The organism is Acinetobacter sp. LipI_19 (genome assembly GCF_058242925.1).
Genome location: NZ_JBZAYK010000001.1, coordinates 3,797,384 through 3,912,726 on the forward strand (window position 1 = coordinate 3,797,384; position 115,343 = coordinate 3,912,726).

Annotated in this window: 90 protein-coding genes, 2 tRNA genes, 3 rRNA genes and 2 pseudogenes (1 of these 97 cut by a window edge); 48 read left to right on the forward strand and 49 right to left on the reverse strand. The window is 39.6% G+C overall.

Annotated features, from left to right (window positions below; all coding sequences use genetic code 11):
- A protein-coding gene (serB, locus tag AC4CVF_RS18285; protein WP_336952520.1) for a phosphoserine phosphatase SerB crosses the window boundary here: on the reverse strand, positions 1–763 show its 5' portion. 458 nt of this gene lie to the left of the window's left edge; the window shows 763 of its 1,221 coding nt (coding positions 1–763); it begins with the start codon at positions 761–763; its stop codon lies off the left edge, out of view.
- Between the two features lie 77 nt (positions 764–840).
- Here serB and AC4CVF_RS18290 point away from each other — a divergent pair, with 77 nt between their 5' ends.
- The 9 genes from AC4CVF_RS18290 to AC4CVF_RS18330 all read left to right on the forward strand — a co-directional run bounded on the left by AC4CVF_RS18290 (position 841) and on the right by AC4CVF_RS18330 (position 10,659).
- Positions 841–2,127 (forward strand): hypothetical protein, encoded by a 1,287-nt coding sequence (locus AC4CVF_RS18290; RefSeq protein ID WP_336952521.1) that lies wholly within the window; start codon positions 841–843, stop codon positions 2,125–2,127.
- 291 nt (positions 2,128–2,418) lie between these two features.
- On the forward strand, positions 2,419–3,540 hold the full coding sequence (gene ribBA / locus AC4CVF_RS18295) for a bifunctional 3,4-dihydroxy-2-butanone-4-phosphate synthase/GTP cyclohydrolase II (protein WP_336952522.1): 1,122 nt from the start codon (positions 2,419–2,421) through the stop codon (positions 3,538–3,540).
- A gap of 97 nt (positions 3,541–3,637) precedes the next feature.
- Positions 3,638–4,108: a 6,7-dimethyl-8-ribityllumazine synthase gene (ribH, locus tag AC4CVF_RS18300; protein ID WP_004718750.1), complete on the forward strand. Its 471-nt coding sequence runs from the start codon at positions 3,638–3,640 to the stop codon at positions 4,106–4,108.
- A 3-nt stretch (positions 4,109–4,111) separates the two neighbouring features.
- The gene (gene nusB, locus AC4CVF_RS18305) at positions 4,112–4,561 is read left to right on the forward strand and encodes a transcription antitermination factor NusB (RefSeq protein ID WP_004718751.1); all 450 of its coding nucleotides are present in this window, start codon (positions 4,112–4,114) and stop codon (positions 4,559–4,561) included.
- Between the two features lie 11 nt (positions 4,562–4,572).
- Positions 4,573–5,490 carry a thiamine-phosphate kinase gene (gene thiL / locus AC4CVF_RS18310; RefSeq protein WP_419326924.1) on the forward strand — a complete coding sequence of 306 codons (918 nt, stop codon included), beginning with the start codon at positions 4,573–4,575 and terminating at the stop codon, positions 5,488–5,490.
- A gap of 22 nt (positions 5,491–5,512) precedes the next feature.
- Positions 5,513–5,989: a phosphatidylglycerophosphatase A family protein gene (locus tag AC4CVF_RS18315; protein ID WP_314337025.1), complete on the forward strand. Its 477-nt coding sequence runs from the start codon at positions 5,513–5,515 to the stop codon at positions 5,987–5,989.
- A 21-nt stretch (positions 5,990–6,010) separates the two neighbouring features.
- Complete coding sequence (gene glmU, locus AC4CVF_RS18320; protein ID WP_419360588.1) at positions 6,011–7,375, forward strand: bifunctional UDP-N-acetylglucosamine diphosphorylase/glucosamine-1-phosphate N-acetyltransferase GlmU; 1,365 nt, start codon at positions 6,011–6,013, stop codon at positions 7,373–7,375.
- A 12-nt stretch (positions 7,376–7,387) separates the two neighbouring features.
- Positions 7,388–9,226, forward strand: coding sequence for a glutamine--fructose-6-phosphate transaminase (isomerizing) (gene glmS, locus AC4CVF_RS18325; RefSeq protein WP_419326923.1), 1,839 nt, complete (start codon positions 7,388–7,390; stop codon positions 9,224–9,226).
- Positions 9,227–9,687: 461 nt separating this feature from the next.
- Positions 9,688–10,659, forward strand: coding sequence for a cation diffusion facilitator family transporter (locus AC4CVF_RS18330; protein ID WP_483770465.1), 972 nt, complete (start codon positions 9,688–9,690; stop codon positions 10,657–10,659).
- A gap of 110 nt (positions 10,660–10,769) precedes the next feature.
- Here AC4CVF_RS18330 and AC4CVF_RS18335 read toward each other — a convergent pair whose 3' ends face one another.
- Entirely contained in the window at positions 10,770–11,090 is a 321-nt protein-coding gene (locus AC4CVF_RS18335) for an ArsR/SmtB family transcription factor (protein ID WP_004718782.1), read from the reverse strand.
- Positions 11,091–11,340: 250 nt separating this feature from the next.
- Complete coding sequence (locus AC4CVF_RS18340; RefSeq protein ID WP_004718783.1) at positions 11,341–11,610, reverse strand: DUF4031 domain-containing protein; 270 nt, start codon at positions 11,608–11,610, stop codon at positions 11,341–11,343.
- Positions 11,611–11,715: 105 nt separating this feature from the next.
- Here AC4CVF_RS18340 and AC4CVF_RS18345 point away from each other — a divergent pair, with 105 nt between their 5' ends.
- Complete coding sequence (locus AC4CVF_RS18345; RefSeq protein WP_490789804.1) at positions 11,716–12,234, forward strand: GNAT family N-acetyltransferase; 519 nt, start codon at positions 11,716–11,718, stop codon at positions 12,232–12,234.
- A complete protein-coding gene (locus tag AC4CVF_RS18350) occupies positions 12,234–12,704 on the forward strand; it encodes a 2-thiouracil desulfurase family protein (RefSeq protein ID WP_336952529.1) in 471 nt (156 codons plus the stop codon). The genes AC4CVF_RS18345 and AC4CVF_RS18350 overlap by 1 nt, the downstream gene beginning before the upstream one ends.
- A 61-nt stretch (positions 12,705–12,765) precedes the next feature.
- Here AC4CVF_RS18350 and AC4CVF_RS18355 read toward each other — a convergent pair whose 3' ends face one another.
- Both AC4CVF_RS18355 and pncA read right to left on the reverse strand, forming a co-directional pair.
- Positions 12,766–13,719: a bile acid:sodium symporter family protein gene (locus AC4CVF_RS18355; protein ID WP_336952530.1), complete on the reverse strand. Its 954-nt coding sequence runs from the start codon at positions 13,717–13,719 to the stop codon at positions 12,766–12,768.
- Positions 13,720–13,812: 93 nt separating this feature from the next.
- Entirely contained in the window at positions 13,813–14,448 is a 636-nt protein-coding gene (gene pncA / locus AC4CVF_RS18360) for a bifunctional nicotinamidase/pyrazinamidase (RefSeq protein WP_490789805.1), read from the reverse strand.
- Between the two features lie 484 nt (positions 14,449–14,932).
- Here pncA and dapA point away from each other — a divergent pair, with 484 nt between their 5' ends.
- From dapA to purC, 3 genes are read left to right on the forward strand one after another with little or no spacing between them, the layout of a single operon-like run.
- Positions 14,933–15,829: a 4-hydroxy-tetrahydrodipicolinate synthase gene (gene dapA / locus AC4CVF_RS18365; RefSeq protein ID WP_336952533.1), complete on the forward strand. Its 897-nt coding sequence runs from the start codon at positions 14,933–14,935 to the stop codon at positions 15,827–15,829.
- 15 nt (positions 15,830–15,844) lie between these two features.
- On the forward strand, positions 15,845–16,453 hold the full coding sequence (locus AC4CVF_RS18370; RefSeq protein WP_336952534.1) for a lipoprotein-34 precursor (NlpB): 609 nt from the start codon (positions 15,845–15,847) through the stop codon (positions 16,451–16,453).
- 37 nt (positions 16,454–16,490) lie between these two features.
- Entirely contained in the window at positions 16,491–17,210 is a 720-nt protein-coding gene (purC, locus tag AC4CVF_RS18375) for a phosphoribosylaminoimidazolesuccinocarboxamide synthase (RefSeq protein WP_004818291.1), read from the forward strand.
- 51 nt (positions 17,211–17,261) lie between these two features.
- On the opposite strand, the gene AC4CVF_RS18380 is transcribed toward purC, so the two are convergent.
- The gene (locus AC4CVF_RS18380) at positions 17,262–17,822 is read right to left on the reverse strand and encodes a DUF4303 domain-containing protein (RefSeq protein WP_490789806.1); all 561 of its coding nucleotides are present in this window, start codon (positions 17,820–17,822) and stop codon (positions 17,262–17,264) included.
- A 237-nt stretch (positions 17,823–18,059) separates the two neighbouring features.
- On the opposite strand from AC4CVF_RS18380, the gene AC4CVF_RS18385 reads away from it, so the two are divergent.
- Together AC4CVF_RS18385 and AC4CVF_RS18390 are read left to right on the forward strand one after the other, a co-directional pair.
- A complete protein-coding gene (locus AC4CVF_RS18385; protein WP_004818287.1) occupies positions 18,060–18,248 on the forward strand; it encodes a heavy-metal-associated domain-containing protein in 189 nt (62 codons plus the stop codon).
- A gap of 426 nt (positions 18,249–18,674) precedes the next feature.
- Positions 18,675–21,077 carry a TonB-dependent receptor plug domain-containing protein gene (locus tag AC4CVF_RS18390; protein ID WP_490789807.1) on the forward strand — a complete coding sequence of 801 codons (2,403 nt, stop codon included), beginning with the start codon at positions 18,675–18,677 and terminating at the stop codon, positions 21,075–21,077.
- Positions 21,078–21,147: 70 nt separating this feature from the next.
- Here the strand turns inward: AC4CVF_RS18390 and AC4CVF_RS18395 are convergent, their stop codons facing one another.
- Entirely contained in the window at positions 21,148–21,555 is a 408-nt protein-coding gene (locus AC4CVF_RS18395) for a tautomerase family protein (protein ID WP_419819774.1), read from the reverse strand.
- Positions 21,546–21,863, reverse strand: a complete 318-nt coding sequence (locus AC4CVF_RS18400; protein WP_336952540.1) for a carboxymuconolactone decarboxylase family protein — start codon at positions 21,861–21,863, stop codon at positions 21,546–21,548. Before AC4CVF_RS18400 ends, AC4CVF_RS18395 begins: the two co-directional genes overlap by 10 nt.
- A 97-nt stretch (positions 21,864–21,960) precedes the next feature.
- Here AC4CVF_RS18400 and AC4CVF_RS18405 point away from each other — a divergent pair, with 97 nt between their 5' ends.
- The gene (locus AC4CVF_RS18405; RefSeq protein ID WP_490789808.1) at positions 21,961–22,830 is read left to right on the forward strand and encodes a LysR substrate-binding domain-containing protein; all 870 of its coding nucleotides are present in this window, start codon (positions 21,961–21,963) and stop codon (positions 22,828–22,830) included.
- A gap of 17 nt (positions 22,831–22,847) precedes the next feature.
- Here the strand turns inward: AC4CVF_RS18405 and AC4CVF_RS18410 are convergent, their stop codons facing one another.
- From AC4CVF_RS18410 to AC4CVF_RS18425, 4 genes are all read right to left on the reverse strand, one after another.
- Entirely contained in the window at positions 22,848–25,196 is a 2,349-nt protein-coding gene (locus tag AC4CVF_RS18410) for a glycerophosphodiester phosphodiesterase family protein (RefSeq protein WP_490789809.1), read from the reverse strand.
- 143 nt (positions 25,197–25,339) lie between these two features.
- Positions 25,340–26,614: a replication-associated recombination protein A gene (locus AC4CVF_RS18415; RefSeq protein ID WP_336952543.1), complete on the reverse strand. Its 1,275-nt coding sequence runs from the start codon at positions 26,612–26,614 to the stop codon at positions 25,340–25,342.
- Between the two features lie 70 nt (positions 26,615–26,684).
- Positions 26,685–27,614 carry an alpha/beta hydrolase gene (locus AC4CVF_RS18420; protein ID WP_419819777.1) on the reverse strand — a complete coding sequence of 310 codons (930 nt, stop codon included), beginning with the start codon at positions 27,612–27,614 and terminating at the stop codon, positions 26,685–26,687.
- 73 nt (positions 27,615–27,687) lie between these two features.
- Positions 27,688–28,140, reverse strand: coding sequence for a YcgN family cysteine cluster protein (locus tag AC4CVF_RS18425; protein WP_336952545.1), 453 nt, complete (start codon positions 28,138–28,140; stop codon positions 27,688–27,690).
- A gap of 189 nt (positions 28,141–28,329) precedes the next feature.
- On the opposite strand from AC4CVF_RS18425, the gene AC4CVF_RS18430 reads away from it, so the two are divergent.
- From AC4CVF_RS18430 to ahr, 8 genes are all read left to right on the forward strand, one after another.
- Positions 28,330–28,488: a DUF1328 domain-containing protein gene (locus tag AC4CVF_RS18430; protein ID WP_004718815.1), complete on the forward strand. Its 159-nt coding sequence runs from the start codon at positions 28,330–28,332 to the stop codon at positions 28,486–28,488.
- A 185-nt stretch (positions 28,489–28,673) separates the two neighbouring features.
- A complete protein-coding gene (locus AC4CVF_RS18435) occupies positions 28,674–29,411 on the forward strand; it encodes a dienelactone hydrolase family protein (RefSeq protein WP_336952546.1) in 738 nt (245 codons plus the stop codon).
- Positions 29,412–29,474: 63 nt separating this feature from the next.
- Positions 29,475–29,843 carry an HIT family protein gene (locus AC4CVF_RS18440; protein WP_336952547.1) on the forward strand — a complete coding sequence of 123 codons (369 nt, stop codon included), beginning with the start codon at positions 29,475–29,477 and terminating at the stop codon, positions 29,841–29,843.
- 135 nt (positions 29,844–29,978) lie between these two features.
- Complete coding sequence (gene mutY, locus AC4CVF_RS18445) at positions 29,979–31,013, forward strand: A/G-specific adenine glycosylase (protein WP_336952548.1); 1,035 nt, start codon at positions 29,979–29,981, stop codon at positions 31,011–31,013.
- A gap of 76 nt (positions 31,014–31,089) precedes the next feature.
- Positions 31,090–31,638: a M23 family metallopeptidase gene (locus AC4CVF_RS18450; protein ID WP_336952549.1), complete on the forward strand. Its 549-nt coding sequence runs from the start codon at positions 31,090–31,092 to the stop codon at positions 31,636–31,638.
- Positions 31,639–31,668: 30 nt separating this feature from the next.
- On the forward strand, positions 31,669–31,914 hold the full coding sequence (locus AC4CVF_RS18455; RefSeq protein ID WP_336952550.1) for a hypothetical protein: 246 nt from the start codon (positions 31,669–31,671) through the stop codon (positions 31,912–31,914).
- Positions 31,915–31,956: 42 nt separating this feature from the next.
- Positions 31,957–32,511, forward strand: a complete 555-nt coding sequence (locus AC4CVF_RS18460; RefSeq protein WP_419360564.1) for a DNA-3-methyladenine glycosylase I — start codon at positions 31,957–31,959, stop codon at positions 32,509–32,511.
- Positions 32,512–32,542: 31 nt separating this feature from the next.
- Positions 32,543–33,565, forward strand: coding sequence for an NADPH-dependent aldehyde reductase Ahr (gene ahr / locus AC4CVF_RS18465; protein WP_336952552.1), 1,023 nt, complete (start codon positions 32,543–32,545; stop codon positions 33,563–33,565).
- Between the two features lie 83 nt (positions 33,566–33,648).
- On the opposite strand, the gene AC4CVF_RS18470 is transcribed toward ahr, so the two are convergent.
- Positions 33,649–35,085, reverse strand: coding sequence for an aminotransferase-like domain-containing protein (locus tag AC4CVF_RS18470; protein ID WP_419360562.1), 1,437 nt, complete (start codon positions 35,083–35,085; stop codon positions 33,649–33,651).
- A gap of 110 nt (positions 35,086–35,195) precedes the next feature.
- On the opposite strand from AC4CVF_RS18470, the gene AC4CVF_RS18475 reads away from it, so the two are divergent.
- Positions 35,196–35,603: a hypothetical protein gene (locus AC4CVF_RS18475; protein WP_336952554.1), complete on the forward strand. Its 408-nt coding sequence runs from the start codon at positions 35,196–35,198 to the stop codon at positions 35,601–35,603.
- Here the strand turns inward: AC4CVF_RS18475 and AC4CVF_RS18480 are convergent.
- Positions 35,563–36,453 (reverse strand): LysR family transcriptional regulator, encoded by an 891-nt coding sequence (locus tag AC4CVF_RS18480; protein WP_336952555.1) that lies wholly within the window; start codon positions 36,451–36,453, stop codon positions 35,563–35,565. The two genes, AC4CVF_RS18475 and AC4CVF_RS18480, sit on opposite strands and share 41 nt — an antisense overlap.
- 123 nt (positions 36,454–36,576) lie before the next feature.
- Here AC4CVF_RS18480 and dkgB point away from each other — a divergent pair, with 123 nt between their 5' ends.
- Positions 36,577–37,389, forward strand: coding sequence for a 2,5-didehydrogluconate reductase DkgB (gene dkgB, locus AC4CVF_RS18485; protein WP_490774729.1), 813 nt, complete (start codon positions 36,577–36,579; stop codon positions 37,387–37,389).
- A gap of 276 nt (positions 37,390–37,665) precedes the next feature.
- A complete protein-coding gene (locus AC4CVF_RS18490; RefSeq protein WP_336952557.1) occupies positions 37,666–38,841 on the forward strand; it encodes an MFS transporter in 1,176 nt (391 codons plus the stop codon).
- 172 nt (positions 38,842–39,013) lie between these two features.
- On the opposite strand, the gene AC4CVF_RS18495 is transcribed toward AC4CVF_RS18490, so the two are convergent.
- Both AC4CVF_RS18495 and dapB read right to left on the reverse strand, forming a co-directional pair.
- Entirely contained in the window at positions 39,014–39,664 is a 651-nt protein-coding gene (locus AC4CVF_RS18495; protein ID WP_336952558.1) for an START domain-containing protein, read from the reverse strand.
- A gap of 57 nt (positions 39,665–39,721) precedes the next feature.
- The gene (gene dapB / locus AC4CVF_RS18500) at positions 39,722–40,537 is read right to left on the reverse strand and encodes a 4-hydroxy-tetrahydrodipicolinate reductase (RefSeq protein WP_336952559.1); all 816 of its coding nucleotides are present in this window, start codon (positions 40,535–40,537) and stop codon (positions 39,722–39,724) included.
- Positions 40,538–40,826: 289 nt separating this feature from the next.
- Here dapB and AC4CVF_RS18505 point away from each other — a divergent pair, with 289 nt between their 5' ends.
- On the forward strand, positions 40,827–41,018 hold the full coding sequence (locus tag AC4CVF_RS18505) for a hypothetical protein (RefSeq protein WP_336952560.1): 192 nt from the start codon (positions 40,827–40,829) through the stop codon (positions 41,016–41,018).
- Between the two features lie 271 nt (positions 41,019–41,289).
- Entirely contained in the window at positions 41,290–41,505 is a 216-nt protein-coding gene (locus tag AC4CVF_RS18510) for a hypothetical protein (protein ID WP_336952561.1), read from the forward strand.
- Positions 41,506–41,585: 80 nt separating this feature from the next.
- On the opposite strand, the gene dnaJ is transcribed toward AC4CVF_RS18510, so the two are convergent.
- The 4 genes from dnaJ to AC4CVF_RS18530 form a co-directional block, all read right to left on the reverse strand.
- Positions 41,586–42,698, reverse strand: a complete 1,113-nt coding sequence (gene dnaJ, locus AC4CVF_RS18515) for a molecular chaperone DnaJ (RefSeq protein ID WP_004718844.1) — start codon at positions 42,696–42,698, stop codon at positions 41,586–41,588.
- Between the two features lie 93 nt (positions 42,699–42,791).
- Positions 42,792–43,169, reverse strand: coding sequence for a hypothetical protein (locus tag AC4CVF_RS18520; RefSeq protein ID WP_004718846.1), 378 nt, complete (start codon positions 43,167–43,169; stop codon positions 42,792–42,794).
- A gap of 136 nt (positions 43,170–43,305) precedes the next feature.
- The gene (locus tag AC4CVF_RS18525) at positions 43,306–46,452 is read right to left on the reverse strand and encodes an efflux RND transporter permease subunit (RefSeq protein ID WP_490789810.1); all 3,147 of its coding nucleotides are present in this window, start codon (positions 46,450–46,452) and stop codon (positions 43,306–43,308) included.
- A gap of 2 nt (positions 46,453–46,454) precedes the next feature.
- Positions 46,455–47,555, reverse strand: a complete 1,101-nt coding sequence (locus tag AC4CVF_RS18530) for an efflux RND transporter periplasmic adaptor subunit (RefSeq protein ID WP_419326908.1) — start codon at positions 47,553–47,555, stop codon at positions 46,455–46,457.
- A gap of 145 nt (positions 47,556–47,700) precedes the next feature.
- On the opposite strand from AC4CVF_RS18530, the gene AC4CVF_RS18535 reads away from it, so the two are divergent.
- The 3 genes from AC4CVF_RS18535 (at position 47,701) to AC4CVF_RS18545 (ending at position 52,870) form a co-directional block, all read left to right on the forward strand.
- Positions 47,701–48,321, forward strand: coding sequence for a TetR/AcrR family transcriptional regulator (locus tag AC4CVF_RS18535; RefSeq protein ID WP_336952564.1), 621 nt, complete (start codon positions 47,701–47,703; stop codon positions 48,319–48,321).
- A gap of 226 nt (positions 48,322–48,547) precedes the next feature.
- On the forward strand, positions 48,548–51,238 hold the full coding sequence (gene ppc / locus AC4CVF_RS18540) for a phosphoenolpyruvate carboxylase (protein ID WP_336952565.1): 2,691 nt from the start codon (positions 48,548–48,550) through the stop codon (positions 51,236–51,238).
- 330 nt (positions 51,239–51,568) lie between these two features.
- Entirely contained in the window at positions 51,569–52,870 is a 1,302-nt protein-coding gene (locus AC4CVF_RS18545; RefSeq protein ID WP_336952566.1) for a solute carrier family 23 protein, read from the forward strand.
- Positions 52,871–52,919: 49 nt separating this feature from the next.
- Here the strand turns inward: AC4CVF_RS18545 and AC4CVF_RS18550 are convergent, their stop codons facing one another.
- Positions 52,920–53,636, reverse strand: a complete 717-nt coding sequence (locus AC4CVF_RS18550) for a nucleotidyltransferase domain-containing protein (RefSeq protein ID WP_419326907.1) — start codon at positions 53,634–53,636, stop codon at positions 52,920–52,922.
- A 182-nt stretch (positions 53,637–53,818) separates the two neighbouring features.
- Entirely contained in the window at positions 53,819–54,949 is a 1,131-nt protein-coding gene (locus AC4CVF_RS18555) for a TDT family transporter (RefSeq protein ID WP_490789811.1), read from the reverse strand.
- 207 nt (positions 54,950–55,156) lie between these two features.
- On the opposite strand from AC4CVF_RS18555, the gene ribF reads away from it, so the two are divergent.
- The 4 genes from ribF (at position 55,157) to AC4CVF_RS18575 (ending at position 60,070) form a co-directional block, all read left to right on the forward strand.
- The gene (ribF, locus tag AC4CVF_RS18560) at positions 55,157–56,158 is read left to right on the forward strand and encodes a riboflavin biosynthesis protein RibF (protein ID WP_419326905.1); all 1,002 of its coding nucleotides are present in this window, start codon (positions 55,157–55,159) and stop codon (positions 56,156–56,158) included.
- A 61-nt stretch (positions 56,159–56,219) separates the two neighbouring features.
- Positions 56,220–59,060 carry an isoleucine--tRNA ligase gene (gene ileS / locus AC4CVF_RS18565; protein WP_105713941.1) on the forward strand — a complete coding sequence of 947 codons (2,841 nt, stop codon included), beginning with the start codon at positions 56,220–56,222 and terminating at the stop codon, positions 59,058–59,060.
- Positions 59,053–59,592, forward strand: a complete 540-nt coding sequence (lspA, locus tag AC4CVF_RS18570; RefSeq protein WP_419360552.1) for a signal peptidase II — start codon at positions 59,053–59,055, stop codon at positions 59,590–59,592. The genes ileS and lspA overlap by 8 nt, the downstream gene beginning before the upstream one ends.
- Entirely contained in the window at positions 59,585–60,070 is a 486-nt protein-coding gene (locus tag AC4CVF_RS18575) for an FKBP-type peptidyl-prolyl cis-trans isomerase (RefSeq protein WP_490774733.1), read from the forward strand. The genes lspA and AC4CVF_RS18575 overlap by 8 nt, the downstream gene beginning before the upstream one ends.
- Positions 60,071–60,142: 72 nt before the next feature.
- Here AC4CVF_RS18575 and AC4CVF_RS18580 read toward each other — a convergent pair whose 3' ends face one another.
- Entirely contained in the window at positions 60,143–60,832 is a 690-nt protein-coding gene (locus AC4CVF_RS18580; RefSeq protein ID WP_419314033.1) for an aspartate/glutamate racemase family protein, read from the reverse strand.
- Positions 60,833–61,152: 320 nt separating this feature from the next.
- On the opposite strand from AC4CVF_RS18580, the gene AC4CVF_RS18585 reads away from it, so the two are divergent.
- Positions 61,153–62,058 (forward strand): LysR family transcriptional regulator, encoded by a 906-nt coding sequence (locus AC4CVF_RS18585; RefSeq protein ID WP_336952602.1) that lies wholly within the window; start codon positions 61,153–61,155, stop codon positions 62,056–62,058.
- 460 nt (positions 62,059–62,518) lie between these two features.
- Here AC4CVF_RS18585 and AC4CVF_RS18590 read toward each other — a convergent pair whose 3' ends face one another.
- Positions 62,519–63,262, reverse strand: a complete 744-nt coding sequence (locus tag AC4CVF_RS18590; protein WP_336952571.1) for a sulfite exporter TauE/SafE family protein — start codon at positions 63,260–63,262, stop codon at positions 62,519–62,521.
- 208 nt (positions 63,263–63,470) lie between these two features.
- On the opposite strand from AC4CVF_RS18590, the gene AC4CVF_RS18595 reads away from it, so the two are divergent.
- A complete protein-coding gene (locus tag AC4CVF_RS18595) occupies positions 63,471–64,868 on the forward strand; it encodes a glutamine synthetase family protein (protein WP_490789812.1) in 1,398 nt (465 codons plus the stop codon).
- 588 nt (positions 64,869–65,456) lie between these two features.
- Here AC4CVF_RS18595 and AC4CVF_RS18600 read toward each other — a convergent pair.
- From AC4CVF_RS18600 to AC4CVF_RS18630, 7 genes and pseudogenes are all read right to left on the reverse strand, one after another.
- On the reverse strand, positions 65,457–65,834 hold the full coding sequence (locus AC4CVF_RS18600) for a surface-adhesin E family protein (RefSeq protein ID WP_336952573.1): 378 nt from the start codon (positions 65,832–65,834) through the stop codon (positions 65,457–65,459).
- A gap of 52 nt (positions 65,835–65,886) precedes the next feature.
- Positions 65,887–66,177: a chorismate mutase gene (locus AC4CVF_RS18605; protein WP_016539541.1), complete on the reverse strand. Its 291-nt coding sequence runs from the start codon at positions 66,175–66,177 to the stop codon at positions 65,887–65,889.
- Entirely contained in the window at positions 66,170–67,510 is a 1,341-nt protein-coding gene (locus tag AC4CVF_RS18610; protein ID WP_336952574.1) for a hypothetical protein, read from the reverse strand. The genes AC4CVF_RS18605 and AC4CVF_RS18610 overlap by 8 nt, the downstream gene beginning before the upstream one ends.
- A 247-nt stretch (positions 67,511–67,757) precedes the next feature.
- The gene (gene ilvD, locus AC4CVF_RS18615; protein ID WP_419326899.1) at positions 67,758–69,587 is read right to left on the reverse strand and encodes a dihydroxy-acid dehydratase; all 1,830 of its coding nucleotides are present in this window, start codon (positions 69,585–69,587) and stop codon (positions 67,758–67,760) included.
- A gap of 358 nt (positions 69,588–69,945) precedes the next feature.
- Complete coding sequence (locus AC4CVF_RS18620) at positions 69,946–70,371, reverse strand: hypothetical protein (RefSeq protein ID WP_336952576.1); 426 nt, start codon at positions 70,369–70,371, stop codon at positions 69,946–69,948.
- Positions 70,372–70,702: 331 nt separating this feature from the next.
- A complete protein-coding gene (gene tpgA, locus AC4CVF_RS18625; RefSeq protein WP_336952577.1) occupies positions 70,703–71,497 on the reverse strand; it encodes a trimeric autotransporter adhesin/peptidogylcan-associated protein TpgA in 795 nt (264 codons plus the stop codon).
- A gap of 63 nt (positions 71,498–71,560) precedes the next feature.
- Positions 71,561–82,222, reverse strand: a pseudogene (locus AC4CVF_RS18630) (ESPR-type extended signal peptide-containing protein).
- Between the two features lie 687 nt (positions 82,223–82,909).
- Between AC4CVF_RS18630 and fmt the strand changes: the two are divergent.
- Together fmt and rsmB are read left to right on the forward strand one after the other, a co-directional pair.
- The gene (gene fmt / locus AC4CVF_RS18635) at positions 82,910–83,869 is read left to right on the forward strand and encodes a methionyl-tRNA formyltransferase (protein ID WP_336954815.1); all 960 of its coding nucleotides are present in this window, start codon (positions 82,910–82,912) and stop codon (positions 83,867–83,869) included.
- Positions 83,866–85,173: a 16S rRNA (cytosine(967)-C(5))-methyltransferase RsmB gene (rsmB, locus tag AC4CVF_RS18640; protein WP_336954814.1), complete on the forward strand. Its 1,308-nt coding sequence runs from the start codon at positions 83,866–83,868 to the stop codon at positions 85,171–85,173. Before fmt ends, rsmB begins: the two co-directional genes overlap by 4 nt.
- Before the next feature lie 51 nt (positions 85,174–85,224).
- Here the strand turns inward: rsmB and AC4CVF_RS18645 are convergent, their stop codons facing one another.
- The 4 genes from AC4CVF_RS18645 to AC4CVF_RS18660 all read right to left on the reverse strand — a co-directional run bounded on the left by AC4CVF_RS18645 (position 85,225) and on the right by AC4CVF_RS18660 (position 89,273).
- The gene (locus AC4CVF_RS18645; RefSeq protein ID WP_004718897.1) at positions 85,225–85,368 is read right to left on the reverse strand and encodes a methionine/alanine import family NSS transporter small subunit; all 144 of its coding nucleotides are present in this window, start codon (positions 85,366–85,368) and stop codon (positions 85,225–85,227) included.
- Between the two features lie 10 nt (positions 85,369–85,378).
- Positions 85,379–86,857, reverse strand: a complete 1,479-nt coding sequence (locus AC4CVF_RS18650) for a sodium-dependent transporter (protein ID WP_336954813.1) — start codon at positions 86,855–86,857, stop codon at positions 85,379–85,381.
- Positions 86,858–87,178: 321 nt separating this feature from the next.
- Positions 87,179–87,766, reverse strand: a complete 588-nt coding sequence (locus AC4CVF_RS18655) for a DUF1287 domain-containing protein (RefSeq protein ID WP_419329254.1) — start codon at positions 87,764–87,766, stop codon at positions 87,179–87,181.
- Between the two features lie 58 nt (positions 87,767–87,824).
- Positions 87,825–89,273, reverse strand: a complete 1,449-nt coding sequence (locus AC4CVF_RS18660; protein ID WP_419361617.1) for an aldehyde dehydrogenase family protein — start codon at positions 89,271–89,273, stop codon at positions 87,825–87,827.
- 136 nt (positions 89,274–89,409) lie between these two features.
- Between AC4CVF_RS18660 and AC4CVF_RS18665 the strand changes: the two genes are divergently transcribed.
- Positions 89,410–90,153, forward strand: coding sequence for a TIGR04219 family outer membrane beta-barrel protein (locus tag AC4CVF_RS18665; protein ID WP_490789813.1), 744 nt, complete (start codon positions 89,410–89,412; stop codon positions 90,151–90,153).
- A 266-nt stretch (positions 90,154–90,419) separates the two neighbouring features.
- On the opposite strand, the gene AC4CVF_RS18670 is transcribed toward AC4CVF_RS18665, so the two are convergent.
- From AC4CVF_RS18670 to AC4CVF_RS18705, 8 genes are all read right to left on the reverse strand, one after another.
- Positions 90,420–90,752 carry a hypothetical protein gene (locus AC4CVF_RS18670; protein WP_336954809.1) on the reverse strand — a complete coding sequence of 111 codons (333 nt, stop codon included), beginning with the start codon at positions 90,750–90,752 and terminating at the stop codon, positions 90,420–90,422.
- 259 nt (positions 90,753–91,011) lie between these two features.
- Positions 91,012–91,126: ribosomal RNA gene (rrf, locus tag AC4CVF_RS18675) — 5S ribosomal RNA — on the reverse strand.
- A gap of 182 nt (positions 91,127–91,308) precedes the next feature.
- Positions 91,309–94,199: ribosomal RNA gene (locus AC4CVF_RS18680) — 23S ribosomal RNA — on the reverse strand.
- Positions 94,200–94,535: 336 nt separating this feature from the next.
- Positions 94,536–94,611: transfer RNA gene (locus tag AC4CVF_RS18685), tRNA-Ala, on the reverse strand.
- 44 nt (positions 94,612–94,655) lie between these two features.
- Positions 94,656–94,732: transfer RNA gene (locus AC4CVF_RS18690), tRNA-Ile, on the reverse strand.
- A 59-nt stretch (positions 94,733–94,791) separates the two neighbouring features.
- Positions 94,792–96,330, reverse strand: a 16S ribosomal RNA gene (locus tag AC4CVF_RS18695).
- The 16S, 23S and 5S rRNA genes sit together here with 2 tRNA genes alongside, the layout of an rRNA operon.
- Positions 96,331–96,754: 424 nt before the next feature.
- Positions 96,755–97,321, reverse strand: a complete 567-nt coding sequence (locus tag AC4CVF_RS18700) for a peptidylprolyl isomerase (RefSeq protein ID WP_336954643.1) — start codon at positions 97,319–97,321, stop codon at positions 96,755–96,757.
- 290 nt (positions 97,322–97,611) lie between these two features.
- Positions 97,612–98,679: an alpha/beta hydrolase gene (locus tag AC4CVF_RS18705; protein ID WP_336954641.1), complete on the reverse strand. Its 1,068-nt coding sequence runs from the start codon at positions 98,677–98,679 to the stop codon at positions 97,612–97,614.
- Positions 98,680–98,882: 203 nt separating this feature from the next.
- Here AC4CVF_RS18705 and AC4CVF_RS18710 point away from each other — a divergent pair, with 203 nt between their 5' ends.
- The 3 genes from AC4CVF_RS18710 (at position 98,883) to erpA (ending at position 101,187) form a co-directional block, all read left to right on the forward strand.
- The gene (locus AC4CVF_RS18710; RefSeq protein WP_419328814.1) at positions 98,883–99,347 is read left to right on the forward strand and encodes a hypothetical protein; all 465 of its coding nucleotides are present in this window, start codon (positions 98,883–98,885) and stop codon (positions 99,345–99,347) included.
- 370 nt (positions 99,348–99,717) lie between these two features.
- The gene (locus AC4CVF_RS18715; RefSeq protein WP_004818193.1) at positions 99,718–100,722 is read left to right on the forward strand and encodes a putative solute-binding protein; all 1,005 of its coding nucleotides are present in this window, start codon (positions 99,718–99,720) and stop codon (positions 100,720–100,722) included.
- A gap of 129 nt (positions 100,723–100,851) precedes the next feature.
- Positions 100,852–101,187: an iron-sulfur cluster insertion protein ErpA gene (gene erpA, locus AC4CVF_RS18720; RefSeq protein ID WP_004718915.1), complete on the forward strand. Its 336-nt coding sequence runs from the start codon at positions 100,852–100,854 to the stop codon at positions 101,185–101,187.
- A 71-nt stretch (positions 101,188–101,258) separates the two neighbouring features.
- Here erpA and AC4CVF_RS18725 read toward each other — a convergent pair whose 3' ends face one another.
- Complete coding sequence (locus tag AC4CVF_RS18725; RefSeq protein ID WP_336954638.1) at positions 101,259–102,101, reverse strand: alpha/beta fold hydrolase; 843 nt, start codon at positions 102,099–102,101, stop codon at positions 101,259–101,261.
- 285 nt (positions 102,102–102,386) lie between these two features.
- Positions 102,387–103,514 carry an anhydro-N-acetylmuramic acid kinase gene (locus tag AC4CVF_RS18730; RefSeq protein WP_419328816.1) on the reverse strand — a complete coding sequence of 376 codons (1,128 nt, stop codon included), beginning with the start codon at positions 103,512–103,514 and terminating at the stop codon, positions 102,387–102,389.
- 82 nt (positions 103,515–103,596) lie between these two features.
- Between AC4CVF_RS18730 and tyrS the strand changes: the two genes are divergently transcribed.
- A complete protein-coding gene (gene tyrS / locus AC4CVF_RS18735; RefSeq protein ID WP_004718921.1) occupies positions 103,597–104,811 on the forward strand; it encodes a tyrosine--tRNA ligase in 1,215 nt (404 codons plus the stop codon).
- 64 nt (positions 104,812–104,875) lie between these two features.
- Here tyrS and AC4CVF_RS18740 read toward each other — a convergent pair.
- Positions 104,876–105,878, reverse strand: a pseudogene (locus tag AC4CVF_RS18740) (putative solute-binding protein).
- A gap of 467 nt (positions 105,879–106,345) precedes the next feature.
- On the opposite strand from AC4CVF_RS18740, the gene AC4CVF_RS18745 reads away from it, so the two are divergent.
- Both AC4CVF_RS18745 and AC4CVF_RS18750 read left to right on the forward strand, forming a co-directional pair.
- On the forward strand, positions 106,346–108,280 hold the full coding sequence (locus AC4CVF_RS18745; RefSeq protein ID WP_336954633.1) for an ATP-binding cassette domain-containing protein: 1,935 nt from the start codon (positions 106,346–106,348) through the stop codon (positions 108,278–108,280).
- Between the two features lie 1,009 nt (positions 108,281–109,289).
- Positions 109,290–110,297 carry a putative solute-binding protein gene (locus AC4CVF_RS18750; RefSeq protein WP_336954631.1) on the forward strand — a complete coding sequence of 336 codons (1,008 nt, stop codon included), beginning with the start codon at positions 109,290–109,292 and terminating at the stop codon, positions 110,295–110,297.
- 170 nt (positions 110,298–110,467) lie between these two features.
- On the opposite strand, the gene gyrB is transcribed toward AC4CVF_RS18750, so the two are convergent.
- From gyrB to dnaN, 3 genes are read right to left on the reverse strand one after another with little or no spacing between them, the layout of a single operon-like run.
- Positions 110,468–112,936, reverse strand: a complete 2,469-nt coding sequence (gene gyrB, locus AC4CVF_RS18755; protein WP_336954629.1) for a DNA topoisomerase (ATP-hydrolyzing) subunit B — start codon at positions 112,934–112,936, stop codon at positions 110,468–110,470.
- Between the two features lie 52 nt (positions 112,937–112,988).
- Positions 112,989–114,071 carry a DNA replication/repair protein RecF gene (gene recF, locus AC4CVF_RS18760; RefSeq protein WP_336954627.1) on the reverse strand — a complete coding sequence of 361 codons (1,083 nt, stop codon included), beginning with the start codon at positions 114,069–114,071 and terminating at the stop codon, positions 112,989–112,991.
- Between the two features lie 24 nt (positions 114,072–114,095).
- Positions 114,096–115,244: a DNA polymerase III subunit beta gene (gene dnaN, locus AC4CVF_RS18765; RefSeq protein WP_336954626.1), complete on the reverse strand. Its 1,149-nt coding sequence runs from the start codon at positions 115,242–115,244 to the stop codon at positions 114,096–114,098.
- Positions 115,245–115,343: the final 99 nt, after the last annotated feature.

Sequence of the window (115,343 nt, forward strand, 5' to 3'; positions counted from 1 at the left end):
GCAATACTTTGGCATCAAGGCCTTTCAGTAATGCAACCCGTGCACGGAAACTTTGTTGAAAATCTAACTCCCCTTGCATTGCACGTTCAGTGATTTCAGCGACTTTATCGCCCACCCCTGCTTCTTTGGCAAGTTCGTCAATTACTTCTTGCTCAATCAAAGTCGAGTCCATATCGAAACAAACTAAGCGGCGATTACGGCGATAGGCATTGTCTTCTTGTACAGCAACATCAATATTTAATTCAGCAGAAAGCCGTAAACATGCGGCACGCATCGCCTGTGCATCAAGCATTTGCCCACTCAAGCCAAATTGAACACATGAACGCTTCAGTCCATCTTGGTCTCCGTTACGCTCGGGACGACCCGATAAACGAGTTACGGTTTCAATGTTAAAACCTTGACTTGAAACAATATTGGTCACCGCTTGCAGATGTTCGGCTGTGAGCTCTGGTGCTAAAGCGGTCACGATATAACGTGTACGCCCACCTTCACTCACCCATTGGTCATATTCTGCGCCTGAAATCGGCTTAAAACGAACTGTTAAACCAATATCATGTGCTAAAATAAGGATGTCTTTCATGGCTAAAGCTGTTGCAGTTTGATCGTTGGACGACACTACAATACCTAAAGTCAATTGATTATGGATGACCGCCTGCCCTACATCTAATATTTGCAAAGAATGTACGGACAACACTTGCATTAATCGAGTAAACTGATTGGGTTGGTCAGGTCCTAAAAATGAAATAAGAATGATTTCTCGCATGAATTGACTCGGGTCTGAGCTACAACAATTGGAAGAATCATAATCGAAATCGAAATTTTTTGCTTTGGAAGTTTACGTTGAATGCGCCAAGACAAGGGCTATTTGCTAGCCTACTTATTGTAAGTTTTGCATTTCATACCTTTTTATTGGTAGTTGCAACAACACATCAATTAAATGAAAACCGTGCCAGCCAAGGCCAACTCATGACCAGTCAATTGGTCACGGACAGCCTGTCTGAACTCGAACCCGCAAATACTGTTTCATTGGCGCTGTTGGCAAATCGCTATGCGACCAATCCAAGTGTGGCTTCGATTCGAATACTTGATGCGAAAAAACAAGTGTTGGCAACCAGTGGTATGGCAAAAACTCGTCAAGGTGAAGTGTTTGTTCGTGATGCATTACAGAACGAGAAAAAAGTTGGCACAATTGAAATTACCTTGATCAAGCCAAGTATTGGTGAAATTTTACGTACCCAATGGCTGGCTATTTTAGTGTCATTATTGATTCATGCCTTTTTATGGCTGGCCTATCGTGCCATTGCTCGCCCAACACGTAGTGAATATTTGGCTCGTATCAACAATGAAGCCCGTTTAAAACACGAAATTCAACAATTGACAGAAGCTCTTGAAGCTGAGAAAGCCAATCGCACGATTGCGATTGCGCAAGCTCAACAACAAGCACAAGCCAAAGCAAAACCTGAACCCAAAACACCTGTAACCACGACACTGGAAAATGACCAAGAGATTTTGGCGCTGAATATTCAGTACTATGATCCAAAGCAACTGATGAATACGGTCAACCAATCGGTTTCACTGCCTTATTTTAATTTATGTCAGATTTTTCTTAATAAAAGTATTGAACTTTGCGCACAGCATTTCAAATTGAATGCAAAAGATTTCACCATTCATCAAGAATTTAATCAGAATGGTGCAATCCTGAGTATTGATGCTGAAAAACCCAATGCAGCACAATCTATATTAATGGTTGGTTCGGTATTTCAATTATTGTCAGAAGTTCTGTATAAACGTTACCGTGAAGATAAGCGCTTTGTTTTACAGACGCGTTGTGCGGTCACCACCTCAGTAGAGGCGATGCAACTTGATGCGTCTCAAGCGGCTGAGCGCTTGGTGAACCATTTAATTGCCAAAGAAATGGCATTGTATTTAAGTAATGATCAGCTCAAGCATATTGGTGATTGTTATCAATTGGTTGCCTTACCAAATCCAACCAATGTGTTGACTCGTCATTCATTTATGATCAATGGTATGAATAATGACTGTGCTGAAATTGCACAAAATATTCGTACTGAGATTTTAAAAGGAAAGAAAAATACACCAAACTCTGAAGTAATCTCAGAGAATTAAGTATTTACCATCTATCAAGCCCTCCTCTTTTTTAAAGTGTGAGGGTTTTTCTTTTATTACGCTCAATTTCCGATAAGTTCATCTTATTTTTTTCGAAATGAGTGTCTGATCTTTATACTAAATCACGATAAATCATTTTTCTTCTCTTTTCATTGCCCTACAAGCTTGTGTATAACTATCTATCTCAAAGGAAGATGATAAGCATAGGCAAAATACGTAAAAACACGTTAGACTATGCTCCGAATATATTCAATGAAAATGTCATACGACAGAACAAAAAGGTGAAGGTTGATGCCGCTCAATACTGTTGAAGAGCTTGTAGCAGATATCCGTGCAGGTAAAATGGTTATCCTCATGGATGACGAGGATCGTGAAAATGAAGGCGATTTAGTCATTGCTGCAACACACGTACGCCCTGAAGACATCAACTTTATGATCACCCATGCTCGTGGTCTTGTATGCCTAACACTAAGTCGTGACCGCTGTAAGCAACTCGATCTACCATTAATGGTCGACCATAATGGCGCACAACACAGTACAAATTTCACGCTTTCTATTGAAGCTGCAAATGGTATTACCACGGGTATTTCTGCTGCAGAACGTGCCCATACCATACAAACTGCAGTTGCTGCTCATGCCAAACCTGCTGATATAGTACAACCTGGGCATATCTTCCCATTGATGGCACAACCAGGTGGTGTATTACACCGTGCTGGACATACTGAAGCTGGCTGTGACTTATCTCGTTTAGCGGGTTTAGAGCCGGCATCTGTGATTTGTGAAATTATCAATGAAGATGGCACGATGGCACGTCGTCCAGATCTTGAAGTATTTGCTGAGAAACATGGCTTAAAAATTGGTACAATTGCTGATCTGATTCATTATCGTATGACCAATGAACAAACAGTAGAACGATTGGATCAACAAAGCATAGATACTGAATACGGTACCTTTGATTTATACCGTTACCGTGAAATTGGTAATCCAGACATTCATTTGGCTTTGGTTAAAGGTGAACCGCAACAAGGTGTGACAACTGTCCGCGTACATGGTTTCAACCCTGTACGTGATTTATTGAAACTTAATAAAAAAGATGGTGAGCCTGCTTGGAACCTAGATAAAGCACTCAAAACAATTGCTGAGAGTGATCGAGGGGTTTTGGTCTGGATTGGTCAACGTCATCTATCTGACTTAGGCCCTGCTTTAGCAGAACTTGGTAAGCCAAAACCAACAAAATCAAATGCCGCACTTTCACAGCAATATCAAACGATTGGTGTTGGTGCACAAATTTTACGTGATCTCGGTGTTGAAAAGATGAAACTTCTTAGCTCACCATTACGTTTTAATGCATTATCAGGTTTTAATTTAGAAGTGGTGGAATACATCACTGCTGACCAAAAAACCGGTCAATAATTTTTAATCAGATGGCTTGTATTACTCAATTAGGTTTCTAGTTGGGAAATAAAAGCAGTCTGTACAACCACTTATCTGTTAAATTATCGAGGTTGCCATGGCGATTCGCCGAATTGAAGGTTTATTACATCTCGCGAGCGAAGACCGTTACGCGATTTTAGTTGGTCGTTTTAACAGCTTTGTTGTTGAACATTTATTAGAAGGTGCAATTGATACATTGCATCGTCATGGTGTAAGCGACGATAATATCACTGTCGTTCATGCACCGGGCGCATGGGAACTTCCAGTTGTGGCTAAAAAATTAGCAGCTTCTGGTAAATTCGATGCAGTGATCGCACTTGGCGCAGTGATTCGTGGTAGTACGCCACATTTCGACTTCGTTGCAGGTGAATGTGCCAAAGGTTTAGGTGTAGTTGGTTTAGATACTGGCCTACCTGTGATCAATGGTGTATTGACTACGGACAGTATTGAACAGGCGATTGAACGCTCTGGTACAAAAGCAGGTAATAAAGGTGGTGAAGCTGCCCTTACTGCTATTGAAATGGTTAACCTGTTAAAGGCAATTTAAAGCATGTCGCAAACACTCCAAGCTACTTATGCAGCAAAACGTAAAGCACGTCGCTTTGCTGTACAAGGGATTTATGAATGGCAAATGAGCCACAACCCAGTGCATGAAATTGAAGCACGTACACGTGTTGAAAACGCAATGCATAAAGTGGATCTCGGCTATTATCATGAGTTGCTCACAGCCGTGATCGCAAACCATGAAGCATTGGATGCTTTACTTGTTCCTGTTCTAGATCGTGAACTGAGTGCATTAGACGGTGTAGAACTTGCTACATTACGTTTGGGTGCATACGAACTCAAAGACCATCTTGAAGTCCCTTATCGAGTTGTACTCGATGAAGCCATTGAGCTGGCAAAACACTTTGGTGGTGCTGACAGTCATAAATACATCAATGGTGTATTAGATCGTTTAGCAACAAGCCTGCGTGAAGCAGAAAAGCAACAAAGCAAATAAGTTGTTTTTACATGGCTGAGTTTTCAATTATTGAGACCTATTTCAATCGTCAGCAGCAAACTGATGTTGATTTAGGCGTCGGTGACGACTCAGCGCTGCTTTCACCACCTTTAAATCATCAATTGGTGATTTGCACAGATACGCTTGTCGCTGGTCGACATTTTCCGCTAGAAGCCTCTCCACATGCCATTGGCTGGAAATCTGTTGCTGTTAATCTTTCAGATATTGCTGCAATGGGTGCAAAACCCCACAGTATTTTACTCGCATTGAGCCTATCCCAAATTGATCATGACTGGCTAAAACAATTTAGTCAGGGTTTATATGATTGTTGCGATCAATTTGGCGTACGTTTAATTGGCGGTGATACCACGCAAAGTCCACATCTTACTATTACCGTCACGGCACTGGGCTGGATTGAAACAGGCAAAGCCATTACCCGTTCTGGCGCGCAAGTCGATGATTTAATTGTAGTCAGTGGCTCGATTGGTGATGCCGCTTTTGGATTAAAGCATTTAGGACATCCCCTACAACAACGTCTAGATTACCCAACACCGCGCTGCGAATTAGGCGCTATGTTGAAAGACTTGGCATCCAGTATGATTGATGTTTCAGATGGGCTTGCTCAAGATCTGGGGCATATATTAGATGCCTCGGGTGTCGGTGCAAAAATAGATTTAAATCAACTCCCAATTCATCCAGCTTTAAAGCAGCTCAGCAACAATGAGCAATGGAAATATGCTTTAGCGGGCGGAGATGATTATGAGTTATGCTTTACAATAACTATGCAAAATTATGCTAAACTTTTGCAATTAAAACCAAATGTAACCACTACAATCATCGGCCAAGTTACACAAAAATCTGGGATTGTATTTGAGAAAGATGGCTTAGACCATCCACTTCAACTTCAAGGGTACCAACACTTTGCATAAACCTCCGATTGTCTTTAAAAGTATGACATGGGCTGAACGCTTTATTGTGTTCTGTGGTGTAGGCTTTGGTTCAGGCTTAGCGCCTAAAGCACCAGGTACATTTGGCTCAGCATTTGCGCTTTTGTTTATTCCGATTTGGCTTGCAATTGGTTTTTATGGCTCCATATTGGCCATCATAATCATGTCATTGGTCGGTATTTGGATTTGTGGGAAAACCGCAGATATTATCCATGTGCATGATGATGGGCGTATTGTTTGGGATGAGTTTGCTGGGCAATCAATCACCTTCCTGCCTTTAATTTATTTAGGACAAATGAATTGGATTTGGGCACTGGTTGGATTTGCACTATTTCGTTTATTTGATGTCTGGAAACCATGGCCTATTCGTGTCATTGACCAAAAAGTCGATGGTGGCTTTGGAATCATGCTTGACGATATTATTGCAGGCCTCTGGGCAGCAATATGTATCGTGATTTATTTATATTTTAAAATGGCTTAAGCCAGATCTGTTAGGTGTGATATGTCTACAACTGTGATCATTCTTGCTGCAGGTAAAGGAACACGTATGCGTTCTAGTTTACCCAAGGTACTCCAACCTTTAGCAGGACGCCCACTACTCGGTCATGTGATTGAAACAGCAAAACAATTACAAGCAAAAAATATCATTACAATCTTTGGTCACGGTGGTGATCTGGTTAAAAATGCATTTGCACATGAAAATATTCAATGGGTAGAGCAAACAGAACAACTCGGTACTGGTCATGCAGTTAAAGTGACTTTGCCGGTTTTGCCCCAAGACGGCATTTCTTTGATTCTTTCTGGTGATGTGCCTTGCGTACAACAAAGTACCCTACAACGTTTGGTTGATGTATCCAGTCAAACAGGTATTGGTCTAGTCACATTAACGCTTGAAGATTCTACAGGCTATGGTCGCATCGTACGTAAGGATGAAAAAATCCAAGCGATTGTTGAACATAAAGATGCTTCTGATGAACAACGTCAAATTAAAGAAATCAACACAGGTATTTACTGTGTAAGCAATGCCAAATTACATGAATGGTTACCGAAACTCAGTAATGACAATGCTCAAGGCGAGTACTACCTCACTGATATCGTGGCAATGGCTTTAGCTGATGGTATGGAAATCGCATCCATTCAACCAGAATTAGCTTTTGAGGTTGAAGGCGTGAATGATCGTATTCAACTTGCAGCATTAGAGCGAGAATTCCAAAACTATCAAGCGAAATCACTGATGCAGCAAGGCGTGCATCTGATTGACCCTTCACGCTTTGATTTACGTGGTCAACTCACGGCGGGTACGGATGTTCGTATTGATATTAATGTGATTATTGAAGGTCGATGTACTTTCGGAAATGGTGTTGAAATTGGTGCAGGATGTATTATTAAAAATACCCAAATTGCGGCAGGAACCAAAGTTCAACCTTATAGTGTTTTTGAAGATGCGATAATTGGTGCCGATGTACACATTGGTCCTTTTGCACGATTACGTCCAGGTGCAAAATTAGCAGATGAAGTTCATATCGGTAACTTTGTTGAAGTGAAAAACTCTTCTGTTGGTCTAGGTTCAAAAGCCAATCATTTCACCTATTTAGGCGATGCAGAAATTGGTGCGGGTTCAAATATCGGTGCAGGTACAATTACCTGTAATTATGATGGTGCCAATAAACACAAAACCATCATTGGTGATAATGCCTTTATTGGAACCAACAACTCACTGGTTGCACCGATTAAAATTGGTCATGGCGCAACCACAGGTGCGGGTTCAGTGATTACCCATGATGTAGCAGACAACAGTCTTGCATTTGAACGTGCAAAACAAATTTCGAAAGAAAATTATCAACGTCCCCAAAAGGTCAAGAAATAAGAGGATATTATTATGTGCGGTATTGTTGGTGGCGTTGCTGAACGAAGCATTACAAATATTTTAATTGAAGGCCTAAAACGTCTTGAATATCGTGGTTATGACTCTGCGGGTGTTGCACTGGTTGATCAAGGGCAAATCTTACGTGAACGTCGTGTCGGTAAAGTTGCAAATTTAGAAGGTGCGGTTGCAGAGTCTAATATTTTAGGTTCTGTGGGTATCGCACACACACGTTGGGCAACCCATGGTAAACCAACTGAAAACAATGCCCATCCGCATATTTCTGGGCATGTTGCAGTGGTACATAACGGTATTATTGAAAATTACCAAGAGCTTAAAGATGATCTTGAAGCTTTGGGTTATGTGTTTACATCTCAAACAGATACTGAAGTCGTTGCTCACTTAATTACTGAAGCACTGAAATCATCACCCAATCTATTAAAAGCTGTTGAAGAAATCGTACCTCAACTGAAAGGTGCTTATGCACTGGGGATTGTGCATACCGATTACCCAAACGAATTAATTGCTGTTCGTGAAGGTTCACCTTTAGTCATTGGTGTTGGTATTGGTGAGAACTTTATTAGTTCAGACCAATTGGCACTGTTACCTGTGACCAACCGTTTTATCTATCTTGAAGAAGGTGATATTGCGCGTTTAACTCGTGAAACGATTGAAGTTTTTGTCAATGACCAATTGGTTGATCGTCCGGTGAAAGAGCTGGATGCAACCGTGAGTAATGCCTCTAAAGGTGAGTATAAACACTACATGCTCAAAGAAATTTTTGAGCAACCTGAAGCAATTCAACAAACGATCTCTCAAGCTTTAAATGGCAATACACTACGAGAAGACTTTTTACAAAATGCTGAAATAGATTTTAAAAATGTTCAGCAAGTTCAAGTGCTTGCATGTGGTACCAGCTACCATGCTGGAATGATTGCAAAATATTGGTTTGAACAACTGATTGATCTGCCTTGCCAAGTCGAAATTGCCAGTGAATTCCGTTATCGCTCGCCTGTGATTGTAGATAACACCTTGTATGTTTGTATTTCCCAATCAGGTGAAACTGCGGATACCTTGGCTGCATTACGTGATACACAAAAGCGTGCTAAAGCAAAAGGCTCAAATATCTATACTATGACGATTTGTAATGTCGCGACCTCATCTATGGTTCGTGAAACAAATCATCATTTATTAACCCTAGCTGGTCCTGAAATTGGGGTGGCATCAACCAAAGCGTTTACCACACAGCTTGCGGCTTTAATGTTATTGACCCTTAAACTTGGTCAGGTTAAGCAAACCATTTCAGCTGAACATATTGATGAAATCACTTCTGCGTTGTGGCATATTCCTAAAGTCATTTTAGATACCTTACAAAATGATGCAGAAATTTTACGTTTGTCTGTTCTGTTTAAAGAAAAACAGCATTGCTTGTTCTTGGGTCGCGGTACAGAATTCCCAATTGCGCTTGAAGGTGCATTAAAACTTAAAGAAATTTCATATATTCATGCCGAAGGTTATGCTGCGGGTGAATTGAAACATGGCCCATTGGCTTTGGTCGACAATGATATGCCTGTGGTGATTCTTGCACCGAATGATGAAATGCTGGATAAACTTAAATCCAATATGGAAGAAGTTCAAGCACGTGGTGGGGAACTGTTTGTTTTTGCAGATGAAAATAGCGGTATCGTGGCTAAAGATCGTCAACATGTTGTCTATGTTCCAACGGTCAATACTTGGTTAGCACCAATTGTTTATAGTGTACCTGTGCAGTTGTTGTCTTATCATGTTGCGGTATTACGTGGTACTGACGTAGACCAACCAAGAAACCTAGCAAAATCAGTTACGGTTGAATAAGCAATTAGTTACTGATTGTAGTGTTTGTATGAGAGTAATAAAGTACTCTCATACAAGTGTATGAAATAAGTTAAGTTCCATACACATATCAATAGCTCAAACAATCCACACAAGCTATGCTCTAAACAGCATGATGTGTGGATTTTTTGATGCCTAATTTTTATAGTTCCATCAATTTAAAAATAACCAAAACAAAAACCATCCTCTTAAACTTAAACCAACAAGATCCCTTAGCGAGAAAAAGCCTCCTTTTTTTTACTTCGCATCAAAGTAAATAAGCTCAAAAGTGAATCAGTTCATTTTAAAAACTTTATTGTGTTTTATTAAACTTAAACACCTAGTGACATCAAATTTTAAAATTTTTTGATTCATATTACTGTAAAAAATTAACATGAAGCTATTTGACAAAACAAACATATGAACATATATTCATATGTAAATAATCCAATCCAGAGGTCCTTATGGGACACAATCACAATCATCCCCATAATAGCCATAGTGATCACAACCACACGCATGTACCTGAAGCAACTACAGGAAATGAAAGAAAAATTCTGATTTCCTTCTTCATTATTTTCAGTTTTATGCTTGTTGAAGCTGCAGGGGGAATCATATCTGGTTCACTGGCACTGTTAGCTGATGCAGGCCATATGATGACGGATGCATTGGCATTAGGATTAGCATATGTAGCGTTCCGCTTTGGTCGTCGTACTGCGGATAAATCACGGACTTTCGGCTATATGCGCTTTGAAGTGATTGCAGGTCTGATCAATTCTCTAACATTGTTTGGGATTGTTGGATGGATCATCTATGAAGCGATAGTACGCTTTCAATCACCACAACCCGTTCTTGCGGGACCGATGTTTATCGTCGCAATTGTTGGTATGTTGGTGAATATCTTTGTTTTATGGTATCTCACACGAGATGATACGGATCATGTAAATATCAAAGGTGCGATTCTGCATGTGATGGGTGACTTATTGGGTTCTGTTGCTGCAATTATTGCTGCAATCGTCATCTGGTATTCAGGTTGGACACCGATTGATCCGATTTTGTCTGTGCTTGTATCATTACTTGTATTGCGCAGTGCATGGTCTTTGTTTAAACAAACCATTCATATTTTATTAGAAGGTGCGCCTGCCAATGCCAATACCGCAGATATCACCACTCACTTATTAAAATCCGTTCAAGGCATTCAGAAAATTAGCCATATTCATGTATGGATGATCACTTCAGGAAGAGCAATGGCAACATTACATGTCCAACCTGAAGCAGATGTTGATATCAAGACACTCACCGAACAAATTGAGCATGAATTAAAAACCAAATTTGATATTGAACATCCAACTGTCGCGATTGATTGGCAAGGTGATAGTACCTGTAGCCTTGAAAAACCGACAAAAATTGATCCTCATGCTGGACATAATCATTAAGATTAATATGGATCAAGCACAAATCGCCACAAGGTCATTGATTGTTGCTTTGTGGCATTCACATTTTGAAATTCACTTTAGTTTTAAAATCGATTTGAAAAATAGAAAATTTAACCGCACTGCTCTTCTGCAATATGTTTTGCCATATCAGACAGAACATGACTGACATGCGTATCAGCGATTTCATATAAGACTTGTTTGGCCTGACGTTCACTTTTCACCAAGCGTGCTGAACGTAATAAACGTAAATGATGACTAACCAAAGATTGCGACAAATCGAGTGCTTCGCAGATATCGCCAACTGGACTAGGTCCACGCATACAGAATAAAAGAATTCTGAGACGTGAAGCATCTCCTAAAAGTCGAAAAGTTTCAGCCAGAATAATAATCTCGTCTTGCGATATTTCTGTTGAGCCGTCTTTAAAAGTCATATATTAATCACAATCGTTGTTCATAATTTTTCATCATAAAAGATTCTACTCTTGTGCTTCTCATAAGGACAAGACTTAATCGCGATAAAGTATTTTTCTGGAGATGCGGTTTTATCAAGCTTAAATAAAAAACCAACTCTTTATTTCTAATGTTTAAAACACGAATCAAAAACATCTAAGTACGAAACAGGCATACTAAAAACATAAAAAATTGAATTTAATAAATATATTCATTCAGCCTATCAACACTTCATAAAGATTGATTGAGTTGTAACTTCAGTTTCTTTCCACAAGCAATAATGGTTTTTCGATCGGCATCAATTGCGCCATAAGCAATCGCCATTACCCGCATTTGCAGGGTAATATCATAATGCGGATAAGAGGCCGAGCGATGAAATAAACGGGCATCGATTTCCAGCATTTGCGCAAAGTGATGTAATTCCTCCAGTGTATCTGCCATCAAATGACACCATTCTTGGCCTTTAAACGGAACTTTTGCGCGATCGACATACACACTCATAACAAGATTCATTTTCCCTATTTCGGATTGATTATCCCATGAAATTCATCCATGATTGAATACAAATTCAAGGTATAGCAAAGCGTCATTTGATGACAAAATATAATGAAAATTTATCCAGCCACACCAATCCATCTCAAGCAACTCAATCAGCTTGCCTGCACCACATATCACCAACATTTTGCTGATCTTTGGTCAGAACAAGGCCTACAAAATTTTCTCAATCAAAATTTTAGTTTAGAAAATTTGTCCGAATCTCTGCGAGATCCTGATCAAGTTTGGCTATTGCTGGAAAATGAACAAGCGCAAATTATTGGATATGCCAAGTTAAATCTCAACCAATATGAACCACATTTAGATATTACTGGTGCAGAATTACAGAAAATTTACTTGCTTAAAGAGGCGGTTGGGAAAAATTTTGCATCTTCGCTTATGCAAAATGCGATTGATATTGCACGTGAATATCAACAAGCTTCTGTATTTTTGGAAGTATTAACAACCAACACCCGTGCAAAAAAATTCTATCAAAATTTTGCTTTTACAGAGAAATTAAGCATCGACTTTAAAACAGATTTATATGATATTGGTATGGATTTAATGCACCTCGAATTAACCTCAAGATAATGAAAAAATACCTGATTAGTGCATGTCTTGTGGGTGAAAATGTTCGCTACGATGCCAAGAACTGCCTACAACACAAGCTTAAACAACTGTTAGACAAGCAACAAGCCGTAGTGATTTGTCCTGAAGTTTCAGGCGGCTTAAGTACACCTCGGCAACCTGCAGAAATCGTAGGTGGTGATGGTTATCAAGTTTTAAAGGGGCAAGCCAAAGTAAAAGATGCCAATGGTGATGATGTTTCAGCTGAATTTATTCTAGGTGCAGAAAAAACCCTAAAACTCGCCCAATACCATCAAGTGACACATATTATTTTAAAAGCCAACAGTCCTTCTTGTGGTTCACAGATGATTTATGATGGATCATTTTCAGGGCATAAAATATCAGGCAAAGGGGTTACTGCAGCTCTACTCGAACAACATGGCTTTAGCGTACTCACTGAAGATGAGTTTTTAAAGCAGTTAGCGCAAGAATAAGTCAGTATAAATAAAAAGAGAGCCAAAGCTCTCTAAATGAAACGTAAATTTTAAAATAGTATTATTGTTTATTTTCAGCCATTTTATCTGCTTTTGCTGCCCAATACGTGGCTAAAATAGGTCCAGAAATATTATGCCATAAACTAAAAATAGCACTTGGTACTGCGGTTATTGGAGATGCAGCAAAATGTATTGCCGCTAAGGTCACACCTAAGCCAGAATTTTGCATCCCCACTTCAATCGCAACAGCTTTAGAGTCAGGATAAGATAAGTTGAATAGGCGACTTGCCCAATAGCCTAATAAAAAGCCTAAACCATTATGTAAAATCACCACACCCAAAATCAGTAAACCCGATTGTAAAATTGAAGCCTTACTGGCTGCAATAATTGCCGCCACGATCACCACAATGGCGACTACAGATATTAGAGGCATCACTTGAATATATTGCTCGGTCTTTTGTTTAAATAGGCTTCTTAAAATCACGCCCAAAATAATTGGAAAAATCACCACTTTAAGAATATCGATGAACATTGAACCCGCATCAATCGGAATCCACTGGCTGGCTAAAACATAGAATATCGCAGGTGTCAAAATAGGCGCTAAAAACGTTGAAACAGATGTACATGTGACGGATAGAGCTGTATTTCCTTTGGCCATATAGGTGATGACATTGGATGCTGTCCCTCCAGGGCAACAGCCGACAAGGATTACTCCTACCGCAATTTCGGGTGGTAAATTAAAAACTTTACAGAGCAAGAATGCCACACTGGGCATCACCACAAAATGTGCAACGACACCAATCACAACCGCTTTGGGATTTGACAAGACATTCTTAAACTCATCTACGGTCATGGTCATGCCCATTCCCAGCATGATAATCCCTAAAACCCAGGGAATATATGCTTTCATCCAGACAAATGCTGCTGGAAAACATAATGCAATAAAGGCAAACACCACAACCCACAAGGCAAAAGTTTTTTGTACAAACTGACTAAAACGTAAAATTGCTGACATTGTCCCTACCCAAGCAGATTGAGGATTTCGGCTTATCTTAAAGCAAGATGTTTTAAAGCAGTAATATTTCTCAAATGATGCAAGTCTTGATGCTTATGCTGTGTTGAGAATCTCTTTTGAGATCAGGCGTTTTACACCCACAGCCAGCATTTCTTGCCATGCATGTTGTAAAGAACCATGTAAATCAATTGCTTTGGTAGCGTCCGAAATCACAAAGGCTTTAAAACCTAACTTGGCGGCATCCATGGCCGTCCATGCGACACAGAAGTCTGTCGCAATCCCCACAATATACACTGTATCTATACCGCGCTCTTTAAGATAGCCCGCCAAGCCTGTAGTGGTTTTATGATCGGCTTCCATAAAGGCTGAATAACTGTCAATTTGGGAACGAAAACCTTTACGAATGATCAGTTGAGCAGTTGGTATGTTTAGATCAGGATGGAATTCAGCATCTTGGGTCCCTTGTACGCAATGGGATGGCCACAATACTTGCGGGCCGTAATCTAAGCTGATCAGGTCATAAGCTTTACGGTTGGGATGATTCTCAACAAATGAAATATGGTTTTCAGGATGCCAATCTTGGGTCAGTACGATATTGTCAAAATGTAGTGCCAATTGATTAATGGTTGGAATGATTTGCTCAGCATAGGCAACTTCTAAATTTCCCCCTGAAGTGAAACCATTTTGTACATCAACAACGATCAAGGCGCTACGCTCAGATTGCAACATTTCCCTACCCTTATATTGGCCCAATGACTATTATTTTAATCGTAAAAATTTAAATATTCGATGACTCAACATACAATAAAAAAGCATACTTTTGCGAGCGTCTTATCAAAATCAATCGTGAAATCATCTAGAACGGTTAGCTAGATTCTAAACGGCGAGGCTCAGCCACCCAATAGAAACTTATTTTCTAGCGCGGATGGATTTCACCCTGTATTTGAATTAAAACTGCACGCTGTTCAATTTGGATAAAAAAATGAAAATTAAAAAAATTGCTTGGAAATGTGAGTGATTTGTTGCTTTTGTTAAAGAATTTCCAAGCTTTGACTAAAGCATATTGTTCTGACACGCTGAATCAGTCATAATTTGCGTAAGCATTAGGCAATCTTTAAGATGATTGTTTCTCGCTCAAATCAAAATACTGCAACCATCCCAATCCATGTTTACTCAAACGCATGTGGATGGAAAAATAGGATATTTTTTTAAAATGACTCAGCAAGCACAGACCATTCAAGGCTCAATTGTCGCAATCGTCACCCCTATGTTTGAAGATGGCAGCGTAGATTGGAAGGGTCTCGAGAAGCTCGTTGAGTGGCACATAGAACAAGGCACTAATAGTATTGTTGCTGTCGGAACAACTGGCGAAGCATCTACTCTTAGCATGGCAGAACACACAGAAGTAATTAAAGAAATTATCCGTGTTGCCAATAAACGTATTCCAATTATTGCCGGTACTGGTGCAAACTCGACACACGAAGCGATTGAACTCACCAAAGAAGCCAAACAACTCGGCGCAGATGCCGCACTTTTAGTCACCCCTTATTATAACAAACCAACGCAAGAAGGTTTATTTCAACACTATAAGGCAGTTGCTGAAGCTGTTGATTTACCTATCATTCTGTACAACGTGCCTGGCCGTACTGGTGTAGATCTGCACAACGACACCGCAATTCGTTTAGCAGATATTCCTCAAATCGTAGGAATTAAAGATGCGACTGGCGATGTTCCTCGTGGTAAAGAGCTGATTGATGGCTTAAAAGGCAAAAACATGGTGGTGTATTCAGGTGATGATGCGACTGCGAGTGAATTGATTCAGTTAGGCGCCCACGGCAATATTTCAGTAACAGCAAATATTGCACCAAAAATCATGAGTGAACTTTGTGCCGCTGCAATTGCAGGTGATACTACAACAGCGAAAAGCAAAGATGACCAAGTTGCAAAATTAAACAATATTCTATTTTGCGAATCGAACCCAATTCCAGTGAAATGGGCACTTCATGAAATGGAATTAATTGGTACTGGCATTCGCTTACCATTAACTCCCCTAGCAGAACAATACCGTGCACCACTGCGTGAAGAACTCAAAGCAGTGGGTCTCATTTAATAAGAGCTTAGTATTATGCAATTACGTTTAGGTTTAACTCTTGCCATTTCAGCTTTAAGCTTGGCGGGTTGTAGTTCCCTTGGAATCAACAATGGTTCTTTAGATTATAAAAACACGACCACCGTAGAGCCACTTAGCTACCCTGAAGGTTCGACAGTTAGACCTGCAACGCCAATGTATCCAGCTCCTATTGTTGACCCACTTGCTCTTCAGCATGCACCAAAATTTGAAAATAAACGAGGCAATCGTTACGAAGTTCCTCGTCCAGATGTTGCTCAAATCAGTGCACCTGCTGATGAAGTTTCTGCATCAGCTGAAAGTGTTGGTCGTCCTCAAATTTTAACTGATGGAAATGGCAATCCACTGATCAAAATTGATGGAAATTCTGCTACAATTTGGCAGTACGCACTTGCGACCCTCAGTAGCTTAAATCATAAGGTTATCGGCCAAAGCAAAAATGCCAATGAGGCAACTGTTAAAATCGATAATTCAACCTATGTATTGAAGCTTACCTCCGTAGGTTCAAGTAACACACTTGCTGTGTTTAACGCCGATAATAGCTTTGCAGACAAAGAAAAAGCTGCAGAACTATTAACCCAGATTTACCAAAACTGGCCAGCCTAGTCGTTCTAGGCAATTTTTTTTTGCAAAAGGTTCCCCCATGTTAAAACAAACCTTGCTCTATACTGGTAAAGCGAAATCTGTTTATGAAACAGATAGCGCGGATCATCTAATTCTAGTTTTCCGTGACGATGCTTCTGCATTTAATGGCGAAAAAATAGAGCAACTAGACCGTAAAGGTAAGGTGAACAACCGTTTTAATGCCTTTATCATGGAAAAACTGGCTGCAGCTGGTATTGAAACACACTTCGAAAAACTTCTTTCTCCAACTGAAGTTTTAGTGAAAAAATTGCAAATGATCCCTGTTGAATGTGTAATGCGTAACTATGCAGCAGGTTCACTATGTCGCCGTTTGGGTGTTGAAGAAGGTTTAGAACTTGTTCCACCAACGTTTGAATTGTTCTTCAAAGATGACGCTTTAGGCGATCCTATGGTGAACGAATCTCAAGCAATTGCATTGGGTTGGGCAAATGCTGAACAATTGGCGCAAATGAAAGAATTGACTCAAAAAGTCAATGTTGTGCTTAAAGATTTATTCGCTCAAGGCAACATGCTTCTTGTTGATTTTAAACTTGAATTTGGCGTGTTCCATGATCGTATCGTATTGGGTGACGAATTCTCTCCAGATGGTTGCCGTCTATGGGATAAAGACACCAAGAAAAAACTCGACAAAGACCGTTTCCGTCAAGGTTTAGGTGGTGTTGTTGAAGCTTATGAAGAAGTGGCTACACGCATTGGTGTAGATCTTTCAGATATCTAATTTTAGATACTGATTCTTCAAAAACCGAGCTTTTTAGCTCGGTTTCTTATTTTAAAATGCTGATTTTTCTAATAGATAATCATATAAATTTTCACCATCTTTTTTCTGAAAGCGGTTTTCAAATAAAGGTACCAAAAACTCAGGATTAATTTGTGGGAAGCTGGTGTCCTCAAAATCTTCATCGGATGAGTCTGCATATTGAATAATGACAATAATTTCTTCACCCTGTTGGTTTTTTAATTTTCCTTGTATTCTTAAATCTTGTAATGCTTGAATAATGGTCTTTTGATACTGCGCTTGTAATTCGCTATATTGCTCATTTGTATAATCCTCTCCCAAATCCTGATACAAAGCCGTGATTGCATTGTGAACACGATTATTGGCAGTACTTGAACAACTCCATTCTGAAATCCACCATGCTTCATAGACGTCTTCAAAGGTTTTTAATTGTTCTAATGTGCATCCTACATAAAAGAAACCACAGAAATCCTCAACCATTCCCAAACCAATAGCACATAAATGCTGATCTTGTGTAAGCTGCTGAATTTCAGCGAAAGCATCTTGGATATCTTGGTAAATCACTGAATATAAATGGTCTTTATTCATCATCATGTTCTTATCATTCACAATTTCAATACAGAGTTTACTATCAAAGCATAAATTCTGTATATAAACCATTCACCGAGGTTGGCATTTAGCATTCGTAAAAAATTGAGCAATCGACGACTTAAAAATACTGTAAATTATTTTTGAAAAAGCGTTGCGATGAAACTTTAAACATTAAAACTTGACCTTACAATTATGGTAAGGTTTATCTTAAGTTTAAGTCTTCTTAGAGCAGGGTGAGATATGGAATTTTATATTGAAAATATGACCTGTGGTGGTTGTGCACGTGGTGTAACCAAAGCAATTCAATCTGTAGATGAAAATGCTAAGGTGATTGCCGATCCACCAAGTCACAGTGTTAAAGTTGAAACAACAGCAACACAACAACAAGTGGTTGATGCTTTATCAGAAGCGGGCTTTCCTCCACGCTAAGCTGATTGGATAAAGTTAAAAGGGCTATCAATTTAAGGTAGCCCTTTTGCATTAAAGCAAATATAAACTGATCAAACTGGGCTCTGTCAGGGGATTTATACGTCTGTATAGCATTGATCAAACCCAGCTTTTGCTGATGTAAATTGTTGATCATCACTCTATTTCATCAACTTGATTCAATATCATCGCCTCATCACTGAGCCATTCAAAATCATACGCTTTATCAATAATTTCAAAAGATTGTGTATCAAACTTCCCATAAAACATCGCATGATAAAATCTAGATTTCTAAACTGAGAACACTTTAAATAACCATACACTTTGCAGATTTTATTCTATTTATATTTTTAAAAGTTGTTTTCTAAATAATCTCAAGCTCACTATGATCACAACAAACCGTTACAAAAAGAGCTACAAAATAGAGTTATGCGTACATTATCAAAACGATATTCATTAAGCCTGACCGCCAGCTTAGTTTTTACATTTCTGTATCCACATGCATACGCTGCGGAACAGATTCCAGCCACCCAAGAAATTAAAACACTTGATACCATTGTTGTCACAGGTACACGTTCGCTAAAACGTTCTAAAACAGATTCCTTACAACCGATTGATGTGATTAGTGCAGCGGAATTGACAGAACGTACAGGTTCAAGTGAGTTAGGTACGGCGCTGGCTAAAATTATCCCCTCGATTAACTTTCCTCGTCCAACCGTTGTCGATGGAACAGAACTCGTTCGCCCAGTGCAACTAAAAGGGCTTTCTCCTGATCAAGTTTTGGTTTTAGTGAATGGCAAACGTCGCCATACTGGGGCATTTATTAACCTTGGGGGTACCATTGGACGTGGTTCAGCACCGACCGATTTAAATGCCATTCCAATTTCTGCCATCAGCCGTATTGAAGTACTTAGAGAAGGTGCATCTGCTCGCTATGGTTCAGATGCAATTGCGGGGGTCGTCAACATTATTTTAAAGTCTGATCCTAAAACAGGTGATGCTGGTATTCGCTACGGTATTTATAACAAAGGTGATGGTGAACAAAAACAATCCTATGTCTCGGGCGGTACTCAACTGGGCAATTATGGTTATGCCATTTTTTCCGGTGAATGGCAGGACAATGAAGCAACCAATCGTGCAGGTTTAGACTTTCGTGATCCAAATGCTACTACATACAGACAAAGAACCTTCCGTTTTGGTGATCCAAAATCTGATGAGGTAAAAGCTTCTGTTAATGCTGGTTTTGACCTCAGTGAGAGTGTTGAATTATATGGCTTTTCAACCTATAGCCATCGTAATGCAGAAACTGCTGGATTCTATCGTTTGAGTAATGCCTCGAACAATGTACCTGCATTATTTCCAAATGGTTATTTACCCCTGATTCGCGGTCAATTAGATGACTTTAGTGCTGTTGCAGGCTTACGTGGGGAAGTCGCAGACTGGCGCTATGATGTTTCAGCCAATTATGGCTTAAACCAATATGATGTAAATACAAAAACCATTAATGTCGATCTATACAAAGATACAGGTTCAACACCAAATTCATTCCATAATGGACAGTTAAAGAATACCCAAGCTGTTTATAATATTGATTTGTCAAAAGAATTTGAGATCTCTGCTTTTGCAAGTCCATTAAATGTCGCGTTTGGTACTCAATATTTAAACCAACAATATCAAATCAAAGCAGGCAATCCTGCCTCTTATTATAAAAGTGGTTCTTCAGGTTTATCAGGCTTTCGCCAAGCAGATGCCGGGAAATGGACACGTGACAGTTATGCAGGATATCTCGATTTAGAAACAGATATTACCCAAAAACTTTCAGCATCTACAGCCTATCGTTATGAGAAATATGATGACTTTGGGAACACCAATAATGCATCTCTTTCATTACGTTATAAGCTTTTACCTCAAGTTGCGGTACGTGGCTCAGTTTCTACAGGCTTTCGCGCACCGAGTCTAGCACAACAATATTTCACTCAAACCTCTTCGCAATTGGTCAATGGACAGTTTGTTGAGGCTGGAACATTTCCAAGTTCTTCACAAGTTGCACAATTGCTCGGCGCAGAAGACTTAAAAGCTGAAAAATCAAAGAACTATAGTCTTGGCTTAGTATTTACCCCAACTAAAAACCTATATGTGACTTTGGATGCCTACCAAATTGATATTGATGACCGTATTAGCTTATCTTCAAATATCAATGCCAGCAGCCCCGCTGTTCGCGCTTATTTGGTGTCTAAAGGGATTACCGATACCAATTTCAGCACGGTACGTTTCTTTAATAATGCCAGTAATACTCGCACTCGTGGTGTAGATTTAGTTGCCAATTACCAATGGGAAAACCTGCCTTATGGCGAGTTAACCACATCTTTGGCTTATAATTTTAATCGTAATAAAGTCACCGATGTTGATAAAAACCCTGAAATTTTAAATGCTTTGGGTGTCAACCTTACCCGTTTAGACCGTCGTGAACAATATGGTCTATTGGCCGGAAGTACTCCTGAACATAAATTCAGTTTAGCCAATGATTATAAAATTGGAAATTTTGGTATCAATACCAATATCACGCGTTATGGAAGTTTTGAAACTTACAGTAACTCAGGTGCTGCCAGTGATCAGAAATTTTCTGCAAAATGGCTGTTGGATTTAGCACTAACATACCAATTAAACGATTGGAAATTTACTGTTGGGGGGGACAACATTACCAATGTTTACCCAGATAAAGATGTTTATGACATCAATAAGCCTACAGGCGGAAGTTTGCAATACAGCCAGTTCTCACCGTTTGGTTTTAATGGTGCATTCTATTACGGCAAAATTAATTATAAGTGGTAGAGATTAAAGTTAACTAAGGGCTTCCAACCGAGTTAAATGACTCGGTTTTTTATTCCTATAATTCGAAGAATCATTGGCCCACAAGTTTTTTCATTAAAATATCACCTCGGACACCTTCTCCAAAACTCCAATCTTCTAATTGGTTATACTGAATAACAATCATAATATCTTGCTTTGGAATCTGAAATTTTGCGTTGAGCTGATTGGTTAATTCATGTATAAACTCAGCTTTTTGCTCTGGGCTTCTTAGTTTACCCGCTGTGATATTAAATAAAATAAATTGAGAAGTCCTTTGCTTTTCCACCCCATAATTTGCATCAATAATTATATCTTCTGACTTTAATTGTTGAAAAAAATGGAAGCGATCATTTTTAGGCGTATTAAAGTAATTTTCCATACAGAATTGAGTTAAATCAGAAATCTGTGATTTCTGCTCTGCACTATAAGTATGTGCTGTTACAATACGAATCATGGGCATGTCCAAATCTCCTCAGGCATATGTTCCAATGCTGAAATAGCATTGGGTAAACCAATATAAAAAGCCAAATGTGTAACCATTTCCAAAATTTCTTCTTTGCTGATTCCCAGCTTTAAAGCATTTTGAATATGCCAATTTAATTGGCTATACCGTCCTAAAGTCATCAAAGCACTAATGGTCAGTACACAACGGGTTTTAGTATCTAATGCTTCTCTTTTCCAGATATCTTCAAAGAGTACGTCTTTACTCAATTCATAAAGTTTGGGTGAAATTTGAGCCAAATTAGAAATATCAATGGGTCTAAACATTGTGTGAACCTCTACTATGTCCTTGCTTTACTATGTAGGTATTTTATAATTTAAAAAATCAAAATATTTTTAATCAATACTTCAGGATTTATGAATTATGAAAAATCCAGTTAATCTTGATTTAGATGCTTTACGTTCTTTTGTTATAGGCATTGAACTTGGTAATTTTAATCTTGCAGCAAGTCAGCTTTATCGCTCTCCTGCCGCGGTAAGTGCGCATTTAAGAAAATTAGAAGAACAAACTCAATCTGTTTTAGTACAAAAGAAAGGACGTCATTTAGTCTTAACAAAACAAGGAGAAATGCTGTTTGAATCTGCTAAAAAAATATTAGAATGCAATGATAAAATACTTATTCAATTACAGCAAAATCAAAGTGATGGAGAAATTTATTTTGGTTTACAGGAAGATTTTGGGGATGGTTTGTTACAGTCTGTAATTGCTCAATTTATTCAACAATTTCCAAATGTTAAATTACATACTCAAGTAGATCGTAATGCGAATTTAATTCAAAAAATTGAAAAAAATAGTATTGATTTTGCCTTGATATGGCAACAAGATCATTTATCAAATCAATTTCAAACACTGCAATCAATTGCAACATTTTGGGTAAAGTATCCAGATTTTCAGTTGGGTCAATTGCTTCAAAACCAGCAATCAATACCATTAATTGTATTAAACCAACCTTGTATCCTACGTCAAATTGCAATTGATACACTCAATAAGCATAAATTGCCTTGGCATATTGCTTATGAATGTAATTCCCTCAATGCTCTCTGGGCAGCTGTGCGTGCTGGGATTGGAATTTCGATTCGTTCTGATTTTTCTATTCCACAAGAGTTAGAGAAAGTTAGAAATCACTCACTTCCTCAGTTACCCGATTTTAATTTTGGTTTATATCATTCAGACAAAATGTTGAAGCAAATTGATCACTGTTTTATACAATGTATAAATAATTGTTTAAATTAACCGAGATTCATAAACCATCATTTCACCACCACTTTTATAGGTGCTGAAAAGATTTGATAGAAGTTTTGTGCATCGATCTGATATTTATAACCAGCCAAAACATATGCAGTGCCCTTTTCAGAGAAACTCAACTGACCATTTTTAATCTCATGTTTTGCAGAACCTGATAAAATGACAAAATTGCTGAGTTGCTGATTGAGTTTCGCTCCATCTTGCTGAACCAATTGCGCATTGAGTAATACTGGCTGTTCAGTTTTTACTTTGACATTCTTGGGTGCTTGAATATCAACGATATATTTCGCATAAAGTTGCGCAGAATTGGTGGTTATCCCGTAGGTCCCTGCAATATATAATTTTTTAAATGTTTCATCAGTCAATGCCCAAGGCCAAAAACTGATTCCACGGTGCTTGGTCGTTTCTAAAAGATTGATCAAATCAGCACGATAAGCAGGGTTATACGTTGAATTATATTTCTGAACATCGGCATTGATTTGTTTGGCGGCAATTAAAGTATTGCGACTATTGGGCATGCTTCCAACCAATAACCCTCGCGGTATCTCAGACAATTGTGACTGTGCACGTGCAACTTGATCTGCATTAAATGAGGTCGTGACGACTTGATTTTCAACTTGGTACTTTTTAATTTCATCCTGCATTTTTGCAACCAATGCTGGATTGGCACTTTTCATTTCGATCATCAATACAAAGTTTGGATTGTGCTTAAATGTAGTGAAATATTCTGCAAGGGTCGGTATTGGATAAGCTTTGTTTTTAGATTTTAATTGCTGAACCTGCGCAAGGCTCATTTCTTCAATTTTACCTGTTGAACGAGTAGTGCGATCCACTGTTGCATCATGCATCACCACAAGATGCTGGTCTTTGGTTAAATAAATATCGTTTTCAACAATATCTGCACCCAAAGCAACTGCATGTTTTGCACTTTCTAAGGTATTTTCATCTTCTAAACTTGGTACACCACGATGCCCAATAATAAAGGGTTTACGTAATAAAGTGTTTTTTGGAAATTGTTTTAAGACACTGGCAAATAGCGTACTTTGCGTTGTAATAATCCCATTCACACCTGAAGTCAAAATACTGGCAACATCCTGCGGATCATGTGCTGGTGTATCAACCCACACTGTCATTAAATGACGTTGAATAAAGCTGACACTGGGTTTGTTGGCAAGGCTATGCGGAAGAACCACGATGCGTGCATAGGCCTGATTAGTACGACGCATAATTTCAGAAAGACCAACATGACTCTCCTTTAAATTTTCGCGACTTAAATCTAATGCTGTTCGAAGCGTAGGTACAATTTGATGCGCAGACTTGAGTAAATCATCACTTTTGGACAATACAGTAATATCGCTCATATCGTGAGATTTAGAGAGTAATTTTAAGGCTTCAATGCTTTTGGGATCTTTGATTTCTAAAACAGGAATGGTATTGCGCTGTGGATTGGATAAATATTGTTGTAATGTTTCAACCACCTGCCCTGTCTGATCAAGCAAGTTTAAATTGGCATCTAATTGATAATATAACTGATTGGTTGAATTTAATGGACTGCTGGTAGTTTTAACTTTTTGAATCAGCGTCGGTGCCAAACCAACATTAGTTTGAATTTCTTGCACTTGAGTGACTTTATTGGCTAAGTCTGGCAACGCACTGGTTTGTTCAGAGACTTGAATATTTTTAACTTTTAAGACTAGGCCTGTTGCTGAAAGGCCTATGCCACCTTTGGCAGATCCTTGGTCAAGTTCTACATCTTGCATCAACTGGTGGTTTAAATAGTGTTGTACCCGTTGTCCAGACACCACAATGCTGGCTTTATACCATTGATTTGCTTTGATGTTCTCCGAAAATGCTTTCGTTTCAGAGACTTCCCATTGCCCGTTACTTTTATGCCGACCAAACTCCGTACCATTTTTTGCAGTGGTGTCTGTTCTGAGGGTAAATTGATAATAACTGCTTGGAATCACCCCCTGTGTTTCTGTGACATCATAAATCACACTGCCCCAACGCGAGTTATTGACAGCTTGGTCTAAAGTAAATTCGAGATCAATGCGATAGTTTTGTTGTTTCTCAAGATTTTGCGGTAATAAAATTGAGGTCGGACTGACTGAATTTGCTCGACCATCAATATGAAGCATCCCATTTTCAACATAGACGTTGCCGGCATTGTTGCCAGGAATACGCCAGCCTTGAGGGATTGTTTTTTGCTGAACAAAACTTTGTTGATAAAGTGTTTTAAGCTGCTGCGAAGCAAGTTTAGGCTGATTTTGGGTCGAAATTTTACTTGCAGGCTCAGCATGGCTCAACATCGGCAAAGAAATTAAAACAGCAAAAGATAAAACGGATAATTTCATAAAATTTCTAGAGCCTTTAAAATGTATTTTTAGCAAGCTACATTTCAAAGGCATTAGCCTAATTTAAATTTTGCCGATATTTTAAACCTTTATATGACACAGAACATCTATTTAAAAGATGCCTAAGCAAATAAACTTCACAACTACTGTTGCTGCTGTTCTTGTTGCCAACGACGTTGCTGTAAACGCTCACCTTCAACTTCACGCTTATTACGAGCAGACTCATATAATTTTGTGCCTTTCAATTCAGGTGGTAAATATTCCTGTAGCACAAAATTTTCAGGATAGTTATGAGGATAAAGATATTCCACACCATAGCCTTGTTGTTTCATAAGCTTGGTCGGTGCATTACGTAAATGGAGTGGCACAGGTAGGTTGGAAGTTTTTTCTGCAAGTTCTAAGGCTTTATTGATCGCCAAATAAGTGCTGTTACTCTTTGCACTGGTTGCCAGATAAACTGCGCATTGGCCTAAAATAATTCGACACTCAGGCATGCCTATCGCTTGAACCGAGCGGAAACATTCTCCCGCTAAAAGCAATGCATTTGGATTTGAGTTACCAATATCTTCTGAAGCAGCAATCAACATACGACGAGCGATAAAAACCGGATCCTCACCGCCTTTAAGCATACGTGCCATCCAATACAACGTTGCATCAGGGTCACTACCCCGAATAGATTTAATAAATGCAGACACCAGATCATAATGCTGCTCACCTGATTTGTCATAGCGTGCAATGTTCTGTTGCGCAACTTTGACCACGATCGCATTGGTCACAATATTTTCTATATCGGACTCAAAGGTGCTAGCAATTAAATCGATTAAATTTAGTGCCTTACGTGCATCACCCGCAGCAAATTGAACCAACGCATCAAATTCTTCAATCTGGATATGCCGGTCTTGTAAAAATTTATCTTGTTGAATTGCGCGTAAAATGAGTTCTTGAATCGCCTCATTACTTAAGCCATTTAAGGTATAAACCTGACAACGTGACAACAAAGCACTGTTGACTTCAAATGAAGGGTTTTCGGTTGTTGCACCAATCAGGGTAATTTTGCCTTTTTCGACAGCATTTAATAAAGCATCTTGTTGAGACTTATTAAAACGATGAATTTCATCAATAAATACTACTGGTGTTAATAAATCACCACTTTCAGCAATCACCTCACGTAGCTCCTTTACCCCCGTATTTAAAGCAGATAAGCTGATAAATGGGCGATCAACCGCTTGCGCCAATAACAAAGCGATTGTCGTTTTTCCAACACCAGGAGGCCCCCAAAAAATAATTGAGGGTAAATGCCCTTGATCAATCATTTGACGGAGTGGTGCTGCGACACCGAGTAAATGATCTTGCCCAATAATTTCAGACAAATCACGTGGACGTAAACGTTCTGGAAGCGGAATTTGAGTGTCTGACATACTGCTTTTTTAATTGATGAATGCTGCCCTTAGTCTACTATGGAAAATCATCAATATTACACTTTTAGCTTTAAAATAATCGATTCTGTAAAACATCCATTAATGATGCCTGAAATACTTGGCCATGACTGAGATGTGGATAAAGCATCAATTTTGCATCTACACCTTTGCTGGCCAAATCTAAAACCAATTGACGGTTATTTTGAATCATCTCCCGATCTGCATTTGGGCTGATTGGTCTAGTTGTAGACTGAATTATGTCACCTTCCATTACCCACAATTTTTTATTTTTTAGTTGTTCAGGCTTGGCTTTTCCAACAGCTTTAAGCAGTCGCGAATCTGCCCATGTGAGAGATGGACTGGCTGAAAAATAGTGTGAAAACTTATTATCTGTGCTTTGACTATTTAAAAGGGTATCTAAAACAAACAAACCACCATAAGAATGTCCCCACAAAGCGGTACGTTGCTCATCCAGTTTTACTTGCGTATTGACCCACGGCATAATTTTTTCAAACAATACCTGTCTAAATTGCGCACTTCCCCCTGCCATACGTTCAGGATTGCGTGGATCAACAGTTACTTTTCCAGATTCATCCGCAGGTGTGTAGTCTACAGATCTTGAAGCAGACTCAAACGGTAATTGGGTTTGATAGCCGATTGCCACCAACACTGGGCTGTCTTGTTCTGAGAATTTTTTCAACAGTGACTCATCTAAACGCGCCATAGCAGAGTTGCCATCTAACATAAAAACAGCAGGTAAAATCTTATTTTTATTGATGTGTTTAGGAATACCGACCCAAACTTTATAATAACGTTGTTGATCTGCGGATTTAAAATTTTTTACTTGGAATTGATAATAACTGGAGCCTTGCTCCGCAATATTTGGCCCTAAAGCTTGCAAAGCTGGCTTTGCATAAACATTGGAGTGAATACCAAAACTCAGGCTGATAGCACATAGACAAAAGGTACTTTTTTTCAACAGCGAAGATAAAGCAAACATTTTAAAACACATCAAACTGGAGGGCTTAGTTATCATATTACTATTTGATAATGATTATCAATTCATAAATGAATTAACGCACCCATCTTACAATGTACTCATCAATTTCTTCTTCATTGACTTCGGTTTCGGAGATACAACGCCCTGCAGCAGATTTTCTCGCTTTAATCACATTGCTTCTTGAGCCTGTGATCAGATAGTGCCATGCCGGTAAATTTTTACCTTCATGCACACGGCGATAAGCACAACTTGAAGGCAACCAATGAATATTGGCTAATTTTTCAGGGCTTAATTGAATACAGTCGGGTACATAATTTAAACGGTTGGGATAGTCAGAACACTGAGCGGTCGTACAATCGAGGAGTTTACAAGACACTTTAGTATAGGCAATTTCATGTGTGTCATCATCTTCTAATTTCACCAAACAGCACAGCCCACAACCATCACACAATGCTTCCCACTCAGTCGGATTTAACTCAGACAGCGTATAATTCTTCCAAAACTGGGGACGTATCTCAAAGGTCATGGCATAACATTAAAGTCATATAAGGCGGAATAATTATACCAGTATAAAAGCAGAAATTAGAAAAATTAAAACAGAACAAACCTTTACATATTTCTTTATTAATCACACTTTCTAAACACAACTTCACAAGTAAGTCAGGTTTTTCTGCATATACTGAAAATACATAACAAAAATATGGAGATGAATATTATGTTCCGTTGGGCAATTATTTTCGCTGTGATCGCCTTAATCGCAAGTTTATTCGGTTTTGGTGGTGTTGCGGGAATGTCTAAAGACTTCGCAGTCATTCTTCTCGTTGTCGCTGTAATCCTCGCGATTGTTGGATTTATTTCGAGAGGAAAAGTTTAACTTTTCCTGATCAATTTTCAATAAAAAGAGAAGAACCCCGGTTCTTCTCTTTTTCATTTGAAAACTATCTTTTCTATTCATAAATTTTCACATTTCAATTGTAAATATTCCAAATTTAGTCATTTGAATCTTATATATTTATGCTTTAATCAATCTCATTCTCGCCAATAGACAAGGATTAACCGATGGCTCTTGCAATCAAAACTCGTGAAATTCAATACCAAGCAAAAGATGGAACAACTTTAATCGGTTATTTTGCTGCGCCTGAATCCGCACAACAAGTTGCAGGCGTGATTGTTGGTCCTGAATGGTGGGGCCGAAACGAGTATTCTGAACAACGTGCTCGAGAGTTGGCACAACATGGTTTTGCTGCGCTGGCAATTGATATGTATGGTGATAAAAAAACCACGACTGTTGCGACTCAAGCTCAAGAGTGGATGATGCAAACTTTCCAAAATGAAAATACCATTGTTGAGCGTGCGGCTTCGGCTCTCGCTGCTTTGGCAGAACAGCCAGAAGTAGATGCAAACCGACTGGCGGCAATTGGATTCTGTTATGGTGGTAAAGTGATATTAGATTTGGCACGCTCAGGTGCAGAATTAAAAGCTGCCATTACTTTCCATGCAAATTTATCCGCACAAAATGCAGCGGAATCAGGAAAATTTAAAGCGCAAGTTCTTGTCCTGCATGGTGAAAAAGACAGTATGGTGTCTTTGGCGGATGTAGAATCGTTTAAACAAGAAATGAATCATGCTCAGGTAAAATCTGAAGTGATCATCCTTAAAGATGCTAAACATGGCTTTAGTAATCCTCAAGCAGATGAAAAAGCAAAAGCAAATGGTGTAGATCTAGGTTATAACGCAAAAGCAGAGAAAGACGGATTAGCAGCAATGTATGATTTATTAGACCGTACCTTGGTTTAACCTACTCTGGCTTAATTAAAATACGTTCTACATTGATTGAGACAACAAAACGAGGAATTCGAAATGACTGAAAAAGTATGTCCTTATTGTGACTTTGACGAATTTGATATCATTGATAAAAATGAATTTGGTGCAATTTTGCCTGAACACCAGCCTTTGTCAAAAGGTCATTCAGTTATTATTCCTTTGCGCCATATTGATTCTTTTTTTGAAGTTTCAGAGAAAGAACGAAAAAGCCTTTCCTCTTTATTGGAACTCGCTCGTAACGAGCTTAAGATTCGCCATCAACCTGAAGGTTTCCATATTGCCTTTAATGATGGGCATGTATTTGGTGAAGATCAAAGTGGACACTTCCATATTCATATTATCCCACGTTATAAAAATGAACCGCTTAAACTCGATAAGCGCTGGGGTATCGTGAACGAAAGTTAAGTTGTGGATACAAACTCATTTGAAAGACGCTCTGGCGTCTTTTTTTATGCAAATTGAATGCTCAGGTTTAAGATAATTTTCCGCAATAAATTTATCTTGGTTATACTGACTATCTAATTTTTACGCTAGATTGTTATGTCGCAATTTTCATTTTCAGATGCGCTATTGACTTGGTTTGATCAACACGGGCGCCATGATTTACCTTGGCAAGTGGCTGATGATCCCTACAAAGTTTGGGTATCTGAAATTATGTTGCAACAAACTCAAGTCAAAACTGTACTGCAATATTTTGATAAATTTATCCAACGTTTTCCAACCGTCGATGACTTGGGTAAAGCCTCTTGGGACGATGTAGCCCCCTATTGGGCAGGATTAGGCTACTACGCCCGTGCAAGAAATTTGCATAAAGCAGCAGGCGTGGTCAGCCAGCAGGGGCATTTCCCACCAAGCTTAGAACAATGGGTGGAACTTCCAGGTATCGGTCGCTCTACTGGTGGCGCATTGATGTCACTTGGCTTACGCCAATACGGCGTCATTATGGATGGCAATGTAAAACGTGTTTTGGCCCGTTTTTTTGCCATTGAAGATGACCTGAGTAAACCCATCCATGAACGAGCCATGTGGCAACTGGCGGAAAGCATATGCCCAACTGAACGCAACCATGACTATACCCAAGCAATTATGGATTTGGGCGCAACCATTTGCACACCAAAAAAGCCACTCTGCTTATACTGTCCCATGCAACAACATTGCCAAGCCCATCAACAGGGGCTAGAAACCGAACTGCCTTATAAGAAAGCTAAAAAGCCTGTTCCAGCTAGAACTGCCACAGTGTTATTAATTGAGTCAGATCAACAATGGTTATGGGAACAGCGTCCTAACAGTGGTTTATGGGGAGGCTTATGGAGTTTACCGATTTTTGAAAACGAGCTCGCGTTTCAACAGCTTTGTCAAAGTCTAAAGCTTATTTCAACTGTTGAATCTGTCCAAATCTCGCATAGCTTTACCCATTTCACTTGGATTTTGAATGCACATATTGTTCGAGTTGAATCAGACCAAAAAGAATACCTCCAGGCTGAACTTGGGGGCGAATGGTTAACACCACAAAAAGCTACACAAATGGGTATCCCGACAGCCATGAAAAAATTGATCTCAGCAGTAAAAATATGACATAGTCAGACACGGGTATTCTAAGCATATTTCAATTTTAATTTGCCCTTTTGAAACTTGAAAAAAAGGATTTCTCGTGTCACGTAGCATCCAATATTGCTTGATGGCTTTGCTTGCCATTATTTTAACTGCATGTACCACTGCACCTAAAAAACCAAGCTCATCTAAGCCACAGCTTCCACAAGCTCAAATTAACCGCCTAAAAGCAATGTCAATGCCAACCCGATTGGCAATTCCTGTAGATGGAGTAAAACCACAAAACCTCACAGATACTTGGGGTGCATCTCGCAGTGCTGGGCGAGCACATGAAGGAATTGACATCATGGCTTCACGTGGAACCAAAGTTTATAGTAGCACTGAAGGTGTAATTACCAGTTTAAAGAGCAATAATCTAGGTGGCAAAGTGATTTGGCTCATCGGGCCAGGCGGTGTTTATCACTATTATGCACATCTAAATGATCACAAACGTGGATTACAAGAAGGTGATTATATTAAAAAAGGCCAGCTAATTGGCTATGTGGGAAATACGGGAAATGCACGACATACTGCACCGCATTTGCACTATGGACTATACTTAAGAGGTAAAGGACAAGGTGCAGTCAACCCCTACCCTTATTTACGTTAATTTTAGATTGAATCAATTTAGGAATATTCCATGTCAGAAGCATTGCTTGAGCGTTTAGTTGAATTTGCAGAATCAGGCAATCAACAAAAAATTGCCCTCAATGGACAAAATCATCAAGGCTGGATTATGGAAATCACCGATGAAGCATTAATGATCAGTACTGGCTTTGCAGACAAAGCGGGTAAAGATATTTGGGTAAATTTTAAAGATTTAGAACATGCGCAACTTTCCTATTGGGACAACAAACAAGATCAATGGGTCGAATTTAAACTTTAGACAATTAAAACTTAAATCAATCAGAACAATGGTAGATCTTTTATGACAAATAAACGCTGTGGTTGGTGTTCAGATGATCCTATTTATATTGAATATCATGATCAAGAGTGGGGTAAATCCAATCGAGATGAACAGCATTTATTTGAAATGCTTTGCCTAGAGGGGCAACAAGCAGGTTTATCTTGGATTACTGTTTTAAAAAAACGTGAAAGCTATCGCGCCCAATTTTTTAACCACCCGATTCAAACCATTGCCAATTTTACTGAACAAGAGCTTGCACTAAAATGTCAGGATACTGGGTTGATTCGCCATATCGGGAAATTAACAGCGATTCGTGACAATGCCATTGCATGGCAAAACATGAAAGCTCAAGACATTGATATGGTGAACTGGTTATGGGATTTCGTAGACCAGCAAGTACAGCTCAATGATGTCCCTGATTATAAATTAGCGCCTGCACAAACCGAAACCAGTCAAAAGCTTTCCAAAGCGTTAAAAAAGAAAGGTTTTAAATTTGTTGGTCCAACCACTTGCTATGCCTTTATGCAAGCAGTGGGCATGGTCAATGACCATGAAAATGATTGTATATCCCGCTAAAAGTTTAACTGAGCAAACAGGAAGGATTCACATGTCAAATAATACGTTTCATGCTTATGCTGCCTTAGAGGCAGGTGCAGCACTTGTGCCCTATCAATTTGATGCAGGTGAATTACAGCCTCATCAGGTCGAAGTCAAAGTTGAATATTGCGGTTTATGCCATTCCGATGTTTCAGTGATTAACAATGAATGGGGAAATTCAGTTTTTCCAGTGGTTGGCGGTCATGAAATTATCGGTACCATCATTCAACTGGGTTCAGAAGCGAAAGGATTAAAAGTCGGTCAACGTGTTGGTATCGGCTGGACTGCGGAAAGTTGTCAGCACTGTGATCCGTGTGTTAGTGGTCAACAAGTGCTTTGCACAGGAGGTTCAGTTGCAACCATCGTTGGTCATGCAGGCGGGTTTGCAGATAAGGTCCGTGCAGGTTGGCAGTGGATTATTCCTTTTCCTGAAGATTTAAACCCTGAAAGTGCTGGTCCTTTATTATGTGGTGGTATCACTGTTTTTGACCCAATTTTAAAACATCAAATTCAAGCAGTTCACCATGTCGGTGTGATTGGGATTGGTGGCTTAGGTCATATGGCCATTAAAATACTCAAAGCTTGGGGTTGTGAGATCACCGCTTTCACATCGAGTTTGGATAAAACAGATGAACTTAAAGCAATGGGAGCAGACCATGTGGTCAATAGTCGCGATGCCGATGCGTTAAAAGCGCAACGTGGCAAATTTGATTTATTGCTCTGTACGGTAAATGTGAGTTTGGACTGGAAAGCATATCTAAATACACTGGCACCAAATGGCACAATTCATATGCTAGGTTTAGTCCTCGAACCTATGCCGATTCCTGCGGGTGCACTGATTGGCGGTGCAAAATCAGTGACTGGTTCACCAACGGGCTCCCCTTTTGCATTGCGTCAATTATTACAATTTGCAGCACGCAAAAACATTGCACCGCAAATTGAAGTTTATCCAATGTCAAAAATTAATGAGGCTTTGGAGCGACTTCATTCTGGAAAAGCCCGTTATCGTATCGTATTAAAAGCGGATTTCTAATTTAAGTCTGACCATCCATCACGGTTTATCAAGAACCGTGAATGGAATAAGGCTGTCGTGGTATGCGTTTGCTCAAAGATCAGTTAAGCCACACTCTTGGCTAACAATTCACCCCTTACCCAATCTGCCAATAACATAATTGCATCCTGAATCTCTTCCGACAGTTCATGCCCTGCATTTAAGCGAATACAATTGTTATAACGGTGATCCTCACCAAAAATAATCCCTGGCACAATATTGATACTGTATTGCTGGGCATAATAATACAACGCCAAACTATCAATCTGCTCTGGGAACTGTAACCACAAGGCATAACTTCCCTGCGGTTGATTTAGACGAATCTCTACCCCATAAAAAGCATGTTGAATAAACTGTAGATATTGCGCAACTTGAGTCATCAACTTAGGGCGTAACTCACTCAAATGCTGACGATAGGCTCTGCTATAAATCAAATCAGCAAGTCCCAATTGCAATGGTGTATTGACCGAAACATTTTGTAAAATCAACTTGGCATGTAAGTGCTGTAAACGTTGTGGTAAACAGAACCAACCTACCCGATAAGAGGTCGACAACGACTTGGAAACCGATCCGCAATAAACCACATAGCCCTGTTGATCCCAATATTTAATCGGTAACGGGCGTTTGGCATTAAAGCTACATTCAGCATAAATATCATCTTCAATCACGTAACACTGATACTTCGCTGCCAGCTGTGCAATTTTTTCTTTCTCGGCATTAGTCAAACAGAAGCCTAAAGGATTTTGAAAATTGGCGGTTAATAAACAGACTTTTGCAGCTGAGTTTTGCATCTCTTGTTCTAAACGATCTAGATCAAAACCTTCGGTATTGGCAGGGATTTCAATAATTTTTCGTTTGAGCAACGCCAACAATTGCAACTGACCATTATAGTTTGGTGTGGGCACAATCACACTGTCACCGATTTGGCTAAGGCTTTGAATCATCACAGACAATGCTGGCATACAACCATTGCTGATATAAATATCTTCTTTGGCAATATAAAAACCATCTTCAGCCCAATGTGCTGACAAAGCCTCTCTTAGCTGAAGGTGCCCTTGGCGGTCATTATATAAAAAGTCTTCAGGTTTACTGTGCTTTAAAGCACGTTGTATTGAACGGCGTAATGCCTCTACAGGAACTAGATTAGGCGATAACTGAATCGAACCTAAATGGATCAGTTTATTGTTGATTGCTGCTTCATGAATTTGAATTTGTAAGTCTAGATTTGAAACCTCACGCGCTCTCGACTTAAAATCAGGATGGTCAGGTACAGCTATCTGCGGAATTTTTTGCTGTGATTGAACAAAATAGCCAGACTTTTCTTTGACATAAATCAAACCTTGTGCTTCAAGCAATTCATAACAACTTTTTGCTGTATTGAGACTAATATTTTGCAACGCAGCAAATTTTCGTAAAGAACTAAGTCGTTGCCCAACAACCAACTCACCGCAATAAATTTTCTGTGCAATTTGCTGTGCTAATGTTTGATATTGAAAAGCCATATCTGTACTCAAATTTTAATATTTGTTGTATCTGTATCTATAAAGTTAACAGATTTATGCTTGTTTCACAGCCAATTTTTACAAACAAATTGATTTGAAAGGAGAAAAAAATGAGAACGATCGCTTTAATCAGTATTGTCTTTGGATTAACTGCTTGCCAACCTCAACACGTAAATCAAGCTGCTCAGAAACAACATTTTGTATGTAAATCTTTGATTGAAGGCTTTTTAAAAACACAAAATTTAGGTGAATATCAACTTGATCATTTAGAGCCAACTTTACATCAGACCGCACCTATCCGAAACTACCGCTACCATGCCAGCAGTGATCAGCGGATGAAAATTAATATTCCTGTGCAAAAAGACTTGGCGTTTAAATGCCTTCAGACAGCAAATGATCATTTTGAAATCCAATTGGTTAATCCACACCAACCCCGTAGCCAAACTTTACTGAGTCTGGATTTACCGCCACAAAAGACTATCGAAACTTTGACAGCTTTTGCGTTAAAAACTCAATAAATAAACGAACACGCTTTGGTAAATGTTCCTGTTGATAATACACTGCATGGATGTGTTGCTCGTAAAGCTCTATTTGATCTTCAAATAGAGCGATCAAGCGTCCTTGCTTTATATCTTTTAAAATCTCAAACTCAGACAATCTCGCAATTCCATGCCCGCGTAAACACAATTGGCGGACAGTTTCACCACTAGATGCTTTGATTTTTGGTTTGACAGTAAGCCTTTCTCCATTGACTCGAATCGGCCAAGTATTTAAACGACTGACTTTGCTAAAGCCAATTTGCGTATGATTTAAAATATCTTGCGGTGTCTCTGGATAACCATGTGTTGCTAAATATTCAGGACTGGCAACGATATATAACCGGCTTTTACACAACAAACGCGCATGTAAACTCGAATCATTAAGATCCCCAAAACGTATCGCGACATCTGTTTTATGTTCTAATAAATCGATGATCTGATCGTTACTGTTTAACTCTATTTCAATCTCAGGATACAATCGAGAAAACTCTTGCATCAATGGTGCAATCACGTGCAATACAAAAGGTGTCGCAGAATCCACACGAATCAGCCCAGATGTATCACTGTCAGATTTTAATAAAGCATCTTCTGCTTCATTGAGATCATGAACAATTTTTCGGGCTTTTGCTAAAAATAATTGCCCCTCTTGGGTCAATTTAAGTTTACGTGTTGTCCGCTCTAATAAAGTGACATTCAGTTTAGATTCAAGTCGTTGCAAGGCTCGACTTACACCTGAAGTGGTTTGTTCAAGATGCGTTGCTGCTGCAACAATCGAACCACTATCGACAATATTAATAAAAGCCTGTAATTCTTCGAGTGTAGATTTCATTGCTGCTAGCGCTCTGTTTATTGTTGATTTTTAGTCAACAACATTTTGCATATTCCTGTATTTTTCCGCAACAATTAAAGTAGCAAAATACACTCAATCTCAGAAAATAAAGTGAAATCCAGTATGACAAACATCGTTCCTCAATTTGGTGTAGGTACTTTCCGTTTAACAGGGCAAACTGTGATTGATTCGGTGAAAACAGCATTAGACGTTGGTTATCGTGCTGTAGATACTGCTCAAATCTATGGCAACGAAGCAGAAGTCGGTCAGGCCATTGCAGAAAGCCATATCCATCGTGATGATTTGTTTATCACAACAAAGATATGGACAGATCATTATCAAGCCGACAAACTTATTCCAAGCCTTAAAGAGAGCTTACAGAAGCTGGGTACTGATGCTGTCAACTTAACCTTAATTCACTGGCCTGCACCAAGTCTAGGAATTTCTGTTACAGAAATGATGCACAACCTGTTAGAAGCGAAAAAGCTGGGCTTAACTGAACATATTGGAATTTCAAACTTCAATATCGACTTATCGCAACAAGCCATTACTGCTGTAGGACTTGAAAATATTGCCACCAACCAAATTGAACTTAGCCCTTATTTACAAAATGATAATTTGGTGAGCTTTTTACAATCACAAAATATTGATGTGACCTCTTATATGACTTTGGCGTATGGCAAAGTTTTAAATGACCCAACGTTAACTGAAATTGCCAAACAACATCAGGCTTCTAGCGCTCAAATTGCATTGGCATGGGCGTTGCAGAAAGGGTTTGCTGTCATTCCGTCGTCAACTAAACGTGAAAACTTAATTGCCAACTTAAAAGCGCAAGAGATTCAATTATCTGCTGAAGAAATGCAATTAATCGCGCAATTGGAACGTAATGGCCGTGAGGTTGATCCTGAAAACTTAGCACCTCAGTGGGATGTTTAATTCGCCAATGGAGTAAAAGTGATTTAAAGCAGAACAAATCTTGGCTCAGGCTTTGATTAGCAAAGTTTGATTGCTAGGTTTTGCTTGCTAGGCTTCGAAATACACTTTACCCCTTTTGCTCATGGCTTAGCTTGCTTCGCAAGATTGTTTCTTGCGAAGCTTTATTTTGTCACTTCATCAAAATAGCGGCTGAAAAGTAAAGATCGTCATTAACTTGATTGCTTGAACGCTGTTACACGCCATCATTTTCAATATGTTGTATATTTGAGATTTCTCATGAAATTAAATTTTCCCTTACTCGCCTTGGCCATTGGCGCTTTTGCAATAGGAACAACAGAATTTTCCCCTATGGGCTTTCTTCCCCAAATTGCAGAAAATTTGAATATTTCAATCCCAACCGCAGGTATGCTGATTACCGCTTATGCACTCGGTGTCATGATTGGTGCACCGTTTATGACCTTATGGTTTGGACGGTTTCCACGACGTAAAGCGCTTATTTTAGCCATGATTATTTTTACCATTGGCAATATTCTCGCTGCAATTGCTCCCAATTATTGGGGCTTAATGGCCGCTCGAATTCTGACCAGCCTCAATCATGGGGTGTTTTTCGGGATTGGTTCTATTGTTGCAACAAGCGTCGTACCTAAAGACAAACAAGCCAGTGCAGTTGCCACCATGTTTATGGGCCTCACCATTGCCAACATTGGTGGTGTGCCTTTAGCCACATGGGTTGGGCAGAATATTGGCTGGCGTATGTCATTTGCAGCAATCGCTTTACTCGGCGTGATTACCATGTTGTCGCTATGGAAAGCCTTGCCTGAAGATAAAGCAAGCCAACGTCCAGATGTCAAAGCGGAATTAAAAGTGCTGACTCGGTTGCCTGTAGTTCTTGCATTGCTCACCACGGTGATGAGTGCAGGTGCAATGTTTACCCTATATACCTATATTGCGCCTAGCCTACAAAACATCACCCATGCAAGTCCGATGTTTATTACCTTGATGCTGGTACTGATTGGGATTGGCTTTTCAATTGGTAATCACTTAGGTGGAAAATTTGCAGACTTGTCACTGACCAAAACATTGACCAGTTTCTTACTGTTACTAATGGTGAGCATGTTGCTGTTTCCAATCCTGGCTCAAACTCAAATTGGTGCAGCATTGGCACTGATTGTCTGGGGAGCTGCAGCCTTTGCAGTGGTCCCACCTTTACAAATGCGTGTCATGTCTGTTGCTCATGAAGCACCTGGATTGGCATCCTCTGTGAATATTGGTGCATTTAATTTAGGTAATGCTTTAGGTGCAACAGCTGGTGGAGCAGTATTGAGTATGGGGATGAGTTATGCTGCAGTGTCTATTGCAGGTGCGGTACTCACAGCTTTAGGGTTAGTACTAGTTTTTATTCAAATGAAAATGAATAAAGCATCTGTACGGCAGTATAGTCATTCAGCGTAGTGATTAACAATCGTCACAAAGACTACAAGTAACCTTTCTTTCTATATCAACACATTGAGAAAGGTTACTTTCAATATTTAAATGAGCGGAAAGATCTGCCAAGCATTATTTTTTCAAATATAGCGTTGTTTCGTCAGTAAGGTCTGCTTCTGGATTATTGATCTAATAACGCCTATTTTAAAATATCAGGCAAAGCTGTAAAGGGTTTATTCTTTGCCAATTCTGTTTTCATTTTCTGCAACATCTGATAAGGCTGCTGTTCAACCAAAATATTGGTTAAGCTTGCAGGAATAGAGCCTTCTGGATTGGCGTGTCCAGAGGTAATGACTTTGACTTTATTGGCACCCAGTTTTTGAAAGGTCCAATCACCTGAATAATCTTTTAAACGCACATAGTCAGGATTCACTGCTTTGCCTTGCTGAATCGCAGAGTTTTTAATAAAAATACTGCCATTTGCATCTTTAGACATGGTTCCTTTAACCACCATATCTCGATCTTTTAACGGAAAGGGGAAATCTAAAACCATATAAATGCTGAATTCGCCTTTTTTATCATCGCGAGATAACACTTCAGCTTTGGCAACATTGGGGACCCATTTCGGTGAGTTTTTGACGTCCAATACCAAAGCAACAGCACGATCAATCGGCACGTCTAATATTGTTTCAGCTTTATAAGACAACACAGAATTACTGGCATCCTTGTATGTCCATACCTGAACGTTATTCTTATTCAAACTTAATTTAGCATTGCTTGGTAAAGCAGCTTGTGTAGTCAGGCCAAAAGCACTGATTACACAAGCAAATAACATCACTGTTTTTTTCATTTTTGAATGTTCAAAATTTGACTAATTGTTTTAATTCTATCGCATCAGATTTTAAGCTTAAATATCATTTAAGCCTAAAACGTCTTTCATATCGTATTTTTTTGCATCTTTGCCGACAACCCAAGCAGCTGCACGTACAGCACCTGCAGCAAAATTCATACGATTCGTGGCTTTGTGTGTCACTTCCACACGCTCACCTTCGCCAATAAACATCACTGTATGTTCGCCTACAATATCACCACCACGAATCGTTTCAAAACCAATGGTTTCACGTTCACGTGGACCTGTATGCCCCTCACGACCATAGACAGCAACTTTCTTTAAATCGCGCCCCAGTGTGTCAGCAACAGCTTCACCCATCATCAGTGCAGTACCTGATGGTGCATCTACTTTATGACGATGATGTGCTTCAATAATTTCAATATCCACAGTATCGCCAAATACTTTAGCTGCCAGCTCAAGTAATTTAATCGAAACATTCACACCCACTGAGTAATTTGCAGCATAGACAATCGGTGTCTGAGTCGCAGATTGATTTAACAGCTCTTTTTGTTGATCCGAAAAACCAGTTGTGCCAATCACCATCGCAACACCAGCAGCACTGCATAATTTTAAATTATGTTCAGTTGCAACAGGTGCAGTAAAATCAATTACCACATCCACATCGTTGAGGATCTCTTCTAAGTTGCCAACCACTTTAATCCCCACAGCACCAATTCCTGCAAGCTCTCCTGCATCTGCGCCAATTAATGTGCTTTCTGGACGCTCTACTGCAGCAGCAAGTTGAAAACCAGCTTGTTGTACAGCTTGAATCAATGTACGGCCCATACGGCCACCTGCACCTACAATACCAATGCGTGGAGCTGCTGACATACGTTATTCCTAAATCTGAATTTGAAAATTTGGCTCTACTATAACAAAACTCGGTTCTAAGACGACGTTTCAATATAAAAAAATACTGCAATCTTTTTGCTTGCTTTGGGATCTTGTGCGCTCATTGATCCAAAATAGCCTGAACGAATAAATAGATTAATTTTATAAAACATATCGATAAAACTTTGAAAAATTTAAAACTTTTCAAATCTATTTCATCAAAATGCAAGAATCCCACAGCAGACTACATGCCACGAATGAAAATAATATGGCTTATAAGGAGATCAATATGCATTCGAATAAAATGGCTTTCGCTCTGGTACTCGGCATGATCATGACAAATGTTTGGGCTGAATCAGCGCCTGCAACAACATCAGCAACAACTGAAGAAAAAACGCTTGCTCAACCCAATAGCAACACAGCATCTGAACCTCAAACAGAAGTCCGTGTTGAAGATATTGATGCACCAATCATCGAGTAATAATCACCTATTTTTCAGTGGTTGAGGGTATGTCCAATATCTTCGACCTGTCTTTTTAAATAGCTCAATTCAATTGTAATCATCATCATAAAAATCAGACGCTACAGCTAAACATCAACACTTATTTTGTTTGTAAATCATCTAAAAAATTCTTGAAATGTATATTAAATTACAGCTAAAAATAACTAAAAAGCAAAATTTAAATTTTCAGATCTATTAAACTAAAGACGCTTGGATGCAATCATAAAAAGCAAATATCAGAGGAAATATCATGCAACTCAAAAAAATCATTTTAGGATTGATGATGACTACAACTGTTTCACTCGTTTGGGCCGAAGACACCCCCCCGCCTACCGCTCCATCGTCAGAATCATCGATATCAGCAACAAATCCCGCGGTAATCCTCCCCCAAGATGATAATTCAATAGATGCTGCCCCGGATGACAACGAATTTGATTTATCACCATCGGATCAAGCATCAAAATAAAAAAACGGAGCAACAAGATCTGTTGCTCCGTTTTTACCTATTCAATGTTTAGCTTGCTAAATGAAAAGGTCTAAACTCAATTAGTCAAATAAACGATCGAAGAAAGATTTTTTCTTCGGTGACGATTTATTATCATCACTTTCCATCGTGGCTTGAAGTTCTTTCAATAGCTCACGTTGGCGGCTGGTCAAGTGTACAGGTGTTTCTACCACAATACGGCAAAGTAAGTCACCTTGCATACTGCTACGTACAGGTTTTACCCCTTTACCACGTAGTCGGAACATTTTACCTGTTTGTGTACCTTCAGGTACCTTCAAACTTACACGACCATCCAACGTTGGAATTTCAAGTTCTTTACCTAAAGCAGCATCTGCGATACTGACTGGCACATCCATATATAAGTCTGCACCATCACGTTGGAAAATATCGTGCTCACGCACTACGACTTCAACGTATAAATCACCAGATTGACCATCACGGATTGCTTCACCTTTACCGGTTAAGCGAACGCGATCACCATTATCAACACCTGCAGGAATAGTAACTTCAAGTGTCTGCTGACGATCTGATACACCTGAACCATGGCATTTGCTGCATGGATTTTTAATAATTTTACCTTGTCCACGACATGTACTACATGTCTGCTGAACAGAGAAGAAGCCCTGTTGCATACGCACTTGACCTGCACCATGGCAAGTCTTACAGGTTTCTACATCATTTGGATTTTTTGAACCTTTACCATCACACACATCACAAGGTGCTGGTGCAGTAAAGGTAATGGTTTTCTTAACGCCTCTCACCGCTTCTTCAAGCGTTAATTCCATAACATAGCGCAGGTCGGAACCACGACGCGCACGTTGCTGACCACGGCCACCACCGCCAAAAGCGCCACCAAAGATGTCACCAAACTGACTGAAAATGTCTTCGGCGCTGAAACCACCACCAAAGCCACCGCCGCCCATACCACCTTCAAAGGCGTTATGACCCATACGGTCGTACATGCTACGTTTTTCACCGTCAGAAAGAATTTCATATGCTTCCGCACATTCTTTAAACTTTTCTTCAGCTTCTGAATTGTCAGGATTACGATCTGGATGATACTTCATCGCCAACTTACGGTAGGCTTTTTTAATTTCATCATCACTAGCGGTTTTAGCAACACCTAAAACCTCATAATAATCACGTTTAGCCATGATTGGCGATGCTCCACAAAATTTGATAATACTTCTATGCAGAGTAAATTGGGGGCGATGTTATTTTTTACAAGCGTGAAATGTGGTTTTTTTTTAAAAAACAGCTTTTTTCTGCAAATATTTAGTAAAACCTTTGAGCCATGTATTGAGTAAATATAACCACGCAATGGCGCTAAATACCACACCTGCCACAGTGCACGCTTTTACCCAAATGAAACTGTCCCAATAGAAAAAGATTAACGGAATAAACCATAGCGCAGCAAAGGCTGCCAAAATCAAAAAAATAAGAGCATTGCGCATAATCCACAACGCTTGCGCATGTATCCATACCTCTGCATTATCTGCCACTGCTACTTTACGTGCTAACCAATACGCCAACACGGCTGTAATCACCGTAAACAATGCGAGAAACATAAACAAATAAGAGCTCGTAATAAATTTACGATGCTGTTCTGGATTTGTTTGCCCCATGGGTGTTTTTGACCTCAAATTTATTGCATACCGATTTACTTATTATGCAATAAAATTTCCTATGTTATTTTCTGTTAAAGATTAAGTGCTACTATATTGAAGTTTTCAATTTTTCGCACCTAATATTCTCAACAATTTATGTATTTTCTGTAGTTTTTTTAATCTTAAACCAAGTCGCATACAGCGCTGGTAAGAAAAATAACGTTAAAAGTGTCGCAATAATTAAGCCGCCCATAATCGCCACTGCCATTGGTCCAAAGAAAATACTTCGAGAAAGCGGAATCATGGCCAATACAGCTGCCAAGGCGGTGAGAATAATTGGACGGAATCGACGAACTGTTGCATCCAAAATCGCATCCCATTGATTCTGCCCAGCTCGAATATCTTGTTCGATCTGATCAATCAAAATCAGTGAGTTACGCATAATCATTCCAGATAATGCAATAGTACCTAGCATTGCCACAAAACCAAAAGGCTTATTGAATAAGAGCAGGAATAAAACCACCCCAATTAAACCTAAGGGCGCTGTCAAAAATACAATGAATGAGCGAGAGATACTCTTTAACTGAAGCATCAGCAAAGTAAAAACCACCGCAAGGAATAATGGCATACCTGCATTCACAGAGGTTTGCCCTTTTGCGGACTCCTCTACCGCGCCACCAACTTCTAGCAAATAACCACTTGGTAATGTTGTACGAAGCTGATCCATTTTTTCAGCCAGTTCATTGACTACGGTTGCAGGCTGTAACTTTGTTCGAATATCTGCACGTACGGTAATGGTCGGTAAACGATTGCGGTGCCAAATCAAACCATCTTCAAATTTATATTGAAGTGTAGCGATTTGCGCCAAAGGTACGGTGGCGCCTTTACTTGTTGGAACAGCAAGACTGGATAATGCTTCAACATTGACACGTTCGGCTTGATCTCCTCGGATACGAACATCAATCAGCTCACGTTTTTCACGATATTGATTGATAATTGCACCCGATATTGAACTGTTTAAAAAATTCGCCAAATCTTCTGAGGTCACACCCATTTGACGGGCACGGTCTTGATCAATCACTAACGAAATAATTTTACTTTGCTCACCCCAGTCCAAATGAACATTTGCGGTATTTGGATTTTCACTAACCAGTTGAGCAACTTTTTGTGCTTCCTCACGAACAACTGCAATATCTTCACCCGATACACGAAATTGCAATGGATAGCCGACTGGAGGACCATTTTCTAATAAAGAGACACGGATACGCACCTGTGGCAATAATTGGCGGATTTGCGTATCTAAGGATTTACGAATTTCATCACGATCATCCAGTGAAGATGCTAAAACCACAAATTGTGCAAAACTGGCTTGCGGCATTTGTTGATCTAAAGGCAGATAGAAGCGTGGTGTACCTGTCCCAACATACGCAACATAATTATCAATGCCCTTTTGCTTGGATAAAAATGCCTCAACTTTCTTCACTGCATCTTCAGTTGCAGTCAGTGATGCACCTTCTTCTAGTTTTAAATCGACCAAAATTTCGGCACGGTTTGAAGACGGGAAAAATTGTTGTGGTACAAACTTAAACATCACCACAGACAGGACAAATACCCCAACCGTAATTGAAATGACGGTTTTTCTATAAGTCACACACCAGTTCACCAACTTTCGAAAGCTTTGATAAAATTTAGATTGATACGGGTCAAAATGTTCACCGTTATGATGAATCACAGGCTGAGGTTCTGGTTGCTTGCGTAATCTTGCCAAAAGACGCTGATACCACGGAGCTTTTTGCGGTGTTTTGTTAAAATCTGGAAGTAATTTATCTCCTAGATATGGAACGAAAACCACAGCAGCAATCCATGAGACAATTAAGGCAATCGTGACCACTTGGAAAATAGACCGGGTATATTCACCTGTACTTGAGGCGGCTGTAGCAATAGGTAAAAAACCAGCTGCAGTAATTAATGTTCCTGTCAGCATTGGAAATGCGGTACTGGTCCATGCAAAACCAGCGGCCTTCATCCGGCTATAGCCTTGCTCCATTTTGATGGTCATCATTTCGACGGCAATGATGGCATCATCGACCAACAACCCTAAGGCCAGAATCAAAGCTCCTAGAGAAATCTTATGTAAGCCAACATCAAATAAATTCATTCCCGCAAAAGTCATCGCAAGCACCAGTGGAATCGAAAATGCCACCACCAAACCTGTACGAAAACCAAGCGAAAAAAAGCTCACCAATAAAACGATAATGACCGCTTCTGCAAGAACTTTGACGAATTCATGAATACTACGTTGTACAGCCACCGGCTGATCTGAAACTTTTTTCAGCTCCATACCTAAAGGCAGTGATTTTTGTAAGGTTTTAAATTCAGTTTCTAAGTTTTTACCCAGTGCGATGATGTCACCACCTTTACGCATAGAAACTGCTAGACCAATCCCATTCTCGCCCATAAAACGCATGCGAGGTTGTGCAGGCTCACTAAATCCACGATAAATTTCAGCAACATCGCCCAGTTGAATAGTTCTGTTTCCCACCAACAATGGCATTTTTTTCAAATCATCTACACTTTTTAAAGCACCACTGACTCTTACTTGAATACGGTCAGTGCCTGTTTCAAAAAAGCCCGCACTGGTTACACTGTTTTGCTTTGCCAAGGCTTCTTGGATTGCAGTAACTGGTACACCCATTTGCACGGCTTTGGTGTTGGAAAGTTCAATCCAGATTTTTTGATCTTGTAGGCCCACCAGATTGACTTTACTGACATCTTTTACCCGTTGTAAGCGAAGCTGCAAACGGTCTGCATATTCTTTTAAAGTAGCATAATCAAAATCTTTACCAGTTAAGACATAGATATTACCGAAAGTGTCCCCAAACTCATCATTAAAGAAGGGCCCCTGAACACCGGAAGGTAACTGTGTTTTGATATCACCTACTTTTTTACGCACTTGGTACCAAACATCTGGAATTTGGTTAGATTTTAATGAGTCTTTTGCCATAAACATGACCATTGACTCACCAGGACGCGAGTAAGCCATAATCTTGTCATACAGCCCTGTACTCATCAGTTCTTTTTCTATTTTATCAGTAACTTGTAAAGAAACCTCTTGAGCTGTTGCACCTGGCCAATAAGTTTGGATGACCATGACTTTAAAGGTAAATGAAGGATCTTCACTCTGAGAGAGTTTTGAGTAGGAAAATAAACCCACAATACCCAGCAAAATCATAAAATAAAGTACTAATCCTTTATTTTTGAGTGCCCATTCTGACAAATTAAAGGAGTTAAATGGACTCATGATCATGCTCCTTTTTGAACAGTTACAGCACGATTTTCACGGTCTACTGGGTTTATTTTTTGCTTTTCACGAAGTAAATGTACCCCTCCTACAACCACCCATTGTCCAGGATTTAACCCTTTCACGACAGTAACATTGTCACGACCATAGCTACCTAAAGTCACGGAAACCTTATGAATGGTTTGGTCTGGATTCAGTACCCAAATATAGGCTTGATTGTTATTTGCCGAGACGCTAGATAAAGGTACACTCAATACATTTTGAATATTTTGATTAAAGAATACCCGCGCACTTTGACCAAGTTGAATCGCGGACTGCCCTTCTTTTAAAGCCACTTTGACCATAAATGTACGTGACTGATCGGCTGCTGGAGAAATCTCTCGAACATAGGCAGCAAATCGATCTTGAGGTTTAGACCATAAAGTTACCCATGCATTTTGACCGACTTTAATCTCTGCAATAGCTTGTTCAGGGACACCTATCACCACTTCACGATCCCCATCAATCGCCAGCTGGTATGCCGCTTGTCCTGCTGAAATCACTTGTCCAGTTTCAATATTACGTTGGGTAATCACCCCATTTTTATTGGCTATCAATTGGTTATAGCCGGTTTGATTGGCGCTCACATCATAATTGGATTGGGCTTGTTTTAAACTTGCCTGAGCAGAATCATATTGATTTTTGACTGAATCATATTGTGAGCGACTCACAGCATTGATCGGTAAGAGTTGCTGAAACCGTTTAAATTCATCTGCTGCGGCCTTGGCCGCAGATTGCGCACTTTCAAGTTGTGCTTTGGCTGAGTTCAATTGTAGCTGAGCATCTTTCACATCAAGCTTTGCTAAGACTTGACCAACTTTGACACGAGCACCAACATCGACATAGCGTTCTGTAATTTGCCCCCCGACACGGAATGCCAATGCTGTTTGCTGTCGAGCTTGGACATCCCCCGCATAACTTTTTTGATCTTCATGTGATGTTGCAGGTTGGGTTACCATCACCAAGGGAATTTGTTCCGCTTCAGGTGCTGGTTTGCTACACCCCACTATTGTTACACTACACAATACCAATAGGCTCGTGATCATTAAATTTAAACTACGCATAGGCAAGGCTCTTAATCAAATGCATTTTTTCGGGCAAAATAGAATGAGTATATTTATTTGCTCATTTTTTAATTAATATACTGCATGGTACAGTAATTGTGAATTGTGTATAGAGTAATTAACCTATTTTTTTTTGGAAATTATTGTGCAAACAACCGCTGGACGTCCAAAGGACTTAGAAAAACGGAAACACATTTTGGAAGCCGCCAAAAAGCTATTTCTAAAATTGGGTTATCATGGTTCAAGCATGAACCAAATTGCCAAAGAAGCTGGCGTCACAAAGCTGACGGTATATAACCATTTTCAAGATAAAGAAACTTTATTTTGCTGTGCCATTGAAGCAACCTGTGAAGCATCTATTGATGCTCGACCATTACGACTTAATGTTCAAAGTGATTTTTATGCGCATTTTTTTCAGGCATGCGAATTGGCACTTACTGTTATTAGCTTACCTGAAGCCATTAAACTCGAGCATTTGTTGTTAGAACTTGCCGCAGAGAAAAATCCTTTGGCTTTACAGTTTTATAATTCTTCCCATCAAAGAATGTGTGCAGTCTGGCAAGATTTTTTCCAACAAGCAGGCACACTTAAATTTATTCAAGCAGATGACATTGAAAAACAAATTAATCTAATTCTGTCATTATTATTGGGTGTTCGACACCACGAGGTCTTATTGGGGATTCGCCAAATTCCTACGGAAGATGAAAAACAGCAAATCATCGCCGAAAGTATTGATTTATTTATGCTGAAATATAAACCCAACTAAAATTATTTAAAAACAAAATAATGTCCAATTCTTGTTTAAGGCATACTCAATGCATATCGCATAGGCTTGTTGATATAAAAAGGGCAAAAAATAAAGCTAAATATCCAAATTAAAATTAAGTCAAAGTCGACTTCTTGCACAGTCATTTACATACTTTTGTAGGGAGTCACTTGGATTGTGGTGGAATCACGTTATATTCGAGATAACAAGAACTGGAGAGTAACAAATGGTTCAACAAATTGATGCTCCGCTGCGTGAAGATGTACGCTTACTCGGAAACCTTTTAGGCGAAACGCTAAAAGAACATGCAGGACAAGATTTGTTTAATCAAATTGAACAAATTCGGGCTTTAGGTAAAGGCGCTCGAGATGGTCAAATTGAAGCAGAAAAACAACTTGAACAATTATTTTTAAATTTAAAAGATGATGAAATTCTGCCACTCACCCGCGCCTTTTCACACTTTCTAAATTTTGCCAATATTGCTGAACAATATCACGTTGTACGCAGTCGTCGTCAAAGTGAGTGCGATGAAAATTCACCATCACCCAATGTGCTGGATCATTTATTTAGCAAGTTTAAAGATCAGCAAATTTCAACAGAAACGCTCTATAAACAAATTTGTGAATTAAAAATTGAGTTGGTCCTCACGGCGCATCCAACTGAAGTTAGTCGTCGTACTTTAATCCAAAAATATGATGGCATTAATCATTGCCTGTCTACTTTTGATCAGCAAAAACTGACACCTAAGCAACGTGCAGATGTGTTGACTGATTTAAAACAATTGATCTGTTCCGCATGGCAAACTGACGAAATCCGTCAACACCGCCCGACTCCGATAGATGAAGCAAAATGGGGCTTTACCACGATTGAACAGACCTTATGGAATGCAGTTCCAAAATTCATACGTGAATTGGATGACCTCGTTCAGGACAATTGTGCACAGGCCTTGCCTTTAGATATTTCTCCAATTCGTTTTGCATCTTGGATGGGGGGTGACCGTGATGGTAACCCAAATGTTACGCATAACATTACTCAAGAAGTTTTGTGGTTGTCGCGCTGGAAAGCGGCTGACCTTTATGTGCGTGATATTGAAGATCTTCGTTGGGAACTCTCGATTGAAGCCTATTCCAATGAGCTACTTCAAGCTTTGGGTTATAGCCATCCTGAACCTTACCGCGAATATTTGCGTGCGACCCGTGAACGCCTCAAAGCAACTCGTCAATGGTTAGCAGATAAATTACGTGGTCAACATTCTGATGTAGATCGCAGTTTAATCATTCGCCATAAAGATGAATTATTACAACCATTACTGCTCTGCTATCGCTCACTGATGGCATGTAATTTACCTGAGATTGCCAATGGTAAATTGCTCGACTTTATTTATCGGGTAAATTGTTTTGGCATTGAATTACTTAAACTGGATATTCGTCAAGAGTCAGGTCGTCATCGCCAAGCCATCTCAGCAATTACTGAATATCTTGGTTTAGGCAATTTTGAGACATGGACAGAACAAGCTCGCCAAAATTTCTTATTACAAGAATTACAAAGCAAACGCCCGTTATTGCCTAAACATTTAAATGAACCATCAGGTAGTCTGATTGAAAATCTTGATGTTCAAGAAGTCTTTGCAACCATGCGTACTTTGGCTGAACAACCCAAAGAAAGCTTGGGCGCTTATATCATTTCAATGGCTGAATATCCGAGTGATGTTTTGGCGGTACTATTACTCCAAAAAGAAGCAGGAATTGAACACCCACTACGCGTTGTTCCTTTATTTGAAACCTTGAAAGACTTAGATGGTGCTGCAAGTACCATGAGTACCCTGTTCAATATGCACTGGTATAAACAACATATTCAAGGCAAACATGAAGTCATGATTGGTTATTCGGACTCTGCCAAAGATGCTGGCTTTATGTCAGCAAACTGGGCCCAGTATCGTGCGCAAGAAGAGTTGACCGCAATTGCCAAACAGCATGGCGTTCAATTGACCCTGTTCCACGGCCGTGGCGGTTCAATCAGTCGTGGTGGTGCACCAACTCAACAAGCATTATTTTCTCAACCACCGGGCTCAATTTCAGGTGCAATTCGTGTGACTGAACAAGGTGAAATGATTCGCTTTAAGTTTGGTCTAGAAGAAATTGCCTTACAAAATTTGGAAATTTATGCTGCTGCAACCTTAGAAGCAACATTATTACCACCACCTATTCCCAAACAAGCTTGGCGAGATTTAATGCACAGTATGACAGATTTATCTGTTCAGGTTTATCGTCAGACTGTGCGTGAAAACCCTCATTTTGTAAAATATTTACGTACTGTCACCCCTGAACTTGAGTTGCAAATGTTACCCCTCGGTTCACGCCCTGCAAAGCGTAAAGTCAGTGGTGGAATCGAATCTTTACGTGCTATTCCTTGGGTTTTTGCGTGGACACAAATCCGGTTAATGCTTCCTGCTTGGCTGGGTACTGGCGCAGCGATCAACCAAGTGATTGATCAAGGCCAAAAAGCAGTACTAGATGAAATGTTAACAGAATGGCCTTATTTCCAAACTTTAATTGATATGTTGGAAATGGTGCTATCTAAAGCCGACTCAAATATTGCACTGTATTATGAATCTCACCTTACCGATGATGAAGATTTAAAAGTACTTGGTGCAGAATTACGTCAACGCTTACATGATGCCGTACAAACGCTCTTGGCAATGAAAGGTGAGTCGGAGCTTTTAAGTTCCAATGATGTGCTTGATCAAGCCATGAAAGTACGTAAGCCGTATTTACTGCCCTTACATTTATTACAAGCCGAATTAATGAAACGTCGACGTGCATATTTGGCTGACTGTCATGCAGAACATACCCCAGTAGATCATGCACTGATGGTCAGTATTGCTGGGATTGCGGCAGGTTTACGTAATACGGGTTAAGCCACCCTATAAAAATTATCTTAATTCTAAAGCGAGGAGAATGTGATCTGTCATTCTCCTCTCCTTTAAAAAAACGCGAAACTTTTCACATATTATAAAGCAGCAATAACTTTTTTTGACCAATCGCAAAATCGCATTTTTTTAAATTTTTACACACAATTTTTTTTAATACTTTGATTTTACGCACTAACATTATTTAATTATTTGACCAAATGGTACAAAACACCAATTTTCCCTAATAAATGCAAATGCTTAGTTTGACTAAAATGATTAAAACTCTCGAAAAGAAAGCGTATGATGTGTCCAATTTGTTTTTTGAGTGCTCAATTTATGTCCAACTGGTTTCCCAAATGGCGTCCTTATTCTGGCAGCATTGATGCAAGACCTGTCGGTACCAATGAGTATTTACCGCCTGCGCAAAGTGTCGTTTTAGGGATTCAACATGCATTTGCTATGTTTGGTGCAACGGTACTCGCCCCCTTTTTAATGGGCTTTGACCCAAACCTTGCCATTTTAATGTCAGGAATTTGTACCATCTTATTCTTTATTGTTACGGGTGGTCGTGTTCCAAGTTACCTAGGTTCAAGCTTTGCCTTTATTGGAGTAGTAATTGCTGCAACTGGCTATGCTGCATCAGGTACAGGTACGCCAAACGCAAATTTAGCTATTGCAGCTGGTGGGATCATGGCATGTGGTGTGTTGTATGCAATGTTTGGCTTGCTCGTGATGGCAACGGGGACCAAATGGATTGAAAAACTCATGCCACCAGTAGTGACTGGTGCAGTGGTAATGATCATTGGTCTAAACCTCGCACCTGTTACGGTGAAAGGTGTCGCTGGTAATGACTTTAATATGTGGATGGCATTGGTCACTGTACTCTGTATGGGTTCAATTGCTGTATTCACAAAAGGTCTATTACAACGCTTATTGCTTTTGGTCGGGTTGTTATTGGCTTATTTGATCTATTTCATTGTTGCAAACGTAATGGGAAATGGAACGCCGATTAATTTCACGCCTATTCAACAAGCTGCATGGTTTGGTACGCCCACTTTCCATTCACCTGTTTTTGATATCAATGCAATGTTAATTATTGCTCCGATTGCTTTAATTCTGGTGGCAGAAAACTTGGGCCATATCAAAGCAGTCAGTGCAATGACTGGCGAAAACCTAGATCCACAAATTGGTAAAGCTTTTGTTGCAGATGGTATTGCAACCACGCTTTCTGGTGGTGTCGGTGCACCTGGTATGACCACCTATGGTGAGAATATTGGTGTAATGGCCGTTACTCGTGTTTATTCTACGATTGTTTTTGTCATTGCTGGTATTTTTGCAATTTTCTTAGGGTTTTCACCTAAATTTGGCGCAGTGATTCATACCATTCCAACAGCGATTTTAACAGGTGCTTCAATCGTGGTCTTTGGTTTAATTACCATTGCGGGTGCGAAGATTTGGATTGAAAATAAAGTCGATTTTTCTCAAAATAAAAACTTGATGGTTGCCGCAGTAACAATCATTTTAGGAACAGGTGACTTTGCCCTTCAATTTGGTGATTTCAACTTGGGTGGTATTGGTACTGCAACGTTTGCAGCATTGATACTCAACTGGTTCTTTAGCTTAAAAGATAAATCATAATTATAAATTTAACCTATTTTAAGCAGCCAAAAGGCTGCTTTTTTTATTTTTATATAATGTGAGCATCTATCCACAAATAAACGCTTTTTATTTCTTGGATAGAGGTCTCACTTGGTACATTTGGATGATCAAGTTCGTTTAACAAGTATTGAAACACTGCTTTTTGTTCAGGATATACATCTATCGTTTGTGCCACAGTATCATTTAAATGGCATGGCCATCCTTTTATATTGTCCAATGTCAAAGGAAGCAGTCGTATTATCCGTTTAATTAAAGATTTCTTAAGGCTGATTAATTCTTTTGCTGTTTTATCAGATGCCTCTAATATGCGTAAATAACCTTGTATATCTGTATCATAACCACTATTTATCGCCTTAATTACCTCGCGATTAATCTGAACATCGTTAAAAAGCGCAGATAAATCTTCTCCATAAATATGCTGACAAAAGAATTTGATCCATGCTCCCCAACTTTGTAGGGAATGCTTATTTAAAACCTCATCTAGAAAACCAATATCGATATCAACTTTAGGTAGAAATGGGTGTAAAACCTTAAGATTTACGCTTATTTCAGCAATCTTTTCATTTAAATTTTTTGGTTTATTTTTAAAAACAACACATAGGTCTAAATCTGACTGACCGATAATTGCAATGCCTTGAGCAACACTGCCATAAACATAGATGCTATGTAAATCTTCTACAAAGCTGCGACTAAAATGGTTAATCACATTTTCTAGCACAGGTTCAAATGCTTTTTGAATCCTCATTGATTGTAATATTCATCCACTTTTAAATTTTCTCAAACCAACATCATACTGCTTATATAGCATTTATTTTGTATTTCAATATTAAAAAAGCCCAACTGTAATCAATAGACAATTGGGTTTGGACGCTTTTTCCATCGGTTCTTAATGATTATTTTTATAGACTGATCAACAACATTTTCTGTTTATTCACGTTCTAAAAAAGTCTTTAAACAAGGAGAGAAAAACAGATTCCCTTGATACATTCCCTGCAAAGTTTTGCTCATCACCATCACCCACAACATCATCAAAATTGCAGCAAATGCTAAGCCTGTATCTACAATAAAACTGAGATGTAATTGTTGACCTAAACTCAATATTGCCAAAGTAAATACACCCAGTGGGAAAGTTAGCCCCCACCAACCGAGATTAAATGGTAGCTCAGTTGCCGCATGTTTGAGTGTGGTTAGAACTGCGATTGCGACCCACCACACACCAAAGCCCAGCAAAATAAAACTTGCCACGATCCCAACATTTTGAAAGAACACACCTAAATTTTCTAACTGAATCAATGCCAAAACCTCAGGAGCCTGAGCACCTAGAATCAAGAGTGCCAACGCACCTGTACCAATTGGCCCTAAAGCTAACCAGCTGGTAATTGCCAACTCTTTGCTCGGCAATTGATGTACAGCCAAACGTAACATTAGAATGGTGAGAATCCCAAAAGCAGGCAATACAGACATCCCCCACAGCATGTAACTGGTGAATAAAATACCCACCGCCTGTTGACTAACATGCGTATGCGCTAAAAGTAAACCGCCTGAAGTTGCTGCAACTTCACAGGCCACAATCGGCAATAACCACATTGCAGTCATTGTATGCAATTGATGATCTTGTTTGTGGAACATACAAAACGGTACCAGCACCCCGATACTCACCGCTAAAACCACATCGACATACCACAACAACTGCGCAATTTGGAACGCAACATCACCATAAATGGGTATGCCATATTTTAAAAAGCCATTTAATACCGTTGCCAACCCCATTGGAATTGCACCTAAAAAGAGTGCCATTGCGGGATGGGAAAAAATCTGCTTCGCTTCTTGAGGATAGATGAGCCAGCGTAGAACATACAGTATGATAAATACAGTAAACAGTAGCGTGTTAAACTGCCACAAAATAGTTGCCAGTTGCCATAAAAAATCAGATACAAACGGAAACTCAGGCAAGATCAGTGCAACAACCCCTGTTCCCATAGTCATGGTGAACCAGTTTGGCGTAAACTGTCGAATCACATCACTCGTTTGTTCAAGTTGATAAAATGGCTTTTTCATCGCTTTATCCTCATTTCAGCAGATAAATTGATTATAAAAGCATCTTTTAATAAATAAAATTGATTTAATTTCATAAAATGAATCAACTTTATTGATATAAAGATATTCTCAGTCATTTTTTTCTGGATAAAAACACAACAACAAAGACGAAACTGTGAGATTATGGCAATATATAGTCCTTTCAAATTTTAAGCTTATTTTGAAACCATGCAGCTGTTACGTCTAAATGCCTTAGCACCAAATTTTCAATTGCCCCAAACCGCTGTGACGATTGGCAATTTTGATGGTGTCCATTTGGGACATCAGGCGATGGTTTCTCAACTCAAAGAAGTGGCTAAAGCCCAAAATTTAAAAACCTTGGTGATGATTTTTGAGCCGCAACCTTTAGAGTTTTTCAAAGGTTATGAAGCACCGCCACGGATTTCATCGCTCAGAGAAAAAGTAGAATATTTATCTGAATTAGGTGTCGATTATATTGCTATCGCTAAATTTGATAATCAATTCCGTAGCTTAAGTGCAGAAAACTTTGCAAGCCTGTTAAAAAACAAACTTAATGCGCAAAGTTTAATCTTAGGGGATGATTTTCACTTTGGTAAAGACCGTCAAGGCAATAGTGAATTTTTAAAACAATATGGTTTTGATGTCACCAATCTCAATACCATTGAATTTAATGGCGAACGTGTCAGTTCAACCCGTATTCGCCAAGTCCTCCAAGCGGGTGACTTATCACTTGCAGCAAAATTATTGGGTCGCCCATACAGCATGATTGGTCGTGTGCAATATGGTGATCAAATTGGTCGTACTTTGAATTTTCCAACCATCAATGTTCGACTTGGCCGTCATAAACCCTGTTTAAGTGGTATTTATGCTGTTGATGTTATTTGCGAAAGTACCTCATTGACCCAGAAAGTCAAAGCTGAGAACCCCAATAAAATAGGTGTTTCTGGCTATCAAGCAGATGCGTTATTTGGTGCGGGCCATGTGGGTACACGCCCTGCAATCAAACAAGAACATCCAGAATGGCGATTAGAAGTACATTTTCCAAATGTTTCTGCTAATCTGTATGGTCTGTTAATGCGGGTCACTTTCCTCGACTATTTACATGGTGAATTAAATTACCCATCACTTGAAGCGCTTCAAGCGGGAATTGATGATGATGTCGAGCGTTTGCTTGAGTTTCGCAAAAACACCCCCAAATTTCCTTTTTAACTTAAACTTTTATTGTAAAACGCGTCAGCAATGGTGCTGATAATATTGGATGACAACTTGCATGAGCGATAAGCAAACTTCTGAAAATGCAGTGGATTATAAAGCCACGCTAAACCTACCAGGTACTGAATTTGCAATGAAAGCAAATCTCGCAGTACGTGAAGCAAAATGGTTAGAAGAGTGGTATGCCGACAACATTTATCAGCAGATTCGTGCTTCGCGTATTGGCAAGAAAAAATATATTCTGCATGACGGTCCTCCATATGCAAATGGTTCATTGCATTTAGGTCATGTCGTCAATAAAGTTTTAAAAGACATTATTGTTAAAAGTCGTACTTTAGATGATTTTGACGCTCCTTATGTTCCAGGTTGGGACTGTCATGGTCTGCCAATCGAGCTCAAAGTCGAAGAAAAAATCGGTAAAGTTGGTGTGAAAGTTGACGCATCGACTTTCCGTAAAGCCTGCCGTGAATATGCATATACTCAAGTCGAATTACAGAAAAAAGACTTTGTTCGCATGGGCGTGTTTGGGGACTGGGATAACCCATATCTCACCATGAACTTCAAACAAGAAGCAGATATTGTTCGTGCGCTCGGTGAAATTGCCAAAGCAGGTCATATCGAACCCGGTCTAAAACCAGTGAACTGGTGTATGGATTGTGGATCATCACTTGCTGAAGCAGAAGTGGAATATGAAGATAAAAAATCTGATGCAATTGATGTTGGTTTCGGTGTTGTAAATCTTGCTGATTTGTCTGCAAAAGTTGGTGTCAGCGTTAGTAATCCAACAGATATCGTGATTTGGACAACGACACCATGGACCTTACCCGCGAACCAAGCGGTTGCCTTACATGCGGATATTGCCTATCAATTGGTGGAAGTTCAGTCTGAACGTGGCACACAAAACTTAATCTTAGCCAAAGATTTAGTTGAATCTGCATGTGAACGTTACAAACTTGAACAACCAAAAGTATTGGCGGACTTTGTTGGTGCGACTCTCGAAAACTTACAATTACAACATCCATTGATTGTAGATCGTCAAGTACCTGTGATTTTAGGTGAACATGTCATTGCAACCAGTGGTACAGGTGCTGTGCATACTGCACCTGGACATGGTGTGGACGATTATAAAGTTGGCTTAATCTATAACTTAAAAGTAGAAAACCCTGTAAGTGGTAATGGTGTGTATTTACCGACTGCACCTCTTTTTGCAGGCGAGCACATTTATAAAGCCAATCCAAAAATTATTGAAGCATTAACAGATGCTGGAAAACTCTGGGCGCATCTGCCGATTAAGCATAGTTACCCGCATTGCTGGCGTCATAAAACACCAATCATCTTCCGTGCAACCCCACAGTGGTTTATCAGCATGGATGCGAATGGCCTACGCCAAGATGCTTTAAATGCAATTGAAAATGACATCGACTTTGTCCCTGATTGGGGTAAAAACCGTATCAAGTCAATGATTGAAGGTCGCCCAGACTGGTGTATCTCTCGTCAACGGACTTGGGGTGTGCCGATTCCATTCTTTGTACATAAAGATACCAATGAATTGCACCCTCGTACCGCAGAGCTCATTGAAGATGTGGCAAAGCTCATCGAAAAAGAAGGCATTGATGGTTGGTATAACCGTGAAGCCAAAGCGTTTATCGGTGATGATGCTGAGCAGTATAATGCTGTTCGTGACACGCTCGATGTGTGGTTTGACTCAGGTACAACGCACTATGCAGTATTGCGTGAACGTGCAGAACTGCAAGATCCTGCTGATTTATATCTTGAAGGTTCTGACCAACATCGTGGTTGGTTCCAGTCTTCATTGCTCACGTCGATTGCGATCCATAAACGCGCACCTTATAAAGCCCTGCTTACGCATGGTTTTACCGTGGATGAAAAAGGTCGTAAATTATCGAAATCATTGGGTAATTTTATCCCACTTGAAGACATCATCAAGCAGTTAGGTGCTGATGGTTTACGTTTATATGTTGCATCAAGCGATTATCGTTATGAAATTGCCGCAAGTAACGAAATTTTTAGCCGTGTAAGTGACAGCTATCGTCGTATTCGTAATACTTTACGTTTCTTATTGGCAAACTTGAATGGCTTTAAACCATCAACAGATGCGTTACCTGTAGATCAATTGATTGCATTGGATCAATACATCTTACAACGTGCAGCAGACGTACAGAAAACCATTCAACAAGCTTATGAAGATATGAACTTCCATGTCGTCACCAATGCTTTGACCAGTTTCTGTATCAATGATTTGGGTGGTTTCTACTTAGACATCATCAAAGACCGCCAATACACGACTAAAGCAGACTCCACAGCACGTCATTCTGCTCAAACTGCGTTGTATCATTTGGTTCAAGCCTTTGTTCGTTGGATGAGCCCTATCTTGAGCTTTACAGCACAAGAAGCGTGGCCATTGATTCCAGAACAAACTGAAAAATATGTATTTACAGCGCATTGGTATGATATTCCAGTGGCATCAAGCACCAACTTGATCTCTGAAGCGGATTGGCAAACCTTAATTGAAGTCAAATCTGCGGTTAATAAACAGATTGAGACAGCGCGTAATGCTAAATTGGTTGGTAGTAACCTGTCTGCTAAAGTTGAACTTTGGGCAAATACAGACCTACAAAACGTCTTGAAGCAATTGGGCGATGAGCTTCGTTTTGTCTTGATCACCTCTCAAGCGATTGTTTATGACTATGCTGAGCAAGGTGAAGCAACAGAACTTGAAGGCCTACGTGTTAAAGTTTCTGCTGCTGAAGGCGAAAAATGTGCACGTTGCTGGCATGTTCTTCCAGATGTGAATACACATCATGCACATCCAGGGCTTTGTTCTCGTTGTATTATTAACCTTCCTACAGGTCAAGGCGAAGAGAGAAAATATGCCTAATCCGCAAAATAAAAAGGGCTTATTACAGTTTTATCCACATAATTTGATGTGGCTTGGACTTTCTGTCCTTGCCATTATCATTGACCAATGGACAAAAAACATTGCAAGTGCAGAGCTGACTTATGCTCAGCCTATACCTGTATTGCCCTTCTTAAATTGGACATTACTGCATAATTACGGCGCAGCATTTAGCTTCTTGTCTGATGCGGGCGGTTGGCAGCATTATTTATTCACAGGTCTTGCAGGCGTTGTATCGATCATCTTTATTTTTTGGCTTATGCGTATGCCAAAAACCACGCTGATCTTACCTGCTGCAATCGCATTGATTCTTGGCGGTGCATTGGGGAATTTAATTGATCGGGTGACATTAGGTTATGTGGTCGATTTTATTCATTTGCATTACCAAGGCAGTAGTTTCCCTGCATTCAACATTGCCGATAGTGCGATCACTCTCGGTACGATTTTATTGTTAATTGATACCTTCTTTTTAGAAAAGCATCGTATTCAACGTGCGGAAGCGCAAAATGACTGAACAAATGATTAACCCCAATGACGAAACGCGTGTTGCAGATGGCTCAAAAGTAGAACTGCATTTTTCTGTTGCCATCGAAAGTGGTGTTGAAATTGATAACACACGTAGCCGTGAAGAGCCTGTAAGCTTAGTGATCGGGGATGGCAGTTTATTGCCAGGTTTTGAAAAAGCCTTATTTGGTCTTCGTGCAGGTGACCGTCGTACTGTTAGTCTTCCACCAGAAGATGCCTTCGGTCCGTGGAATTCTGAAAATGTGCAAAAATTCGATACAGTAAAATTCGAACAACGTCCTGTTGAAGGCCACATGATTGAGTTTGAAGACAAAGCCAAACAAAGTCTATTTGGTGTGGTTAAAACTGTTGGTGAAGACATTACTGAAGTGGATTTCAACCATCCACTTGCAGGTAAAAATATCACGTTTGAAGTAGAAATCTTTAAAGTTACCCCTGCGGGTCAGCAAGGTGTGAAAATTATTTAAGCCTTTGCTTATATAGTATTTAAAGCTCCTTCGGGAGCTTTTTTATTGATACAAATACCCACTTCAAAAAGGTCAAGACAAAGCAAAATCCACAGCAGCTTGCACATGGATCGACGTTGTATCAAACAACGGAACAGAAAACTGAGTATCTCCAATGAGCATACAAATTTCTGTACATCCTAGAATAATACCTTCAGCACCCTCTAATATTAGCTGCTCAACAATATGGATGTATTTCTGACGAGATTCTTCCTTGATCACACCTAAACACAATTCATCATAAATAATATTGTGAACCATCTGTCGATGCGCTTGGTTAGGCACCAGTACATTGATGCCTTGTTGTTCTAACCGACGCTTATAGAAGTCCTGTTCCATGGTAAATTGAGTACCTAACAAACCGACTTTGCCAATGTTCTGATTTAAAACTTCTTTTGCTGTTGCATCAGCAATATGAATAAATGGAACTGAGACCGAGCTTTCAATAGCAGAAGCAACTTTATGCATAGTATTGGTACACAGTAAGATCCCTTCTGCCCCTGCTTTCTCCAACTGAATAGCCTTCTCTGTTAAATACAGTGCTGCATCGTCCCATAAGCCTTGACGCTGTAATATTTCTATCTCAGCAAAATCAACACTGATTAAAACAATTTTTGCAGAGTGTAATTTTCCTAATTTTTGTTGAACGCTTTTATTCAGCTGTTGATAGTACAAGTCTGTAGATTCCCAACTCATTCCGCCTAATAAACCAATCGTTTTCACTTTTTTGCTCGCTTAGAATTCTCATCTTTTCTAGGGTGTTTTGATATTTCATCAATGGTTTGCGTTGTAGACTCAAATTGAGCAAGTCAGGCATATGATCAATATCAATCAAGTTACTTTTGTTTCAAGCCCATATATTTTCCAATACAATCGCTTAAAATATCCTGTGACTATCGTACGATATCGTCGTGATCAAGCCTTCATTCATAGTTTCAATTTAAATCTCGTCCTACTTACCGCTGAAACAATCTACACGATATCGCATATTTGTATGATTATTCAGCTATACTTTGATCTCATTTCAGCTCTTTATGATTCGCATGCGCCTAGACTTCTTCGATTTGCAACTGTTTATCAATATCGTGGACACAGGAAGCCTCACCAAAGGCGCAGAACGCTCGTCGATTTCACTACAGGCAGCCAGTGAACGTATTAAAAAACTCGAACAACAATATGCCACAAGCCTTTTTACCCGCCATGCCTCTGGGGTCAAACTCACAATTGCAGGTCAAACTTTTGCAGAACAGGCTTTACGTCTAATACAACAAAGTAAACAGCTTGAACAAGCGATGTCACCCTTCGCAAAAGGTCTAAGCACACAGATGACTTTGTGGTGTAATTCATCTGCACAAAGTGAATATCTGCCCTTATTACTTCCTCAGTATTTAGTTGAAAACCCACATATTCAGATTGATCTACAGGAAGCAGAAAGTAATGAAATTATTCAGACCCTTGAAAAAGGCAATGCAAAACTCGGCTTAATTTCGAGCTTTTTTAATGCACATCAATTACAGACTTTAACCTTTTCAGATGATCCGTTAGTGCTGATTTGTCCATCAAATCATGAATTAAGCCAGCGAACAGAGCTCAGACTGGTCGATACTCTGAACTATGCCTTTGTGGGTTTAATGCAATATCACTCTCTACAGCAGTCGATTGAAAACCAAGCCAAATTGCTTAATTGTGCAATTCAGTATCGTTTAAGATTGCCAAATTTTGCTGCGATCGCTCAAGTGGTTGCAAGTGGTGTCGGCATTGCCATTATGCCCAAACGGGCAGCAATGCGACTCAATCAACTCTATGCATTTGATCAAATTGAGCTGGTCGGTGAATGGGCAAAACGTCAACTACAATTGGCTGCTCAAAACTTTGATGAGCTTCCAACAGCATATCAACACTTTGCCCAATTTTTAATTTCACAAAAATCGAAACTGATTTTAGTTTAAATAATCTGAATTCGATATAAAATTCTTGATGAAATATGATACTCGGAAACGTCATCCGTAACTGTCTGAGGCAGGATCTCATACATAAAGTATTGTTTCTGCGATTCATTGAATACATTGCTGGTGGTTGACGAGTTTTGCGGTGAGCAGCGATGTGGCTACGCAAGATGGTACCCTTGCGGAGCTTAGCTCCACATGTCGAAACAAAAGTAGGGCGAGCCGCAGGCTGATCCTGAAATTGAATGACAGTTCAGTAAGACTCCGTCAAGATCATTGTTTTTCGATATATTAAAGATATCTTTAAGTCAAACTCACGTTAAAGACTTAAGCACCACGCTGATATTCATTTTTAAAATTAACGGAATCATTATCATCTACTTTAATTTTTTCAGTGTACCCAATATGGTCATAGCTTCACCTTTGCAGACAGAGCCATTAAACGACCATTTAAGTCCACGAATTAGATCACGCCAAATTGATGCAATACTGAATATAAGCCAAAAATCACCAAGCCACAGAAGAAAACTTTACGAAATTTTTGCTCTGGAATACGGTAACGGATTTTTGTTCCCACCCACATTCCCATTAATGCGGGTACCAAGGCAATAAGAGATAACTGATAATCAATTGGCGTATCTTCAACAGGGTTTTGATGTAAGAAAACAGCAAGGCACAGGGTTGAAACGGTAAAAGCTAAACCTAAAGACTGAACCAAATCATCACGCTTTAACTGCAAAGATTGTAAATAAGGGACCACAGGAATCACCACCACTCCCGTGGCAACAGTTAAAGCACCGCCTAAATATCCAATGATTGGGGAAAGCCATTTTTCATGTGGTGCAAGATTTGGCATACGTTTGGAAAATAAACCATAGAGTCCATACAATGCTAGCATTCCCCCCAGTAATGCTTCACTATGAAAACCGCTACTAGAGTGGCCTAAAGTTGGGAAAATACTCCAAATTGAACCGATAATAATCCCCAATAATAAGGGATAAAAACGGCGAACCAACCGCCATACATGGCCTTCAGCAAACAATTGCCAAAAATTGGTCACCATAGATGGAATGATCAATAAAGTTGCGGCTTGAAATGGACTAATCACAAGGCTTAAAAGCCCCATTGAAACGGCAGGTAAGCCGAGACCAATTGTGCCTTTAATCATGCCTGCAATTGCAAATACACCAATTACAAATCCCATCATGTCGTTTTACCTCAATATTCTGAGGCAATGCTACGCCAAAGCTTTGCTTTGAAATATCACTGTTTTTAGGATATAGCCTCAAGCAATGATTGAGGCTTGATGTTGAGTATTTTGGCTAAGCGTCTAAGAAAAGAATTTACGATCATTTTACGTTACTCGAGTAAGCAAGCTTTCTATAATTTTTTTACCCTATTTGGATCTATTCACAATGAATATGTCACTTGCCAATTCTACAAAAATATTCCCCACAGCACTGATCTTAGAAAATCAGGGCATGTATGATTTTGACAAAGAAATCCAACAATATTTAGAACATTATCCAGAGACCCAGTTTATTGATATCTGCTTGCATGACCTCAATGGTCATCTACGTGGTAAGCGTATTGAAGTAAATGCCCTCCATCAATTGCAGAAAGGCTGTTACTTTCCATTGTCTATTTATGCGATGAGTTTGGATGGTCAAGTGGTTGAAGAAAGTGGGCTTGGGAAATATATTGGTGAACCCGATCGCTTATGTATGCCCGTCTTGGGCAGTCTAAAGCCTTGCGCAGATCAACCCAATCAGCACGCCCAGCTGCTATTAACCATGAAATCCGATGATGGTTCAGATTGTGTGATCGAGCCTCGCAATATATTAAAAAGAATTTTATCGACACTGCATCAAATGCACTATTTTCCAATGATGGCAGGTGAAATCGAATTTTATTTGTCTGAAAATGTCCAAGATGCCCCATTTTCTCCCCAATCGGATCCGCTTTCTACCCAATGTTTCGATGTCGATACCCCGCATAATTTTCAAACTGTCATTCAACAAATTGAATTAGAAGCAAAACGACAAGATATTGATTTAACAGGTGTTGTAGCTGAAAGTGCTTCTGGACAATTTGAATTGAATATTCAGCACAGTGACAACATTTTAAAACTGTGTGATGACATCATGAGTATTAAAAGAATGATTCGTCAAATTGCGATGCAACATGGTTTAAAAGCCAGTTTTATGGCGAAACCAAATATGGCAAAAGCAGGCAGTGGCATGCACTTTCATATGAGCATGCGTAACCAATGGCAAGACAATCTTTTTAAAATAGACCAGTTGAAAAACCCAAACCCGATCATGCACAAAGTGATCACGGGTTTACTCGACTTAATGCCCGCATCCATGGCTATTTTAGCACCCAATATTAACGCATTCCGCAGATTCCAGCTTGGCAATCATGTTCCACTCGAAGCCAATTGGGGCTTCAATAATCGTAACGTTGCCATTCGCATCCCCTGTTCAGATCAGGACAATCAACGCTTGGAATATCGTGTTGCGGGTGCAGACGTCAACCCTTATTTGTGTGTTGCAACTATTCTGACGGGTGTACTGCATGGGTTACATGCAGCAATGGATTTACCTCAATCAATCCAACCAGTAAAAGTGATCAACTCACAGCATTTCTTACCTTCTCATCAGCTTGAAGCACTACAATTATTTGAAAAAAATAAGGTTTTTAAGCAATATTTTGGTTCAGATTTTATGCAATTATGGTGTGCATGTAAAAAATTTGAATATCAATCTGTCATCAATAAAATCACAAATACAGAATTGGAATGGGGCATATAAAAGACTAATTCAAAAATGATAATGCCCAAATCAAAATATAGTCAACTTGTCAAAAAACGCATACACAAGAATATAATTTCTCTCAATAAATATCTTTAATTAAATCAACCAAATGGAGAAATAAATTGTTTGATTATAAAAGATTGTTCATTGCCACATTTTGCTTGGAAAGTTTGTGTAGGTGATGCCTAACTTTTTGTAGGGGATACCAAACCTTGTACTACAAACAAAGCCGTGCTTTATTTTTACTCATGTTGGATGAGAGGTACGTCCTGTACCTCCATCCAATGGCGACATCCATGTCGCCCCACGATCGGGTAATCATTTATGATTCAAAAGTACAAAAAACAAATTGCTAACCAATAGTTTCTAAGAGTTGATACAAGAACATAAGCTCATTTATGATCAATGACTTGATGCAAATGATTTATATGAATAATTAGCTGGTTTGGCTATAGTATGATGACCATAAATTAACAATGATCAATAAAAAATCCCTTTTATATAAAAGGGATTTTAAGTAGCTTAGACTGAAGTGCGTTAAAGCTAATTGTACTTTAGATATTGAAATACATAAGAATTTAGAAGTTATTTACACACGGCTTTAAAAAATGCCAGATTAATTTCATCATCATCGATATCACTTGGATCTGAGACTTGCGGATCGCTATTTATCAATTGACCATTTTTTTTATAATCTTCAACCAGTGTAATATTTGTCGTACGATCAGCACATTGGTCTAAATTATGAGAAAGTGTATAGTCACCTTTTTTCATATCAAGTTCTTCACTGTCTGCATCAGCAACAAACTTAGCCCAATAATTTACCGTATTGTCTTTTTTTACAATGCGATCGGTATCTAAATAAAAGCTACCATCGGCATCTTTGACAATAAATTTCCAATTTTCTGCAAGTGCATACTGACTCAACATTGTTGTGATGCAGATTAGAATAATTTTTTTCATACTGTTCTCTAAAATAAATATTTTTATGGGCAAAATTGAAATCACATCACCGTTATGGACGAATTTCTTTTAATTCTCTTTGGATAAAATGCTGGATCATTTCCCGATAGAGCATTTCCACCAAATCAGGGTTAGTTCCAACATCTATGGCTTTCTGACGTACTTTATTAATCACTTGTTGTACACGCTCTGGAGACTGTACGTCATCTACATTACGTTTAAATCGGACAGCTTGATCAACATAAAATTGACGGGTTGCAATCAGTTCAATCAGCTCCTGATCCAACTGATCGATTCGATCACGTACTTGTTCTAATGATTCACATTTCTCTTTTTTAATCATCTGTTTTTTCTGCATCCTGTGCTTCTATATTATGTTGAGCGCGTTCAAACTCATTCTCGGCTTTATACTTCTGTTCTAACACATTACTAAAAATACTTTCAATCATCCAAACCCGATATAGGCTATTAAAAACGTAACGCTTTCCTTCAATACGCAATTCTAAAACAGGAAAATCAGGCTGATGTTTCTCTGCACATTGCCGATCATTGGCTGTTAATAAAGCTTCCACGTCAGTATCTGTTAGGTTTTCAATTCCTAAATCATGTTGCATTTGCTGTAAATGCGGCTTGAATGATAAATCACGACCTTTGGTCCAAACCGCTTGTAAAATGTCATACATCACATCTACACGTTGTTCTTCTGGTACGCTGTAATAAATCTTTGCCATATTTAAGGTGCTGTCTGCGGTCGGACGACAGAACGGGGTAAATTTTACTTCTGAACGCTTGGAAAGACGGGTCGCCAAACTCCAATCAAAAAAGTCCCGACCGTGATAACTCAGCGGAAATAAATTCAGTTGAATATTATAATAATTTGCGAGTTCTTCTTTGATATATGCCAATAATAACCAACTGATCGGATCTTCTAAGGCAATATATAAATCAAGTTCAGGATGCATGGCCTGAATTTCAGCAAGCTCTTCCGCATCACTCATCAAATGCTCACGCCATTCAATGTGATTGATGAGAAAAATAGGATTATCAATCAATAATTTTTGTTGTTTTAAACGACGAGTTAACCGTAATAAATCATCTACTGCATGATATTTACGCCCACCAAACTCAAAATAGCTTTCTAAAATTGGGCTTTGACCAAAAATACGTTCTGGAAAATTCTGAGGTTTTTGATGCTGACTCGCCATCACAAATAAAGTGCGTAATTTGCCATACTGCTGCTGCCACAGCATATGAAATACATCTTCGAGTAAATAAAGGAAATTTTGACCAGTCAACGGTGTATTTCTAAGAATTGTTTCCGCTTGTTGTAATGCTTCTTGAGTCGGTTGTTCTGGTTTTTCATCATCATAACTAAAGCGATGTTGATTGGCTAAGATTTTGGCATCTTCTAAACTATAATTGCGCCATTCTTCTATGGTCATGCCATTGGGGGGTTCTGCTGCGGTATTGGAAATAATGACTTTAAGTGGCTTCAAATCATCACTTAAAAGATCTTCCAATTGGGGGAGTTGCTGTACAGCAAGATAGCTATAAACATCATCTAAACGCAGATAAATACTCAGTCCCTGTTCCGTAGATAACACCTCTTGACGAATCGGCTTTTGGTAAAACCAACTCGATCGGATTGGATCAAACCAACGGCGTAACAGTGACATGCGTAGAGCCTCGAAATAAGCACTGAAAAATAAAAGAAAATCTGATTGAAACTCACTCAAGCATACCATTCATTCACAGGTGATGCTGATAAAATTAATTCTAACCAGTCATAACAAAACTTATAACAATTTGAATCTGAATGATCAATATCCCAAAACTCGATAAAATTTAAATTGTTAGATCAATTCAATAAAAAGCACCCAATCAATGAGTGCTTTTATTTTGTTTGGAATCTAATTTTAAAGCTTAGATTTCACGCACCGCACCTTTCGATGCACTAGTGGTGTGCATAGCATACGCTTTTAACGCTTTTGAGACCTTACGTGGACGTTCTTCAGCTGGATGCCAACCTTTTTCGTCTTGAGCTTTACGTCGTGCTGCCAAGGTTACTTCATCAACAGCAAGGTTAATCGTTCGATTTGGAATATCAATTTCGATCAAATCACCATCTTCAACCAATCCAATGACACCACCTTCAGCAGCTTCTGGGGATACGTGGCCAATTGAAAGACCTGAAGAACCGCCAGAGAAACGACCATCCGTAAGTAAAGCACATTCTTTACCTAAACCTTTCGATTTTAGATAGCTGGTCGGGTAAAGCATTTCTTGCATGCCCGGACCACCACGTGGACCTTCATAACGAATCACCACGACATCACCAGCTTTGATTTCATGACCAAGGATTGAATCTACAGCAGCATCTTGGCTTTCAAAGACACGAGCCGTACCATTAAATTTCAGGATCGAATCATCTACACCCGCAGTTTTTACAATACAACCATCCACAGCAATGTTTCCGTACAGTACAGCTAAGCCACCGTCTTTAGAGAATGCATGTTCAGCATTACGGATCACGCCTTTTTCACGGTTACCATCTAAAGTTTGATAATAACGGTTTTGTGAAAATGCTGTTTGAGTTGGAACACCACCTGGCGCTGAGCGGAAGAACTCGTAAACCTCAGGATCCTCTGTACGAATAATGTCCCATTTATCTAAGGCATCTTTCAAGGTATTTTCATGTACGGTATGCACCGTTGTATCCAATAAACCTGCTCGATCTAATTCACCTAGAATCGACATGATACCGCCAGCACGATGTACGTCTTCCATATGTACATCTTGTTTTGCCGGTGCAACTTTACACAACACAGGAACTTTACGAGATAAACGATCAATATCGTCCATGGTAAAATCAACACCTGCTTCATGTGCAGCAGCTAATAAATGCAAGACTGTATTAGTTGAACCACCCATTGCAATATCTAAAATCATTGCATTTTCATAAGATGCTTTGGTCGCAATTGAACGTGGTAAAATGGTGTAATCATCTTGTTCATAATGACGTTTTGCCAACTTAACAATCAATTGACCCGCTCTTTCGAATAATTTTTTTCGATTTGCATGGGTTGCTAAAGTTGAACCATTGCCCGGTAATGATAAACCAAGGGCTTCTGTCAAACAGTTCATTGAGTTGGCTGTAAACATGCCTGAACATGAACCACAAGTTGGACAAGCTGAACGCTCATATTCCTTTACTTCTTCATCGGTAAAGCTATCATCAGCGGCAACCACCATTGCGTCGACTAAATCAATTGCATGTTCTGTACCACGGATTTTAACTTTACCCGCTTCCATTGGCCCACCAGACACAAATACCACTGGAATGTTCAGACGCATTGCTGCCATCAGCATTCCTGGTGTAATTTTGTCACAGTTAGAAATACACACCATAGCATCTGCACAATGCGCATTGACCATGTATTCAACAGAATCCGCAATCAAATCACGTGAAGGCAATGAATACAGCATGCCATCATGCCCCATTGCAATACCATCATCGACCGCAATCGTATTGAATTCTTTTGCCACACCACCCGCTGCTTGAATCTGCTCAGCAACCAGTTGACCTAAGTCTTTTAGATGTACATGACCAGGTACAAATTGAGTAAATGAGTTGACTACCGCAATAATCGGTTTACCAAAATCTTCATCTTTCATTCCTGTTGCACGCCATAAGCCACGTGCACCAGCCATATTTCTTCCATGTGTCGATGTTTTTGAACGATAGTCAGGCATTTGTATTTCCAACATTGTTTGAGCTTGAAATGAATATCAATTCACTCTGGCTAAATAAAACTGATATAACAATAAATCAGTCGAAATATGAACACATCATACTATAACTTAGCATATAACCAATGATCTTGAGCATGATCTTTTTTTAAACAAGACGTGTCTATTGATATTCCAACAAGCTTTATAGATAAATAAAACATTAGAATTTAATATAACGCTATCGTGTTGGATAAGACACAAAACTTCTATGAATAATTTTTTATTTTTTAATAAAAAATATTTATCATTTAATAAAAATCACTAAATTTTATTTTATAAAAGGCCTCAAAAGAAGCCTCTTAATTCACTTTTCAACAGATTATTTCTGTTTAATCAAATATAAACCTGTACATTGTTTGCCTTCACGGTCTGTACACAGCTCAGCTGTTTTAGCAGATACCCATTTTAAACTTAATCTAATATCAGCATTGCTATAATCTACAGGCTCGCCACCACAACCGGCTTTTTTGTTGTCTAACTTAACTTTCAAGGCTAAAACATCCAAAGCCTGAGCATTTTCATTTCTTAATATTGCAAAATCACCTGTCATTCGCTTTTGCTTTGTGGTGTAGGTAAATTGGTCAGGCTGAGTAAATTGATAGCTTTCGGTACATTGGGCCTTCGCATTATACACTGTCCAAGTTCCCCAAAAATCCTTGGCCAAATTCACCTGAGTTTTATCAAAAGCTTGTGTTTGTATAGCAAATCCAAACCCAAGCAACGCCAATACTATCTTCTTCATCATTTTTATACTCAATACATTCAAATTAGGTTTTAGAGCTAAGTTAAGTGAATAGGTTAATTGTTTTTTAAAGCATCTCATCAAAAAAAATTGATTAAACACTTTATTTAAAAAGTGTGTTGTTGATGTTCCTTGATTAGTCAACTTGGTAATTGACCACATCGGGTTGTTTATGATTTATTTCAAAACAAATCACCATTGTATAAACCATAACTGTGAATAATTTAAAACGCCCAATGAAATTCATCGGGCGTTTGCATAAAATAAAAACTCAACCGATTTGAAGAATAAACAACTTCTTTCAAACTGAATTCATTTAATTATGCCTTCAGTTTTACCAAGTGATGTTTACTCGGCGATTAGGGGCTAAACATTCGACCAATTGAATTTTTTTGTTCATCCCATTGCATTTCTGATACACGTCAGTTTTATTTTCTGCTGAAAATTGAATTTGATCAGCAGGAATTCCCTGTTGTTTCAACAAATCTACAACGGTATTGGCTCTCGCAGCTGATAAACGTTGGTTATACGGAAATGAACCTAAACGGTCAGTATAACCTGCAACAAAAATCTTACTGTTCCCATCAGTTTGCTTAATTTGATCGGCAATTTTGCTAATCACTTCAGGATTTTTTACTCCGCTTTTATCTGAATGATCAAAATAGAATAAAACACTGGCTGATTGACCTGTAGAGGATAGAGCCGTTTGTTCTGTCGCGGATTGGTTATTGATGCCCCAAGCCATCAGACCTTGGCATTGTTCACCTTTCCAATATAGATTTTCTGAACGGTAGTGCTTATCAAAGTCTATGCGTAACTGGCAACGTTTATATTGATTTGAACTCGGCTCTCGGACATCCAATACATAGTTCCAAGTTTTAACAGCGAAAAGACCTTCAGAAAATTGCGGATTTCCCAAAACATGGCGAATCTGATCTTTGCTTAAACCTTTATCTAAACGTGCCACGTCATCATATTCATAACGATTCACTTGCTTTAGATAACTATCTTTCACTTCAGGAAAATGAATTTCTTGGGTATTTGATGTTTCAATTTCAGCAGCATGACTCAATGACATCACAAGACCACTGAATACACTGAACATAATTTTTTTGTTAAATGCTTTCATTTTTTCTCTCTTAAAAAGTTGTCAAGAAAAAGGAAGACCGTTCGATCTTCCTTGTCTCGTGATTTAATCAATTACACCACTGATACCGATACGAACACTTGGGTCACCTTGAGATGCTGCCGCAACACCACCTGTAATCGACCAACGTCCATTGTCTGCAGTTTTACGTAAGGTCACACCTACCGCATTCTCACCACCGTGATAAGCTGCTCCAGCTGCATAAGTATATTTACCTGCTATATAAGGTGCTGATTCAAGTGCCATTGCTGCTGCAATACCTGCATTGGCTTTTTTCTCAACATCATCAATCCGGTTATTGGTAATACGGAAAGCGTTATCCAACTTGTTGCTAACATTGTCAATTTTGCTATTTAATGCTTGATCCGCTTGGTTCAATGCATCGATTGCACCACCGACATTGTTATACTTAGAGTCACCTACGTTGTAAGTTGGAGCAGTGAAGCTACCTGTAATATTGTCATAACCAGCACCACCGCCAAGATAATTCACAACTGCTTGGTTAGTCGTATTCAATTGGCTGCCGTTGACTGCATCTTTTGATGTTGCATTGACTGCGCCATCTTTAACACCTGTCACAACACGGTTGCCATCTGTACCCGCCACGCTCACACTTGTACCACCAGTATCTTTCGCGACTGTAACAGTTGCATCCTTACCTGCTTGTTGAACTAAACCGACAGTACCATTATTAATATCATTTTTGATGTTGCTGATATCCGTTGAGTTTTGATCAACTTGTTGCTGAACATTCCATAATTGACCACCATTTACAGCATCTTTAGAACCTTGAGTCACTGCACCATCTTTTACATTGCTAATGGTTGTGCCATTTGCACCACCACCGAGTGTGATCTTATCTTTTGATGCATCGTCATATTTAACAGCATTATTGGCAAGCTCATTGACATTGTTATTCACAGTGCCAATTGCGCTATCTAACTGCCCTTTATTGACTGCATCTGTAGCGTTAACAGCATTTGCCACATTGGTAATTGTTTTATTACCTGCGTTAATACCTGCCACCGTTACACTTGGCCCACCTGCAATGGTTAATCCTGTGTTGTTTATCACAACCGCATTACTACCAATTGAGATTCCAGCATTATTGAGAACCGTATCACCTGCTTTCACAGAATCAACTGTTAAATCTTTAGCTGTTGATACTTCATAATTGTCTGAACCATCAGCATTTTTGCTCTTATTCACAACAATATTCTGACCATTAGAAACAGTCGTTTTAGAAGTTGTTGCTGCAGAGCCAATGGCTTTATCCAATGCTGTTAAAGCATCTCCAACATTCGACTGATTACCTTGTGCAACATTATAGGTTGGTCCTGTAATGGTGCCGTCAGCATTGACTTTCGCATTACCGCCCAAACCATTTACAAGTGCATTTTGAGTGGTAACAACTTGGTTACCAACAGCTTTTAACTGCGCTACATTTACAGCATCAGCATCTGCGCTACCCGCTGCAACACCAGTAATTTGACGATAAATACCGCTTACCGCATCACCAACTGCTACTGCACCAGTTGTTGATGTTGTATTGCTAATTGCTGTTTTGTCTGCACTTGTTGCAGCTGACAGCGCATAACCCGCAACACCAGCACCAGTCGTCGCCGCTGAGCCATTGCCTAACACAACTGAACCAGCAACTGTTTTGGTCACATTGTTTCCAAGTACAAACGTATCATCTGTAAGCACTTGGTTATTATTACCTACAGAATAACTGTTTGCACCATCAACAATGGTCGGGTCACCAATCGCACCAGAATGGTTGCCTTTCACTTTATTGCCCGTACCAATACTGATTGATTGTGTACCTAATGCCTCAGCACCCTGACCAATTGCAATGGATTGTTTGCCCTCAGCTTTTGTATTGTGACCTAATGCAACAGCACTATCTGCACCTGTTGCCACAATTGCATTTACACCAATCGCTGTAGAGTTTAAACCACCCGCACTTGAGTCATTAGTTGTTCCTAAATCACCTTTCGACATATCGGCATTGGTATGGAAGAACTTAATACCATCGGTATTCATCTTCTGTACTGTTTGACCAATCGTCAAGCGATCTGTGGTTTCTTGACCTTGCTTATCATAAGTTAAGAACAGTGAATCTTGGTTCTTATTGTCAGGTTTTGTATTTACAACTTGGTCAATAATATTCACTTTGTTGCCATTACCATCTACAACTTCAGTGATGTTTTTCGTGACAGCTTGCTTCAATTGCTCTTCAGTCGCTACTCTACCTTTAGTCGCAAAATCACTCGCTGTAAGATCTTTATTACTTAATCCTTCAATTGTGTCACTTGCCTTATTAACAACAACATTACCTACAGTCACTTTATCGAAGTTTACGTCTTTCGCTGTTTCAACTTGATAGTTACTTGAACCATCTGCATTGGTACCAGCAGTCACAACAACGTTGTCTCCAGCGGTAACTGTGGTCTTCGCTTTGGTTGCTGAATCTTTAATGCTGTTGATTGCCCCATCAATTGTGTTTGAACCCGTGCCACCAATGTTACTTGTCGTAATGATACCAGTCGTTGCATCTCTAGTGGTCAAACCGCCAATTGCATTTTTCAGACTATTACCAACATCATACAATTGACTACCGTTGATCGCATCAGTTGATGTTGCGTTAATAGCGCCTGCTTTAACATTGGTGATTGTTGTTCCACCTGTACCTGCAAGGGTTACGCTATCGTAGTTTGCACTACCATCAGCATTCTTGTCGTACTTCACTGCAAACTTATCAGTTTCACCTTGCGATGCATTGAGACTATTGATCGCTTTGTTAATGCTGGTTTCTGTGTTGCCACTACCATCTTTCACTGTCAACGCTGTGTTATCTACACCTGCAATGGTATTGCCTGAGCCATCTTTAACCGAGATGCCATCTTTACCGATCACAGTAGAACCATTTGTACCATTGATTCCATCGTTCACTGTAATACCAGTTAAGTTGTTGAGGTTTTTATTTAACTCAATCGCAACTTGACCATTTGCAACCTTCGTAGTGATGTTGCTATCTGCACCCACTACTTCAACTGCTTCGCCTAAGTTCTTCTGTACTTTAGCGCCATCTGCTGCTTGTAATGCAAAGCCTTTGCTCGTCGCTGCATTGGTTGCATCAACAACTGCATTGTTCAGATCACCTGCGTTAACAGCTTTGCTCGCATTGGCCTCTTTAGTGTAATCACCAGCACTCGCAACATTGTTTAAGCTTGTACCACCTATTGTGGTGATCTTGCCTGTCGTTGCATCTTTAGTACTACTTGAAGCACTACCTGCAAGGGTCACGCTGTCATAGTTTGCACTACCATCAGCATTCTTGTCGTACTTCACTGCAAACTTGTCAGTTTCACCTTGCGATGCATTGAGACTATTGATCGCTTTGTTAATGCTGGTTTCTGTGTTGCCACTACCATCTTTAACGGTTAATGCTGTGTTATCTACACCTGCAATAGTATTGCCTGAACCATCTTTAACTGAGATGCCATCTTTACCGATCACTGTAGAACCATTTGTACCATCGGTTCCATCGTGCACTGTAATACCAGTTAAGTTGTTGAGGTTTTTATTTAACTCAATCGCAACTTGACCATTTGCAACCTTCGTAGTGATGTTGCTATCTGCACCCACTACTTCAACTGCTTCGCCTAACTTTTTGTTAATCGTATTGCCATCTGCTGCTTTTAAGCCAAAGCCAGTATTGGTAAGACCTGTACTTAAGCTATCCAACTGACCTTTGTTCACTGCATCTGTTGCTGTCGTTGCATCTGCTACGTTTTCAACTTTGTTGCCATTGGCATCTAGACCATTCGCAGTCACTTTGCCTGCAAATACTGGTGCATCTGCCAATTGGATATCTAGCGTATTGCCAGTGATCACTGTCTTGATGTTGCTGTTCGAACCCGCGCCTGTTAAGCCACCAGTAATGTTCAGCGTTTCACCCAGTTTACGATCAACTGTACCGCTGTTACCCGTAAACGTTACCGGTTTGATCACTTCAGTATTGAGGTTAGTTAATGCATCACCCACATTGTTCGCTGTGGTGGTCGTACCATCTGTTTTTGTAGTCACATAGCTTGGCGCACTGATCGCACCTGTCGTGTTGTCATAAGTTGACCCACCGCCCAAGTTCGTCGCTGTGCTCGTACCCAAAGTATCTGTCTTTGTGCTTGACGCTGTCGTCGCTGCATCTAACTGACCTTTGTTCACTGCATCTGTTGCTGTCGTTGCATCTGCTACGTTTTCAACTTTATTGCCATTGGCATCTAAACCATTCGCAGTCACTTTGCCTGCAAATACTGGTGCATCTGCCAATTGGATATCTAGCGTATTGCCAGTGATCACTGTCTTGATGTTGCTGTTCGAACCTGCGCCTGTTAAGCCACCAGTAATGTTCAGCGTTTCACCCAGTTTACGATCAACTGTACCGCTGTTACCCGTAAACGTTACCGGTTTGATCACTTCAGTATTGAGGTTAGTTAATGCATCACCCACATTGTTCGCTGTGGTGGTCGTACCATCTGTTTTTGTAGTCACATAGCTTGGCGCACTGATCGCACCTGTCGTGTTGTCATAAGTTGACCCACCGCCCAAGTTCGTCGCTGTGCTCGTACCCAAAGTATCTGTCTTTGTGCTTGATGCTGTCGTCGCTGCATCTAACTGACCTTTGTTCACTGCATCTGTTGCTGTCGTTGCATCTGCTACGTTTTCAACTTTATTGCCATTGGCATCTAAACCATTCGCAGTCACTTTGCCTGCAAATACTGGTGCATCTGCCAATTGGATATCTAGCGTATTGCCAGTGATCACTGTCTTGATGTTGCTGTTCGAACCTGCGCCTGTTAAGCCACCAGTAATGTTCAGCGTTTCACCCAGTTTACGATCAACTGTACCGCTGTTACCCGTAAACGTTACCGGTTTGATCACTTCAGTGTTGAGGTTAGTTAATGCATCACCCACATTGTTCGCTGTGGTGGTCGTACCATCTGTTTTTGTAGTCACATAGCTTGGCGCACTGATCGCACCTGTCGTGTTGTCATAAGTTGACCCACCGCCCAAGTTCGTCGCTGTGCTCGTACCCAAAGTATCTGTCTTTGTGCTTGATGCTGTCGTCGCTGCATCTAACTGACCTTTGTTCACTGCATCTGTTGCTGTCGTTGCATCTGCTACGTTTTCAACTTTATTGCCATTGGCATCTAAACCATTCGCAGTCACTTTGCCTGCAAATACTGGTGCATCTGCCAATTGGATATCTAGCGTATTGCCAGTGATCACTGTCTTGATGTTGCTGTTCGAACCCGCGCCTGTTAAGCCACCAGTAATGTTCAGCGTTTCACCCAGTTTACGATCAACTGTACCGCTGTTACCCGTAAACGTTACCGGTTTGATCACTTCAGTATTGAGGTTAGTTAATGCATCACCCACATTGTTCGCTGTGGTGGTCGTACCATCTGTTTTTGTAGTCACATAGCTTGGCGCACTGATCGCACCTGTCGTGTTGTCATAAGTTGACCCACCGCCCAAGTTCGTCGCTGTGCTCGTACCCAAAGTATCTGTCTTTGTGCTTGATGCTGTCGTCGCTGCATCTAACTGACCTTTGTTCACTGCATCTGTTGCTGTCGTTGCATCTGCTACGTTTTCAACTTTATTGCCATTGGCATCTAGACCATTCGCAGTCACTTTGCCTGCAAATACTGGTGCATCTGCCAATTGGATATCTAGCGTATTGCCAGTGATCACTGTCTTGATGTTGCTGTTCGAACCCGCGCCTGTTAAGCCACCAGTAATGTTCAGCGTTTCACCCAGTTTACGATCAACTGTACCGCTGTTACCCGTAAACGTTACCGGTTTGATCACTTCAGTGTTGAGGTTAGTTAATGCATCACCCACATTGTTCGCTGTGGTGGTCGTACCATCTGTTTTTGTAGTCACATAGCTTGGCGCACTGATCGCACCTGTCGTGTTGTCATAAGTTGACCCACCGCCCAAGTTCGTCGCTGTGCTCGTACCCAAAGTATCTGTCTTTGTGCTTGACGCTGTCGTCGCTGCATCTAACTGACCTTTGTTCACTGCATCTGTTGCTGTCGTTGCATCTGCTACGTTTTCAACTTTGTTGCCATTGGCATCTAAACCATTCGCAGTCACTTTGCCTGCAAATACTGGTGCATCTGCCAATTGGATATCTAGCGTATTGCCAGTGATCACTGTCTTGATGTTGCTGTTCGAACCCGCGCCTGTTAAGCCACCAGTAATGTTCAGCGTTTCACCCAGTTTACGATCAACTGTACCGCTGTTACCCGTAAACGTTACCGGTTTGATCACTTCAGTATTGAGGTTAGTTAATGCATCACCCACATTGTTCGCTGTGGTGGTCGTACCATCTGTTTTTGTAGTCACATAGCTTGGCGCACTGATCGCACCTGTCGTGTTGTCATAAGTTGACCCACCGCCCAAGTTCGTCGCTGTGCTCGTACCCAAAGTATCTGTCTTTGTGCTTGACGCTGTCGTCGCTGCATCTAACTGACCTTTGTTCACTGCATCTGTTGCTGTCGTTGCATCTGCTACGTTTTCAACTTTGTTGCCATTGGCATCTAGACCATTCGCAGTCACTTTGCCTGCAAATACTGGTGCATCTGCCAATTGGATATCTAGCGTATTGCCAGTGATCACTGTCTTGATGTTGCTGTTCGAACCCGCGCCTGTTAAGCCACCAGTAATGTTCAGCGTTTCACCCAGTTTACGATCAACTGTACCGCTGTTACCCGTAAACGTTACCGGTTTGATCACTTCAGTGTTGAGGTTAGTTAATGCATCACCCACATTGTTCGCTGTGGTGGTCGTACCATCTGTTTTTGTAGTCACATAGCTTGGCGCACTGATCGCACCTGTCGTGTTGTCATAAGTTGACCCTCCACCCAAGTTCGTCGCTGTGCTCGTACCCAAAGTATCTGTCTTTGTGCTTGACGCTGTCGTCGCTGCATCTAACTGACCTTTGTTCACTGCTTGATCATCGGTAGTTGCATCAGCAACATTACTGATATTCGTGTTAGCTGCATTAATACCAGTGCTTGTAACGCTTGGACCACCTGTAATCGTCAATCCACTATTATCTAACTTTGTATTGCCTGTCGTGACACTACCAGCTGCACCTAAGTCTAGGTTTGGATTTAACTTAACCTGTACGCCATCTGTAGTCGCAACTGTACTAATATTGGTGTCGCCAGTGATAGAAACCGTATCACCTAATTTCTTCGTAGCGCTGGTCGCTGCAGTATCACCTTTAAAGGTTAAACCGGTATTATCAACCGCTGTCTTCGCATCTACACCTTTCTGAATATCTGTTTTGGTGCTTGCTGCAAGGTCAACTTTATAGTCAGTAACATTGTTCGCATCTTTAGTTCCAGCAGTTACCGTTACAGCTGATGAACCTGCTGATGCGGTGGTACCATTGGCATTAACAGTATAAACATCTTGACCATTTGCACCAGTAGTTTTTGCTACTCCCGCTATATTGGTTCCACCTGCAACTTCAGTTTTTGATGCCGCAGCTTTAGAATCAACATAGGTTTTATTGGTCGCATCTGTACCAGCTGTTGGTGCATTGTTGACTGTTACTTTATCTGCTGTGACTTGAGCTGCAGTAATTCCTGCATTGTTAATAACAGTTGCACCTGTAGTAACACTGCCTGTTGTACCTAAGTCCAATGCATTCGATAACGCAACTTCCACTTTACCTGCATTTACTTTAGTCGTGATATTGCTGTTTGAACCTACAACTTCAACCGCTTCACCTAACTTCTTGTTAACAGTAGTGCCGTCCTGCGCTTTTAAACCAAAGCCCAAGTTCGTCAATGTTGAACCAGCATCATCTACATACTTTTTATTGGCTGCATCTGTATTATTTGTTGGCGCAGCAACATTTGTAATCGCTAACCCACCTGCATTAATACCTGTTGTTTTATTGATAACAACGCCGCCAACCGTAACTTGGTCAGCTGTTACACCTGCATTATTAATAGTGGTATTACCCGTTTTAACGCTACCCGCTGCACCTAAGTCTAGGTTTGGATTTAACTTAACCTGTAAGCCATCTGTAGTCGCAACTGTACTAATATTGGTGTCGCCAGTGATAGAAACCGTATCACCTAATTTCTTAGTAGAGCTGGTCGCTGCGGTATCACCTTTAAAGGTTAAACCGGTATTATCAACTGCTGTCTTCGCATCTACACCTTTTTGAATATCGGTTTTGGTGCTTGCTGCAAGATCTACTTTATAGTCAGTAACGTTGTTTGCATCTTTAGTTCCCGCAGTCACTGTGACAGCTGATGAACCTGCTGATGCGGTGCTACCATTAGCATTAACCGTATAAACATCTTGACCATTTGCACCTGTAGTTTTTGCGACACCTGCTATATTGGTTCCACCAGCAACTTCAGTTTTTGATGCCGCAGCTTTAGAGTCAACATAGGTTTTATTGGTCGCATCTGTGCCAACTGTTGGTGCAGCAACATTGGTAATCGCTAACCCACCAGCATTAATACCTGTTGTTTTATTGATAACAACGCCACCAACCGTAACTTGGTCAGCTGTTACACCTGCATTGTTAATAGTGGTATTACCCGTTTTAACGCTACCAGCTGCGCCTAAATCTAAGTTTGGATTTAACTTAACTTGTACGCCATTCGCTGTCGCGACTGTACTAATATTAGTGTCACCAGTGATGGAAACCGTATCACCTAATTTCTTTGTAGTACTTGTCGCTGCGGTATCACCTTTAAAGGTTAAGCCAGTATTATCAACGGCCGTTTTAGCATCTACACCTTTTTGAATATCGGTTTTGGTGCTTGCTGCAAGGTCAACTTTATAGTCAGTAACATTATTTGCATCTTTAGTTCCCGCAGTTACTGTGACTGCCGATGAGCCTGCTGATGCGGTAGTACCATTAGCATTAACGGTATAAACATCTTGGCCATTTGCACCTGTAGTTTTTGCGACACCTGCTATATTGGTTCCACCAGCAACTTCAGTTTTTGATGCCGCAGCTTTAGAGTCAACATAGGTTTTATTGGTCGCATCTGTGCCAACTGTTGGTGCATTGTTAACTGTAACACTTGTAAACGTAGGTGTTGCACTTGTAGCAACTGAATAAGTTATTGAACCATCCGCTGCTGTTGTAGGAGTAACGACTATATTGCTACCACTTATTACTGTTCTTTTTGATGCTTTAATCGCATCATCAATAGTCGTTTTACCCGTTCCACCAATATTAGTAGGTGCTGTGTAAGTATTCGTTACAGGATCATAAGCAGCATTTCCACCTAGAACATTTTTCAGATTTGTATGTGTATCATCATATGCTTTATCTAATTGTGCGACTGTAACTGCATCAGATGCAGCAGAACCATCAGCCACATTCTGAATACGACGGTTGCCTGTTACAGTTCCATTACCAACAGATACCGCTCCAACAGTAGGAGCAGCTTGTGATGTTAAAAATCCTGTTCCAGTAATAGCTGTCGTTGTAGAGCCATTACCCAAAGCAACACTATTATCAATACTAGCTATAGCAGAAGTACCGAGTGCAGTCGAGTTAGCTCCTGTGGCTTGAGCACCATTCCCCAATGCTGTACTATTTGTGTTATTTGCAGTTGCAGCATTACCAAGTGCGGTCGAATTAGCTCCTGTGGCTTGAGCACCTGGACCCACACCTACAGCAAAAGAACCTGCTTGGGTATTTCTTCCCATAGCCACACCACCAACTGCAACACCACTATTTGCAGTTACTGTTGCTCCTCCACCGATCGCAATTGCATAATTATTACCACCCGCATTAGAATTATCACCAATTGCGATTTGTGCGAATGTAGTTGTTTTTGCACCATTACCTAAAGCAATCTGCCCTCCAGTTCCTGCTGGATTGCTACTAGCAATATTACTATTACTCGCATTTGTACCAATCGCAATATTATTCAGAGATTCAGTACCAACAGCGCCTGTAAAAGCATTTTTACCAATCGCAATTGTCCCAGTATTAGTTGCCCTAGATTGGCCACCAATCGCAATACTATCCGTACCGGTCGACTGTGCGCCTCTAATCGTATTACCACCAATAGCAACCGAACCACTGCCAGAAGCCGTAACTGCATTTGCAATTGGTAAAACATTTCCAGAAGCAGACCCAGTAGCTGTTCCACCTAATGCTACAGCATTTTGTCCTGTTGACTGACTGCCTTCACCAAGTGCAGTACTACCAACACCAGTCGCTCGACTCTCAACCCCTAAAGCCGTACCAAAAGCATTGGCTTGACTATTATGACCCACAGCTGTACCAGCAACACCCGTAACTTCTGAAAATGCTCCATATGCAGTTGCTGCAAGATTATTATTTCCTTTAGCATTACATCCTGAAATCAAAGAAAAGGTACCTGAACCATCCGTTGCCTGTGAATTAGTCGCTCCTGGATTTATATTTCCAACAACTCCAGTAGCTCCAGTGGTACAAGTACTTGAATCTGTGTTAATAACATTTGCAGTTACATTAGAGGAAAAGGTTATCATCAAACTAACTGTTGCTGCACCAATAATCCCAGTTACTTTTGAAGACTTGGTTTTCCCTTTTGCCAATTCAGAAACTGCAACTCACGCAGACAATGTCGCATTCCAAATCACTTTGTAGATCTTATTCATATTACTTTTCCTTTAGGGGATGCATTACAGCAGCTGGTCCCGCCCCGACAATGCATATAAAATGTACAATTTTTTTTATTTAACAATTTACATACATTTAAATCAATAGAAAAATGAGATATATTTCACTTTTTTTATTTTTTTAAACAACCGGTCTAAACTTTTACAAAAAAACAAAAAAAACTATACATTTATTTATTTTTAACTATACAAATCAATAGTTTATTTTATTACAAAAAAACATTAAGATTTATTAAATACATATTGTTCTTAAATTGACCATGTGACAAAATTTGTCACATTTATCAAAACAATGCGAGACTTAGTTTACATTTGACACATTGTTAAATTCTGATTAACTGCCTATTCTAATCCAGTTAACAATTTTTACTGCGAAATATGTCACAATAATTCTCGTTTCAATCTCTAAATACTCTCTTTATTTAGATTAAGTTAAAAATAAGACCTTTTTCTATCAATTTAAGGTGAAAATTTTTATATAAAAAAGTGATATTTATTTTAAAAACGGTTGCTGGCTATTTTGAAATTAGATAAGTGATCAGAACAAAATATACAATTGATCGTATTTTATTTTTTACATAGAAAAACCCGTATTTTCATTTGAAAACGCCACCGCATAATCAGGTTTGCTATAATTCAATTTAAAATTTAATCTGAGCATAACTTTTGAAGATCATTTTTGCAGGTACACCCGAATTTGCAGCTTCTGCTTTAGCAGCACTCATTGAAACTGATCACGAAATCGTCGCTGTGTATACTCAACCCGACCGCAAATCAGGTCGTGGACAAAAAATGACAGCTTCAGCCGTGAAACAACTTGCGCTGGCAAACAACCTACCCGTCTATCAGCCACTTCATTTCAAAGCATCGACAGACGAAGGCTTAGCCGCTCAACAAGAATTAGCAGCTTTGGGTGCAGATGTAATGGTAGTTGCGGCTTATGGTTTAATTTTGCCCCAAACCGTATTAGATACACCGCGCTATGGTTGTTTAAATATTCATGGTTCTTTGCTACCACGTTGGCGTGGTGCCGCTCCGATTCAGCGTGCCATTGCAACAGGTGATACTGAAACAGGGGTAACGATCATGAAAATGGCGGCTGGTTTAGATACAGGTGATATGATCTTTAAAACAGTTTGCCCAATCACAGCACAAGAAACCTCAGCGACTTTATATGACAAACTTGCGATTCAAGGTGCTGAAGCAATTTGTGTTGTATTAGAATCAGAACAAAAGCTACAACAATATTTAGATGCACGTGAAGTTCAAGATGAACAATTTACGGTATATGCACATAAACTCACAAAAGCTGAAGCGCAAATTGACTGGACTAAATCAGCAGTTGAACTTGATCGCAATATTCGGGCATTCAATCCTTGGCCAGTCGCATTTACACCAATAGATGAAACCAATAATTTACGTGTATGGAATTCTCAAATTTCAGATCTTACAGCCAATGGCGAAGTACCCGGAACCATTATCGAAATGAACAAACAAGGTGTACATGTACTGTGTGGAGATGGTGTGATTTGTCTGACTAGCCTACAATGGCCAGGTGGTAAAGCCATTAACCCTGTACAAATTATACAAAGCCATAAACTTTCAGTAGGAAATATATTCGCATGAGCCAAATTCAATCATCTGCAAAAAATTTGAATTTGCGCGCACAAGTGGTTAAAACACTTTTAGCTGTTCAAAATGGACAGTCTTTGGCTTCCGTTTTAAACCAACATATCAATATTGTTTCTGAACGTGATCGTGGTTTATACCATGAGCTTACTTTGGGCTGTCTACGTCAGTGGTATTCTTTAAAAGCAATTACCTTACCCTTGCTCACAAAACCATTAGAAAATGAAGCACTAGAAAGTTGCTTATATTTGGGTTTATACCAGATTTTATGCACCCGTATTCCTGCACATGCGGCGATTTCAGAAACGGTAAATGCTGCTAAGCAATTAGGTTTTGAACCGATGAGTGGTTTGGTCAATGCCATCCTTCGTCGTGTTTCACGTGAAACAACAGAGTTTCAAACGGCTTTGAATAATACCCATGGTTTACCAAGCTGGCTATTCAAACGACTAAAAAAAGATTGGGCCGATCAGCTTCCTGAAATCTGTCAAAATTTAAAACAAGTTGCTCCACTAACGCTTCGTGTCAATGAACGTCAAATTAGTCGTGATGAATATCTTGATATTTTAGATGAAGAACAGATTGATGCTCGCCCTTGTACACTTTCAGATGTTGGTATAGTTCTGGAGCAAACCGGCAACATTACTCATTTACCTGGCTTTGAAGAAGGCGGATTTTCTGTTCAAGATGAACATGCTCAATTGTGTGCAACACTGTTACCCAACTTAGATGACAAAGTCATTATCGATGCTTGTGCAGCACCGGGTGGTAAAGCAGCTCATATCTTAGAACGTTTCAATCCTAAAAAATTAATCGCGCTCGATCATGATGCTAAACGATTATTGCGTGTTTCAGAAAACTTGGAACGCCTTGAATTAAATGTTGATGCAACAGTTGAAATCATCACAGCAGATGCTACAACATGGGTGCCTAAAGAGTTGGTCGATTGCATCGTATTGGATGCACCTTGTTCTGCTATTGGTGTTATGCGTCGTCATCCTGATATCCGGTTATTGCGTCAATCTACAGATATTCAGCAAGTGGTCGATCTGCAAAAGCAAATTTTAAAGCATATGTGGCAGCAGCTTAAAGTTGGTGGAACACTACTTTATATTACATGCTCAATTCTGAAAGTTGAAAATGAACAGCAGATGGTCGAGTTTTTTGCTGAACATGCAGATGCTGAGGAAATCAAGATTGATGCAAACTGGGGAATAGAACAAATTCACGGTCGTCAATTGTTACCTGAAGCGCATCATGGTGATGGTTTCTATTATTGCAGAATTCAGAAAACCGCTTAAAAAAACGCATTAAAAAAGCAGGCTAATTAGCCTGCTTTTTTTGACTCAAGTTTAAAGCGTATGATGGTCTTTGACTTCTTCCAGAACTTCATCCAATTCTTCAGGATTTTTCATCAAATGTAGGATCGATAAAATCAACCCACCCCATAAAAACACCATTGAAATAATCATCATCACGATTGCAGAAGTATTCATTTTGACGCTCCTATCGATCTTTCATTTTGCTAAGGATTAAAGCAATAACAGCACAGAAAATCACACTGCCCCAACCAAAGAACATCAACATACTTGAACTATAGGTATCGTATCCATTTTTAATCAAGCTAAAAACGGTCATACATAAAGTGACCAGCAAAATTAAAGAAGTGATTACGGTTAAAGTGAAATCCCAACCTTTACCCAGTTGAACAGTTGAAATACGATTCACGTGATCACGTAGTTCCATCAATGCTGAACGTTTAAACCATGCTATTGAAATAATTGACAATAATGCACCGCCAATAATCCCAATATTATTGATAAAGTGATCGACGATATCCACCAGTTTAATCGAATTCACACTAGAGAATAAGAAAATTGAAACCAGTGCACTGCCCCCACCAATAATACTTACGGCTTTTTTTCGTCCCCATTTTAACTTGTCTTGCATCGCTGCAATCGGTACTTCAAGGATACTCACCATTGAAGAAATACCAGCAACAAATAAAGAAGAGAAGAATAGTAAACCGAATAAATCCGCACCCGCACCTAAACTAGAAATGATTTTAGGGAAAGCAATGAAGGCCAAACCAATACCACCGCTGACCACTTGATCTACAGGTTTCCCTGCTGAAAAAGCCATAAACCCCAATGCAGCGAAGATACCAATACCCGCAAGAATTTCAGTAGAAGCATTAGCAAAACCAACGATGAGACCTGAGCCTGTTAAATTGGTTTTTGGTTTAAGATACGAGGCATAAGTCACCATAATCCCAAAACCAACAGAGAGTGAAAAGAAAGTATGGCCATATGCTGCAAGCCATACTTTATAATCCCACATTGCAGCCCAGTTCGGTGTAAAGAAAGCATTTAAACCTTGGACCGCTCCAGGTAAACGCAAAGCTTGAATAACAAGGATAGTGAATAGAATAAACAATAAAGGCATGAAAATTTTATTGGATAATTCAACCCCTTTTTTCACACCACCAAATAAGATGATCAGCGTTAATGCCCAAATTCCCACAATTGGCCAAAATAAATGACCAACAAACTGAAAATCAAAACTTGTTGATTTTGAGGTTTGTAAATAGGTATTGAAGAAGAAGTTTTCAGGATCACTGCCCCACAATTGACCTACAGAAAAGTAAACATAACTGCCTGCCCAAGTCAGTACGCTGGCATAGTACAAACCAATAATGATACAGACACAGACTTGCCACCATCCTAAAGTTTCCCCACCTTTAAATAAAGCACGATATGCTTTAGGAGGTGAGGTATTACTTTTATGCCCTGTCGCATAGTCTAAAAATAATAGCGGCAAACCTGCTGTGATAAGTGCAATTAAATATGGAATTAAAAAAGCGCCGCCACCATTTTCATAGGCAATGTAAGGAAAGCGCCAAATATTACCTAAACCGACAGCCGATCCAACAGCTGCGATAATAAAACCTGATCGTGATGTCCAGTTTTCACGAGATTCTGTCATAAAACACCTAATTCTGTAGATGTCCTCAAATGCTGCTTTTTTTCATTGTGATCTGCGAGCAAAAGAAGTACCAATTTTAAATTTTGTTGTTTGAATAAAACAGCACCTTTTGGGTCCTTTGTTATTATTTCAAACCAGTAACTTTGCAAACTTCTCGGTTAAAGTACATCAACAAAAATTACTGTTTAATGTGGTAACAATACTCGTTTTGCAGCGCTTTTTCTGTAATTTGTGTCCATTTTCCCATGTTTTTTTTACTTTTCATCACACATGGTTAATTTTTAGCTATTTTGATTGATCATTGCTTAAAATTACCTATTTCTAATTAACATTCTTGGGTAAACGATAATGCCCAATAATTTTATATGCATGCAAAATATCATTTTCACGTGTTCCGTAACCGATGTTATGAATGACCAAAGGTGTTTTTGACAGCATTGTGGTTTTATTGGAAATGATACCAATATGGGTTAAACCTTTACCTAAATCCCATGCCACAATATCGCCTGCTTGATATTTTTGATCACTCACTTGATAACCTTGACGCTGAAAATAGGTCATAATATTTGGAACCCGACGATGATCAATATTTCGATCAGTTGCTTTTAAGCCCCATTTTTGTGGATATTTTCTAAAATTGGCTTTCATATCTTCATGAATACGCTGTTGTAGATCTATTTCTTGATGACGTAATGCACGAATGACCACGTCTGTACAGACCCCTTTGACCAATGGAACATCCCCCATTGGATAAGACAATTGAGTATAAGCAGGATCATAATAAAGTGTTTTCCAAATCTGAGAACGTGCATCATTTACCAGTTTTTCAGATTGAAATGCCCAAATTTGCACACTCAGTAAGGAAAGCAAAACCATTAAAAATAATGAATTGAAAAATTTTATTGTCATTTTAACTCTATATAAAATTCAAAGGAAATAAGGAGCCGTAGCCCCTTAGAATATCAACTTATTGTTTGATTACAAGTAAGCGTTCTTCTTGCATATCACGAATTGCAGACTGAATCCCTTCACGACCTAAACCCGAATCTTTCACGCCACCATAAGGCATATTATCAACTCTGAAAGTTGGTATATCATTGATAATTACTCCGCCCACATGTAGATGATCCCATGCATAGAGCATTTTATTGAGATTTTGAGTATATACACCAGCTTGTAAACCAAAGCGACCTTGGTTAATTACTTCGATCCCTTTCTCAAAGGTTTTGTATTTCTCTAAAATTGCCACAGGGCCAAATGCTTCATTTTGATAAATTTCCAGAGATTCATCGACATTCTCAAGTAAAGTTGGCTCGAATAAAACGCCTTTTAACGTGCCACCAATTAAGATTTTCGCACCCTTTTTCTCTGCTTTATCTACCCATTTTTTTAAACGAATCGCTTCTGCTTCTTTGATCATTGGACCCACTATCGTGGTTTCTACATCTGGATCTGCCGCAGATACTTTTTTCAACTTAGCTAAGATTTTTTTTCTAAATTCTATATAAATATCAGCATGTACTAAAATTCGTTGCACACTAATACACACCTGCCCCGCATGTCCATATGCACCACCAATCACTCGATCAATCAACGCATCACTTATTTCTGTATCAGGTTCAATTAAAACCGCTGCATTACCACCCAATTCGAGGGTTACTTTTTTTCGACCAGCACGTGCTTTCATATCCCAACCCACTTGATCAGAACCGGTAAAGCTGAGTAGCTTAAAACGATCATCCGTCACTAACACATCAGCATGTTCTCGTGGACAAGGCAAAATTGAAAATGCGCCTTTTGGTAAATCTGTTTCAGCCAAAATTTCTGCGATTTTTAATGCGGAAATTGGTGTCAAACTTGCTGGTTTCAATACAAATGGACAACCCGCTGCAATTGCTGGTGCAATTTTATGCGCTGTTAAATTCAAAGGAAAATTAAACGGACTGATCAGAGATACGGCACCAATCGGAACATGTTGTACCATTCCCCGATATGCAGAGGCCGCAGCGGTAACAGCCAAAGGCATTAGATGACCATTATTGAGTGTGGAGACAGCATCTGCCGCTAGTTGGAAAGTATTAATCAACCTTTCAACCTCAGCTGCTGCTGCAAGTTTAGGCTTTCCACCTTCGATAATTAAAATTTGTATTAATTCTTCACGTATTTCTTTAAAGCGTTTAACACAATGTAAGAGTATTTTTTGCTTCTGAAATGGCTTTAAAGCGGCCATTTCTTTTTCAGCTTTCACGGCTGCACTGATGGCTTTTTCTAAAGTTTTTGCATCTGCTAAAGCGACTTTTGCATAAATTTCCCCCGAAAATTTATCATGAACTTCGAGCCATTGCCCTGATTTAATCGCTTTATTGGCGACATAAAGGGGGAATTCAATCATTGCTTGATCAATAGAATCACTCATCCTACACCCTCGATTTAATCTTTTTAATAATGCAAAATTTGATAAACCCCTATATCATGCCTTCTGTTGATACAGTATTGAAATGTATTTAAGTAACAAAAAATAGGATGAAAAAACATTTCATCAAGAAGGACATATGAAATCTATTCAATTACCCTTATTTATCGCTGTATTAGGTCTAAGTTCATTTGCTCAAGCTGATTTTATTGGTTTAAAAGGTGATATCAGTTATTGGAGTCTTGGTGGAACTTCTCAAATCAATCATAAATCTGGTTTATCTAATAACACTGGTTCAGATGATTTATTATCAGATCCTTATGCTGGGCTAAACGCAGAACATGATTTAGATACTAAAGGTACGATTCAAGCCTCTGTTGCTTTTGAGCACCCTATTCCAATCCTTCCCAATGTAAAATTAAAATATACCAAGTTAGATACGGAAACTGAGTCTAATAATGAGTTTGCTAAAACTAAAATTGATTTAGACCATACAGATCTTATTCTTTACTATGAAATCTTAGACAACATTGTAAAAGCTGATGTCGGTGTAGGGGCAACTAAGCTCAATGGTACTGTAAAACAGTTTTCACAAAATGTTGATGTTGATGAATATGCTCCAATCCTTTATGCAGAGGCCGGCGCAAAACTACCGTTTACAGGTTTAAGTGCAAAAGCTGAAGCGACTTATACCAATGTCAATGATGTAAAAATCACAGACGCTCAGGCTGAAATTCAATATGACTTTGTAAAGTCTATAGTTTTAGATCTTGGTGCAAAAGTGGGTTACCGTATTTTAAATATTGAACTCAGTGATTTAGATAACCGCGATATCAAGTTTGATTTTAAAGGACCTTATATTGGTTTAAATGCACATTTTTAATAGAAACTATCCTTTTATGATCATGTACGCTTTTTCTTACATGGTCTGCCGAATTATGCGTATAGGCAGAACAACTAAATTTTAATATTATAAACACATCAGGAAACAGGAAGTTTCCACTAAAAACAAGAATAAGATAGGATGATAATGCAGGATAGCGAAAGGTACTACAGGAGTTATATCTTAGAACCAATACAAAAAACCTCAGGCATGGATGTCTGAGGTTTTTTATTTTGGATAGACTAAAAGCAATTAAAGTAAAAAACTTACCACTTCATAAAAACCATCCCTTCAATAGCATCAATTTGAATCAGTTCAGTTTGTTTTTGAACCAGTTTAATCGCTTCATGCAAACCTATTGTTTTTGTATAAGAACCTTTTTGAGTAGGAACAGGAATGTCTGCATCTAATGAATAATCATCATTGACCATAAACTGTAAAGTACGATCATTTTTATCAACAATTCCTAAAAAATTTTCTGGCCTGATTAAGACAGATTGCATTATTTCTATGATTTCATCGATAGATGCGTACTGATCTTGAGCGGGTAAAACTTCATCACCATCATAATCTGTAAAGAAAAACTGGAAAATCAACATATTATTAACTGTTTTTATCGTAATACTTTAATTTTTAGCATAAAGGAACCACTGATTCAATAGCTAGACTCTTTCTATATCTCCACTTCAATAATGAACATAATGAGGTATACAGAACATGAGTTCAGTTTCATCAATACATTAGCTTAATCAGTGATCAATTTACTTAATATGACTAGATCTCTTTCATTCCGATAATAAGCACTGCGCATAAAAAACACCCCGTTCTCGTTAGAGACCGGGGTGTTTTAGATTTAAAAGCTGGCGATGACTTACTCTCACATGGGTAACCCCACACTACCATCAGCGCTAAGAGGTTTCACTTCTGAGTTCGGGAAGGGATCAGGTGGTTCACTCTTGCTATTGTCGCCAGCAAACTGTTATGGACTTGTTCGGGTCTTATTTAAATGCCTTACTTCGTACCAAATGAGTTTAACAGAACATTTGAGTTGAATATTTTAACTAGCTTTACAACTAAATCAAGTATGTTTGATCTTTTATGAATCAAATGATGCTTACTTCTTTCGAAGTTCGTATACAACTGCTTGGGTGTTGTATAGTCAAGCCTCACGAGCAATTAGTATTGGTCAGCTTCATGCGTCACCGCACTTCCACATCCAACCTATCAACGTCGTAGTCTTCAACGGCTCTTTAGAGGACATAAAGTCCTAGGGAAATCTTATCTTGAGGTAGGCTTCCCGCTTAGATGCTTTCAGCGGTTATCCCTTCCGAACATAGCTACCCGGCGATGCGACTGGCGTCACAACCGGTACACCAGAGGTTCGTCCACTCTGGTCCTCTCGTACTAGGAGCAGATCCTCTCAAATTTCCAACGCCCACGGTAGATAGGGACCGAACTGTCTCACGACGTTCTAAACCCAGCTCGCGTACCTCTTTAAATGGCGAACAGCCATACCCTTGGGACCTGCTTCAGCCCCAGGATGAGATGAGCCGACATCGAGGTGCCAAACACCGCCGTCGATATGAACTCTTGGGCGGTATCAGCCTGTTATCCCCAGAGTACCTTTTATCCGTTGAGCGATGGCCCTTCCATACAGAACCACCGGATCACTAAGACCTACTTTCGTACCTGCTCGACTTGTGGGTCTCGCAGTTAAGCGCGCTTTTGCCTTTATACTCTACGCGTGATTTCCGACCACGCTGAGCGCACCTTCGTACTCCTCCGTTACTCTTTAGGAGGAGACCGCCCCAGTCAAACTACCCACCAGACATGGTCCTCGTCCCGGATAACGGGACAGAGTTAGAACCTCAATATTACCAGGGTGGTATTTCAAGGATGGCTCCATAGCAACTGGCGTCACTACTTCAAAGCCTCCCACCTATCCTACACAAGTAAGATCAAAGTTCAATGTCAAGCTGCAGTAAAGGTTCACGGGGTCTTTCCGTCTAGCCGCGGGTACACCGCATCTTCACGGCGAATTCGATTTCACTGAGTCTCTGCTGGAGACAGCGCCCCCATCATTATGCCATTCGTGCAGGTCGGAACTTACCCGACAAGGAATTTCGCTACCTTAGGACCGTTATAGTTACGGCCGCCGTTTACTGGGGCTTCGATCAAGAGCTTCGCTTACGCTAACCCCATCAATTAACCTTCCAGCACCGGGCAGGCATCACACCCTATACGTCCACTTTCGTGTTTGCAGAGTGCTATGTTTTTAATAAACAGTTGCAGGGGCCTGGTTTCTGTGGCTGCCAATAGCTCAAGGAGCAAGTCCTATCACCGTCAGCAGCGTACCTTCTCCCGAAGTTACGGTACCATTTTGCCTAGTTCCTTCAGCAGAGTTCTCTCAAGCGCTTTGGTCTACTCGACCTGACCACCTGTGTCGGTTTCGGGTACGATTCCTGTGTAACTGAAGCTTAGAGACTTTTCCTGGAAGCATAGTATCAGCCACTTCGCTAGTAAACTAGCTTGCTATCAGCTCTCAGCATAGAGCACCCCGGATTTGCCTAAGATGCATGCCTACTGCCTTTCACCTGGACAACCAACGCCAGGCTGACTTAACTTTCTCCGTCCTCTCATCGCATTACACAGAAGTATTGGAATATTAACCAATTTCCCATCGACTACGCCTCTCGGCCTCGCCTTAGGGGTCGACTCACCCAGCCCCGATTAACGTTGGACTGGAACCCTTGGTCTTTCAGCGTGCGAGTTTTTCACTCGCATTGTCGTTACTCACGTCAGCATTCGCACTTCTGATACCTCCAGCATACTTCTCAATACACCTTCATCGGCTTACAGAACGCTCCCCTACCACGTATACTAAGTATACATCCGCAGCTTCGGCATATAGTTTTAGCCCCGTTACATCTTCCGCGCAGGCCGACTCGACTAGTGAGCTATTACGCTTTCTTTAAAGGGTGGCTGCTTCTAAGCCAACCTCCTAGCTGTCTATGCCTTCCCACATCGTTTCCCACTTAACTATAATTTTGGGGCCTTAGCTGGCGGTCTGGATTGTTTTCCTCTTGACTACGGACGTTAGCACCCGCAGTCTGTCTCCCGGATAGTACTCATAGGTATTCGGAGTTTGCATCGGTTTGGTAAGTCGGGATAACCCCCTAGCCGAAACAGTGCTCTACCCCCTATGGTATTCGTCCGAGGCGCTACCTAAATAGCTTTCGGGGAGAACCAGCTATCACCGAGTTTGATTAGCCTTTCACCCCTATCCACAAGTCATCCCCTGGCTTTTCAACGACAGTGGGTTCGGTCCTCCAGTTAGTGTTACCCAACCTTCAACCTGCTCATGGATAGATCACCCGGTTTCGGGTCTATACCCAGCAACTAAACGCCCTATTAAGACTCGATTTCTCTACGGCTCCCCTATACGGTTAACCTTGCTACTGAATATAAGTCGCTGACCCATTATACAAAAGGTACGCAGTCACCGAACAAGTCGGCTCCCACTGCTTGTATGCATGCGGTTTCAGGTTCTATTTCACTCCCCTCACAGGGGTTCTTTTCGCCTTTCCCTCACGGTACTGGTTCACTATCGGTCAGTCAGGAGTATTTAGCCTTGGAGGATGGTCCCCCCATATTCAGACAAGGTTTCACGTGCCTCGCCCTACTCGTCATCATTATATGTGCCCTTTCGTGTACGGGACTATCACCCTCTACGGTAGCACTTCCCAGAGCTTTCCGCTAAAACACATATAACTTAATGGGCTGATCCCCGTTCGCTCGCCGCTACTGAGGGAATCTCAATTGATTTCTTTTCCTAAGGGTACTGAGATGTTTCACTTCCCCTCGTTCGCCTCGCATGACTATGTATTCATCATGCGATACCTACCTTATGGTAAGTGGGTTTCCCCATTCAGAAATCTCCGGATCACAGGATATTTGCCGCCTCCCCGAAGCTTATCGCAGGCTATTACGTCTTTCATCGCCTCTGACTGCCAAGGCATCCACCACATGCACTTAATTACTTGACTATACAACCCCAAACAGTCGCTAATCCCTACAAGGAGGATCAACAATGTGGATTCAACCACTTCTATTTGTTGCCTGTGAACTTAATCACTATACAGCTTCAATTTAATTCATATACCAAAACGCTTGATTCAGTTTTATCGCTAGTTCTCATTTCATTCAATATTAACAATTGCTTGCTAACATCAACTAAAACGAGTTAAACAATTATTTCAACTCAAATATATTCTGTTAATGATTCACTACCGCCTCGTCAGCGAGTAGTTAACTGTGATAAATCACAGAACTTAATAAGCTATCGGCTTACTAAGTTCTGTAATCACTTAGTCTGTAATTAGTGGTGGAGACTAACGGAGTCGAACCGTTGACCTCCTGCGTGCAAAGCAGGCGCTCTACCAACTAAGCTAAGTCCCCAGCTTAAGATCTTAATATATCTGCTCTTCTGTGTTCAGTAGACTTGGTGGGTCTGACAAGACTTGAACTTGTGACCCCACGCTTATCAAGCGTGTGCTCTAACCAACTGAGCTACAGACCCTCAGATACATCAATGAAGAACAACTTGTTGTGGATTCTTACCAATCGTCAATCTTTCGTTAAGGAGGTGATCCAGCCGCAGGTTCCCCTACGGCTACCTTGTTACGACTTCACCCCAGTCATCGGCCACACCGTGGTAAGCGTCCTCCTTACGGTTAGACTACCTACTTCTGGTGCAACAAACTCCCATGGTGTGACGGGCGGTGTGTACAAGGCCCGGGAACGTATTCACCGCGGCATTCTGATCCGCGATTACTAGCGATTCCGACTTCATGGAGTCGAGTTGCAGACTCCAATCCGGACTACGATCGGCTTTTTGAGATTAGCATCCTATCGCTAGGTAGCAACCCTTTGTACCGACCATTGTAGCACGTGTGTAGCCCTGGTCGTAAGGGCCATGATGACTTGACGTCGTCCCCGCCTTCCTCCAGTTTGTCACTGGCAGTATCCTTAAAGTTCCCACCCGAAGTGCTGGCAAATAAGGAAAAGGGTTGCGCTCGTTGCGGGACTTAACCCAACATCTCACGACACGAGCTGACGACAGCCATGCAGCACCTGTATGTAAGTTCCCGAAGGCACCAATCCATCTCTGGAAAGTTCTTACTATGTCAAGACCAGGTAAGGTTCTTCGCGTTGCATCGAATTAAACCACATGCTCCACCGCTTGTGCGGGCCCCCGTCAATTCATTTGAGTTTTAGTCTTGCGACCGTACTCCCCAGGCGGTCTACTTATCGCGTTAGCTGCGCCACTAAAGCCTCAAAGGCCCCAACGGCTAGTAGACATCGTTTACGGCATGGACTACCAGGGTATCTAATCCTGTTTGCTCCCCATGCTTTCGTACCTCAGCGTCAGTATTAGGCCAGATGGCTGCCTTCGCCATCGGTATTCCTCCAGATCTCTACGCATTTCACCGCTACACCTGGAATTCTACCATCCTCTCCCATACTCTAGCTTCCCAGTATCGAATGCAATTCCCAAGTTAAGCTCGGGGATTTCACATCCGACTTAAAAAGCCGCCTACGCACGCTTTACGCCCAGTAAATCCGATTAACGCTCGCACCCTCTGTATTACCGCGGCTGCTGGCACAGAGTTAGCCGGTGCTTATTCTGCGAGTAACGTCCACTCATCCTAGGTATTAACTAGAAGAGCCTCCTCCTCGCTTAAAGTGCTTTACAACCATAAGGCCTTCTTCACACACGCGGCATGGCTGGATCAGGGTTCCCCCCATTGTCCAATATTCCCCACTGCTGCCTCCCGTAGGAGTCTGGGCCGTGTCTCAGTCCCAGTGTGGCGGATCATCCTCTCAGACCCGCTACAGATCGTCGCCTTGGTAGGCCTTTACCCCACCAACTAGCTAATCCGACTTAGGCTCATCTATTAACGCAAGGTCACAAGTGATCCCCTGCTTTCCCCCGTAGGGCGTATGCGGTATTAGCATCCCTTTCGAGATGTTGTCCCCCATTAATAGGCAGATTCCTAAGTATTACTCACCCGTCCGCCGCTAGGTCAATTACCGAAGTAATCTCCCCCGCTCGACTTGCATGTGTTAAGCCTGCCGCCAGCGTTCAATCTGAGCCATGATCAAACTCTTCAGTTAAAAATCATTAGTGACTTAAGGTCACAATTCTGGCTCATCAATGTTCTGACAAATTCTCTCAAATAAACTTCGAGTAATTTAAACCAATCAATCAATGATAATATTTCGATCAATCAATTAGTAAAAATCCACACAAGTTGTTCTTCATATTCTCTTAATGATTAATTTATCACTTCGTCAGTGATAAATAAGACGCAATAAACATTTAACAACTTAACCCTCTAAGCTAAGTTCGTTTGCTGTATCGCGTCGGGATGAGCTCATTATAGGGCAATTTCTTACACACGCAAGTGCTTTTAACTGATTGTTTTATTGAGTGTTGTATTTTTATGCACTATTTTGGATCAATTTTAAACTTTTTATCGTGTAAGCTTTTAATATTAAAGCAGAAATATGAACAAAATATTTCTGCTTTATTTTTTAACTATTTTTTCACATTTGTTTTTATTGTTTGAATACTGATGATTTTTACAGCTTGTTTAGGCACATCTTGGTGCATACCAACTGTTTGTGTTGGTGTCTGTACGATTTTATCGACGATATCCAGTCCTTGAGTCACCTTACCAAATACTGCGTAACCAGGGTTTCCAGCAGACTTATTTAAAAAGTCATTATTTGCAACATTAATAAAGAATTGACTGGTTGCAGAGTTTGGCGCATTGGTTCGAGCCATTGCCAAAGTCCCACGAACGTTCTTTAAGCCATTGCTAGATTCATTCTGAATCGCTGGTTGCGTACTCTTCTCTTTCATGTTGCTATCAAAGCCACCACCTTGAATCATAAAACCAGGGATAACACGATGGAAAATGGTGCCGTTGTAAAATTGACTATTTACATAGCTCTTAAAATTTTTTACTGATATCGGGGCTTGATCATCATAAAGCTCTATATTGATGTTGCCTAAATTGGTTTTAATTTGCATATCTGTATTGGCGAACGCTTGATTCACCAAAACCACTAAAGCAAGACCGATACCTATCTTTTTGATCATTTTCTTTTCCTTAAACATTTTAAATTAATAAGCCTCTCATAGTAGTCTGCCTTTATTCTTTTGAAAAATGACATTTAAACACGTTTACCAATACTCAACAGTATTCACGACTATATTTATATAGCTGTCATAAGCCTTGCTGGTTGTTGAATATGTTTTATAAACAAAAAAAAGTATAGCTAAGCGATTGTTATTAGATTTTATAGAACAATTATTTTTTCTGATTACTTTTTAGCCAATCACTTTTGTTCCACGTGAAACAAAAGTGATTTGTAAAAGATGATATTTTGTTATTGTTTATCCCAGAATTTACGAAACTCTTTACTCATCTCTATAACGTATTTTTTAGCTTTACGTGAAACAGGGGTTAAGTTAATAAATCCGTGCGTTTGATCTTCATAATCCTGATAATGAACCTTTACGCCATTTTGACGTAACTTATAAGCATAAATTTTACCTTCATCATGCAAAAGATCATGTCCAGCCGTTACTACAAATGCAGGGGCAAGTTTCTTTAGCTGACCATTGGTTGGTGAAATGATTGGATCATCCAATGCCATATTAAAACGCGTCGCATAATAGTCAGTCACATAATCAATATCTGAGCCTGTCAAAACTAGGCCATCTTTATAAGCAAAGAAAGATGGATGTCGACTCTTAAAATCAACAGCAGGATAAATCAAGAACTGGGCTTGAGGCGCAAACACTGTATTGACTGTGCGTTGTGCAACAACAGCACTAATATTTCCGCCCGCACTATCACCTGCAACCGCAATACGGTTTTTGAGAATTTTAAATTGACGGCGATTTTGATACACCCAAGCCAAAGCATCTTCACAAGATTGAATTAAGTCACGTGGGCTAACTTCAGGTGCGAGTGGATATTCAATACTTAAAACCTGAACTTTTGCATGGGCAGCAATTAGGCGACACACTTCATCATGGGTGTCCACACTACCCACCACAAAACCACCGCCATGATAAAATACAATCATTGGCAATTTTTTATTTGGTGCAGGATGGTAATGGCGTGCATAGACGCTGCCACTTTGCAGCGGAAGACGAATATCTTCAACAAATTGGATATGGGTCGATTTATTTATAATAGATTGCATTTGTGATTCAAATTGCTTTCTAGAGCGCTCTACATCTGCGCCAATAAAACCCACTTTGCCCTGTTTAAGTTGAGCTGCCATCAAACATTTGGTGAAGCTATCCAATTGAGGAAACTGGTACGGGTAACCCAATAACTTGGTTAATGACTCTTGAGCGAATGTAGGCAAACGATCTAAAGCCCTACCTGCTGAACCCTGCCCTTTTTCGACTAAATCATGAATACTACGTTGAAAAGCAACCATTATGATTCTTCCTTAAATGTTCAAATTCTTCATATTGTCTACATGATCAGGCATCGACTGACTATAATCTTATACAAGTCTCATCATCGATATACAAATATAATTTTTAAATACGCTAATCTGAGTTAAATGACTTGTCATTGACTATTTTGCTATATCTGAATTTTTTTTTTGCTATTTTGCTTGTTAAATGGAGACAACTTATGGCTATAAAAGCATTAATTGTTTCATTCATGACGTCTATTATTGCTGTTGGTTGTGTTGCATTTCCTGAAGATGGTTATGACTCTCGCGGCTATGGACAACCAGTGTATCGAGATTATGGCTATGGACAACGCTATGATCCAAGATATGACCGAAACAATGATCGCCAACGTTGGGAACGCGAGCGAGCCTATCGTTTACAACAAATGCGCATTGAACAAGAACGGCGCCAAAAGAACTGGGATAAACAACGTTGGCAATATGAACAAGCCAAACGTGATCAAATGAAAAGGCAGCAATGGGAACAACATAGAAAAGATTGGAACAATAAATCAAATCGTGACCACCGCTGGGACAACCGACCTGATCAAAAACAGTGGCAACAGCGTGATCGTCAAAATCAACAACAGCAACGTGATAAAAGACGTGATGAGCGTAAAAACAGAGATCAAAACAAAGATTAATCTTCAAGAATCTGGGGCTAACCCAGATTCTTTTGTCTTTTTAGCAAACAATTTAATCATTTATAAAAGCAAAAGTAATGATTTTCCTCAGTAATTAATAGCTTCTGGCGTTTCTTCTTTGCTGAGGAAATTTTGTCATTTGGGTCATTGCGAACTGACTCATTTCAAGTAATGATTTCAATAACATCAATTCATCATTGAACTTGAACAATTGATTTGGAAAATCGATTGTTCAGAATAGATCATGTTTGGTTTAGCAATAAACGATTTTCTAAACTAGATACATTTTTGATGTCACAAAGTTCTATTGATCGAAGCTCTTCGATTTGATTGAACATGAATAATATTGATCATGGAAAGGAAAAAAATAATGAAATGGTCTAATGCTCTCATTGCTGCTGCGGGTCTTTTGCTTGCAACATCTGCCACCCAAGCAAAACAAGTTATGTGTGTGTTTGATTTAGTGGGTAAAAATGGTGATGTTTTTACCTTAATGAAAGATTATCAACTTGCAGCGAAAAACTGGGGTGCGGATCTGGAATTAAAAGTGAATTCAAATGAATCTGTTATTGCTGAAGATTTTAAAGCGGGTAAATGTGATGCTGTCAGTATCACAGGTATGCGTGGCCGACAATTTAATAGTTTCACCGGCTCTTTAGATGCAATTGGTGCGATTCCAGATCTCAATCTCGCGGTAAAAGTAATGCAAGGATTAGCAAATCCAAACTTTGCAAAATACATGACCAGTGGAAAATATGAAGTTGTTGGTGTTATTCCAGTAGGTGATGCTTTCCTGATGGTCAATGATCGCAATATCAATACAGTTGCAAAAGCAGCAGGTAAAAAAATTGCGGTACTCGACTATGACCAAGCACAAAAAATTATGGTTCAACAAATCGGTGCTCAAGCAGTTGCCGCGGATGTTACAAATTTTGGCAGTAAATTCAATAATGGTCAGGTTGATATTATTGGTGCACCTGCAGCTGTATTTAAACCTTTAGAGCTGCATAAGGGTTTAGGCACCAAAGGCGCTATTGTGAATTACCCACTGCTACAAGTCACAGGTAATATTATCATTCGTCCAGATAAATTCCCTGCTGGCTATGGTCAAAAATCTCGTGATTGGATTAAAACGCAATTGCCTCGTGCAAACACCATCATTGGAAAAATGAAAGCAGATATTCCGGCGAAATACTGGATGCAAGTTCCAGATGGTGATAAGCCTGGTTATCAAAAACTCATGCGTGAATCTCGTATCAGTTTGACCAAACAAGGCGTTTATAACAAACAAATGATGAAAATCCTTTGGCAATTCCGTTGTAAAAACGATCCGAAAAACTTTGAATGTGCGCTACAAGATGAGAACTACAAATAATTCTAGATTAAATCTGATAAATTTAGTCTGAATTTACTTTAAAGTTCACTCACTGACCATATATTGAGTATGTTATACTGAATATATGGTCTTTTCATTTAAGCCATTTGAAATCTGAGGAACAATATCATGACCGCCCAAGCACTTGAGCTGACTGACAATGCTGCAAATAAAGTTCGCCAACTTCGTGATAGCGAAGGTAATCAAGATCTGATGTTACGTGTCTATGTAACGGGTGGCGGCTGTTCAGGATTTTCTTATGGTTTTAACTTTGCCGAAAGTATGAATGAAGATGATGCTGAATTTATAAATGGTGATGTAAAAATGTTGGTTGACTCGTTGAGTTATCAATATCTCGTCGGTTCTAAAGTTGACTATATTGAAGGCTTAGAAGGCTCACGTTTTATTGTAGAAAACCCGAATGCAACAACAACTTGTGGTTGTGGTTCATCATTCTCAATTTAATTCAAAGCATATTTTTGAAGCAAATCATGCCCTCTTCTTGTGAGGGCATTTTTATGCTTGAGACATCAATCTTAAATCGTTTCTAAAATATGTTGGCTTAATTGTTTAGCATTCTGTACTGGTATCCAATGCGTCGCATCCATCACAATTTCTTTATAAGCTGCTTTTACATAATGATGATTTAACGCCACGCTTTTAGAACCGATCGCTGAGTCATGTTTGCCCCAAATAAATAAAGTCGGCACATAAACTGGTTGGGTTAAATTTTTATTTGAACTAAATGGAAGTCCTCGATACCAATTTAATGCATAACTTAGACGCTTTTCCTCCACGATGTCTTGTTGGAAATCTTCAAGTTGTTTTGCGGTCATACCTGAATCTTTTAATAAACCCAGACCCAACTTGGGTAGTTTCTCAAATAATAATTCTGGAATTTTAGGTAACTGGAATAAACCGATATAGTAAGATTTTAACAATTGATTACTACTTAACATCGAACGCATAAATGCCGCTTTATGCGGTACAGAAATCGTAATCAAATGTTTTATTTTTTCAGGATAACGTTGAGCAACATCCCAAGCAACCACTGCCCCCCAATCATGTCCAACCAAATAAACCTGTTGTTGGATCATATCGATTAAAGCATTTACATCTTCAACTAAAGCAGAACTTCTATAATCACGGCGGTTTTGCGGTTGTGCACCTAAACTATAACCACGTTGATTAACAGCAAAAGTACGATAACCGTTTTGATTCAAGATCTCTGCAGTTTCTTGCCAGCTTTTATTGGTTTCAGGAAAACCATGTAACAAGACAAAAGGCTGCCCATCCCAAGGACCCGAATCTATCACATCAAAGCTAAAACCCTCTCTTTGAAATGATTCTATGCGCTGTTTCTGTATCGCTAAGTTCATTGTGATCTCAGTTTTAATTTTTATTGATATTGGAAGCTTATGCGCTATTTTTTAACAGCAGTAAAGGACAATCTCAGCGCTAAACAGGTCGATCATTGTTCTACAAAATATCTCACACTGCCAAGCAAAAATGAAACCACAGTTTGAATTAAAATAATCAGTAGCAATTATAAATCAGCAAAACTGGTTTCATTTTGGTTGCTTTCATTTGTTTTACAGCGCATTTATTCTTATGTAAATATTGATTGCTAAGGTGTATAACTCACTTTAACAAGCATATTAGTTTTAAACTGCTGTAATCGTGCCTAAGATACGATAGCCTTTTGCCCCTGTAACAGCAGGTAGGTTGCCACTTAACTGTTGGTCAAAGCGCATGGCGAGCCACGCAAATGCGGTTGCTTCTACCCATGTCGGTGCTAAACCTAATGCAGAAGTCGATTGTACAGACCAGTTGTGCTTACGTAGACGCCAACGGAGTTGTTCAAGTAGATGTGAGTTATAAGCACCTCCACCACAAACATAGACCTCACCCGTATCTAGGGGCGAACGATAAATGGCTTTCTTGATGGCACGTGTCGTGAGTTTCATCAATGTTGCCTGAATATTTTCAGGGGTATCTTCTAATTCATCGTATTCTAAATCATTGCGCCAATCTAAAATCTGCTCATCTAACCATTCCAAATTAAAGTCCTCACGCCCTGTACTTTTTGGAGGTTCTTTAGAGAAGTATTCATTTGCTTGCAGGCGGTCTAATAATGAACGTATCGGTTGACCATAAGCGGCCCAATTGCCATTTTCGTCATAAGGTTGTCCGGTATAACGATGACACCACGCATCCATAAGAATATTGGCAGGACCTGTATCAAAACCATAAACATTCTGCTCATCACCAGCAGGCAGCATGCTGACATTGGCAATCCCCCCTAAATTGAGAATCACTCGATGAATGGTTGAATGCTGGAATAAAGCTTGATGAAACGCTGGAACTAGAGGAGCACCCTGCCCACCTGCCGCCATATCACGACGACGAAAATCTGAAATCACAGGAATTTGAGTAATTTCCGTAATAATATTTGGATCACCAATTTGTAAAGTAAACCCATGTTCTGGGCGATGCCGAATGGTTTGTCCATGACAACCAATCGCTTTAATTTGGCTTTTATCTAAATTATTTTCTTGTATGAGTTGGTTAATACCATTGCCAATCATGGTTGCAAGAGCAACATCAGCCTTACCCATTCGATCGATTTCATTATCATCAGGTAAGGTCAATGCCATTAATTCATCACGTAAATGAGGATCAAAAGCGACTGTAAGCGTGGCATGGAGATGTAAAGGATCAAATGAAGCAGCAACAAAATCGACGCCATCCATGCTGGTTCCAGTCATTACGCCAATATAGATTGTTGTCATGAGATATTCTTCGCCTGCATTATGCTGAAAAAATGTTAGTATATCGCACAAATAGTCTAACTGAAGTATTTGGGTTTTTGTAATGTCAAATTTCCTGCCGGCTGAAGAACAACTTGCCCTCATTCGCCGAGGCACTCACGAAATTATTTCTGAAGAAGATCTTCTGAAGAAACTAAAAGAAAATCGTCCTTTAAAAATTAAAGCAGGATTTGATCCAACTGCACCAGATTTACATTTGGGTCATACTGTTTTAATTAACAAATTAAAAGCGTTTCAAGATCTAGGTCATGATGTCACCTTTTTGATTGGTGATTATACTGCCATGATTGGTGACCCAACAGGTAAGAGTGCGACTCGTCCACCGCTATCGCGTGAACAAGTTTTAGAAAATGCCAAAACATATCAAGAACAAGTGTTTAAAATTCTTGATCCAAATAAAACCAAAGTTCGTTTTAACTCGGAATGGTTTGCAACAAAAACCGCTGCTGATTTGATTCAATTGGCTTCGCAACAAACTGTTGCGCGTATGCTCGAACGTGATGACTTCACTAAACGCTATAATAGCCATCAACCGATTGCTATTCATGAGTTTTTATATCCTTTGGTTCAAGGTTACGACTCTATCGCGCTTGAAGCTGATGTTGAGCTTGGTGGTACAGACCAAACCTTTAACTTACTCATGGGGCGTACTCTTCAAGGTCGTTATGACCAAGAAGCTCAAGTATGCATTACCGTACCAATCCTAGAAGGTTTGGATGGTGTCAATAAAATGTCGAAGTCTTTAGGCAACTATATTGGTGTATTTGATGCCCCAGGCGCAATGTACCAAAAAGTATTGTCTATGCCTGACAGCTTGATTGAACGCTATTTTGAATTACTCAGCTTTAAGTCTATGGACGAAATTGATGTTCTTCTCAAAGAAATGGCTGAAGGTCGTAATCCGCAAGACATTAAGAAAATTCTTGCACTTGAGTTGGTTGAACGCTTCCATGGCGCAGAAGCTGCTGAACATGCACATAAAGGTGCGGGTAACTTAATCACTGAAGGCGAGCTACCTGAAGGTACGCCTGAAGTGACTATTTCTCGTGGTGAATACAACGGAGAAATCTCGATTGTTTCTATTTTACGTGCCGCAGGCTTAACCAAGAATTCAGCACAATCTAAAGATGCTGTTTCACGTGGAGCCGTAAAAGTAGATTGGGAAGTTGTGGATGCAAACTTCACTGTAAAAGAAAATGTTACTTTGGTTATTCAGGCAAGTAAAAAAGCCATTGCAAAAGTGACCTTTACCGATTAATCCCGTGTAAGCCAATAAAACCAGAAAAGCCATCAACATTGATGGCTTTTTTTATTGAATAAATTTATTCACCTGCAAGTGAACATTCAAAGTTGGTGCAATCTACCGTACAGCGTGCTTTTTTCAGTACCGACATCATCACAGGATCGTACACCCCTCTTTTTGTTAACTCAATCCGCCCTTCTCGCAATAATTTCTGATAACGGAGTGCATCATCCTTAGATACATTTAATTTATATTTTGCTGGAATTTCAGCTTCCATTTTTTATATTTTCTTAAATGAACTTGGTAACTGCTTCACAGCCCACTCACGTGACTTAATACCAAAACCTTCTGGAAACTGCTCAGGTTTAATAATTAAATCGGCAGTCACATTCACTACGGGATAAGTAAACATTGCACCATTGCTAGCTAAACCTTTATAAATTTCCAATGGTTTATAGGCATAGGCTGGCGAAGCAATCGCATCCACCTCACCATCATTAAATTTTTTCACAAAATTAAAAATATCAGAAGGAACCCCGATTGCACCTACACGTTCAACGGCAACCTTTTGTGCAAGATCGTAATGCAGATATGCAAACTTTTTACCTTTACCCTTTTCCAAAGTATTCATTGCGCGATCTTTAACAAAGATATAAGCAATACCAATCGGGGTAATCATTGCCAATTCATATTTGACCCCATTTTTTTCAGAAACCAATCTTTTTGCATTGCGTTTATCCAAGGCATAGTTGATCGCTCTTCTGGCAATTTCATTGTTGGGAATTCCTCCCAAAGCATCAATAGATCCACCAAATTTATTGTATTCACGTGAGCGCATGGTGGTCATTGCAGCGGCATCACATTTATTGGTTTTAAATTTTTTATCCACGGCTTCTTCTGACTGATACACGGTTAAATTAATATCAGCGCCCCATGCTTTGGCTGCTAAAGCCCATTCTTCCAAGAGTTTATAAGATTCACCCGCTTTACCCAGTAAATCAAACACACACACATTTTGTTTTGCGTGTAGCAGAGGTGAAAAAAGCTGAAAAAATAATCGGTAAATATCCTATTTTATTCATCATCTCACATCCATATTTTTATAAATAGATTTATCCTTGTAGATGTAAAAGCAATCCGAGTCTTTTACTTTAACTGCATATTTTTAGGTGATACTGTGATTAATTCTACATAAATTGGATATTTTGTATTAATTTTTTAACCAACTTTTAGATGAGATAAAAAATTCAGGGCAAAATTCTGATAAAAATAAGTAGCTGAGCTGATTTCATTGAGCGGTTTTTTATTGAGTGGTTTTAAAATTAAAATATTCTAATGATTATTGCTGGTTTGCGAGATATACGCTTTTTTTATTTAAGCATGCACCATAAAGCATTGTTTATTTTTTTGAATTGATCCTATTTACCCAATTTATTGTGCTTTTCACTCAAGAAAAGACATTTTGTCACTTCTTTTATCAAATACATTTTTTGAACTCTACCATTTATCCTTTACTATACCGCATCCGATATTCAATAGTCAGTTTCCTATGATTCAGTTAGACCAACTTTCAATTCGCCGTGGTGGACGCATTTTATTCCAAAAAGCGTCTATGCAACTTCATCCTGGTTGGAAAATTGGTTTAACAGGTGTAAATGGTGCGGGTAAATCCACATTGTTCTCAGCACTTTTGGGTGGAATGGAGTCAGACAGTGGTAGCTTAACCCGTCCAAATATATGGACCGTTGCCCATATGGCTCAGGAAATCAAAGCCTTAGATATGAAAGCTATTGATTTTGTATTATCTGGCGATGAAGAATATTGGCTAATACAAGACAAACTAAACCATTCTGAAGATTTGAGTAATGATGAGTTAGCGCATTTATATAGCCGTTTTGAAGAAATTCATGGCTATACAGCTGCATCTAAAGCATCTCAACTGATGGCCGGTTTAGGTTTTTTTGAGCATCAATCAGAACTTTTGGTTTCAAGTTTCTCTGGTGGGTGGCGGATGCGTTTAAATCTTGCTCGTACCCTGATGAGTCGTTCAGACTTACTATTACTCGATGAACCGACCAACCATTTAGATTTAGATGCAATTTTATGGTTAGAAGATTGGCTCAAGGCATATGAAGGGACACTCATTTTAATTTCACATGACCGCGATTTCTTAGATGCAATCACAGATCATATTTTGCATATCGAAAATCAAGTACTGACTTTATATACCGGCAACTACTCAACTTTTGAAACTACACGTGCTGAGCGATTAGCACAACAACAACAAGCTTTTGAAAAGCAACAAGAAGCTAAAGCACACTTACAAAAATTTATTGACCGGTTTAAAGCCAAAGCGACTAAAGCACGACAAGCGCAAAGCCGCATTAAACAACTTGAACGTATGCAAGAGCTTGCCCCTGCACATGTGGATAATCCATTTACCTTTAGTTTCCGTGAACCAAGCAAAATGAGTTCACCACTGCTCACACTTGAACATGCAGATATTGGCTATGGCGATAAATTGATTGTCACCAATGTAAATTTGCAGATTACACCAAGTAGTCGTATCGGTTTACTGGGAATGAATGGTGCAGGTAAATCGACCCTAATCAAATCTTTAGTGGGTGATTTGCCACTGATTCAAGGTTTACGTAAAGATTCAGAATTACTCAATATTGGTTATTTTGCCCAGCATCAAATGGATGCTTTAGATGGCAATGCCAGCCCGATGTTACAACTTTCTCGCATTGCTGACCCGAAGATCAGTGAAGCAGCCTTACGCTCCTTTTTAGGAAGTTTTGGCTTTAGTGGCGAACGTATGGACACCCCAAGTGAAAGCTTCTCTGGCGGTGAACGTGCGCGTTTGGCTTTGGCTTTAATCGTTTGGTTACGTCCAAATGTTTTAATCCTCGACGAACCTACTAACCATTTAGATTTAGATATGCGCCATGCACTTACGATGGCTTTACAGGATTTTGAAGGGGCTGTGGTTTTAGTTTCCCATGAGCGTCAGCTGATCGCTTCAGTCTGTGATGAACTTATTTTGGTCCATGCAGGTCAAAGTAAGGAATTTGACGGGGATTTACAAGATTATGCAACGTGGTTACGTCAAGCACGTATCGATATGATCAAGAATGGACAACAGCCTAGTGCCCCTGTTCAATCTCAGGTGGTTGAAAAACCAAGTATTTCAAAACTCGATAAAGAAGCACAACGTAAAGAAGCAGCTCGTCAACGTGAACTGAGCCGTCCTATTCGTAAAAATATCGAGAAAATTGAAAGTCAAATTGGAAAAATTCAACCTAGACTTGTAGAAATTGAAGCATTACTTGCAGACTCAACCCTTTATGAGGCAAACCGTAAAGAAGATTTACTCAAACTCATGAATGAACAGACAGAGTTAAAAGTAAAATTAGAACAAGCTGAAGAAAAAATGCTTGAATTGATGATGGAACTAGAAACATTAGAAAGTTCTTTCGATTAAAAGGCACTTTTAATTAAAAAGTACTATTTAATACAATAAGCTCCTCAAATCAGCTAGAAATAGGCAGATGCTTTTTCTAGCTTTATTTTTAATAAAATAACATTAATAATCAACAACCTAACTAATTAAAACATTTTATTATTTAAATTTTTAACCGCAACTTAATCATTTCAACAAAATTTAAAGCACTTTATCACTTCTCATAAATCTTCAGTAATTCAATACATAGCCACGCTATGCAAACACATTCTCGTATTGATTCTCATTATTCGAGACCCACAGATCAAAAGAAGGCTTTTTAACACAATAATCCAATAAAAATCATAAGCTTATTTTATTTAACATCCAGTCACTTCCAAGCCTAAAAGCATCTTCAAATCCACAAAATACAATCATAACTTTTATTTATAATAGATAATTCACACCGTGGAACATATTAGCATATCTAAATAATAGTAAAAAAGGCTTTAAAAAGGACAATTCATTTGAATTTAAAAATATTTTTATCAATTGTTTGTGGATAAGTTAAAAATTTTAAAATAGTTCTTCTGACTCATTTTTTAAGAGGAATTTTTAACGATTTTGAAATTTAATATGCAAATAAATCAGTCTGTATCCATTGAATTTAGGCCTAATTGCCAAGTTACCCACATACTTATCAACATTATTTTGGTTATTAATAGAACAAAATTCAAGTGCAAAATTTAACCGTTCGTCGCTTTTTATAATGAACATTCATCTATTTTTTTTAATTTCAGCAAAATTATTTAAAATTACATAGATCATGAATTTCGAACAATTTGTAATGAAAAAACATAACTCAGCTTAAAAAACTGATTTATTTATAAAAAGCTTGCCTCTGAAATGAGAGTTAACTCGCTAATTCACAATAATTGTCAAAAAAAAAATAATAAATGGAGTAAATGCTCTATTTTTTTCAAACAAAGCTGATTAATATTGCGCTTATGGAAAAGTTCCTAAAGATGGATAAATAGATAAGGAAGAAAATATGAAAAAAATTGTATTCGCTATTGCTGCAACTTCAATCGTTGGATTTAGTTCAGCATCTCAAGCTGCGACAGATGTCTGCGTATTTGATTTATTAGGTAAGTCAGGTGAGTCATTTCAAATGGCGCAAGAATGGGCATTATCAGCAAAAAGTTGGGGCGCTGATATCAATCTCATCCCAAAACAAGACGAAGCTGTTGCAGATAACGACTTTAAAGCAGGCAAATGCGATGGCGTATTTATGACTGCAATGCGTGCACGTCAATACAATAAATTTGTGGGTTCAATCGACTCTATTGGCGGTGTGCCAAGTAATGCGATTGCACAAAAAGCCATTACTTTTGCCTTAGATGCGCGTAATGCTGCAAAAATGACCACAACATTGGGTGGTAAAAAATACGAAGTTGCTGGTATTGCACCACTTGGTTCAGCATTTATTTTTGTACGTGATAAAAATATCAACTCAATTGAAAAAGCCGCTGGTAAAAAGTTTGCTGTTTTAAGCTATGATAGCGCTCAAAAAATTCTAGTACAACGTGTTGGTGCACAAGCTGTTCCTTCAGATATCACAAACTTTGTTGCAAAATTTAACAATGGTCAAGTTGATATGGTCGGAGCACCTGCTTATGCCTACAAACCTCTTGAAATTCAAAAAGGTTTAGGTGCAAATGGGGCAATGTTTAACTTCCCAGTATTACAAGTAACTGCTGACTTTGTCATCCGTCCGGAAAAATTCCCTGCAGGCTTTGGTCAAAAATCTCGTGATTATTTTGTGAAAAACTTGCCAAAAAGCTTTGCTATGATTAATCGTCTAGAAGCAACTATTCCAGCAAAATACAAAATGAATTTAACCGCTGAAGATAAACTGAAATACCAAAAGTTAATGCGTGATGGCCGTTTAGAACTGACTAAACAAGGTATTTATGACGCAGGTATGATGTCTGTGTTGAAAAAAGCACGTTGTTCAGTAGATAAAGCCAACTTTGAATGTACACTTGGTGGTGAATAATACTTTAGATGAAATAAGCTAAAGCCTACAAAAAACCAGCTTTGATAAGCTGGTTTTTTTGCTTTAAATTTTTAAATAGAAGCAAAAGTACTATCAAAATTAAAATAACGATATAAAAAAGGGAATAAACCGAGGTCTATTCCCTTATTTACTGGTTAGAATGAGTTTAATTAAGCATCAATATCTGCATTTAATGCATTTTCCTCAATGAACGCACGACGTGGTTCTACATCATCGCCCATTAAACATGCAAACATACGATCGGCTTCAATCGCATCATCAATGGTCACTTGCAGCATATTACGGTTTTCAGGATCCATCGTAGTTTCCCAAAGCTGTTCAGCATTCATCTCACCCAAACCTTTATAGCGTTGGATCATCATGCCGCGACGTGAATCTGTCAAAATGTGTTGCCAAACCTGATGGAAAGTCGAAACGTTGATTTTACGTTCGCCTTTTTGCAGATAAGCACCGTCTTCTAACAAAGTGAACCAGCTCTTCGAGTTCTGCAATAAACGCTTATATTCGCCCGATGCCAATAACCCCGCATCTAATAAATAGCTATGCGGTAAATTGTGCACATAAATCGTTATACGCGGGAAATAAATCGTCGTTTTAAGCCCATCAGCAGTTTCTTTATCAAATGATTCCAAGCTCAACACTGGACGTAAACTTGGTTGCGTTGTTTCGATCGCAGCACGAAGTTTTTCACCCCATTGTTGTACATAATCTTGGTCATGATTTTGATCAAGTTTAAAATGCTCAAGACTTAACAAACCATCAAGCAGAGTCGCAGGATAGCGCACGGTTAAACGCTGCAAACTTTTTTGAGAGGTTTGATAATCGGCAATCACTTTCTCTAGTGCTACACCACGAATTGCAGGCGCTTCAGCATTGACACGTAATTCAAGTTCATCAATCGCATTTGAAATCAAATACGTTTCTAAAGCATCATTGTCTTTAATGTATTGCTCTTGCTTACCCTTTTTCAGTTTATACAGTGGTGGTTGTGCAATATAAATATAGCCACGTTCCACAAGTTCTGGCATTTGACGGAAGAAGAAAGTCAAAAGTAGGGTACGAATGTGAGAACCATCCACGTCAGCATCGGTCATGATAATGATTTTATGATAACGCAACTTGTCTGGGTTATATTCTTCACGACCGATACCGCATCCTAATGCAGTAATCAGCGTACCCACTTCCTGAGATGAAATCATCTTATCGAAACGTGCACGTTCCACATTAAGAATTTTACCTTTGAGCGGAAGAATGGCTTGCATTTTACGGTTACGGCCTTGTTTTGCAGAACCGCCCGCAGAGTCACCCTCGACTAAGTATAATTCTGAAAGTGCTGGATCTTTTTCCTGACAGTCTGCCAATTTACCTGGAAGACCGGCGATATCAAGTGCACTCTTACGACGTGTCATTTCTCGTGCTTTACGCGCAGCATCACGCGCACGTGCAGCATCAATGATTTTGCCTGCAATAGATTTTGCAGCCTGAGGATTTTCTAATAAATATTCAGAAAAGGCTTTATTCATTGCCTGCTCGACAGCAGGTTTAACTTCACTCGACACCAATTTTTCTTTAGTTTGTGATGAGAATTTAGGATCAGGTACTTTGACTGAAACAATTGCTGTTAAGCCTTCACGCGCATCATCACCACTAACCGCAACTTTCTCTTTTTTGAGTAAGTTTTCATTTTCCATGTAGTTGTTTAAGCCACGCGTCAACGCTGCACGGAAACCAGCTAAATGCGTCCCACCATCTTTTTGTGGAATATTATTAGTAAAACAACGAACATTTTCTTGATAGGTATCGTTCCATTGTAAAGCAACTTCAACACCTATGCCATTTTCAGCTTGTGTGGTGAAATGGAAGATTTCATTGAGATGGGTTTTACCTTGATTGATATATTTTACAAACTCAGATAAACCACCTTCATAATCGAAGACATGTTCTAAGGCAACACGTTGATCACGTAGGACAATACGTACACCGGCATTCAAGAATGAAAGCTCACGTAAGCGACGTGCCAAAATATCGACATTAAAAATCGTTTGGCTAAACGTTTCAGTACTCGGCCAGAAACGAACAATAGTCCCTGTCGTTTCAACATCACCCACAATTTTTAACGGGTAAACTGGATCACCATGTTTATATTCTTGTTGATGAATGTGGCCAGCACGATGAATCGTAAGTTCTAGTTTGCTTGAAAGTGCATTGACTACAGATACACCTACGCCGTGCAAACCACCTGAAACCTTATAGCTATTATCATCAAACTTACCACCTGCATGCAGAATAGTAAGAATTACTTCTGCAGCAGAGACACCTTCTTCTGGGTGAATATCGGTTGGAATACCACGTCCATTATCTGCAACGCTGACTGACTCATCCTCATGAATAGTCACTAAAATTTCATCACAATGACCAGCTAAAGCTTCATCAATCGCGTTATCGACCACCTCAAATACCATATGGTGTAAGCCTGAACCATCATCAGTATCACCAATATACATACCTGGGCGTTTACGAACTGCATCTAGACCACGTAATACTTTGATACTAGAGGAATCATAAGCCTTTTCAATGGTGGGTTCTGTTTGAGAAGCTATTTGATCTTCTGAACTCATGGTTTCTCCCTAGTGAAAAATAGGTCTTTCCAAAATTGGCTAAAATCTAAAATCATGTTGCAACAACACTTACCTGACCTTGGTCAACATTGAATAACTGGTAGGAAATAGACAAATCATGTAAATGTTTTTTTACTGATTCATGGTCTAGTGTGGTAATAAAAACTTGACTACCAAGTTGGCTCAATCGCTCAATTAAACGTTGTTGTGCGCTTAAATCTAATTCTGCTGTTACATCATCTAATAATACCACAGTTTCTTTATTACAGGCATGTAACATGGCAATTTGTGATAGTTTTAAAGCCATTATCAATAACTTTTTCTGCCCTCTAGACAGTACCACATCCGCTTCACCTAATGGAGTTTTTAATCGAATATCTGCACGATGAGGCCCATATTCGGTATAACGTCGATCAACATCTTTTTGGTGATATAGAATCAAATCATGGGCTAAACCATGTTCCACATGGAACCCTGCACTGTATTCCATCTCAATCTTTAAATCGGGCAATAACTGCCCCAAATCTTCTTGTAAATATAACTTCCATTGCTCAATAATTTCGACCCGTTGAGAATGCAACATTTCACCATAATCACTAAGCATTTTGTTCCACGGCTCTAAATCGAGCAACGTCAGATTACGTTTCGTTTTAAGTAAGCTATTTCTTTGTTTTAAAGCGCGTGAATAATATTGCCATGCATGATAGAAATCTGGTTCCACGTGAAACATGAGCCAATCCAATAATTGGCGACGTGGTTTTGCACCATGATCGATAATATCAGTACTTAACGGATCAATCAGTTGCAATGGCAAGATTTTGGCAAGTTGCCCTTGGGTTGCAACAGTATCACCATTTACCTTAATTAACTGCTCACCACTTTGTAGCTTTTGCATACCAATCTTTTCGGTCAGTGATTGAGCAAAAACAATGGCGTCTGATTGATTACTTTGAATGTAATTTTTAGGGATATGTGTTCGAAAAGATCGACCTGTTGCCAATAAATGGATGGCTTCCAAAATGGAAGTTTTTCCTGAACCATTTTGTCCGTAAAAAACATTAAACGGTTGCAACTCATGGAGGGCAACCGTCTTGAGGTTTCGAACACGTTGTATATTTAAACGCGTAATATGCATGGCTATGATTTAAAAATAAATCAATTAAACACGCATCGGCATTACAACGTAAGTTTGATTAGATTGTGTTGGATCTTGTACCAATACAGATTGATTCGCTTCAGACATGGTCATTGCAACATCATCACCATCTAAAACACTTAATACCTCTAAAATATATTGAGCATTAAATGACATTTCCATAGGAGCATTGGCATATTGAATAGCTAAATCTTCAATCGCTTCATCTTGCTCAGGGTTATTGGCACGTAATTGCAAAGAATCAGCATTAAAATTTAAGAATACCCCACGTAATTTTTCATTACTTAAAATCGCAACACGTTGTAATGATTGCTTAAATACATCATGTGGAATATTTACAACTTTGTCACCACCACGTGGAATCACACGTCGATAATCAGGAAATTTCCCATCAATCAATTTTGTGGTAAAACGTACGGTAATATCGCCTTGTTCTTTATCACGGCTAGAGGTTTGAATGGTAACATTCAGCAATTCACGACCAATTAACAAAGTAAGCTGCTCATCTTCGATACTTAAAAGACGCTGTAACTCACCTACTGCTTTACGAGGAACAATGGCTTGAACCAATTGAGCAGCAGTTGAAGACGCCAATGTTTCGCACAATGCTAAACGATGTCCATCTGTGGTGACTGCGCGTAATTGATTTTCATCAATTTCCAATAATGTACCAGTTAGATAAAAACGTACATCTTGAACAGCCATTGCAAACGAAGTTTTTTCAAATAAACGCTTTAATTCACGTTCAGTCACTTTAACTTGAGTGCCCTGGCTATTTTCATTGGTTAATAGTGGATAGTCTTCAGCAGGCAACGTCCCTAAAACAAAGCGACTGTTTCCAGATTTTAAAATACAGCGCTGATCTTCAGTAATCTGTAAATCAATCAAAGCTGCTGCTGGTAAAGATTTACAAATATCAACTAACTTACGTGCAGGAACAGTGGTTTCCCCTGCTTGTAAACATGCGCCTTCAGCTAGAGTTGTACTTGCAACAAGCTCCACTTCTAAATCTGATCCAGTAATCGTAAGCGCTTGATTTGTAGCTTGAATTTTCACGTTTGAAAGAATGTTTAAAGTATGGCGACGTTCAACTGCTCCTACCACATGGGACAAAACATTAAGTAAGCTCTCTTTCGCGATTTTCAAACGCACGGTGGAATTCCTCTAACTAAATATGACAGAAAATGTGGGTAATAAATTTTTTTTAATGACGTACTATGCGGCAGTTTATGCCGCATTGCAAGCGCGTAA

Bases quoted from the DNA above. Each gene is read 5' to 3' on its own strand.
- ppc (WP_336952565.1), top strand. From the start codon at position 48,548: ATGGTTCAACAAATTGATGCTCCGCTGCGTGAAGATGTACGCTTACTC.
- AC4CVF_RS18350 (WP_336952529.1), top strand. From the start codon at position 12,234: ATGAAAAAATACCTGATTAGTGCATGTCTTGTGGGTGAAAATGTTCGC.
- AC4CVF_RS18665 (WP_490789813.1), top strand. From the start codon at position 89,410: ATGAAATCTATTCAATTACCCTTATTTATCGCTGTATTAGGTCTAAGT.
- AC4CVF_RS18475 (WP_336952554.1), top strand. From the start codon at position 35,196: ATGAGAACGATCGCTTTAATCAGTATTGTCTTTGGATTAACTGCTTGC.
- AC4CVF_RS18655 (WP_419329254.1), bottom strand. From the start codon at position 87,766: ATGACAATAAAATTTTTCAATTCATTATTTTTAATGGTTTTGCTTTCC.
- AC4CVF_RS18645 (WP_004718897.1), bottom strand. From the start codon at position 85,368: ATGAATACTTCTGCAATCGTGATGATGATTATTTCAATGGTGTTTTTA.
- AC4CVF_RS18530 (WP_419326908.1), bottom strand. From the start codon at position 47,555: ATGCGTAGTTTAAATTTAATGATCACGAGCCTATTGGTATTGTGTAGT.
- AC4CVF_RS18380 (WP_490789806.1), bottom strand. From the start codon at position 17,822: ATGATGATGAATAAAGACCATTTATATTCAGTGATTTACCAAGATATC.
- glmS (WP_419326923.1), top strand. From the start codon at position 7,388: ATGTGCGGTATTGTTGGTGGCGTTGCTGAACGAAGCATTACAAATATT.
- AC4CVF_RS18470 (WP_419360562.1), bottom strand. From the start codon at position 35,085: ATGGCTTTTCAATATCAAACATTAGCACAGCAAATTGCACAGAAAATT.
- AC4CVF_RS18715 (WP_004818193.1), top strand. From the start codon at position 99,718: ATGAAATGGTCTAATGCTCTCATTGCTGCTGCGGGTCTTTTGCTTGCA.
- ribBA (WP_336952522.1), top strand. From the start codon at position 2,419: ATGCCGCTCAATACTGTTGAAGAGCTTGTAGCAGATATCCGTGCAGGT.
- AC4CVF_RS18330 (WP_483770465.1), top strand. From the start codon at position 9,688: ATGGGACACAATCACAATCATCCCCATAATAGCCATAGTGATCACAAC.
- AC4CVF_RS18510 (WP_336952561.1), top strand. From the start codon at position 41,290: ATGCAACTCAAAAAAATCATTTTAGGATTGATGATGACTACAACTGTT.
- tyrS (WP_004718921.1), top strand. From the start codon at position 103,597: ATGTCAAATTTCCTGCCGGCTGAAGAACAACTTGCCCTCATTCGCCGA.
- AC4CVF_RS18420 (WP_419819777.1), bottom strand. From the start codon at position 27,614: ATGTTTGCTTTATCTTCGCTGTTGAAAAAAAGTACCTTTTGTCTATGT.
- ilvD (WP_419326899.1), bottom strand. From the start codon at position 69,587: ATGCCTGACTATCGTTCAAAAACATCGACACATGGAAGAAATATGGCT.
- ribF (WP_419326905.1), top strand. From the start codon at position 55,157: ATGCAGCTGTTACGTCTAAATGCCTTAGCACCAAATTTTCAATTGCCC.
- AC4CVF_RS18545 (WP_336952566.1), top strand. From the start codon at position 51,569: ATGTCCAACTGGTTTCCCAAATGGCGTCCTTATTCTGGCAGCATTGAT.
- AC4CVF_RS18575 (WP_490774733.1), top strand. From the start codon at position 59,585: ATGACTGAACAAATGATTAACCCCAATGACGAAACGCGTGTTGCAGAT.
- rsmB (WP_336954814.1), top strand. From the start codon at position 83,866: ATGAGCCAAATTCAATCATCTGCAAAAAATTTGAATTTGCGCGCACAA.
- pncA (WP_490789805.1), bottom strand. From the start codon at position 14,448: ATGTTGCAATCTGAGCGTAGCGCCTTGATCGTTGTTGATGTACAAAAT.
- tpgA (WP_336952577.1), bottom strand. From the start codon at position 71,497: ATGAAAGCATTTAACAAAAAAATTATGTTCAGTGTATTCAGTGGTCTT.
- AC4CVF_RS18430 (WP_004718815.1), top strand. From the start codon at position 28,330: ATGTTCCGTTGGGCAATTATTTTCGCTGTGATCGCCTTAATCGCAAGT.
- AC4CVF_RS18455 (WP_336952550.1), top strand. From the start codon at position 31,669: ATGTCAGAAGCATTGCTTGAGCGTTTAGTTGAATTTGCAGAATCAGGC.
- AC4CVF_RS18390 (WP_490789807.1), top strand. From the start codon at position 18,675: ATGCGTACATTATCAAAACGATATTCATTAAGCCTGACCGCCAGCTTA.
- glmU (WP_419360588.1), top strand. From the start codon at position 6,011: ATGTCTACAACTGTGATCATTCTTGCTGCAGGTAAAGGAACACGTATG.
- AC4CVF_RS18400 (WP_336952540.1), bottom strand. From the start codon at position 21,863: ATGTTTAGACCCATTGATATTTCTAATTTGGCTCAAATTTCACCCAAA.
- AC4CVF_RS18555 (WP_490789811.1), bottom strand. From the start codon at position 54,949: ATGAAAAAGCCATTTTATCAACTTGAACAAACGAGTGATGTGATTCGA.
- AC4CVF_RS18525 (WP_490789810.1), bottom strand. From the start codon at position 46,452: ATGAGTCCATTTAACTCCTTTAATTTGTCAGAATGGGCACTCAAAAAT.
- AC4CVF_RS18425 (WP_336952545.1), bottom strand. From the start codon at position 28,140: ATGACCTTTGAGATACGTCCCCAGTTTTGGAAGAATTATACGCTGTCT.
- AC4CVF_RS18460 (WP_419360564.1), top strand. From the start codon at position 31,957: ATGACAAATAAACGCTGTGGTTGGTGTTCAGATGATCCTATTTATATT.
- dapB (WP_336952559.1), bottom strand. From the start codon at position 40,537: ATGTCAGCAGCTCCACGCATTGGTATTGTAGGTGCAGGTGGCCGTATG.
- AC4CVF_RS18610 (WP_336952574.1), bottom strand. From the start codon at position 67,510: ATGTCACTGTTACGCCGTTGGTTTGATCCAATCCGATCGAGTTGGTTT.
- nusB (WP_004718751.1), top strand. From the start codon at position 4,112: ATGTCGCAAACACTCCAAGCTACTTATGCAGCAAAACGTAAAGCACGT.
- AC4CVF_RS18710 (WP_419328814.1), top strand. From the start codon at position 98,883: ATGGCTATAAAAGCATTAATTGTTTCATTCATGACGTCTATTATTGCT.
- AC4CVF_RS18730 (WP_419328816.1), bottom strand. From the start codon at position 103,514: ATGACAACAATCTATATTGGCGTAATGACTGGAACCAGCATGGATGGC.
- AC4CVF_RS18315 (WP_314337025.1), top strand. From the start codon at position 5,513: ATGACATGGGCTGAACGCTTTATTGTGTTCTGTGGTGTAGGCTTTGGT.
- ahr (WP_336952552.1), top strand. From the start codon at position 32,543: ATGTCAAATAATACGTTTCATGCTTATGCTGCCTTAGAGGCAGGTGCA.
- AC4CVF_RS18440 (WP_336952547.1), top strand. From the start codon at position 29,475: ATGACTGAAAAAGTATGTCCTTATTGTGACTTTGACGAATTTGATATC.
- AC4CVF_RS18345 (WP_490789804.1), top strand. From the start codon at position 11,716: ATGAAAATTTATCCAGCCACACCAATCCATCTCAAGCAACTCAATCAG.
- AC4CVF_RS18745 (WP_336954633.1), top strand. From the start codon at position 106,346: ATGATTCAGTTAGACCAACTTTCAATTCGCCGTGGTGGACGCATTTTA.
- AC4CVF_RS18355 (WP_336952530.1), bottom strand. From the start codon at position 13,719: ATGTCAGCAATTTTACGTTTTAGTCAGTTTGTACAAAAAACTTTTGCC.
- erpA (WP_004718915.1), top strand. From the start codon at position 100,852: ATGACCGCCCAAGCACTTGAGCTGACTGACAATGCTGCAAATAAAGTT.
- AC4CVF_RS18700 (WP_336954643.1), bottom strand. From the start codon at position 97,321: ATGATCAAAAAGATAGGTATCGGTCTTGCTTTAGTGGTTTTGGTGAAT.
- AC4CVF_RS18590 (WP_336952571.1), bottom strand. From the start codon at position 63,262: ATGATGGGATTTGTAATTGGTGTATTTGCAATTGCAGGCATGATTAAA.
- AC4CVF_RS18725 (WP_336954638.1), bottom strand. From the start codon at position 102,101: ATGAACTTAGCGATACAGAAACAGCGCATAGAATCATTTCAAAGAGAG.
- AC4CVF_RS18395 (WP_419819774.1), bottom strand. From the start codon at position 21,555: ATGCCCATGATTCGTATTGTAACAGCACATACTTATAGTGCAGAGCAG.
- dnaJ (WP_004718844.1), bottom strand. From the start codon at position 42,698: ATGGCTAAACGTGATTATTATGAGGTTTTAGGTGTTGCTAAAACCGCT.
- AC4CVF_RS18410 (WP_490789809.1), bottom strand. From the start codon at position 25,196: ATGAAATTATCCGTTTTATCTTTTGCTGTTTTAATTTCTTTGCCGATG.
- AC4CVF_RS18370 (WP_336952534.1), top strand. From the start codon at position 15,845: ATGCAATTACGTTTAGGTTTAACTCTTGCCATTTCAGCTTTAAGCTTG.
- AC4CVF_RS18340 (WP_004718783.1), bottom strand. From the start codon at position 11,610: ATGAGTGTGTATGTCGATCGCGCAAAAGTTCCGTTTAAAGGCCAAGAA.
- AC4CVF_RS18490 (WP_336952557.1), top strand. From the start codon at position 37,666: ATGAAATTAAATTTTCCCTTACTCGCCTTGGCCATTGGCGCTTTTGCA.
- purC (WP_004818291.1), top strand. From the start codon at position 16,491: ATGTTAAAACAAACCTTGCTCTATACTGGTAAAGCGAAATCTGTTTAT.
- AC4CVF_RS18550 (WP_419326907.1), bottom strand. From the start codon at position 53,636: ATGAGGATTCAAAAAGCATTTGAACCTGTGCTAGAAAATGTGATTAAC.
- AC4CVF_RS18480 (WP_336952555.1), bottom strand. From the start codon at position 36,453: ATGAAATCTACACTCGAAGAATTACAGGCTTTTATTAATATTGTCGAT.
- AC4CVF_RS18405 (WP_490789808.1), top strand. From the start codon at position 21,961: ATGAAAAATCCAGTTAATCTTGATTTAGATGCTTTACGTTCTTTTGTT.
- AC4CVF_RS18750 (WP_336954631.1), top strand. From the start codon at position 109,290: ATGAAAAAAATTGTATTCGCTATTGCTGCAACTTCAATCGTTGGATTT.
- AC4CVF_RS18670 (WP_336954809.1), bottom strand. From the start codon at position 90,752: ATGTTGATTTTCCAGTTTTTCTTTACAGATTATGATGGTGATGAAGTT.
- thiL (WP_419326924.1), top strand. From the start codon at position 4,573: ATGGCTGAGTTTTCAATTATTGAGACCTATTTCAATCGTCAGCAGCAA.
- AC4CVF_RS18600 (WP_336952573.1), bottom strand. From the start codon at position 65,834: ATGAAAAAAATTATTCTAATCTGCATCACAACAATGTTGAGTCAGTAT.
- dkgB (WP_490774729.1), top strand. From the start codon at position 36,577: ATGACAAACATCGTTCCTCAATTTGGTGTAGGTACTTTCCGTTTAACA.
- AC4CVF_RS18520 (WP_004718846.1), bottom strand. From the start codon at position 43,169: ATGGGGCAAACAAATCCAGAACAGCATCGTAAATTTATTACGAGCTCT.
- mutY (WP_336952548.1), top strand. From the start codon at position 29,979: ATGTCGCAATTTTCATTTTCAGATGCGCTATTGACTTGGTTTGATCAA.
- AC4CVF_RS18335 (WP_004718782.1), bottom strand. From the start codon at position 11,090: ATGACTTTTAAAGACGGCTCAACAGAAATATCGCAAGACGAGATTATT.
- ribH (WP_004718750.1), top strand. From the start codon at position 3,638: ATGGCGATTCGCCGAATTGAAGGTTTATTACATCTCGCGAGCGAAGAC.
- lspA (WP_419360552.1), top strand. From the start codon at position 59,053: ATGCCTAATCCGCAAAATAAAAAGGGCTTATTACAGTTTTATCCACAT.
- AC4CVF_RS18435 (WP_336952546.1), top strand. From the start codon at position 28,674: ATGGCTCTTGCAATCAAAACTCGTGAAATTCAATACCAAGCAAAAGAT.
- dapA (WP_336952533.1), top strand. From the start codon at position 14,933: ATGACTCAGCAAGCACAGACCATTCAAGGCTCAATTGTCGCAATCGTC.
- AC4CVF_RS18705 (WP_336954641.1), bottom strand. From the start codon at position 98,679: ATGGTTGCTTTTCAACGTAGTATTCATGATTTAGTCGAAAAAGGGCAG.
- recF (WP_336954627.1), bottom strand. From the start codon at position 114,071: ATGCATATTACGCGTTTAAATATACAACGTGTTCGAAACCTCAAGACG.
- AC4CVF_RS18505 (WP_336952560.1), top strand. From the start codon at position 40,827: ATGCATTCGAATAAAATGGCTTTCGCTCTGGTACTCGGCATGATCATG.
- ileS (WP_105713941.1), top strand. From the start codon at position 56,220: ATGAGCGATAAGCAAACTTCTGAAAATGCAGTGGATTATAAAGCCACG.
- AC4CVF_RS18605 (WP_016539541.1), bottom strand. From the start codon at position 66,177: ATGATTAAAAAAGAGAAATGTGAATCATTAGAACAAGTACGTGATCGA.
- AC4CVF_RS18620 (WP_336952576.1), bottom strand. From the start codon at position 70,371: ATGATGAAGAAGATAGTATTGGCGTTGCTTGGGTTTGGATTTGCTATA.
- AC4CVF_RS18595 (WP_490789812.1), top strand. From the start codon at position 63,471: ATGAATATGTCACTTGCCAATTCTACAAAAATATTCCCCACAGCACTG.
- AC4CVF_RS18385 (WP_004818287.1), top strand. From the start codon at position 18,060: ATGGAATTTTATATTGAAAATATGACCTGTGGTGGTTGTGCACGTGGT.
- AC4CVF_RS18585 (WP_336952602.1), top strand. From the start codon at position 61,153: ATGCGCCTAGACTTCTTCGATTTGCAACTGTTTATCAATATCGTGGAC.
- AC4CVF_RS18660 (WP_419361617.1), bottom strand. From the start codon at position 89,273: ATGAGTGATTCTATTGATCAAGCAATGATTGAATTCCCCCTTTATGTC.
- AC4CVF_RS18650 (WP_336954813.1), bottom strand. From the start codon at position 86,857: ATGACAGAATCTCGTGAAAACTGGACATCACGATCAGGTTTTATTATC.
- AC4CVF_RS18415 (WP_336952543.1), bottom strand. From the start codon at position 26,614: ATGTCAGACACTCAAATTCCGCTTCCAGAACGTTTACGTCCACGTGAT.
- AC4CVF_RS18495 (WP_336952558.1), bottom strand. From the start codon at position 39,664: ATGAAAAAAACAGTGATGTTATTTGCTTGTGTAATCAGTGCTTTTGGC.
- gyrB (WP_336954629.1), bottom strand. From the start codon at position 112,936: ATGAGTTCAGAAGATCAAATAGCTTCTCAAACAGAACCCACCATTGAA.